At 68.3% G+C, this 112,338-nt stretch carries 113 protein-coding genes (2 of these 113 only partly in view); 52 read left to right on the top strand and 61 right to left on the bottom strand.

Translation table 11 applies throughout. The features are described 5' to 3' along the window. The 3 genes in view from EV653_RS09185 to EV653_RS09175 are tightly spaced (each overlapping or abutting the next) and all read left to right on the top strand, a layout consistent with a single transcriptional unit that may run on beyond the window. Window positions 1–1,401 carry the 3' portion of an AMP-binding protein gene (locus EV653_RS09185; RefSeq protein WP_134100138.1) on the top strand. The gene continues 315 nt to the left of window position 1, outside the view, so the window shows 1,401 of its 1,716 coding nt (coding positions 316–1,716); its start codon lies off the left edge, out of view; its stop codon occupies window positions 1,399–1,401. Further along, a complete protein-coding gene (locus tag EV653_RS09180) occupies window positions 1,402–2,169 on the top strand; it encodes an ABC transporter permease (protein ID WP_134100135.1) in 768 nt (255 codons plus the stop codon). Then, a complete protein-coding gene (locus EV653_RS09175; RefSeq protein WP_134100132.1) occupies window positions 2,166–2,414 on the top strand; it encodes a DUF2630 family protein in 249 nt (82 codons plus the stop codon). The genes EV653_RS09180 and EV653_RS09175 overlap by 4 nt, the downstream gene beginning before the upstream one ends. A gap of 11 nt (window positions 2,415–2,425) precedes the next feature. Here EV653_RS09175 and EV653_RS09170 read toward each other — a convergent pair whose 3' ends face one another. Genes EV653_RS09170 through EV653_RS09155 form a run of 4 tightly spaced genes read right to left on the bottom strand, consistent with a single transcriptional unit; the run spans window position 2,426 to window position 5,184 of the window. Next, entirely contained in the window at window positions 2,426–2,848 is a 423-nt protein-coding gene (locus EV653_RS09170; RefSeq protein WP_134100128.1) for a TIGR03667 family PPOX class F420-dependent oxidoreductase, read from the bottom strand. Window positions 2,849–2,858: 10 nt separating this feature from the next. After that, on the bottom strand, window positions 2,859–3,263 hold the full coding sequence (locus EV653_RS09165) for a CoA-binding protein (RefSeq protein ID WP_202871518.1): 405 nt from the start codon (window positions 3,261–3,263) through the stop codon (window positions 2,859–2,861). Between the two features lie 2 nt (window positions 3,264–3,265). Then, a complete protein-coding gene (locus tag EV653_RS09160; protein ID WP_238159645.1) occupies window positions 3,266–3,931 on the bottom strand; it encodes a response regulator transcription factor in 666 nt (221 codons plus the stop codon). Then, complete coding sequence (locus EV653_RS09155) at window positions 3,913–5,184, bottom strand: sensor histidine kinase (RefSeq protein ID WP_134100123.1); 1,272 nt, start codon at window positions 5,182–5,184, stop codon at window positions 3,913–3,915. Before EV653_RS09155 ends, EV653_RS09160 begins: the two co-directional genes overlap by 19 nt. A gap of 109 nt (window positions 5,185–5,293) precedes the next feature. Here EV653_RS09155 and EV653_RS09150 point away from each other — a divergent pair, with 109 nt between their 5' ends. Continuing rightward, window positions 5,294–6,064 (top strand): ABC transporter ATP-binding protein, encoded by a 771-nt coding sequence (locus EV653_RS09150; protein WP_134100120.1) that lies wholly within the window; start codon window positions 5,294–5,296, stop codon window positions 6,062–6,064. Window positions 6,065–6,162: 98 nt separating this feature from the next. Here EV653_RS09150 and EV653_RS09145 read toward each other — a convergent pair whose 3' ends face one another. From EV653_RS09145 to EV653_RS42030, 5 genes are all read right to left on the bottom strand, one after another. After that, window positions 6,163–8,328, bottom strand: a complete 2,166-nt coding sequence (locus tag EV653_RS09145; protein WP_134100117.1) for an autotransporter-associated beta strand repeat-containing protein — start codon at window positions 8,326–8,328, stop codon at window positions 6,163–6,165. Between the two features lie 131 nt (window positions 8,329–8,459). Continuing rightward, window positions 8,460–11,075, bottom strand: coding sequence for an RICIN domain-containing protein (locus tag EV653_RS09140; protein ID WP_134100115.1), 2,616 nt, complete (start codon window positions 11,073–11,075; stop codon window positions 8,460–8,462). Between the two features lie 134 nt (window positions 11,076–11,209). Then, window positions 11,210–11,998 carry a hypothetical protein gene (locus tag EV653_RS09135; RefSeq protein ID WP_134100112.1) on the bottom strand — a complete coding sequence of 263 codons (789 nt, stop codon included), beginning with the start codon at window positions 11,996–11,998 and terminating at the stop codon, window positions 11,210–11,212. After that, complete coding sequence (locus EV653_RS09130) at window positions 11,995–12,525, bottom strand: SigE family RNA polymerase sigma factor (RefSeq protein WP_134100109.1); 531 nt, start codon at window positions 12,523–12,525, stop codon at window positions 11,995–11,997. The genes EV653_RS09135 and EV653_RS09130 overlap by 4 nt, the downstream gene beginning before the upstream one ends. 83 nt (window positions 12,526–12,608) lie before the next feature. Then, entirely contained in the window at window positions 12,609–13,241 is a 633-nt protein-coding gene (locus EV653_RS42030; protein WP_238159644.1) for an expansin EXLX1 family cellulose-binding protein, read from the bottom strand. 560 nt (window positions 13,242–13,801) lie between these two features. Between EV653_RS42030 and EV653_RS09120 the strand changes: the two genes are divergently transcribed. The 3 genes from EV653_RS09120 (at window position 13,802) to EV653_RS09110 (ending at window position 17,966) form a co-directional block, all read left to right on the top strand. Continuing rightward, on the top strand, window positions 13,802–14,677 hold the full coding sequence (locus EV653_RS09120; RefSeq protein WP_238159643.1) for an ABC transporter permease: 876 nt from the start codon (window positions 13,802–13,804) through the stop codon (window positions 14,675–14,677). A 132-nt stretch (window positions 14,678–14,809) separates the two neighbouring features. Further along, window positions 14,810–17,257: a DNA gyrase/topoisomerase IV subunit A gene (locus EV653_RS09115; RefSeq protein ID WP_134100103.1), complete on the top strand. Its 2,448-nt coding sequence runs from the start codon at window positions 14,810–14,812 to the stop codon at window positions 17,255–17,257. 4 nt (window positions 17,258–17,261) lie between these two features. Then, entirely contained in the window at window positions 17,262–17,966 is a 705-nt protein-coding gene (locus EV653_RS09110; protein ID WP_134100100.1) for an LppX_LprAFG lipoprotein, read from the top strand. Between the two features lie 37 nt (window positions 17,967–18,003). Here EV653_RS09110 and EV653_RS09105 read toward each other — a convergent pair whose 3' ends face one another. Beyond that, window positions 18,004–19,200, bottom strand: coding sequence for an RNA-guided endonuclease InsQ/TnpB family protein (locus EV653_RS09105; RefSeq protein WP_134104057.1), 1,197 nt, complete (start codon window positions 19,198–19,200; stop codon window positions 18,004–18,006). A gap of 152 nt (window positions 19,201–19,352) precedes the next feature. On the opposite strand from EV653_RS09105, the gene EV653_RS09100 reads away from it, so the two are divergent. From EV653_RS09100 to EV653_RS09090, 3 genes are read left to right on the top strand one after another with little or no spacing between them, the layout of a single operon-like run. Then, on the top strand, window positions 19,353–21,026 hold the full coding sequence (locus EV653_RS09100) for an MFS transporter (RefSeq protein WP_370357492.1): 1,674 nt from the start codon (window positions 19,353–19,355) through the stop codon (window positions 21,024–21,026). Window positions 21,027–21,072: 46 nt separating this feature from the next. Further along, window positions 21,073–22,023 carry a sucrase ferredoxin gene (locus tag EV653_RS09095; RefSeq protein ID WP_238159642.1) on the top strand — a complete coding sequence of 317 codons (951 nt, stop codon included), beginning with the start codon at window positions 21,073–21,075 and terminating at the stop codon, window positions 22,021–22,023. Further along, window positions 22,020–22,517: a beta-class carbonic anhydrase gene (locus EV653_RS09090; protein ID WP_134100093.1), complete on the top strand. Its 498-nt coding sequence runs from the start codon at window positions 22,020–22,022 to the stop codon at window positions 22,515–22,517. The genes EV653_RS09095 and EV653_RS09090 overlap by 4 nt, the downstream gene beginning before the upstream one ends. A gap of 18 nt (window positions 22,518–22,535) precedes the next feature. Here the strand turns inward: EV653_RS09090 and EV653_RS09085 are convergent, their stop codons facing one another. Continuing rightward, window positions 22,536–23,270 carry a carbonic anhydrase gene (locus tag EV653_RS09085; RefSeq protein ID WP_238159641.1) on the bottom strand — a complete coding sequence of 245 codons (735 nt, stop codon included), beginning with the start codon at window positions 23,268–23,270 and terminating at the stop codon, window positions 22,536–22,538. Window positions 23,271–23,403: 133 nt separating this feature from the next. On the opposite strand from EV653_RS09085, the gene EV653_RS09080 reads away from it, so the two are divergent. Further along, window positions 23,404–24,696, top strand: coding sequence for a hypothetical protein (locus EV653_RS09080; protein ID WP_134100087.1), 1,293 nt, complete (start codon window positions 23,404–23,406; stop codon window positions 24,694–24,696). A gap of 299 nt (window positions 24,697–24,995) precedes the next feature. Beyond that, a complete protein-coding gene (locus EV653_RS09075; RefSeq protein WP_134100084.1) occupies window positions 24,996–27,107 on the top strand; it encodes a Xaa-Pro dipeptidyl-peptidase in 2,112 nt (703 codons plus the stop codon). On the opposite strand, the gene EV653_RS09070 is transcribed toward EV653_RS09075, so the two are convergent. The 5 genes from EV653_RS09070 to EV653_RS09050 are packed head-to-tail and all read right to left on the bottom strand — an operon-like array spanning window position 27,100 to window position 32,531. Continuing rightward, the gene (locus tag EV653_RS09070; RefSeq protein WP_134100082.1) at window positions 27,100–27,729 is read right to left on the bottom strand and encodes an HAD family hydrolase; all 630 of its coding nucleotides are present in this window, start codon (window positions 27,727–27,729) and stop codon (window positions 27,100–27,102) included. The genes EV653_RS09075 and EV653_RS09070 overlap by 8 nt on opposite strands. 10 nt (window positions 27,730–27,739) lie before the next feature. Continuing rightward, window positions 27,740–28,570, bottom strand: a complete 831-nt coding sequence (locus EV653_RS09065) for a GNAT family N-acetyltransferase (RefSeq protein ID WP_134100079.1) — start codon at window positions 28,568–28,570, stop codon at window positions 27,740–27,742. Next, window positions 28,567–29,424 carry an alpha/beta fold hydrolase gene (locus EV653_RS09060; protein ID WP_134100076.1) on the bottom strand — a complete coding sequence of 286 codons (858 nt, stop codon included), beginning with the start codon at window positions 29,422–29,424 and terminating at the stop codon, window positions 28,567–28,569. The genes EV653_RS09065 and EV653_RS09060 overlap by 4 nt, the downstream gene beginning before the upstream one ends. Before the next feature lie 55 nt (window positions 29,425–29,479). Further along, the gene (locus EV653_RS09055) at window positions 29,480–30,415 is read right to left on the bottom strand and encodes an RNA polymerase sigma factor (protein ID WP_134100073.1); all 936 of its coding nucleotides are present in this window, start codon (window positions 30,413–30,415) and stop codon (window positions 29,480–29,482) included. A gap of 31 nt (window positions 30,416–30,446) precedes the next feature. Continuing rightward, window positions 30,447–32,531 (bottom strand): DNA gyrase/topoisomerase IV subunit B, encoded by a 2,085-nt coding sequence (locus EV653_RS09050; protein WP_134100070.1) that lies wholly within the window; start codon window positions 32,529–32,531, stop codon window positions 30,447–30,449. A 404-nt stretch (window positions 32,532–32,935) separates the two neighbouring features. Between EV653_RS09050 and EV653_RS09045 the strand changes: the two genes are divergently transcribed. Next, on the top strand, window positions 32,936–33,166 hold the full coding sequence (locus tag EV653_RS09045) for a DUF7455 domain-containing protein (RefSeq protein WP_134100067.1): 231 nt from the start codon (window positions 32,936–32,938) through the stop codon (window positions 33,164–33,166). A gap of 93 nt (window positions 33,167–33,259) precedes the next feature. Here the strand turns inward: EV653_RS09045 and yczR are convergent, their stop codons facing one another. Then, complete coding sequence (gene yczR, locus EV653_RS09040) at window positions 33,260–34,735, bottom strand: MocR-like transcription factor YczR (RefSeq protein ID WP_202871517.1); 1,476 nt, start codon at window positions 34,733–34,735, stop codon at window positions 33,260–33,262. Window positions 34,736–34,818: 83 nt separating this feature from the next. On the opposite strand from yczR, the gene EV653_RS09035 reads away from it, so the two are divergent. Further along, on the top strand, window positions 34,819–35,442 hold the full coding sequence (locus EV653_RS09035) for a LysE family translocator (RefSeq protein ID WP_134100061.1): 624 nt from the start codon (window positions 34,819–34,821) through the stop codon (window positions 35,440–35,442). On the opposite strand, the gene EV653_RS09030 is transcribed toward EV653_RS09035, so the two are convergent. After that, window positions 35,400–37,412: an amylo-alpha-1,6-glucosidase gene (locus tag EV653_RS09030; protein WP_134100058.1), complete on the bottom strand. Its 2,013-nt coding sequence runs from the start codon at window positions 37,410–37,412 to the stop codon at window positions 35,400–35,402. The two genes, EV653_RS09035 and EV653_RS09030, sit on opposite strands and share 43 nt — an antisense overlap. Before the next feature lie 53 nt (window positions 37,413–37,465). On the opposite strand from EV653_RS09030, the gene EV653_RS09025 reads away from it, so the two are divergent. The 4 genes from EV653_RS09025 to EV653_RS09010 all read left to right on the top strand — a co-directional run bounded on the left by EV653_RS09025 (window position 37,466) and on the right by EV653_RS09010 (window position 40,877). Further along, window positions 37,466–37,939 carry a DUF456 domain-containing protein gene (locus EV653_RS09025; RefSeq protein WP_238159640.1) on the top strand — a complete coding sequence of 158 codons (474 nt, stop codon included), beginning with the start codon at window positions 37,466–37,468 and terminating at the stop codon, window positions 37,937–37,939. Window positions 37,940–38,051: 112 nt separating this feature from the next. Next, window positions 38,052–38,579 carry a DUF5666 domain-containing protein gene (locus EV653_RS09020; protein WP_134100053.1) on the top strand — a complete coding sequence of 176 codons (528 nt, stop codon included), beginning with the start codon at window positions 38,052–38,054 and terminating at the stop codon, window positions 38,577–38,579. A 79-nt stretch (window positions 38,580–38,658) separates the two neighbouring features. Beyond that, window positions 38,659–39,360, top strand: coding sequence for a response regulator transcription factor (locus EV653_RS09015; RefSeq protein WP_134100049.1), 702 nt, complete (start codon window positions 38,659–38,661; stop codon window positions 39,358–39,360). Then, window positions 39,360–40,877, top strand: a complete 1,518-nt coding sequence (locus tag EV653_RS09010) for a sensor histidine kinase (RefSeq protein ID WP_134100046.1) — start codon at window positions 39,360–39,362, stop codon at window positions 40,875–40,877. Before EV653_RS09015 ends, EV653_RS09010 begins: the two co-directional genes overlap by 1 nt. A gap of 18 nt (window positions 40,878–40,895) precedes the next feature. Here EV653_RS09010 and rox read toward each other — a convergent pair whose 3' ends face one another. Further along, window positions 40,896–42,326, bottom strand: a complete 1,431-nt coding sequence (rox, locus tag EV653_RS09005; RefSeq protein WP_134100044.1) for a rifampin monooxygenase — start codon at window positions 42,324–42,326, stop codon at window positions 40,896–40,898. A 73-nt stretch (window positions 42,327–42,399) separates the two neighbouring features. On the opposite strand from rox, the gene EV653_RS09000 reads away from it, so the two are divergent. Beyond that, complete coding sequence (locus EV653_RS09000) at window positions 42,400–43,188, top strand: class I SAM-dependent methyltransferase (protein WP_202871516.1); 789 nt, start codon at window positions 42,400–42,402, stop codon at window positions 43,186–43,188. Window positions 43,189–43,228: 40 nt separating this feature from the next. Here EV653_RS09000 and ppk2 read toward each other — a convergent pair whose 3' ends face one another. Beyond that, window positions 43,229–44,137: a polyphosphate kinase 2 gene (gene ppk2 / locus EV653_RS08995; RefSeq protein ID WP_134100039.1), complete on the bottom strand. Its 909-nt coding sequence runs from the start codon at window positions 44,135–44,137 to the stop codon at window positions 43,229–43,231. Window positions 44,138–44,179: 42 nt separating this feature from the next. Continuing rightward, window positions 44,180–44,806, bottom strand: a complete 627-nt coding sequence (locus EV653_RS08990; protein WP_134100037.1) for a class I SAM-dependent methyltransferase — start codon at window positions 44,804–44,806, stop codon at window positions 44,180–44,182. Window positions 44,807–44,882: 76 nt separating this feature from the next. Here EV653_RS08990 and EV653_RS08985 point away from each other — a divergent pair, with 76 nt between their 5' ends. After that, entirely contained in the window at window positions 44,883–45,692 is an 810-nt protein-coding gene (locus tag EV653_RS08985) for an aminoglycoside phosphotransferase family protein (RefSeq protein ID WP_134100033.1), read from the top strand. Window positions 45,693–45,759: 67 nt separating this feature from the next. Here EV653_RS08985 and EV653_RS08980 read toward each other — a convergent pair whose 3' ends face one another. The 11 genes from EV653_RS08980 to EV653_RS08935 form a co-directional block, all read right to left on the bottom strand. Beyond that, window positions 45,760–46,815 (bottom strand): Gfo/Idh/MocA family protein, encoded by a 1,056-nt coding sequence (locus EV653_RS08980; protein ID WP_134100031.1) that lies wholly within the window; start codon window positions 46,813–46,815, stop codon window positions 45,760–45,762. Window position 46,816: 1 nt separating this feature from the next. Next, window positions 46,817–47,659, bottom strand: a complete 843-nt coding sequence (locus EV653_RS08975) for a sugar phosphate isomerase/epimerase family protein (protein ID WP_134100028.1) — start codon at window positions 47,657–47,659, stop codon at window positions 46,817–46,819. A gap of 20 nt (window positions 47,660–47,679) precedes the next feature. Beyond that, window positions 47,680–48,804, bottom strand: a complete 1,125-nt coding sequence (locus EV653_RS08970; protein ID WP_134100025.1) for an ROK family transcriptional regulator — start codon at window positions 48,802–48,804, stop codon at window positions 47,680–47,682. 74 nt (window positions 48,805–48,878) lie between these two features. Continuing rightward, window positions 48,879–49,556 carry a YidC/Oxa1 family membrane protein insertase gene (locus tag EV653_RS08965; protein WP_134100022.1) on the bottom strand — a complete coding sequence of 226 codons (678 nt, stop codon included), beginning with the start codon at window positions 49,554–49,556 and terminating at the stop codon, window positions 48,879–48,881. A 45-nt stretch (window positions 49,557–49,601) separates the two neighbouring features. Next, the gene (locus tag EV653_RS08960) at window positions 49,602–49,880 is read right to left on the bottom strand and encodes a DUF6412 domain-containing protein (protein ID WP_166679324.1); all 279 of its coding nucleotides are present in this window, start codon (window positions 49,878–49,880) and stop codon (window positions 49,602–49,604) included. Continuing rightward, window positions 49,880–51,199, bottom strand: coding sequence for an RNA polymerase sigma factor (locus tag EV653_RS08955; RefSeq protein ID WP_134100019.1), 1,320 nt, complete (start codon window positions 51,197–51,199; stop codon window positions 49,880–49,882). Before EV653_RS08955 ends, EV653_RS08960 begins: the two co-directional genes overlap by 1 nt. Window positions 51,200–51,484: 285 nt before the next feature. Then, complete coding sequence (locus EV653_RS08950; RefSeq protein ID WP_134100016.1) at window positions 51,485–52,105, bottom strand: HhH-GPD-type base excision DNA repair protein; 621 nt, start codon at window positions 52,103–52,105, stop codon at window positions 51,485–51,487. Window position 52,106: 1 nt separating this feature from the next. Continuing rightward, window positions 52,107–52,535: a universal stress protein gene (locus tag EV653_RS08945; protein ID WP_134100013.1), complete on the bottom strand. Its 429-nt coding sequence runs from the start codon at window positions 52,533–52,535 to the stop codon at window positions 52,107–52,109. Between the two features lie 378 nt (window positions 52,536–52,913). Then, a complete protein-coding gene (locus EV653_RS08940; RefSeq protein ID WP_134100010.1) occupies window positions 52,914–54,392 on the bottom strand; it encodes a glutamate--cysteine ligase in 1,479 nt (492 codons plus the stop codon). Between the two features lie 78 nt (window positions 54,393–54,470). Then, entirely contained in the window at window positions 54,471–54,611 is a 141-nt protein-coding gene (locus tag EV653_RS41045; RefSeq protein WP_166679322.1) for a hypothetical protein, read from the bottom strand. A 26-nt stretch (window positions 54,612–54,637) separates the two neighbouring features. Beyond that, window positions 54,638–55,231 carry an MBL fold metallo-hydrolase gene (locus EV653_RS08935; RefSeq protein WP_134100007.1) on the bottom strand — a complete coding sequence of 198 codons (594 nt, stop codon included), beginning with the start codon at window positions 55,229–55,231 and terminating at the stop codon, window positions 54,638–54,640. 37 nt (window positions 55,232–55,268) lie between these two features. Between EV653_RS08935 and EV653_RS08930 the strand changes: the two genes are divergently transcribed. Further along, window positions 55,269–56,624, top strand: a complete 1,356-nt coding sequence (locus tag EV653_RS08930; RefSeq protein ID WP_134100004.1) for a DNA polymerase IV — start codon at window positions 55,269–55,271, stop codon at window positions 56,622–56,624. Further along, window positions 56,617–57,552 (top strand): tetratricopeptide repeat protein, encoded by a 936-nt coding sequence (locus EV653_RS08925; protein ID WP_134100000.1) that lies wholly within the window; start codon window positions 56,617–56,619, stop codon window positions 57,550–57,552. Before EV653_RS08930 ends, EV653_RS08925 begins: the two co-directional genes overlap by 8 nt. Here the strand turns inward: EV653_RS08925 and ddaH are convergent. Continuing rightward, entirely contained in the window at window positions 57,521–58,282 is a 762-nt protein-coding gene (gene ddaH / locus EV653_RS08920) for a dimethylargininase (protein WP_134099997.1), read from the bottom strand. The two genes, EV653_RS08925 and ddaH, sit on opposite strands and share 32 nt — an antisense overlap. 51 nt (window positions 58,283–58,333) lie before the next feature. Here ddaH and EV653_RS08915 point away from each other — a divergent pair, with 51 nt between their 5' ends. Further along, on the top strand, window positions 58,334–58,849 hold the full coding sequence (locus EV653_RS08915; protein ID WP_134099994.1) for a hemerythrin domain-containing protein: 516 nt from the start codon (window positions 58,334–58,336) through the stop codon (window positions 58,847–58,849). On the opposite strand, the gene EV653_RS08910 is transcribed toward EV653_RS08915, so the two are convergent. From EV653_RS08910 to EV653_RS08890, 5 genes are read right to left on the bottom strand one after another with little or no spacing between them, the layout of a single operon-like run. Beyond that, window positions 58,839–59,561 carry an MBL fold metallo-hydrolase gene (locus EV653_RS08910; RefSeq protein WP_134099991.1) on the bottom strand — a complete coding sequence of 241 codons (723 nt, stop codon included), beginning with the start codon at window positions 59,559–59,561 and terminating at the stop codon, window positions 58,839–58,841. The two genes, EV653_RS08915 and EV653_RS08910, sit on opposite strands and share 11 nt — an antisense overlap. Continuing rightward, window positions 59,558–59,950 (bottom strand): YccF domain-containing protein, encoded by a 393-nt coding sequence (locus EV653_RS08905; protein WP_134099988.1) that lies wholly within the window; start codon window positions 59,948–59,950, stop codon window positions 59,558–59,560. The genes EV653_RS08910 and EV653_RS08905 overlap by 4 nt, the downstream gene beginning before the upstream one ends. Continuing rightward, window positions 59,947–60,795: an alpha/beta fold hydrolase gene (locus EV653_RS08900; RefSeq protein ID WP_134099985.1), complete on the bottom strand. Its 849-nt coding sequence runs from the start codon at window positions 60,793–60,795 to the stop codon at window positions 59,947–59,949. The genes EV653_RS08905 and EV653_RS08900 overlap by 4 nt, the downstream gene beginning before the upstream one ends. Continuing rightward, on the bottom strand, window positions 60,767–61,903 hold the full coding sequence (locus tag EV653_RS08895; RefSeq protein ID WP_134099982.1) for a saccharopine dehydrogenase family protein: 1,137 nt from the start codon (window positions 61,901–61,903) through the stop codon (window positions 60,767–60,769). Before EV653_RS08895 ends, EV653_RS08900 begins: the two co-directional genes overlap by 29 nt. Beyond that, on the bottom strand, window positions 61,900–62,793 hold the full coding sequence (locus EV653_RS08890) for an SDR family oxidoreductase (protein WP_134099979.1): 894 nt from the start codon (window positions 62,791–62,793) through the stop codon (window positions 61,900–61,902). Before EV653_RS08890 ends, EV653_RS08895 begins: the two co-directional genes overlap by 4 nt. A gap of 73 nt (window positions 62,794–62,866) precedes the next feature. On the opposite strand from EV653_RS08890, the gene EV653_RS08885 reads away from it, so the two are divergent. The 5 genes from EV653_RS08885 (at window position 62,867) to EV653_RS08865 (ending at window position 68,075) form a co-directional block, all read left to right on the top strand. Beyond that, window positions 62,867–63,457, top strand: a complete 591-nt coding sequence (locus EV653_RS08885; protein WP_134099976.1) for a TetR/AcrR family transcriptional regulator — start codon at window positions 62,867–62,869, stop codon at window positions 63,455–63,457. 5 nt (window positions 63,458–63,462) lie between these two features. Beyond that, entirely contained in the window at window positions 63,463–63,927 is a 465-nt protein-coding gene (locus EV653_RS08880) for a hypothetical protein (protein WP_134099973.1), read from the top strand. Between the two features lie 9 nt (window positions 63,928–63,936). After that, window positions 63,937–64,740 (top strand): exodeoxyribonuclease III, encoded by an 804-nt coding sequence (locus EV653_RS08875; protein ID WP_134099970.1) that lies wholly within the window; start codon window positions 63,937–63,939, stop codon window positions 64,738–64,740. A 45-nt stretch (window positions 64,741–64,785) separates the two neighbouring features. Further along, on the top strand, window positions 64,786–66,867 hold the full coding sequence (locus EV653_RS08870; RefSeq protein WP_134099966.1) for a S9 family peptidase: 2,082 nt from the start codon (window positions 64,786–64,788) through the stop codon (window positions 66,865–66,867). Between the two features lie 248 nt (window positions 66,868–67,115). Next, the gene (locus tag EV653_RS08865) at window positions 67,116–68,075 is read left to right on the top strand and encodes a sigma-70 family RNA polymerase sigma factor (protein WP_134099963.1); all 960 of its coding nucleotides are present in this window, start codon (window positions 67,116–67,118) and stop codon (window positions 68,073–68,075) included. Between the two features lie 107 nt (window positions 68,076–68,182). On the opposite strand, the gene EV653_RS08860 is transcribed toward EV653_RS08865, so the two are convergent. Both EV653_RS08860 and EV653_RS08855 read right to left on the bottom strand, forming a co-directional pair. Then, a complete protein-coding gene (locus tag EV653_RS08860) occupies window positions 68,183–68,887 on the bottom strand; it encodes an HAD family hydrolase (protein ID WP_134099960.1) in 705 nt (234 codons plus the stop codon). A 57-nt stretch (window positions 68,888–68,944) separates the two neighbouring features. Then, window positions 68,945–70,117: a CPBP family intramembrane glutamic endopeptidase gene (locus EV653_RS08855; RefSeq protein ID WP_134099957.1), complete on the bottom strand. Its 1,173-nt coding sequence runs from the start codon at window positions 70,115–70,117 to the stop codon at window positions 68,945–68,947. A gap of 46 nt (window positions 70,118–70,163) precedes the next feature. Here EV653_RS08855 and EV653_RS08850 point away from each other — a divergent pair, with 46 nt between their 5' ends. Further along, entirely contained in the window at window positions 70,164–71,126 is a 963-nt protein-coding gene (locus EV653_RS08850) for a Dyp-type peroxidase (RefSeq protein ID WP_134099954.1), read from the top strand. A gap of 3 nt (window positions 71,127–71,129) precedes the next feature. On the opposite strand, the gene EV653_RS08845 is transcribed toward EV653_RS08850, so the two are convergent. Then, window positions 71,130–72,086 carry a hypothetical protein gene (locus EV653_RS08845; RefSeq protein WP_238159639.1) on the bottom strand — a complete coding sequence of 319 codons (957 nt, stop codon included), beginning with the start codon at window positions 72,084–72,086 and terminating at the stop codon, window positions 71,130–71,132. A 105-nt stretch (window positions 72,087–72,191) separates the two neighbouring features. On the opposite strand from EV653_RS08845, the gene EV653_RS08840 reads away from it, so the two are divergent. The 4 genes from EV653_RS08840 to EV653_RS08825 all read left to right on the top strand — a co-directional run bounded on the left by EV653_RS08840 (window position 72,192) and on the right by EV653_RS08825 (window position 76,776). Next, entirely contained in the window at window positions 72,192–73,748 is a 1,557-nt protein-coding gene (locus EV653_RS08840; RefSeq protein ID WP_134099951.1) for an ATP-dependent DNA ligase, read from the top strand. Next, window positions 73,741–74,415, top strand: a complete 675-nt coding sequence (locus tag EV653_RS08835; RefSeq protein ID WP_134099948.1) for a class I SAM-dependent methyltransferase — start codon at window positions 73,741–73,743, stop codon at window positions 74,413–74,415. The genes EV653_RS08840 and EV653_RS08835 overlap by 8 nt, the downstream gene beginning before the upstream one ends. An 883-nt stretch (window positions 74,416–75,298) precedes the next feature. Beyond that, complete coding sequence (locus EV653_RS08830) at window positions 75,299–75,859, top strand: O-methyltransferase (protein ID WP_166679321.1); 561 nt, start codon at window positions 75,299–75,301, stop codon at window positions 75,857–75,859. Between the two features lie 44 nt (window positions 75,860–75,903). Further along, window positions 75,904–76,776 (top strand): helix-turn-helix domain-containing protein, encoded by an 873-nt coding sequence (locus EV653_RS08825; protein ID WP_134099942.1) that lies wholly within the window; start codon window positions 75,904–75,906, stop codon window positions 76,774–76,776. On the opposite strand, the gene ctaD is transcribed toward EV653_RS08825, so the two are convergent. The 3 genes from ctaD to EV653_RS08810 all read right to left on the bottom strand — a co-directional run bounded on the left by ctaD (window position 76,777) and on the right by EV653_RS08810 (window position 80,180). Then, window positions 76,777–78,462: an aa3-type cytochrome oxidase subunit I gene (gene ctaD / locus EV653_RS08820; RefSeq protein ID WP_238159805.1), complete on the bottom strand. Its 1,686-nt coding sequence runs from the start codon at window positions 78,460–78,462 to the stop codon at window positions 76,777–76,779. Window positions 78,463–78,576: 114 nt separating this feature from the next. Next, window positions 78,577–79,377 carry an LLM class flavin-dependent oxidoreductase gene (locus EV653_RS08815; RefSeq protein WP_134099936.1) on the bottom strand — a complete coding sequence of 267 codons (801 nt, stop codon included), beginning with the start codon at window positions 79,375–79,377 and terminating at the stop codon, window positions 78,577–78,579. Further along, complete coding sequence (locus tag EV653_RS08810) at window positions 79,374–80,180, bottom strand: alpha/beta fold hydrolase (RefSeq protein WP_134099933.1); 807 nt, start codon at window positions 80,178–80,180, stop codon at window positions 79,374–79,376. Before EV653_RS08810 ends, EV653_RS08815 begins: the two co-directional genes overlap by 4 nt. An 85-nt stretch (window positions 80,181–80,265) precedes the next feature. On the opposite strand from EV653_RS08810, the gene EV653_RS08805 reads away from it, so the two are divergent. Beyond that, window positions 80,266–81,138 carry a LysR family transcriptional regulator gene (locus EV653_RS08805; RefSeq protein ID WP_134099930.1) on the top strand — a complete coding sequence of 291 codons (873 nt, stop codon included), beginning with the start codon at window positions 80,266–80,268 and terminating at the stop codon, window positions 81,136–81,138. On the opposite strand, the gene EV653_RS08800 is transcribed toward EV653_RS08805, so the two are convergent. Beyond that, entirely contained in the window at window positions 81,135–83,144 is a 2,010-nt protein-coding gene (locus EV653_RS08800; RefSeq protein WP_238159638.1) for a DUF1906 domain-containing protein, read from the bottom strand. The genes EV653_RS08805 and EV653_RS08800 overlap by 4 nt on opposite strands. A gap of 174 nt (window positions 83,145–83,318) precedes the next feature. Here EV653_RS08800 and EV653_RS08795 point away from each other — a divergent pair, with 174 nt between their 5' ends. Beyond that, window positions 83,319–83,894: a TetR/AcrR family transcriptional regulator gene (locus EV653_RS08795; protein ID WP_134099924.1), complete on the top strand. Its 576-nt coding sequence runs from the start codon at window positions 83,319–83,321 to the stop codon at window positions 83,892–83,894. A 52-nt stretch (window positions 83,895–83,946) separates the two neighbouring features. Then, window positions 83,947–85,140, top strand: coding sequence for a Cmx/CmrA family chloramphenicol efflux MFS transporter (locus EV653_RS08790; protein ID WP_134099921.1), 1,194 nt, complete (start codon window positions 83,947–83,949; stop codon window positions 85,138–85,140). On the opposite strand, the gene EV653_RS08785 is transcribed toward EV653_RS08790, so the two are convergent. Continuing rightward, the gene (locus tag EV653_RS08785; protein WP_238159637.1) at window positions 85,098–85,895 is read right to left on the bottom strand and encodes a TIGR02569 family protein; all 798 of its coding nucleotides are present in this window, start codon (window positions 85,893–85,895) and stop codon (window positions 85,098–85,100) included. The two genes, EV653_RS08790 and EV653_RS08785, sit on opposite strands and share 43 nt — an antisense overlap. 69 nt (window positions 85,896–85,964) lie before the next feature. On the opposite strand from EV653_RS08785, the gene lexA reads away from it, so the two are divergent. Continuing rightward, entirely contained in the window at window positions 85,965–86,618 is a 654-nt protein-coding gene (lexA, locus tag EV653_RS08780; protein ID WP_134099918.1) for a transcriptional repressor LexA, read from the top strand. Window positions 86,619–86,636: 18 nt separating this feature from the next. Here the strand turns inward: lexA and EV653_RS08775 are convergent, their stop codons facing one another. From EV653_RS08775 to EV653_RS08760, 4 genes are read right to left on the bottom strand one after another with little or no spacing between them, the layout of a single operon-like run. Further along, window positions 86,637–87,074, bottom strand: a complete 438-nt coding sequence (locus tag EV653_RS08775; protein ID WP_134099912.1) for an SRPBCC family protein — start codon at window positions 87,072–87,074, stop codon at window positions 86,637–86,639. 16 nt (window positions 87,075–87,090) lie between these two features. Then, window positions 87,091–88,266, bottom strand: a complete 1,176-nt coding sequence (locus EV653_RS08770; protein ID WP_134099909.1) for an acyltransferase family protein — start codon at window positions 88,264–88,266, stop codon at window positions 87,091–87,093. Window positions 88,267–88,283: 17 nt separating this feature from the next. Further along, window positions 88,284–89,474 (bottom strand): RNA polymerase sigma factor, encoded by a 1,191-nt coding sequence (locus EV653_RS08765; protein ID WP_202871515.1) that lies wholly within the window; start codon window positions 89,472–89,474, stop codon window positions 88,284–88,286. A gap of 20 nt (window positions 89,475–89,494) precedes the next feature. After that, entirely contained in the window at window positions 89,495–89,842 is a 348-nt protein-coding gene (locus EV653_RS08760; RefSeq protein WP_134099903.1) for a YciI family protein, read from the bottom strand. Between the two features lie 79 nt (window positions 89,843–89,921). Between EV653_RS08760 and EV653_RS08755 the strand changes: the two genes are divergently transcribed. Beyond that, complete coding sequence (locus tag EV653_RS08755; protein WP_202871514.1) at window positions 89,922–90,563, top strand: class I SAM-dependent methyltransferase; 642 nt, start codon at window positions 89,922–89,924, stop codon at window positions 90,561–90,563. Here the strand turns inward: EV653_RS08755 and EV653_RS08750 are convergent. Genes EV653_RS08750 through EV653_RS41040 form a run of 3 tightly spaced genes read right to left on the bottom strand, consistent with a single transcriptional unit; the run spans window position 90,537 to window position 93,086 of the window. Continuing rightward, on the bottom strand, window positions 90,537–91,082 hold the full coding sequence (locus EV653_RS08750; RefSeq protein ID WP_134099898.1) for a hypothetical protein: 546 nt from the start codon (window positions 91,080–91,082) through the stop codon (window positions 90,537–90,539). The two genes, EV653_RS08755 and EV653_RS08750, sit on opposite strands and share 27 nt — an antisense overlap. Window positions 91,083–91,137: 55 nt before the next feature. Next, a complete protein-coding gene (locus EV653_RS08745; RefSeq protein ID WP_202871513.1) occupies window positions 91,138–91,770 on the bottom strand; it encodes a response regulator in 633 nt (210 codons plus the stop codon). Then, on the bottom strand, window positions 91,767–93,086 hold the full coding sequence (locus EV653_RS41040) for a sensor histidine kinase (RefSeq protein WP_166679320.1): 1,320 nt from the start codon (window positions 93,084–93,086) through the stop codon (window positions 91,767–91,769). The genes EV653_RS08745 and EV653_RS41040 overlap by 4 nt, the downstream gene beginning before the upstream one ends. A gap of 105 nt (window positions 93,087–93,191) precedes the next feature. Here EV653_RS41040 and EV653_RS41035 point away from each other — a divergent pair, with 105 nt between their 5' ends. Continuing rightward, a complete protein-coding gene (locus EV653_RS41035) occupies window positions 93,192–94,964 on the top strand; it encodes an ABC transporter ATP-binding protein (protein WP_166679319.1) in 1,773 nt (590 codons plus the stop codon). Window positions 94,965–95,146: 182 nt separating this feature from the next. Continuing rightward, a complete protein-coding gene (locus EV653_RS08735; protein WP_134099892.1) occupies window positions 95,147–95,923 on the top strand; it encodes a serine/threonine-protein kinase in 777 nt (258 codons plus the stop codon). Here the strand turns inward: EV653_RS08735 and EV653_RS08730 are convergent. Further along, window positions 95,913–96,362: a YybH family protein gene (locus tag EV653_RS08730; protein ID WP_134099888.1), complete on the bottom strand. Its 450-nt coding sequence runs from the start codon at window positions 96,360–96,362 to the stop codon at window positions 95,913–95,915. The genes EV653_RS08735 and EV653_RS08730 overlap by 11 nt on opposite strands. An 83-nt stretch (window positions 96,363–96,445) precedes the next feature. On the opposite strand from EV653_RS08730, the gene sigJ reads away from it, so the two are divergent. Beyond that, entirely contained in the window at window positions 96,446–97,366 is a 921-nt protein-coding gene (gene sigJ / locus EV653_RS08725) for an RNA polymerase sigma factor SigJ (RefSeq protein ID WP_238159636.1), read from the top strand. On the opposite strand, the gene EV653_RS08720 is transcribed toward sigJ, so the two are convergent. Both EV653_RS08720 and EV653_RS08715 read right to left on the bottom strand, forming a co-directional pair. Further along, on the bottom strand, window positions 97,329–98,597 hold the full coding sequence (locus EV653_RS08720) for an FAD-dependent oxidoreductase (RefSeq protein WP_134099885.1): 1,269 nt from the start codon (window positions 98,595–98,597) through the stop codon (window positions 97,329–97,331). The two genes, sigJ and EV653_RS08720, sit on opposite strands and share 38 nt — an antisense overlap. Before the next feature lie 31 nt (window positions 98,598–98,628). Beyond that, window positions 98,629–99,495 (bottom strand): AurF N-oxygenase family protein, encoded by an 867-nt coding sequence (locus EV653_RS08715; RefSeq protein WP_238159635.1) that lies wholly within the window; start codon window positions 99,493–99,495, stop codon window positions 98,629–98,631. Between the two features lie 103 nt (window positions 99,496–99,598). Here EV653_RS08715 and EV653_RS08710 point away from each other — a divergent pair, with 103 nt between their 5' ends. Beyond that, on the top strand, window positions 99,599–100,723 hold the full coding sequence (locus tag EV653_RS08710; RefSeq protein ID WP_134104042.1) for an MFS transporter: 1,125 nt from the start codon (window positions 99,599–99,601) through the stop codon (window positions 100,721–100,723). Here EV653_RS08710 and EV653_RS08705 read toward each other — a convergent pair. Both EV653_RS08705 and EV653_RS08700 read right to left on the bottom strand, forming a co-directional pair. Further along, the gene (locus tag EV653_RS08705; RefSeq protein ID WP_134099879.1) at window positions 100,698–101,324 is read right to left on the bottom strand and encodes an SAM-dependent methyltransferase; all 627 of its coding nucleotides are present in this window, start codon (window positions 101,322–101,324) and stop codon (window positions 100,698–100,700) included. The two genes, EV653_RS08710 and EV653_RS08705, sit on opposite strands and share 26 nt — an antisense overlap. A gap of 10 nt (window positions 101,325–101,334) precedes the next feature. Then, on the bottom strand, window positions 101,335–101,937 hold the full coding sequence (locus EV653_RS08700; protein WP_134099875.1) for a TetR/AcrR family transcriptional regulator: 603 nt from the start codon (window positions 101,935–101,937) through the stop codon (window positions 101,335–101,337). An 86-nt stretch (window positions 101,938–102,023) separates the two neighbouring features. Between EV653_RS08700 and EV653_RS41625 the strand changes: the two genes are divergently transcribed. The 5 genes from EV653_RS41625 (at window position 102,024) to EV653_RS08680 (ending at window position 105,590) form a co-directional block, all read left to right on the top strand. Continuing rightward, window positions 102,024–102,623, top strand: coding sequence for an FAD-dependent monooxygenase (locus EV653_RS41625; protein WP_202871512.1), 600 nt, complete (start codon window positions 102,024–102,026; stop codon window positions 102,621–102,623). Further along, window positions 102,569–103,462 carry an FAD-dependent monooxygenase gene (locus EV653_RS41620; RefSeq protein WP_238159634.1) on the top strand — a complete coding sequence of 298 codons (894 nt, stop codon included), beginning with the start codon at window positions 102,569–102,571 and terminating at the stop codon, window positions 103,460–103,462. Before EV653_RS41625 ends, EV653_RS41620 begins: the two co-directional genes overlap by 55 nt. A 99-nt stretch (window positions 103,463–103,561) precedes the next feature. Then, entirely contained in the window at window positions 103,562–104,470 is a 909-nt protein-coding gene (locus EV653_RS08690) for a DUF929 family protein (protein ID WP_134099872.1), read from the top strand. Window positions 104,471–104,472: 2 nt separating this feature from the next. Beyond that, window positions 104,473–104,943, top strand: a complete 471-nt coding sequence (locus EV653_RS08685; protein ID WP_238159633.1) for a vitamin K epoxide reductase family protein — start codon at window positions 104,473–104,475, stop codon at window positions 104,941–104,943. Between the two features lie 29 nt (window positions 104,944–104,972). Beyond that, window positions 104,973–105,590, top strand: a complete 618-nt coding sequence (locus EV653_RS08680; protein WP_134099869.1) for a UdgX family uracil-DNA binding protein — start codon at window positions 104,973–104,975, stop codon at window positions 105,588–105,590. Window positions 105,591–105,625: 35 nt separating this feature from the next. Here EV653_RS08680 and EV653_RS08675 read toward each other — a convergent pair whose 3' ends face one another. Continuing rightward, entirely contained in the window at window positions 105,626–107,995 is a 2,370-nt protein-coding gene (locus tag EV653_RS08675; protein ID WP_134099865.1) for a phosphoketolase family protein, read from the bottom strand. Between the two features lie 15 nt (window positions 107,996–108,010). Further along, window positions 108,011–108,334, bottom strand: a complete 324-nt coding sequence (locus tag EV653_RS08670) for a plasmid stabilization protein (RefSeq protein WP_134099862.1) — start codon at window positions 108,332–108,334, stop codon at window positions 108,011–108,013. Window positions 108,335–108,436: 102 nt separating this feature from the next. Between EV653_RS08670 and EV653_RS08665 the strand changes: the two genes are divergently transcribed. From EV653_RS08665 to EV653_RS08645, 5 genes are all read left to right on the top strand, one after another. Next, window positions 108,437–109,720, top strand: coding sequence for a cytochrome P450 (locus tag EV653_RS08665; protein WP_134099859.1), 1,284 nt, complete (start codon window positions 108,437–108,439; stop codon window positions 109,718–109,720). Window positions 109,721–109,808: 88 nt separating this feature from the next. Then, window positions 109,809–110,423: a flavodoxin family protein gene (locus EV653_RS08660; RefSeq protein WP_134099857.1), complete on the top strand. Its 615-nt coding sequence runs from the start codon at window positions 109,809–109,811 to the stop codon at window positions 110,421–110,423. Beyond that, window positions 110,420–110,797: a VOC family protein gene (locus EV653_RS08655; protein WP_134099854.1), complete on the top strand. Its 378-nt coding sequence runs from the start codon at window positions 110,420–110,422 to the stop codon at window positions 110,795–110,797. The genes EV653_RS08660 and EV653_RS08655 overlap by 4 nt, the downstream gene beginning before the upstream one ends. Before the next feature lie 10 nt (window positions 110,798–110,807). Continuing rightward, window positions 110,808–111,692, top strand: coding sequence for an NAD(P)-dependent oxidoreductase (locus EV653_RS08650; RefSeq protein ID WP_134099851.1), 885 nt, complete (start codon window positions 110,808–110,810; stop codon window positions 111,690–111,692). A gap of 70 nt (window positions 111,693–111,762) precedes the next feature. After that, window positions 111,763–111,972: a hypothetical protein gene (locus EV653_RS08645; RefSeq protein ID WP_134099848.1), complete on the top strand. Its 210-nt coding sequence runs from the start codon at window positions 111,763–111,765 to the stop codon at window positions 111,970–111,972. 181 nt (window positions 111,973–112,153) lie between these two features. Here EV653_RS08645 and EV653_RS08640 read toward each other — a convergent pair whose 3' ends face one another. Continuing rightward, window positions 112,154–112,338, bottom strand: partial view of a Ppx/GppA phosphatase family protein gene (locus EV653_RS08640; protein WP_134099844.1) — the 3' portion only. It continues 832 nt past the right edge of the window; 185 of the gene's 1,017 nt are visible here — the last part of the coding sequence; the start codon falls outside the window, past its right edge; its stop codon occupies window positions 112,154–112,156.

Genomic DNA, 112,338 nt, shown 5'->3' with positions numbered 1-112,338 from the left:
CTCGGCAACCAGGTGGAGCTCTGGGAGACGATGCTCGGCTGTATCCGGGCCGGCGCGGTGATGATTCCCGCGACCACCCTGCTCACCGACGCCGACCTCGCCGACCGCATCTCCCGCGGCAATGTCCGCGCCGTCGTCACGAGCGGAGCTGACGCCGGACGGTACGCCGGGATCGCGGACCACTGCATCCGCGTCGCCGTCGGAGCTGTCAGCGCTGTCGGCTCAGCGGCCGAGGGCTGGTTGCAGTACGCCGACACCGAGAGCTACAACGGTCCGGTCCCGGAGGTCGACACCGCTGCGGACGACTCGCTGCTGCTGTACTTCACGTCCGGTACGACGAGTCAGCCGAAGCTGGTCGAGCACACGCAGGTCAGCTACCCGCTGGGCCACCTGTCCACGATGTACTGGATCGGTCTGCAGCCCGGCGACGTACACCTCAACGTGTCGTCGCCCGGCTGGGCCAAGCACTCGTGGAGCAACGTGTTCGCGCCGTGGAACGCCGGTGCGACCGTCTTCCTCTACAACTACACGCGCTTCAACGCCGAGCGGATGCTCCAGGTCCTGCAGGAGTACGGCGTGACCACGTTCTGTGCGCCGCCGACGGTGTGGCGGATGCTGATCCAGGCCGACCTGTCCGCGGTCGACGTACAGATCCGCGAATGCATCTCGGCCGGTGAGCCGCTCAACCCCGAGGTGATCGAGCAGGTCCGCAACGCCTGGGACATCACGATCCGGGACGGGTACGGCCAGACCGAGACGACCGCGCAGATCGGCAACACACCTGGTCAGCCGGTGAAGCTCGGCTCGATGGGCCGCCCGCTGCCCGGGTACAGCATCGCGCTGATCGACCCGGCGACCGACGTGATCGGCGACGACGGGGAGATCTGCATCGAGCTGGCGCCCGCGCCGGTCCCGTTGATGCGCGGCTATCGGGACGCCGACGAGCTGACCGCCGAGGTGATGCGCAACGGGTACTACCACACCGGCGACGTCGCGAGCCGGGACGCGGACGGCTACATCACGTACGTCGGACGCTCGGACGACGTGTTCAAGGCCAGCGACTACCGGATCTCGCCGTTCGAGCTGGAGTCGGTGCTGATCGAGCACCCCGCGGTCGCCGAGGCGGCCGTCGTACCGTCACCGGACCCGGTCCGGCTCGCCGTTCCGAAGGCGTACGTCGTCCTCGCAGCCGGACACGAGCCGTCGCGGGAGCTGGCCGGCGAGATCCTGGCGTTCTGCCGCGAGCACCTGGCGCCGTACAAGCGGATCCGGCGGCTCGAGTTCGCCGAGCTGCCGAAGACGATCTCCGGCAAGATCCGGCGGGTCGAGCTGCGCGCGGACGAGGCGGCGAAGGTGGAGAGTGGCGCGGGGAACACCTACGACGAGGCCGACTTCAAGTAGATGTCGTTCCATACCGGCTTGGGCTGGTCGGCCCTCGTCGTCCTGCCCTTGCTGATCGCGATAGGTGTCGCCGCGTCCCGGTACGCCGGTCTGCGGCACGACAGGGGCATCGTCACCGCGGCGCTGCGCGCGGTCGTGCAGTTGGCCGCCGTCGGAGTGGTGGTCGGGTTCGCGCTGCAGCACACGATCGGCGCGATCGCGTTCGTCCTGCTGATGTTCGTTGTCGCCACGGTGACGAGCACGCGGCGACTGCATCAGACCGCAGTCATCCCGGGGCAATGGGCGTACTGCGCGGCGGCGATCGGCTCGGGTGCGTTCGCCGTACTGCTGCTGCTCATTCTGCCCGGCGTCGTACCGCGGAACCCGGCGAGCATCCTGCCGATGGGCGGCATCATCGTCGGCGGCGCGATGACGGCAACAACCCTGGCCGGTCGGCGCGTGCTCAGCGAGTACGCGACCCGCTACGGCGAGTTCGAGGCCGGGCTGTCGATCGGTCTGCTCCAGCCGGACGCGTTCAAGCTCGTCGTCGGTGCGGTCGCGGGTGACGCCCTCCTGCCGGCGCTCGATCAGACCCGCACGGTCGGCCTGGTCACGCTCCCCGGCGCCTTCGTCGGCATGGTCCTGGGCGGCGCCTCCCCCACCCAGGCCGCCGCCCTCCAACTCGTCGTCCTCCTCGGCTTGATCGCAGCCGAGGCCCTCGCCATCCTCGTCCTCACCGAGCTCCTATCCCGCTCCCACCTACCGGACGGGCGTACCGTTCAGGCATGACTGACGACAAGAGCATCATCGAGCGCATCGACGACCTGGTCGCGGAGGAGAAGGAGCTTCGTAACAAGCACGCCGCCGGTCAGATCAGTGACGCGGACGAGCATGCCCGGCTGAAGGCCGTCGAGGTCGAGCTGGACCAGTGCTGGGACTTGCTTCGCCAGCGGCGTGCCCGGCGTGAGTTCGGTGAGAACCCCGACGACGCGAAGCCCCGTTCGGCCGACACCGTCGAGGGCTACCTCAACTAAACCGCACTGGATCAGAAACCGCGCAGTTTCCGAGGGGTGATCCGGATCAGGACCGAGTACGACGCATGAAACTGGTCCGGAGTCATCCCCAGCCTCGCGATGTCGTCGGCGTACTTCGTGTTGTACGCCGCGAGCGCGTCGCCACTGAGCGGTGCGCTCTCGATCTCCGCCGTACCGGTGATGACGCCGACGTCGCCACCGGTGTGCGTCGCGTTGAAGTTGACGCTGACCTGTGGGTGGGCGGCGATGTTGCGCAGCTTGGCCTTGCCCGGCTCGCTGCCGATCAGGATCTCGTCGTCGCGCCAGAGGAACCACACCGGCGTCGGTGCCGGGGTCCCTGATTCGGCCACCGTGGTCAGCCAGACCACCCGTTCGTCGTCGAGTTGCCGCGCGATGCGCTTGCCGAAGGGGGTGGAGGTGTCGATCGTGAACATCAGAAACCTTTCAGAGCGTCGGTCCGAGGCGGCCCCACTCGATTGCCGGGCAGTGGTTCATCACCATGGTGAGTCCGGCTGCGGTCGTCCGGTCGTAGGCGTCCTGGTCAACTACGTCGAGCTGGAACCAGACCGCCTTCGCGTTGATGCCGACCGCCTGGTCCGCGATCTCGCCGGCCAGGTCGGAGTTGACGAACACGTCGACGCAATCGACCGGGAACGGGATGTCCGCGAGCGTCGCGTACCCCTGCTCGCCGTGCACGGTCTCCGCGGACGGATGCACGGGCACGATCCGCTTCCCGTGGTTCTGCAGGAACCGCGCCACGCCGTACGCCGCCCGGCTCGTGTTGTTCGACAGTCCGACCACGGCCCAGGTGTCGCAGTCGGCCAGGATCTTCCGGATCGCCTCGTCCATCTTCAACCTCTCAAATAGGTCAACACCGCGGATACGCGCCGGTCCAACCCATCTTCCAACCGCAGCTTGGCGAAAATGTTTCCCACGTGCTTGCGGACCGCGGCTTCACTGACCACGAGTTGCTCGGCGATCGACGCGTTCACCCGGCCCTCGGCCATCAGCGCGAGCACCTCCAGCTCACGCGGCGTGAGTGCGGAAAGCGGCCCGTCGTTGCGCCGTCGTGCGAGCAGCTGCCGCACGACCTCCGGGTCGACCACGGTCCCGCCGTCCGCGACCCGGTCCAGTGACTCGAGGAACTCCGTGACGTGCCCGACGCGGTCCTTCAGCAGGTAGCCGATCCCGCCGGTCGTTGTCTCCAGCAACGACGACAGGTAGGCGTCGGCGACGTACTGCGAGAGCACCAGGATCCCGATCGCCGGCAGCTCGGAACGGATCGCCGCGGCGGCGCGCAGGCCCTCGTCGGAGTGCCCGGGCGGCATCCGTACGTCGGTGATCACCAGGTCCGGCGGATCCTTGCGCACGACGGCCAGCAGCGTGTCCGCGTCCCCGACCGAGTCCCGTACGTCGTGCCCGGCGCGATCCAGAATGCTGGCCAGGCCCTCCCGCAACAGCAGCGAGTCTTCGGCCAGCACAATGCTCAAACGACGGCTCAGTCGCCGAGTCGGCACGGGCACTCCATTCTCAGTCGGGTCGGCCCACTGGGTGGGCTGTCGACGTCGAGTGTGCCGCCCAAGGCGTCCAATCGGGTCACCAACCCGGTGAGTCCGGTCCCCGCACCAAGACGTGCGCCGCCGATCCCGTCGTCCTGGATCGTCATGACGAGCCGGTCACGATCCAACCAGCCCGCCACCTCGCACTTCGTCGCCTGTGCGTGCTTCGCGACGTTGGCGAGCGCCTCGGACACGACGAAGTACGCCGCGGCCTCGATCGGTGGTGGCAGCCGGGTCGTGGACAGCTGCACCGTCACCGGCAGCGGCATCCGGTCCGCCACCTCCCGTACGGCGGCCTCCAGCCCGTGATCGACGAGCACCCGCGGATGGATCCCGCGTACTGCGGCCCGCAGGTCGGCCAAGGCGGCCTCCGCCTCGGAGTGCGCCTTCACGACGAGTCGCCGTCCCTCGCCGTCGGGCAGATCCAGCTCAGCCAGCCCGAGCGTCATCGTCAGCCCTACCAGCCGCTGCTGTACGCCGTCGTGCAGGTGGCGCTCGATCCGCGCCCGCTCGGTCTCGAACGCGTCGACCAGATCGAGTCTCGAGCGCCGGAGCTCGGCGAGGTTGCGCTGCAGCTCCTCTTGCCGCGGTCCGAGCATGGTCTTCGCGAGCGAGGCCTCAGCGCCGGCGATGACCCCGAGCAGGTACGAGCTGAACGCGAAGAACACCGGCCCGAACAGGATCAGGAAGATGAACCCTTCCCCGGCCGAGTCGAGCGTCCACGGCCCCATCCCCAGCTCGTCGGTGTCGGCGATGATCGGTGCGGCCAGCGTGGTCAGCAGAATCGTCGCGCTGATGCCTGCGAACAATGCACTCAGCGGCCAGATGAGGACGCCGAGCACGAACCCGTACCCGAGAGCCCGCATCGAGGCCTGCTCGCGCCGGCGGAAGGTCAGCCGCTGCTTGACCGACAAACCGAGCGGCAGCTGCGCGTGCGGCGTGCTGATGCCGTCCACCAGCATCAGCCCGGCCCGCCAGCGCTCGATCCAGCCGATCGTGGCGCCGATCAGCGGGAATGCGGTGAGCATCAGGATGCCGATCAGGATCGGGCTGAGTACTGCGCTGAGCGCGGCCAGCCCGACGAGTACGCAGATCGCCAGCGCACCGACCGGCACGGACGTGAAGAGGTAGGCGTAGCTCCGCCACGGCCAAGACGAGATCAGATAGCGCGGCGACGCCAACGCTGCCCATGCCGTCTTCGGACTCTCCACGCTTTTAACCCTAGAGGGGGCTCAGCCTGGAGGACGGTAGCGTGCGCGCTACTCCGGGTCTCCACCATGGGCCAGGGCTTCGCGCCTGCTTCCACGGTTGCCTGGTTCTATGACCGCTACCGCGCCTTCGTACCCGACCGTCGCGCCGACCGAGCCGCCTGCACTGCTGCTCGACGGCATCACCAAGACGTACCGCTCCAAGGCCGGAGCGGTCGACGCACTGCGCGGAGTGACGTACCACTTCGCCCGCGGCTCGTTCACCGCCGTCATGGGCCCATCGGGCTCCGGCAAATCGACGTTCCTGCAGTGCGCCGCCGGACTCGACCAGCCGACCACAGGCACCGTCGTACTCAATGGAGTGACGCTGAGCGGATTGAGCGAGGTCGAGCTCACCAAACTGCGCCGGGCGGAGATGGGCTTCGTGTTCCAGGCTTACAACCTGCTGCCGTCGCTGACGGTCTACGACAACGTCGCACTGCCCCTCCGGCTGACCGGACGCCGGCCGTCGCGGACCGACGTACACCGGGTGCTCGAGCAGGTCGGACTGGACGGCAAGGCGAAGCGGAGGCCCGCCGAACTGTCTGGTGGTCAGCAGCAGCGGGTTGCGATCGCTCGGGCGCTGATCACCCAGCCGTCGGTGTTCTTCGCCGACGAACCGACCGGTGCGTTGGACAGCGGCACCAGCCGGCAGATCCTCGGGCTGTTGCGAGAAGCAACCGACCGCGCCGGCCAGACCGTCGTCATGGTCACCCACGACCCAGTGGCCGCGGCGTACGCCGAGCGGGTGCTGTTCCTGTCCGACGGACTGCTCGCCGGGCACCTCGATCGCTCCACGCCGACGCAGATCGCCGCGGCCATGAGCGATCTGGAGCAGCAGTGATGTTTTTCCTGAGCCGACAGACCGTCAGCCGCCACCGGTCGCTGTACGCCGGTTCGTTCGTCGCGCTCGCCGTCGGAGTGTTCCTGCTCGGGCGCAGCTCACGTGTCAGTACCGTGTCCTCGTCGATGTCCTCCGGGGCGCAGGCGAGCATCAGCGGATTGACCTTGAAAGGTGCGACGGCGGAGGCGGAGCACGATCAGGATGATGGCGAGAAGTGCGACGGCTGCGCCTGCGAAAGCGGCCGAGAGGGAAGAGCCGTTGGCCGCAGGCGTGGTGGTTGCCGGGGGCGTATTGTGCGCGGTGGGCCGGTCGAGGGCTGCTTTCGCCTCGAGCGGTTTCAGCGTGACGTCGTTGCCGTCGCCGCCCTTGTAGGTGAGTTGGTAGCCCGCGACCCGGGTGCCTTCGGGGAGGTTGGTGAAGGCGCCCGTGATCGGGTCGGTGCCGTCGTTGGCGATCAGCAGGGTTTCGTTGGTGAGCTTGGTTCGCGGGGTGACGTCGAGCTTTCCGGCCAGCGATACCCGGCCGAACACGCGGACCGGCGTATCGTCCACTCGAGTGATCAGCCGTCCGTCGGGAGTCTGCTCGAAATCGCCCTTGATGGTGAATGTCCCGCCGACGGTGCCGACATTGACCAGCCGGCCGCCCTGGAAGGTGCCGAAGAGCTTGGACTGACGGCTCAAGGTGAGTACCCCGCGATCGCCGTACAGGACTGTGGAACCGGAGGCCTGGCTGAGGTTTCGGAGGGTCTGGTTGCCCGCCTTGGTCAGATCCAGCATGGCGCCGGACTTGGTGAGCGTAACGGCGCTGCTGGCCGCCAGGCTGCCGGCGGTGAGCGCCAGAACTCCGCGCGAGATCGTGGTGGTGCCGGTGTAGGTCATTGACCCGGCGAGACGAGTCGTCGCCGCACCGGCCTGGGTCAGCGAACCGGTCCCGCTGATCTTCGACAGTGTGATCGCCTTGTCGGCGTTGCGAATCACCAGCGAACCCTCGTTGACGACGCGGAACAACGCGGCCTTCGTCAACAGGCTGCCGTCACCTCCGGGCCGTCCACTTCCGAGGCGAAGCGTCGCACGCTTCTCGATCGTCGTCGAGCCGTCGTAGTACTGATCGGCGGCGAACGTCACGTCGTTGCCACGGACCCCCTTGATCACGACGTCACCGGCGCCGGGCGACTTCAGCGTGTCGTGAAACACGCCGCCACCGATCGGGGCGCCGAGCGTGACCGGGCCGTTGTAGGCGAAGGTGAGTTTGGAGCGGGACCGCGCGGCCAGCAGGTTGATGTAGACGGTGTCTGCGGTGCCGGGCATGAAGATCTTGCTCGTGCTGCCGTCACCCCACTGCACGTTCGCGCCCTTGATGTTGGTGCCGCGCTTGTTCAGGTTGTGCGGGATCTTCCGCCAATTGATCGCGGGATCGCTCAGTGACGGATTGGTGTCACCACCACGGTTCGAGTAGCTGTACTGGCCGGTCAGGATCACTTTGCTGCCGGGGCGGGACTGGACGTTGATGTCGCTGCCGTACTCGCGTTGGTAGAAGTTCTGCCGGATGGTGACGGTCTGGCCGAGCGGGGTGTCGACCGTCCAGGTGCCTTGGTTGAGGATGGCCCGGACGTTCGGCAGCGCGACCGTGGTCTCCGGTTTGCCGGCGGACGCCTGGGTACCGTTGTCGATGACGCCCGAGAACGGATTGCTGCCCGCCAGGTCAAGGGTGCCCCAGAGGAACCGTGGCTGGCTGATCAGCCCGGAGCCGCTGATCGTGCCGAGGTTGACGGACCGGATGAGCGACAACCGCAGGGTGCCGTTCACCTCGATGTTGTCCTGGTTGAGCTGGTAGCCGGGCGTGCCGTACGGGAATCTGCCGATCAGTCCGGTGCCGCCGCCGTTGCCGTACTGCAGAGTCGCGCCCTGGTCCACGACGATCACCGGCGGATCGGGGCGCGTGACCACGACGTACGGATGGTTGCCGCCGAGGATCCGGACCGCCTGCCGTTGCTTTGCCTTGGGCAACGAGAAGTCGCTGTCCTTGGTGAGGATCAGGGTGCCGCGACCCGCGATCCGCAGCGTTCCCTCGCCGCGGATCACCCCGTCGTACGTCGTGGTGCCGGCGGGCACGTTCACCACCGCGGCACCGGTCAGCGTGACGTTGCGGTTCGCCAGGATGTCGGGCGTGATGTCGCCGCTCCCTGCCGCGACCGACGGCACCGGCCACAGCCCCAGCGTGGCGAGCACAACCAAAGCCCCGATCAGGCGTCTCAAATCCGTCATCCTCCTCGAATCCGGCGCCCACCCTAGTCAGCAGTACGACGCGGCTTCGATGGATTCGGCAAAGCCTTTGGACGGGCTTGATGTCCGGGTCGGCCTTCCGGCAGGCCGACCCGGAGCTCAAGGGGTGTGGGTCAGGACGGGTCGCCGTACTGCAGACCGCGTCCGTTGGTGCCGATGTAGACGCGGCCGTAGGTGTCGGGGTCGCCGGTGATGACGCCAGGTCCGCTGATGCTGCCCCACTGGTGGGCGTCGTCGTTGATGCGGATCCAGGTGTCGCCCGTGTCGGTGGAGCGGAAGACTCCGGTGACGTTCCCGACGGTGCCGATCAGGTAAAGGGCCTGGTAGTTGGTGCCCGGCGCGGCTTTGCCGAAGCCGAGGGCGGAGGCGGACTGCACCGGGGTGAGCGCGGTGAAGTTGCGGCCCCCGTCGGTGGAGTGCAGCAGCCCCCTGCCGCCGCCGGAGATCCACAGGTCTCCTGCGATGCCGGGGACGGCCGTGAGCCGGCCGGCGGGCAGATTGCCTGCGCGGGCGGTGAAGGTCGCGCCGCCGTCGGTGCTGGCGTAGAGCGTGCCGCCCGTGAGTGAGTAGAAGGTGCCGGCCGAGGAACGGTCGGCGACAACCACGGCGTCGGTGCCCAGGCCGCTGACCTTCGACCAGCTCGCTCCCTTGTCTGTCGAGCGGTACGGCGCTTGACCGGCCTCGGTCCATACAATCGTCGAGGCGTCCGCCGCGATCGCGACATGGCCGCTGTTCGCGCTGCCCACCGGCTCTGCCGTGAAGCCGTTCCAGCTGCTGCCGCCGTCGGTGGAATAGGCGCCGTCCTGCGCGCCGCCAGTGCCGACGCGGACCATCATCGCGGGGGCCGACTGGGCGAAATCGATGTCGGTACTGCTGCTCATCAGCGGGTTCTTCAGCCGTCCGGCGGGCACCTCGGTCAGGGAGTCGTGGCGGAAGCCACCTTGGTCGCCCATGGAGGTGATGACGGTGGCGCCACCGGGAGGGGCGATCGCGTCCGCCAGCGAGGTCTCCTCCAGCCCCCGGGCCCCGGAGGTCCAGTGGCTGGTGCCGCCGCTGTCGGAAGCGTTAGCGTCCTTGCTGCGCCAGATGGCGTTGCCGGTGCCGTACAGCACGTGCCCGGATTCGAAAGGATCGATGGCCAGCGCGGTCATCCAGTGCCCGGTGCTGGTGCCGACGTACGGAGCGCCGGAGGCATCGCGCTGCGACTTGTCCGCCAGCGCCTTCCAGGTCGTGCCGCCGTCAGTGGTCCGGTACACCTCGTCCTCCGGCCACCACCGGTCGAGGGTGGTGACCATCACCGTGGACGGCTTCTGCGCGTCGACAGACAGACCGGAGAACCCGTAATTGCCCTGCGACGGGGAGATGTTCTTCCACACCCCGCCCGACGGGGTGTACTTCCACACCGAGCCCGTCGTCGCGTCCATGGGGCCGATGCTGTTGCTGTACGTCAGGTACAGCGAACCGTCACCGGAGACCACACCGTGCTGCGGCATCTCGCCGGTGGGCCGGCCGGAGACGGCCTGCCAGCTGGTGCCGCCGTCGGTGGAACGGTACAGGGAGGTGGTCTTGTCGTTGACGCCGACGTAGACCGTCTTGCTGCCGGACGGGCCGTACGTCACGAAGGAGATGCCCGCGCCGGTGCTCGCCCCGTCCTTGACGGGGAACGAGGAGACCTGACTCCAGGTCGCGCCGTAGTCGGTGCTGCGCCATAGGCCGTTCTTGCGGGTGCCCAGGAGCAGAGTGCCGTGGTCCGCGGGGTCGATCACGAGCCGTTCGCCCGCCCCGCGACCGGGCTCGTTGGAGCCCAGCTTGAAGGGCAGATCGGTGCGCTGGAACGTGCGGCCCCGGTCGGTGGAGCGCAGGAGCGCGCCGTTGCCGGCCCAGTCGTTGGTGTAGGTCCCCGCCGCGAGGTACAGCCGGGCGGGATCGACGGGGTCGGTGGCCACCGCATCGATGCCCAGCAGGTTCCAGTCCTTCTCGCCGGCCCAGTCGGTCAGCGGGATCCACTGCTCGGCCGCGGTGTCCCAGCGGTAGGCGCCGCCCATGTCGGTGCGCGCGTACAGCAGTCCCTTCTCACGCGGGTTGAACACCAGACCGGTGACGTATCCGCCGCCCACCACCTGCGCGTTCTTCCAGGCGTACGGGCCGGACCCGGGCGTCTCGGGCTGGTCCGACTTCACCAGCTTCCATTGCTGGTTGGCGCCGCCCGTAGCCGGAAACTGGATGACGGCGGCGCCCTGGGCGGTGGAGTTTCCGGTGACGTCCAGGAGCTGGCTGCTCTTGCGGTTGGCGAAGGTGACGGCGTCGGACCCGCTCAGCTCGTTGATCTTCCACTCCTGGGAGGTGGAGGAGCTGTCGGTCTGCTGCTCGGTGGCCGCGGCGTTGGCGGTCGAACTGCCCGCTATGCCAAGCACTTTGCCGCTGTTGCGGTTCACCAGTTCGTAGTAGCCGTCGCCGGTGGCCCTCAGCTTCCACTGCTGGTTGACGGTGTGCTGGTCGGTCCACTGCTGGATACGGGCGCCGTCGGCGGTGGAGAAGCCGTTGACGTCGAGCACCTTGGCACTGCGCACGGAAACCAGCTGATAGTAGGCGTTGCCGTCGATCGTCGCGGCCTGCGAGTCCTGCTGCGCGAACAGGAGGCACGGTACGGCGATGGCGGGCACGCCGACCAGCAGACCGGCGGCGGTCCAGCGGCCGCGGTAACGCCCGCGGCGCGTGGGGTTGTCCATGGGGGGTGTACTCCTTGCGTGTCATTCACCGGAGGAAGGCGGGTCCAGGCAACGGGGTGGCCTGGACCCGCGCCCCCTAGTGGTCACAGACACGGCAAAGGTTGCCGCGGGCCGGGATCTTTTCGCGCCCGTCCTCACCGGGTCGGGGCGAACCCTCCCCAGACTGCGGCGGAACGGCCTGAGCTCTCGGCGTGGACGTGGTAGCTGTCTTGCTTGACCTTGCGGACGCCGGTGGCGTGGTTGTACTGGCCGGCGAAGACGTGCTGTGCGGCCGGCACCGTGCGGCCCGGCTTGAGGACCCACCGGTAGAGGAGCGCACCGTCGGACTCCTGAACGGTGACGGTGAAGTCGTCGCTCGGCAGGGTCTGCCAGTTACCGGTGCTCCGTACGTCGCCGGTCTGGGCGATGCGCAGTTCGACGGTGAGCGAGGTGAGCGGCTCGGTGGTCTTGAGGATCAGGTTGCTCTGGGCCCAATAGATGCTGCTGTGCACGTCCAGCGAGCCTTCGGACCACAACGGCCCGTCCTTGACCCGGCTGTCGGCCGGCGGAGTCGGCCGCGCGCTGCGCGAGGTGGTGGTCGGGGCCGGGCCGGTAGTCGTAGTACGGCCTGATGGCGTCGGAGCGGACGTGACGGTCGGGGATGTGACGGTCAGAGACGGGACTGTGTGTTTGGGCGCGGTGGCCGGCGGCGTCGGAGCTCCGCCCATGGCGGCGACAGCGGCGGCGAGACCACCGGTCGCCAGGATGGCGGCGGCGATGACAGCGACGACTGCCGCCCGGGGCCATGACCTCGCGACCGAAGGTGTGCGGTGCCGCAGGCTGGGGTCGGCCACGCCGCGCTCCACGCGCGCCAGAATCCTTGCGCGGTTGGGCTCGTGAGCCTCGGCAGCCTCTTGCAGCTGTCGCTTGATCTCCTCGTTCACCGGTTCCTCCTTCCTGCCGCAAGTTCGCCGACCGCTTCCGCGCCGAGCAACGATTCCAGCTCGGCCATCGCCTTCGAGGTCTGGCTCTTCACCGTACCGACCGAGATGCCCAGCGCAGCGGCGGTGTCCTTCTCCGACAAGTCGAAGGCGTGGCGCAGGATCACGCACGCCCGCTTGCGGAACGGCAGCCGGGTGAGCGCGGCCCGGACGTCCAGGACGCCCGCAACGTCCGGCCCGTCCACCTGTTCCGTACTGCGGGACCAGAACAGCGCTACCCGGCGTCGCTCGCGGACCCTGCTCCGGATCCATTCCCGCGCCAGATTGGCCACCACGCCGCGGGCGTAAGCGACCGGGTGTTGCGCTGCCCGCAGCCGGTCCCAGCGCTGCCACAGAGCGACCAGCGCATCGGCGGCGAGGTCGTCGGCCACGTCCTTCTCGCCGGTCAGGAGGTGGGCGAGACGGGCCAGTTCGGCGTAGTGGCGTTCGAAGAAGTCGTGGAACTCCGCGGACGCGTCGTCGACCAGCATCTCCCGCGGTTGACCTCTCCTTGCGATGTGCGCGTTGACAATCGGGCCGAGCGTAACAGTGCTCCGATGGACGGGCGGCACGGTCAATGCCGGGCGAACTGGACCCGGGTCGGCTGCACGACGTCCGGTTTGAGGGCGATCCTGTCGATGGTCAGTCGCTCACCGTAGATGTCGGTCACCCTGACCGCTCTGCCGCATCCGTTGCCGTCAGTGGCGAGGAAGTAGTTGTAGTCGGTGCGGTGCAGCTTCCGCCAGCCTTCGGCGGTCCGGACCTCGAGCGCGGCCACCGGGTTGCGGTGGCCGATCACCTGGATGCCGCACCAGTACTGACTGGAACCGGTCTTGTACCGGATCGAGAGCGCGCCGGACGCGGCGGGGCTCAGCAGCGTCCAGGTGATCGGGAGGCGGCCGACGGAGAGAGCGGCGAGTCGGGAGAACGCCTGCTGGCTGAGGTCGAGTTGTCCGGGTGCGCAGGGCAACGGGCACTCGTTGACGATCCGTACCGTGATGGAGGCGCCGTTGGCGGCGCGGACCCGCACGTACGCTCCGCATGCCTTGGCTGACTCGTAGTCGGTATGGTTCATCGCCGCGATCATGAGGTCGCCGGACGGGCCGTAGAGACAGGCGCCGTTCCCGTCACCCGCCTCATAGGCAGTCGCGACGCCCCGGTAGCGGACGGTGGGCTTGATCCGCCCGGCCAAAGATGCTCTGGACACCCCGGATTCCGGACGCGGAGTGCTGGAAGGTGTGCGCGGGCTGTTGGCAGGCGTGCTGCGAGAAGCGACGGGTGGTTTGCTCGCGGCCGACGGCGTTGGTGTACGGCGGGGCGATGGCGCCGGGCTCGTGACCCGCGCCTGCGTCGGTGTCGTCGTGGCGTCGGCCGTCACGGCCGGCGAGCCGGAAACGACCGGGGCAGCCGTAACCGACTCATCGCCGGTACGCCGGACGTGAGCGCCGCCTCCGACGAGCAGCGCGGCCGCCAGACAGACCACAACACCGACAGCCAGCAGAGCCACCGGAAGCCTGCTGCCCCGCCGGCGCTTGGCAGACGGCTCCGTCGCTCCATGCCTCGTTGTGCTCATATCCATCCGTTCGGTGGCTCGAGCCGACATTCCACACCCCAGTTGCCACCAAGCCCGGAAAGGTTGCCGCCCGTTGGCTAACAGAGCGGCGAAGCGGATGCACATCCAGCAGCAATGGCCGGTTCCGGTGCCCAGCCGTGCGAACCAGGTCGGAGACGAGACCCTGGAGCGTGGCCGATGGTCCCCTCTATGCGGTGACGGCGAGCCGTCCGACAGGACCCGCCGGGCCACTGGGCGAATGGCTCGGCGGCTCGACCTCAACCCAGCCACCGGGCACCGTCGCTGATCCAGCCCTCTGGTGGCCCGACGAAGTGCGGGACCTCACTCCCCTGTCCGGCGATCTCAGCCGGCTGACCGGGAACACGGTTGCTATCGGCAAGGAGATGTCGGGGTTCGAGGGGTACAAGGTCGGGGACGAGATTCCGCTGGTGTTCGTCGACCGGACGCCGGTGAAGCTGCGGGTGGTGGCGATCATCAAGGACGCGTTCGGCGTGAACCCGTCGTTGCTCATCCCGCTCGAGCTGGCCCGCAAGCATGCCCCGACGGCGGAGCCCGAGCGACAGTTCGTGCTGACCGCCGACGGCGTCGATCCCGCGAGCCTGGTGAAGCAGTTGCCGAATGCGCAGCTGGCCGCGAGTTGGGAGGCCGACCAGGCGGACGGCGTACGGAAGGGCAACCAGCTCGGGCTGATCCTGCTGCTCGGTCCGGCCGGGCTGTACAGCGCGATCGCGATCGCGAACACGCTGCTGATGGGCAGTCTGCAGCGGCGGCACGAGTTCATCACGTCGCGGCTGCTCGGCGCGACGCCCGCGCAGATCCGGCGGATGGTGCTGTGGGAGTCGTCGCTGGTCGGCGCGGTCGCGCTGAGCCTCGGTACGGCGATCACGGTCACGGTCGGGATCCTGATCCGGCACGCGATGAATGCGGGGCTGGCCGACGTACCGTTCACGGTTCCGTGGGGCGTGCTGCTGGGCATCGGCGGACTTTGTCTGATCCTGGCGGTAGGGTCCGCTCTGGCCCCGACCACGTACATCCTGCGCCGGTCACAGCCCGCCGCGGTCATGGACTAGACCGGTACGGCGGAGATGATCGGCGCAAGGGTGGGTCGTGGCCGGGCAAATAGCCGTTGACCAGGGACAATGGGTACGGCGCCGGACCGTCGCGGCGCCGTACCGGTTTGAACGAGGAGCTCGTAGACCCGCATGGCACGCCGTACCAGCACCGCCGAACCCGAAGACTTCGAGGAGCGCATCCTCGACATCGACGTCTCCGACGAGATGCGTACCAGCTACCTGGAGTACGCCTACTCGGTGATCTACGCGCGGGCGCTGCCCGACGCGCGGGACGGGCTGAAACCGGTGCAGCGGCGGATCCTGTTCTCGATGGCGGAGAACAACATCCGCCCCGACCGCTCGCACGTGAAGTGCGCCCGCGTCGTCGGTGAGGTCATGGGTAAGTACCACCCGCACGGCGACGGCGCGATCTACGACGCCCTGGTCCGGACCGGGCAGTCCTGGTCGATGCGGGTGCCGCTGATCGACCCGCACGGCAACTTCGGCTCGCTCGACGACGGCCCGGCCGCGATGCGGTACACCGAGTGCCGGATGGCTCCGCCGGCGATGGCCATGACGGCCGGCCTGGACGAGAACGTCGTCGACTTCAAGCCGAACTACGACGGCCAGGAGGAAGAGCCGTCGGTGCTGCCGGCCGCCTTCCCGAACCTGCTGGTCAACGGCGCCACCGGGATCGCGGTCGGGATGGCCACGAACATGGCCCCGCACAACCTGGTCGAGGTGATCCAGGCGCTGCGGCACCTGATCAAGACGCCGACCGCCGACATCGACGACCTGATGCGGTTCGTGCCCGGGCCGGACCTGCCGACCGGCGGCAAGATCGTCGGCCTCGAGGGCATCAAGGACGCGTACGCGACCGGCCGGGGCAGCTTCAAGATGCGCGCCACCGCCCGGATCGAGAACGTCACCCCGCGCCGCAAGGGCATCGTGGTCACCGAGCTGCCGTACGCCGTCGGCCCGGAGAAGGTGATCGAGAAGATCAAGACGCTGGTCCAGGCGAAGAAGCTGCAGGGCATCGCCGACGTCAAGGACCTGACCGACCGGACCCACGGCACCCAGCTGGTGATCGAGGTCAAGAACGGTTTCGTCCCCGAGGCGCTGCTGGAGCAGCTGTACAAGCTGACCCCGCTCGAGGACGCGTTCCACGTCAACAACGTCTGCCTGGTCGAGGGCCAGCCGCGGACGCTCGGCCTCAAGCAGCTCCTCGAGGTCTACCTCGACCACCGGTACGACGTGGTGCGCCGGCGCAGCGAGTTCCGCCGGAAGAAGGCGCAGGACCGGCTGCACATCGTCGAGGGCATGCTGATCGCGATCCTCGACATCGACGAGGTCATCCAGATCATCCGCAGCAGCGAGGACTCGGCCGAGGCGCGGTCCCGGCTGATCGAGATCTACGACCTGTCCGAGATCCAGGCGAACTACATCCTGGACATGCCGCTGCGCCGGCTGACGAAGTACTCCAAGCTCGAACTGGAGACCGAGAAGGGCGAGCTGGAGCGCGAGATCGAGGCGCTGACCGCGATCATCGACGACCCGAAGCTGCTACAGAAGACGGTGTCCGACGAGCTCGCCGAGATCGCGAAGACGTACGGCACGCCACGACGCACGGTGCTGCTGGAGTCGTCCGGCGCCACCAAGACGGCCGCTGTGCCACTCGAGGTGAGCGACGACCCGTGCTGGATCCTGATGAGCTCCACCGGGCTGCTCGCCCGGACCAACGGGGTCGAGCCGTTCGGCGGCGGCGAGGCGCGCGCGAAGCACGACGCGATCGTCTCCGCGGTCAAGAGCACGGCTCGCGGGCAGTACGGCCTGATCACGAGCGCCGGCCGGCTGATCCGGCTCGAGTCGCTCGACCTTCCCGCCGTACCGACGACCGCTGCCGCGCCGAACCTGCAGGGCGGCGCGCCGATCGCGGAGTTCGTGTCGCTGGAGCCGGGTGAGAAGGCGCTCGCGCTGACCACGATGGACCCGGAATCGGTCGGTGTCGCCCTCGGTACGACGGGAGGCGTGGTGAAGCGGGTCGTGCCGGATCACCTGAGCAACCGCGACTCGTGGGAGATCATCGGGCTGAAGGACGGCGACGAGGTCATCGGCGCGGTCGAGTTGTCGACGGGTGAAGAGGAGCTGTGCTTCATCACGTCCGACGCGCAACTACTGCACTTCCCCGCGTCCGCAGTACGGCCGCAAGGACGGACCGCGGGCGGTATGGCCGGTGTCCGGCTCGCTGCGAACGCGAAGGTCGTGTTCTTCGGAGCGGTCGACCCCGGCCGCGATGCGCAGGTGGTCACGATCGCGGGCTCGTCGTCGGCCCTGCCGGGGACCGAGGTCGGCGCGGTCAAGGTGACGCCGTTCAGCGAGTACCCCGGTAAGGGCCGCGGGACCGGCGGTGTGCGCTGCCAGCGGTTGCTGAAGGGTGAGGACGGGCTGCTGCTCGGCTTCGTCGGTGCGGCGCCGGTCAAGGCCAGTGCGAGCAGCGGCGCACCGGTGGATCTGCCGCCGGTCGACCCGCGCCGGGACGGTTCCGGCGTACCGGTCGCGCAGCCGATCGCTGCGTGCGCTGCTGATCTGGCAGGCTGACCTCGTGAAGAGACTGCTCGCGCTCGGCGCGGTCGTGGTACTTGCGCTGACCGGATGCAGCGGCAAGAAGGACACCGGCGGGGGTGGGCAGTCCGGCGGGGACGCGGTCGCGCTGCTGACCGACGTCAAGAAGACGATCGACGACGCGGCCAGCGTGCACATCGTGCTGACCGGCCGCGACCTGCCGGACAACGCGCAGACGCTGGCCAGCGGTGACGGTGTCGCGACGCACGCGCCCGCGTTCAAGGGCAAGCTCACGGTCCGGTCGGCCGGTGCGCCGATCGACGCCCAGGTGGTCGCGGTCGGCAGCAAGGTGTACGCCAAGCTGTCGTTCACGCCGACCTACATCGAGCTTCCGCCGTCGCAGCTGGCCTCGCTCGGCGCTCCTGACCCGTCGATCCTGCTCGACCCGGCGAAGGGCCTGACCGCGGTCCTGCCGACGATGAAGGACCCGAAGATCAAGGGCGACACCCGCGAAGGCGCGAAGGTGCTGACCGAAGTGACCGGCTCCGTCCGGGGCAAGGACCTGCAAGGCATCTTCCCGAAGGCGCCCGCGGACCAGGACTTCCCGAGCACCTTCAAGATCGACAAGGACACCAAGCAGCTCGTCTCGGCCACCATCACCGGCCCGTTCTACTCCGGCGCGACCAGCAGCTACGACGTCACCCTCGACAAGTACGGCGAGAAGGTAGAGATCACCAAGCCTTGACGTCCTCCCCTGCCGTAAGGGCCGGGGATTCCAACTACTACGCGGAGGCAGCGGGTTGAGGTTCACGCTTCAGCGAGACCGGTACCTGCGTCTCTCCGCGTGCGCTGACGGCCCGTCCGGCCGCGATGTTGATCGCCGCGTTCACGTCGGCATGCGTTTGGTGTCCGCAGGCCACGCACTGGAAGACCGCTTGACTCTCGCGGTTCTCCGGCGCGCAGTGCCCACAGACGCTGCACGTCTGCGAGGTGTACGAGGGGTTGACTTTCTGGAGTCGTCCAGCGGCCTTGTGCTCCAGACGTCGCACCGGAGCACCCCAGCCGTTGGCGAGGATAGCTCGGTTCAGGCCGGCTTTTGCACGGCGTCGGTTCGGCAGGAATCGACCTGGGTGTTCGTCGTCTGGCCGCGGCTTGGGGCGCTTCGTCATCTGATCAATGCGCAAATCCTCAACACGGATGACATCGAACCGCCGCGCGAGATCAGTGCTGGTCTTCTCCACCCAATCCTTACGCCGGTCACCGGCGCGGGCATCAAGCTTGGCGATCGCGGCCCGTACTCGCCGGCTTCGTTGAGAACCACGACGACACCGGGCAAGACGTCGTTGGAGACGTCGCAGCCGTTCCTGCTCACGATTCGACAGCCCGGGGCACGTCAGGAGTTCACCGTTGGACAAAGCCAGCGAGACGATGACGCCACGATCCGCGCCAACGACCTCACCTGTCCCGGGTGCGGGCACCGGGGACGGGATCGCGGCGAACGCGATGTACCAGCGTCCTACCCGGTCGCGGACGACGCGGTACGACTTCGCAGCAGGCACGGTCCGGGACAGCCGAAACCGTACCCATCCGACCTTTGGAATTCGCACAGACCCCCATTTTCGGTTGTGCTTCACGACTCGAGCCGCCTGACGACCGACAACGCGGAACCCCTCGTGTCGCCCGCGTCTGCGCCATGTAGGTCGGCGATGGGTTCCGGCATAGAAGTTCCTGACCGCCTGGTCGAAGTCGCGCAGCGCTTGCTGCTGCACGGTCTGCGAACCTGCGCGCAGCCAGGTGAACGCCGCTCGCGCGTCGGTCAACTGCCGACACTGCGGGACGAAGCCTGGTGTCGGTCCCTTGTCGCTGGACCACATCGACCACTGCTCGAGCGCCAGGTTCCACACGTACCTGGCGTGCCCGCACTGCTCGAGCAACAGGGCGTGCTGCGAGCGCGTCGGGTACAGCCGGAACCTGGACACCCAACGTATCCAACCAGTCACCACCGACAGTCTCTGATCTCCAAAGAGAACACATCGCCCCTCATCTACGCGACGAGAATTCGGGTAGGCCTCATCCAGCGCCGGACCCTCCGCAGGGTTGTGCCGCGCCCGATCCATCTTCTCGCCATCCTGTGATCACTACCTCGCCCCGGGCGCGCTCACAACTGACCCTCGCGTCCATAGCGGTCGCGTTCGCCGCGGCGGACACGTACGTCGTCGTGCTGGCGCTGCCGGACATGATGGCCGGCGTCGGGCTGTCCGCGGACGAGTTGCAGCGGGCGGCCCCGATCATCTCCGGGTTCCTGCTCGGGTACATCGCCGTACTGCCGTTGATCGGGCGGATCGCCGATGTGGTCGGGCGGACGCCGGTGCTGGTCGGGGCGCTGCTGCTGTTCGCGGTCGGGTCGCTGATCACGGCCGGAGCGTACGACCTGCCACTGGTGGTAACCGGTCGGTTTCTTCAGGGGGTCGGCGGCGGCGGCCTCGTTCCGGCGACGCTCGCGCTGGTCGCTGATCTGTGGCCGGCCGACCGGCGCGGTCTGCCGCTCGGCGTCGTTGGCGCGGTCCAGGAGCTCGGGTCGGTGCTCGGTCCGCTGCTCGGTGCCGCCGTACTCGCGGTGGCCGACTGGCGGTACATCTTCTGGCTCAATCTGACCGTCGCAGTCGTGCTCGCGCTGCTCCTTCGCGGCCGTCGACGACCGTCGATCTCCGGTGTTGTCGGCTTGCTCGCCTGTGTTGCTCTTGGGCTCACGCTGACGGCACCCGAGCGACTGGCGTCCGGCGTGACGCTCGGCCTGCCGTTCGTGCCGTTCACCGGAACCTCCCGGCTGCTCACGCCGATCGGTGTCGCCACTCTTGTCCTCGCGCTGCTCTGGCTCGGCCTGGTGCTGTGGCGTGGGCGCGGCCGGACCGCCGGCGTTTTGTCGCGGGTTGACCTCGTCGGCGCGCTGCTGCTCGCCCTCGCGCTGGCCGGCGTGGTGCTGGCGTTCGCGACCGCGGACCCTGAGCGTGAGCTGATGTCGCCGGCGGGTCCGTGGCTCCTGGCCGCGGCCGCTGTCTTCGCGGTGGCGTTTGCGCTGTGGCAGCGTCGTACGGCGGCAGCCATCGTGCCTCGTGGGTTGCTGGGTGCACGTCCTGCCTGGGGCTCGTTGGCGGTCAGCTTCCTCATCGGCTGCGCACTGATCGCGGCGCTGGTCGACGTACCGGTGTTTGCGCGCACTACCCAGGGCGGTGGGCAGCTGGCCGCCGCGCTTGTGCTGGTGCGGTTCCTGATCGCGCTACCGGTCGGAGCGGTTGCCGGCGGGTGGCTCACGCGGCGCTACGGGCTCGGACTGATCGCGGGGGCGGGGTTGGGGTTGTCCGCGGCGATGTTCGTGGTGATGGCGTTCTGGAGTCGTACGGCGCTCGATCACTGGCCGGCGACCGTCGTACTGCTCGTCTGCGGGTTCGGGTTCGGCCTGGCGTTGTCGCCTCTGAACACCGCCATGCTCGGCGCGACGCCCGCCGACACCCACGGCCTGGTGAGCGCGCTCGTAGTTGTCGCGCGCATGGTCGGCATGCTGGTCGGCGTCTCGGCACTGACAGCGATCGGGCTCCGGCGGTACTACGCCATTGCCGACGGCATCAAATCGCCGAACGAGCTGTGCCCGTCCTCCCCCGGCAACTGCCGCCCGTTCGTCGACGCGCTCCGCGATGCCGCCATTTCACAAGTTCACGCGATCTTCGCCGGTGCTGCCGCGTGCGCGTTCCTGGCCGCTGTCCTCGCCGTACTGCTGCTGGGCCGACGTGGCCCAACGCACACATGATGATCATCATGAGGGACGACTGTCTCACGTCGCGTACGGTGAGGGTGTGACCCCTGCGCCCGATGCTTTGTCGAACACAGCCCGGCCCGGCCTGTGTTCGACGTACTGCCGGGTGCTGCGTGAACCCCTCGCCGGGACTGCGGTCGTGGCCAAGGGATGGGTTGTTCTGGAGCAGCCGGGGCCCTGGGGTGCGAAGGCGCCGACGCAGAGCCACCTCGATGCGGAGTTTGGCGGGGCGTTCGACGACGAGTGCAAGAAGGCCGACCTACGGTTCGGGCTGATCCGGTCGCCGGGGCGGCACGCGGACGCGGCCGAGCGGTCGCATCAGGTGTTCGTCGCCTCGACCACGCCGGGCCGGAGCTGGCTGCTCGGCGGCCGGCTCGCGGACCCCTCCGAGCTGCGCGACCTTGATCTCGGTGCGGTCGCGCGCGGTGACCGCGCTGCGGTGATCGCCTCGCTGCCCGCGCTCCTGCCGGTCGACGAGCCGGTCGTGCTCGTGTGTACGAACGGCAAGCGTGACGAATGTTGCGCGCTTCTCGGTCGGCCGCTGGTGTCAGGGCTCGCCGAACGGGCACCGGGCCGCGTGTGGGAAGCCAACCATCTCGGCGGACACCGCTTCGCTCCGACCGCGACCTACCTGCCCGCAGGCACGATGCACGGGCATCTCACCGTCGAGACGGCGGTCGAGGCGCTGGCCGCGGCCGATCGCGGCGAGACCATCACCACCGGGCTGCGCGGCCGCTCCACCTGGAGCAAGCGCGGTCAGGCGGCTGAGGTCGCCGTACGAGAGCTCACCGGCGAGCTCTCCCTGGATGCGTTGCGTGTGATGGCCGACGACCCCGAGACTGTGACCGTCCAGCACCTCGACGGCAGGTCGTGGATCGTCCCCGTCACCAGCACGCTCGCTGATCCTCCCCGTCCGGACTCGTGTGGAAAGGAACCGTTCGCGATGTCGATCCTGCAAACCGGAACTCCAGTGTCAGGCTCGATCCGATGACCGGCGGATTCGACGATCTGCTCGCCGCCAACGCGGAGTACGCCGCAGATTTCCACTACGGCGGTTTCGACGGGATCGCGCACGCCGGAATCGGCCTGGTCACCTGCATGGACTCCCGGATCCCGCCGCTGGAGATGCTCGGCCTCAAGCCGGGTGACGCGAAGGTCCTGCGCTCCCCTGGCGGGCGGGTCACCGAGGTCACGATGACCGGTCTGGTGCTCGGCGCCCAACTGCTCGGCGTACGCCGGATCATGATCATCCCGCACACCCGCTGCGCGATGGCCGCGATGTCCGAGGACGACTTGCGCGCGAAGGTCGAGCAGGCCGCGGGCAAGCCGGCCGGGTACCTGCCGATCCCGGTGATTCCCGACCAGCTCGAGGCTCTCCGCCGGGACGTCGCCGCCGTGCGAGAACACCCTCTGATCGGTGATGACATCCTCGTCGGCGGCTTCATGTACGACGTCGACGACGGCCGTCTGACCCAGATCGACTGACCCGTCGCGCCGGCCTGGCTAGAGCATGGTGACCTTGCCGGTGTCGAGTTCGTAGTAAGCGGAGGCCAGTCGGAGTTTGCCGGACCTTTCCAAGGGGCCGATGACGGGTGACTGGCCGAGTTTGGCGAGGACGAGGGCGACGTTGGCCTGTACGGCGTTGGTCAGGCGGTCGCCGGGTTTGCCGGTGACCTGGCGGACGGCGGGCGCGAGGGTGTCTACGAGGTAGTCGAGGCCCTTGGTGTGAGAGGTGCGTTGGTCGGCGTCCAGGGCCTTGATGGTGGCGTCCAGGGCACCGCAGCGCTGGTGGCCGAGCACCAGGAGGAGCGGGGTGTGGAGCTCGGCGATGCCGAACTCGATGCTGCCGGTCACCGACTGGTCGAGCGCTCCGCCGGCACTTCGTACGACGACGAGATCGCCGAGCCCCTGGTCGAAGACGAGCTCGATCGACACGCGGGAGTCGACGCAGCCGAGGACGGTGGCGAACGGATGCTGGCCTTTGCTCACCGCCACGCGCCGCGCAATACCTTCGTCCAGGTCCTGGTCCTGAGCCGCAACGAAGCGGGCGTTGCCCGCCATCAGCCGCTCGAGAGCTTGCTTGCCGTCGGCAACCGGTTTAGCGGTTGTGCTCGGGATCTGCGTGCCGGCCGAGAGTTCGGGGGCGCCTCCAGCGGCCCCTGGGCAACCGGCGAGGGCTCCGGCGCCGAGAGCGGCCAGGCCGGCGGTCAGGGCCTGACGGCGGGACGGATTGGTCAACGGAGGGCTCCTCACGCGCGGACGGCGTGGGCGGTGCCGTCCTCCTGAAGGTAGCAGATTGCATACAGTCTGCAGTACCCACAAAGTCTTCGAATCTCTCGGCTCCGGCCGCGAAATCTGATAGACACCCCGTATGAGACTCCGCCCCAGCTCATTCCACCGTTCCCTGCTCATCGGCGCCCTGGCGCTGACCGCCGTCCTCACCGGCGCGCCCGTAGTACACGCCGTGCCGACGACGGGCTGTCTGGATCAGTCGACCGCCGGGACCGTCGAGGAGCAGCGACTCGACAGAGGGGTGGACGGTGGTCCGTCGGTTCCGGCCGAGATCCTGCGGCGGTCCGGCTTCGACCAGCAGGTTGAGCTCTTCACTCGACTCCTGTGCCACGTCCCCAGCCGTCAGGCCGCGGCGGCTCTCGTGCGTGCCCAGGGCGAGACGCTCTGGCGTACGGCGACGTACCGGGCTCAGCATCCCGTCCACGGAGCCGACGCGCTCCCGCCAACCGACGACCGCGGCCTGTACTGGGCGCGGATCTCGATGGCATTCGCCTTACGTCAGTGGCAACCACGCTTCGGCCTCGGCACGACCGAACGGGCCGGGCTCATCAAGTCGTTCGAGTACGCCTCGCGGGGCATCACGAGCACTCGCTTCACGCCGGGCGTGCGGAAGATCCTTGTCACCGGGTTCGACCCGTTCACTCTGGACGCGGACATCCGCATCGGCAACCCGTCCGGCGCGAACGCGCTCACGCTCGACGGGCAGCGCTGGACTGTGAACGGCAAGACGTACGAGATCCAGACCGTCGTCTTCCCGGTCCGGTACACCGATTTCGACGAGGGCATGGTCGAGAACACGCTCGCGCCGCACTACCGGCCGGGTCCGCAGCACGCCGATCTCGTCATGACCGCGAGCCAGGGTCGCGTCGGCATCTTCGACCTCGAGGTCTTCAACGGCAGGCGCCGTTCGGTCAGCTCGATCGGCGACAACAACAACCTCTGGGGCGGTGGCACGATCAACGCACCGGTCGTCTCCCCCAGCATGCCGCCGGGCCCCGAGTTCATCACCTCGAGCCTTCCGCTGGCTCGCATGTCGCAGGCCGACGTCAGCCCGTTCCGGACCCGCGTCAACACATCGGTCCTGGAGATCCCGGCCGGCCAGACCGAGCCCGTACGCCGGCCAGACGGCCCGACACCCGGCTCGATCGCCTCAGAGGGCACCGGCGGCGGCTACCTGTCCAACGAGGTCGCCTACCGCAACACCCTCCAACGCGACCTCCTCGACCCATCGATGCCGGCCGGCCACCTACATGTCCCGGTCCTGTCCTTCGACCCGGCAAACAAGACCGAGATCACCGACCCAACCTACGAAGCCAACCGCGAGTCCATCGTCACCGGAGCCCATGCAATCCTCCGCGCAGCCCTTGGCTAGAACAGAAAACTGATCACCCCGGCTCGGCATGATCACAATTCTGTCCATCAGACCGCCAGTACGTCGGACATGGACTGGCAGATCCGGGGTGGCAAAAGTCGACTCTTCGACATTGCGTGCGGCCGTTGGCGTGATTACCAAACTGATCACTGCCATGCCTGCGGTGATCAGAATTGTGTTCATGAAGTTGTGGTCGGACGAGCGCGGTGCGCCCCGCGGGTAGCGGTTGCGGTTCGGGGGGTGGGGCCGGATGATTCAGGGGTTCGATCCGCCCGTCGAATGCTGGAGGGGCCCACCGCATGAGGATCCGAGTTCTGGTGAGTGCTGCGGCTGCGGCCGCGCTCGTGGCAGCAGCGGTCGCAAGTCCGGCTCAGGCGTCACAACAGGCGGTCGCCGCGCCGGCGGCGCCGACCTTCGTCGACGGTCTCGCTCAGGCCGTCTTCTCGACCAACCCCGCCGATTGGTACAGCGGTGAGGTGTGGGTGCAGGCGCCGTTCGACAGCGACCACGACGGCGCGCCCGACCGGATCCACGCCGACTTCACCGCGCCGTCCGAGGTCCTCACCCAGGGGCTGAAGGTGCCGGTCATCTTCGAGGACAGCCCGTACTACGCAGGTACGGCGGACGAGTACAGCAACTGGGGCGTTGATCACGAGCTCGGCTCCCCGCCGGCAACACGTCCGCGCGCTCCGTTCTGGTCGGCTTTCGACACCAGCCCGGTGATCAGCACCGTCTACGAGTCGACCTGGGTGCCACGTGGGTTCGCCGTCGTCCACGCGGAGTCGCCGGGCACGGGCCATTCGGACGGCTGCCCGACCTCCGGCGGCAGGAACGAAACCCTAGCCGCGAAGGCCGTGATCGACTGGCTCAACGGTCGAGCCCGCGCGTACACGACCAAGGACGGCTCGACCCCGGCGGTCGCCGGCTGGACGACCGGAAACGTCGGCATGATCGGTACGTCGTACAACGGCACGCTGCCGGAGGCCGTCGCCACGACCGGAGTGGCCGGCCTGAAGGCGATCGTGCCGATCTCGGCCATCTCGGACTGGTACGACTACTACCGCGCCAACGGCATGGTCCGGGCGCCGCACTCGTCGTCCAACCCGTCCGGCAACAACAACGCCTTCCAGGGCGAGGACCTCGACGTACTGGCCGACGTTGTCTACTCACGGCTCGACGAGATCGGTGCGCGGACCATCTGCCAGCCGGTGATCGACGACATCGAGCGCAACATCGATCGCGCCACCGGCAACCGCAACAAGTTCTGGCAGGAGCGCGACTACATGAAGGACGTAGGCAACGTCCGTGCCGCGACCTTGCTTGCCCATGGCAACAACGACTTCAACGTGATGACGAAGAACGCGGCCCAGTTCTACGCCGCTCTGAAGAAGCAGCACGTGCCGCACATGTTCTACTTCCACCAGGGCGGCCACGGCGGCGCGCCACCCGACGTACTCGTCAACTACTGGTTCACCCGGTATCTGTACGGCGTGCAGAACGGGGTCGAGCGGTTGCCGCGATCGTGGGTTGTTCGTGAGGCCGCGTCGTGTCCGCCGCGGCAGACGACGGTGGCCGGCGAGCAGTCCAACACAGCGACGCTCGCGGTCGCGGATACGCAACCGTTCCGGATCGGGTTCTCCTTGACCGTGCCGCAGACCAACTCCGACGGCACGGTCACCACCACGACCCGGCTGATCGCGAAGATCCCGGACTCGACCCATCTGGTCCTGGCCTCCCCCGTGGCAACAGCCGCCGGCCAGAAGGTTGCCGATGGTGCGACCGTCAGCCTGCAATGCGGCAACGCCAACCCGACGCCGTACGCCGAGTGGCCGGATCCGGCCGCCGGCCAGGCAGGACTGCATGTCACGCCGGGAGCGCCGACACGCGGCGGCCTGACCTTCGCATCGGTCAAGGCGGGAACCGAGACGCTCACCGACGACTCATCGATCGCGGCGATCACTTCGGCGAACGCGCCGTCCTCGGGGGTGCGGCTGGTGTACCAGACGCCTCCGCTGACCAAGCCGGTCCGCATCAGCGGTACGCCGTCCGCCTCGCTGCAACTCGCCTTCAGCGCATCGAAGGCGAATGTCACCGCTGCGCTGGTCAGCTACTCCCCGACCGGTACCGGCACGATCCTCACCCGCGGCTGGATGGACCCGGCCAACCGCGTGTCCGACTGGATCGATGCCCCGGTCAAGCCGGGCAAGATGTACCGGCTGGACATCGACCTGCAGCCGAAGGACACCGTCGTCCCGGCCGGAAACAGACTGGCTCTGATGATCGTGTCGAGCGACCGCGACTTCACCATCCGGCCCGCGCCCGGCACTCAACTGACCCTCGACCTTTCCCGCAGCTCCATCGACATACCGGTGGTCGGCGGCCGCAAAGCCTTGGCCGACGCCTTCAACTAGACAGCAGAGCGAACGCTTCGAGCACCGAATCGAAGTGATGATCCGCAATCGGTGAGTCCACCGCATGGTGGCTCCCGATGCGGATCGTGCGAAGGCCGGCGTTGATTCCACCTGCGATGTCGTACGCCGGATGATCGCCAATCATCCACCCGCCCTCGAGCCCCGCGCCGGCACCCTCGGCTGCGATGGCGAAGATCCGGGCATCGGGCTTTCGGACCCCGACGGCGCCCGAGATGCAGCAGTAGTCGACTGCGCGGTCGATACCCGTGTGCGCGAGTTTGGCTGACTGCTGGACGACGTTCCCGTTCGTCACCACAGCCACCCGCCAACCCGACGCACGCAGAGTCGCCAGCCCATCGAGTACCTCGGGATCCACCGAGGTGAACGGCGGGTGCTCCCGGTCGTAGTCGTCCACCGAAATCCCCACACCGAACCGCCGCTCGAATCCTCGGAACAACTCGCCGCGCGGCGTGAACCCGCCGTTGTCATTGGCAATCAGCCAGTCCACCGCCTCCGGACCAAGTCCGGCCCGGCCAACCCACCAGCGCGCCCACGCCACAAACGCCCTGTCGCGGTCGATCAACGTGTTGTCGAGGTCGAAACAGACCAGCCGTGACGTCATGGCTCAACCCTTACACAGCGCGCCACACCCAGGTGACTCGGTCGTACAGGCGCTCGAAACCGGCTCGTTGCAGGTTGTGGAGGGACGTGTTGTGCTCCCCCGGTGCTTCGGCGCCGGTCTCGGCGACCATCCAGCGGCAACCGGCGGCCCGGGCGCCGCGGAGGCGGGCAGTGAGGAGCGCCGACTGTGCACCACGACCGCGGGCGCCCGGCACGGTAGCGCCGCCGAACATGTCAGCGCACTCACCGTTGACGAAGATGCTGCCGACGGCAACGATCTCGCCGTCGTCCCAGACGGCGTATTGCTGCCAGTTCGCGCGGCCCACGCACGACGCGGTCATCTCGGCCATCGCCGGCGCGGCGAACCCGAAGGTCGCCATCATCACCGTCGCGAACTCCCGCGCCTGGGGCGGCTCGACCAGACCGACCCGCAGACCTGGGCCCCCAGCGCCCCCAGCGATCCCAGCGAGCGCGGTCTCGATCTCGCAGCCCAGTTTCGCGTAGCGACCGCCAGGAGCGAGGTTCGACTTCGCGGCAGTCGTTTCCCAGTCAGCGGGCAGCAATGACGGCGCGATCGCGAGCGCCCCCTGCGACAGCCCTTGCTCGCGGAAGAAGTCGCACACCTCCGAGAGCGCGTCCACCCTGATCGACTCGGTGGTCGGAAACCCGCCGGCCCGGTTGAAGAACCCGCTCGGGTCCTCGCGAAGCACCAGGGCCTGTACGTCGCCGATGCGCCGCGAGCTGATCCCCAGCGTTTCCCGTACCGACGCCGACGCACCGGCCGCGAAGTCGACGTACGCGGCGATCTCGGTCTGTTCGGCCAGCCCGACCGGCACCGTCATGCCGGCTCCTTCACAAAGTCCAGTGCAGCAGCGACGAACTCGTCCGTCTGCTCGAGGTGACCGAAGTGGCCGCTGTCCTTCAGTTCGCGGAGCCGTACGTCGGGCATCCCGGCGTCGATCTCGTACGCGAACCGCGGCGCGCAGATGAAGTCGTAGCTGCCGACGATCACCAGTGCGGGCACGTCGATCGTGCCGAGCTGGTCGCGGACGTCCCACTCGACCGGTAGCCGGTTCGGGTCGTGTCTCGTCTGCAGGGTCAACTCGCCGACCCGCGCGATCGTCGCCCGGTAGTCGGCGAAGTACGCCGGCAGGATGCCGCTCAGGTACTCCCGGTGTGACTCGTCGTCGGTGATTTCGAGGGTCTTCGTGACGGTGGCCGCGTCCCAGATCCGGCCCGCCTCGACGGCCTCCGGGCGCTCCGCCCAGCGCTTCACGAAGGCCGCCATCTCGTCGGTCGCGACCTCGAACAGTTCCGGCCCGTAGACGGCTGCGGTGTCGTAGAGGATCAGTCCGCGGAGCCGGTCCGGGTGGTCGATGCCGAGCTGCAGCCCGACGAAGCCTCCGTGCGAGTGCCCCAGGAAGTAGCCGGTCTCCGAGCCGAGGTCGTCGAGCACAGCCGCCGCGAAGTCTGCGTAGCGGGAAAGGGAGTAGTCCCCGTCCGGAAGCAGATCGCTCTCGCCGGAACCGATGGGGTGCAGGTAGACCATCGTCAGTGAGCTCTCCAGCTCCGGGATCCGGAGGTAGCCCGGATGTACGCCGGGGCCGCCCGAGTGCACGAGGCAGACCGGTCCAGTCCCCGCCACCTCGTAGACCAGCCGGATACCGTCGACGACGACGGTGTGTTTTCCATTCATACCCGCAGGATGCGGTGACGTCCCGGGAAAGTTCGATCGCGCCGCGAACTTCTTCTCAGCGTTTGCGCGGGTGGTACAGCCGCACCTTGCGGACCCGGTCCTGGTCCAGGTGCTGCACCCACACGACGCTCGGCGGGCAGTGCGTCGGGTCCTCCGGCGGGCTGATCAAGGCAGCCTCCCAAATGACGATCTCGCGGCTCGCCACCACGTTCACCACCTCTTGGCGTACGCCGTCCGACACGTCCCGGTCGAACGCCTCCGGCAGATAGCCGATGTCCGTACGCTTGCCGGTCGGCCACAACACCTGCGCCTCGGCCGACCACCGGTCGGCGATGGTCGACGCGAGCTGACCACGTCGACCGGACTCCATGAAGTCCTCGGCGATCCCACGGTGAAGCGCGGTCACCGCAGCAACGTCGTCGTGCACCCCGTCCGCTGAGCTCAACAACGCATCCGTCAGCTTCGCGCGTGCCTGATGCAACCGGCTACGCACCGTCCCGACCGGCAGCTCGCACAGCGCCGCGATCTCCTCGTACGACGTCACGTCGGTGAAGTACCGCAGCAGGGTCACCAGCCGTAGCCCCGGCGTCAGCGCCTCGAGTGACGTCCAGACCCAGTCGCGGAGCGCATGCTGGTCCAGCACCTCGGCCGGGTCAGGAACCGCATCGAGACGCGCGACCGTCGCAGGCTCGGCCACCGGAACCGCGGACATCTTCCGCAAACGGGCGCGACAGACGTTCCGCACCACCATCTTCAACCACGGGCCGACGGCATCCGGGTCCTGGACATCACTGATCCGGCGCAGCGCGATCATCACTGCTTCTTGTACGGCGTCCTCGGCGTCGTGGCTGTGACCGAGGACCGAAACCGCGACTGCCTGCATGCCCGCCCGGTGTCTGCCGAGCAGCAGGCCGAGCGCTCCCTCGTCGCCGGAGTTGGCGGCGCGGAGCAGCTCGGAGTCCTGCGGCGCTCCGCTCACCACATCGATCACGCAGAAAACCCTACGTGAACCCGCCGAGCCCTCAGACGTCGATGCGGTTCTCGTCCAGTTCGTAGGCGCCCTGGACCAGGAACTCCTTGCGGGGGGCAACGTCGTTGCCCATCAGCAGGTCGAAGACCTGGGCCGCCTCTTCCGCGTGGTCGACCGTGATCCGGCGGAGCGTGCGGTGCCGCGGGTCCATGGTGGTCTCGGCCAGCTGGTCGGCGTCCATCTCACCCAGACCCTTGTAGCGCTGCGGTGGCTCCTTCCAGCGGACGCCCTTCTTCATCAGCTCGGCCGTCTTCCGCTGGTACTCCGCGTCGCTGTAGGTGTACAGGTACTTGTCCTGACCCTTCTTCGGGTTCGTCAGTTCGAACCGGTGCAGCGGCGGTACGGCGGTGTACACGCGTCCGGCCTCGACCAGCGGCCGCATGTACCGGAAGAACAGCGTCGCGAGCAGGCAGCGGATGTGGGCGCCGTCGGAGTCGGCGTCCGCCATGAAGATGATCTTTCCGTACCGCGCCTGCTCCAGGTCGAACGTCCGGCCGGAGCCGGCGCCGACGACCTGGATGATCGACGCGCACTCGGCGTTCTTCAGCATGTCGCCGACGGACGCCTTCTGCACGTTGAGGATCTTGCCCCGGATCGGCAGCAGTGCCTGGAACTCCGAGCTGCGCGCGAGCTTCGCCGTACCGAGGGCCGAATCGCCCTCGACGATGAACAGCTCGGACCGGTCGACGTCGTTGCTCCGGCAGTCGGCCAGCTTCGCCGGCAGCGCCGACGACTCCAGCGCGGTCTTCCGCCGCTGAAGCTCACGGTGCTGACGAGCCGCCACCCGGGTCCGCGATGCGGCGACGACCTTCTCCAGAACGGCGCGTGCCTGCGCCTTGTGCTCACGCTTCGTCGAGGTCAGGAACGCCTCGAGCTCCGACTGCACGACCTTCGCCACGATCCGCGACGCCGCCGGCGTACCCAGAACTTCCTTGGTCTGGCCGTCGAACTGCGGCTCGGCCAGCCGCACCGTGACGACCGCGGTCATGCCTTCGAGCACGTCGTCCTTGATGATCTCCTCGCCGCTCTTCAGCAGGCGGGTGCCATCAAGTGCATTCGTGAAACTCTTCGACAGCGCCCGCTCGAAACCGTTGACGTGGGTGCCGCCCTTCGGCGTGGCCACGATGTTCACGAACGACCGCAGCTCGGTCTCGTACCCATCGCCCCAGCGCACTGCGATGTCGACGTCGAGATCGCGCTCGACGTCGGACGGCGTCATGTGGCCGGCGTCGTCGAGCATCGGCACGGTCTCGGTGAAGTGACCCGTCCCGGTCAGGCGGATGACGTCGGTCACCTTCTGGTCGGTCGCGAGGAACTCGGTGAACTCGCTGATGCCGCCGTCGTGCTTGAAGTGCTCCTCGGTGACCTCGTCACCGCGCTCGTCGCGGATGACCAGCAACAGGCCGGGCACCAGGAACGACGTCTGCCGCGCCCGGGTCACCAGCTCGTCGTAGTTGAAGGCCGCGTCCTTGGTGAAGATCTGCCGGTCCGCCCAGTACCGGATCCGGGTGCCGGTGACACCCTTCTTCGCCCGGCCCGCCTTCCGCAGCCCCTTCGCCGGGGTGAACCCGGCGTTCGCGCCCTCGCCGTCGAACTCGCCGGCCACACCGCGCCGGAAGGAGGTCGTCCACACCGACCCGCCGCGGTCGACCTCGACGTCCAGCCGCGCGGACAGCGCGTTCACGACCGACGCACCGACACCGTGCAGACCGCCGGACGCGTTGTACGACCCGCCGCCGAACTTGCCGCCGGCGTGCAGTTTGGTGAACACCACCTCGACACCGCTGAGCTTGGTCTTCGGCTCGATGTCGACCGGGATGCCGCGGGCGCGGTCCCGCACCTCGACCGAGCCGTCCTTGTGCAGGATGACGTCGATCTGCTCGCCGAAGCCGGCCAGGGCCTCGTCCACGGCGTTGTCGATGATCTCCCACAGGCAGTGCATCAGACCGCGGCTGTCGGTCGACCCGATGTACATACCGGGCCGCTTCCGGACCGCCTCGAGGCCCTCGAGGACGAGCAGATGGCGGGCGTTGTACGCCGGGTCGATCTCGGTACTGCGAGGCGTCGGGGCGGCCACTGGGCTCCTTCACTGGTTCACACGCTTACTACCGACAGCCTATGTGGCCGCACCCCCAAAACGTGGCAGGCGGGGCCCGGTACGGCATCTGGCCGGGAATGCAGAGGGGAACCGGATATACATGATGCGACAGGTATCGATCCGGACTCGATTCGGAGTGGCGTACGACACTCCGATTCTCAGCACACGGTGATGGTTCCATGGCGCACAGTGAGAGAAGAAGCACTCCGCCGCCGTGGCTCACCGGAAAATCCCCCACCTACGAAACGATTCCGCGTCAGCGAGCGTCATACGGAGACAGGTGGTTCGTCTCACATACGGACACGTTGTCCCCACCGGGAAGCGATCCGCGTGTCAGGATGTTGCAATCTGGTGAGTACGGAACTAGATGAGATGAGGCCTCAATGACTACAGCACTCGCCCCGAGTTCGGCCCTGTCGGCCGCGGATCGTTGTGACCGCTGCGGTGCGCAGGCCTACGTCCGAGTCACCTTGACCAGCGGTGGGGAGCTACTTTTCTGCGCCCACCACGGTCGGGAGCACTCGGAGAAGCTGCGCGACATCGCGATCACGATCCACGACGAGACCGGGCGGCTCGAAGCCACCCAGACGGTCGCTGCGGAAGAAGAGCGGTAAGCCCCAAGGCTGTCCCAAACGCGCCAACGGCGGCGCCAAAGTCATACAGGCTTCGATGGCGGTTCACCCGGACGGGTGACCGCCATCCTTCCTTTACACGACAGGTACTCCGGGCCCCGGGCCGTGCCTCCGCAGTTCGTGCCAGGCCCGCGCCAACCGGGTCACCGCATCATCAAGCACTTGTTCCGAGTAGGCGAACGGCACCCGTAAGTAGTCGTCGTGCGATCCGGACGGATCCATCGCCTGGCCCGCCACCACTTCGACACCGTGCCGCAACGCCACCTGTGCGAAGACTCGCGCGTCCGTCTCCGGCAGCCGGATCCACAGCGCGGACCCGCCGACCGGTGTGCTCCATTCCCATTCGGGCAGACGTTCGGTCAGCAGCTCCCCCATCAGCTTCTTCCGGGCCGTGGCCAGCTCAGCCCGGGTCGCCGTCAGCTCCGCGAGTCGCGGCAGCAAACGCGCGGTCAATGCCTGATCGATCAGCGGACTCCCGAGATCGGCCAGCGCCTTGTGCCGGGCCAGGCGCTCCGCCAATGGTCGCGAGGCCCGGATCCAGCCGATCCGCAGGCCGCCCCAGACGGCCTTCGACACCGACCCGATCGTGAGTACCTCGGCAGAGTCCGGAGCGTACGCCGCGAGCGGCGGCGGGATCGCCGGCCCGGACGGATCCCACGCCGAGTACGCGTTGTCCTCGACCACCACGACGCCGTACCGCGCGGCGAGCCGGGCGACCTGCCGGCGCCGGTTCGCCGACATCAATCGGCCGGTCGGATTGTGGAACGTCGGCATCACGAACAGCATCGCCGGCTGGTGCTCCGCGAACGCCGCCTCGAGCAGGTCCGGCCGGATCCCGGCATCGTCCAGCGGTACGCCGACCACTCGCCCGCCGGCCGCCCCGAACAGGTCGAAGCAGCCCGGCCAACTGGGCTGCTCGATCGCGACCGCGGCGCCGCTGCGCAGGTACATCTGCGTGACCAATGCGATCGCCTGATGCGCTCCGGTCGTCACCACGATCTCGTCCGCAGCCGTGGGCAGTCCGGAGTCGGTGAAGTGATCGGCGATGCGCTCTCGCAGCACGGGGAGGCCGCGCGGGTGGTAGCCGACGTCGCCGAGCAGTGCAGGCAGCTCGGTGGAGGCGAGGTCGATGAGCTCTGATGACAGTTCGGGCAGGCCGGGGTCGACGGCGTACGTCAGGGAGATGACTTCGCCGGGGCCGACGGTGATGCGATGGAACAGCGACTCGCCGTACCCCGTCGGGATGTGCTTGTCCGCTCGTGAACGACCACGTCCGGCCGCGCGCGCCACCGTCGTACCGCTGCCGCGGCGGCTCTCGACCAGGCCGCGGGCGCGGAGTTCGTCGTACGCCGCGACGACCGTCGAGCGGCTGATCGCGAGTGACTCGGCCAGCCGGCGTTCGGCCGGGAGGCGCGCGCCGACCGGGAGCTCGGCGGATCCGATCAGCGCCGTGATCTCGTCGGCCAGTCGCCGGTACAGGCCGCCCGCGCGGCCGCTCAGCCGGTGACCGATCAGGTCGGCCAGGGCGGCAGGGTCTCCAGAACGGTCCACTTCTCCTCTTATTGGCTCGGGTGGACTGCTTCCTCCGCGGCCAGGCTAGTCCTGCCAAGCAGTCCAGTTCGAGAAGGAGAGACATGGGGATCGGTCAGGTGCTGGGGTTCGCCGGCGCGACGGTCGTGCTGGTCGGGATGCCGGGGCCGAACAACCTGTACATCTCGCTGCGTAGCCTCACGCAGGGACGCCGCGCCGGCGTGGTGTCGGCGCTCGCCGTCGAGACCGGGACGCTCGTCTACATCCTCGTCACAGCACTCGGCCTGGCCGCGCTGGTACAGGCCTCCCCCAGGCTGTTCGCCGCGATCACTGTCACCGGCGCGCTCTACCTCGCCCTCCTCGGCATCAAGACCCTCACGGCGTCGGCGACCGAGCTCAACGGCATCTCGCCGGCACCGCTCGGACGAGTGTTCCGCGACGGCGTCGTGGTCAACCTGCTCAACCCGAAGGCCGCGCTGTTCTTCCTGGCGTTCCTCCCGCAGTTCACCACCCGCGGCGCCGGGCCTGGCCAACTCCGCACCGAGATGCTGCTGCTCGGAGTGGGCACGCTGCTGATCGGCCTCGTCCTCGACCTCTCGTACGCGGTCGGCGCCGACGCGATCGGCCGACGCTTCCGATCGGTCCGTACGACGGGACGCGTGCGGAATCTCGTCGTCGCGACGATCTACCTCGGGCTGTCCGCGTTTGCGCTGATCACCGCGCTCTGAGGCGCTTCGAGCACCGTCAGTTGGTCGCCGTCGAGGCGCACGGATAACGTGTCGGTGCCGACGCGCAAACCCCTTATCTCGAGCGCGTTCCAGGGCATCGACTCTGCGGGATTGATGATGAGGGTGCCGCCCGGGACGTCCGGCTCGATACCGAGCGCGGCCACGAGCACCGCGACCGCGGACGCGGCCGCCCACGCCTGCGGACGACACGACAGCGGGTACGGCGTCGGCGTGTTCTCCTCGCTCGTACCGCGGCCGCCGTACAACTCCGGGAGCCGGTAGCCGAACGCCTCCGCTGCGCGGATCAGGCCGTCGACGTACGACGCCGCAACGTCGGACTGGCCGGTCGCGAACAGGCCTTGGACTGTCATCGCGGTGTCGTGCGGCCAGACGCTGCCGGTGTGGTAGCCGAGCGGGTTGAAGCGGGTCATTGCCGTGGACAACGTCCGCAGTCCGAAGCCGCTGTTCAGATCGTCGCCTGCGAGGACGTCGGCGACCACTTGCTCCTCGTCGGCATCGAGCAGGCCGGTGCCGAGCAGGTGGCCCATATTCGAGGCACGGCCGGCCACCGGGTTCTTCGCGCCGTCGAGCGCGATTGCCGGGTAGCCGTCGACCCAGAACGTCTTGCGGAAACGCTCCTGGAGTGCGACCGCCCATTCGCGCCATTCGTCTCCGGACTCGCCGTGCGCGTCGAGCAGTTCGGCGCCCTTCACCGCGGCGGCGTACGCGTAGCCCTGCACCTCGCACAACGCGATCGGTGCTGTGGCCAGCGTGCCGTCCGGCCACTGCACCGCGTCGACGGAGTCCTTCCATCCCTGGTTGGCCAGGCCGTGCCCGGACTCGTCGACGTACTCGAGGAAGCCGTCGCCGTCCGGGTCGGCGTACTCCTTCATCCAGGTGAGCGCGCGCTGCAGGTTCGGCACCAGGTCGCGGACCTCGTCGGCGGGCATGCCCCAGCGCCACGCCTTGTGCAGGGTCATGATCCACAGCTGGGTCGCGTCGTGGGTGCCGTAGTACGCCGCGGGGAGGACCAGGCCGCCGCCGTGGTCGGCGACCTCGGCGCGCAGCTCGTGCGGGATCTTGCCGGGCTGCTCGGCCGACTCGGCGTCGACCTTCGTACCTTGCCAGGCAGCCAGCGCGCGCAGGGTGCCGGCGGCGAGGGCGGGGTCGACCGGGATGAGCATTCCGGACGAGATCAGCGAGTCGCGGCCGAAGAGCGTCAGGTACCAGGGCGGGCCGGCGCCGAGGTACCGGTCGTTGCCGGCGGCCAGCTGGAGTGCGCTGATGTCTTCGAGCGAGCGGTCGATCCACCGCTCGACGCGCTTGTCGTCGCAGTGGACAGTGACGTCGTACGGCGTGCGCTCGGCAGGCGGCTCGATCGAGAAGCCGGTGGTCGACTTCGGGAAGTCGGCGGTGACGCGGAGGGTGATCGTGAACTCCTCCCCCGGCTCGAGCCGGGGCGTCGCCGTGACGCCGGGGTCGGCGGTCACCACGACGCGGGTGTTGCTGCTCTCCCAGCGCGTACGGCCGGGGCCGTCCGGGAGCGGAGCGAGTTGCGGCAGGCTCGCGGCGGCGCCGCTGCGGACCGCGGCCGTGCCGGCAAGGTCGGTGCCCAGGGCAACGTCCAGCAGGCCTTCGACCGTCGAGCGGGAGCGGTTCACCAGGGTGATCTGCTCGATCAGGCCGTCGTCGTCGACCGTCCGGGTCCGGTACAGCATCACGGTCGGGTCGTGCCGGGTGTCGCCGAGGCCCTCGACCATCGCGACGTACTGATGCGTGGCCGCGTCGCGCTCGTCGACGTGGACCGGGATCGGTTCCCGGCCGTCGACGGTGACGCTCAGCCGGGAGAGGATCCGCCGGTCCCGCGCGTACACCCCCTCGGCGCCGGTGCCGGTCAGCTGACCGGATCGCGGCGAGAGAACCACCCACGGGGCGGCAAGACCGGTGACCAGTTCGTGCAGTGGGGACATGCCTCCACCCTAGAGGCCCGCTTGTGCGGCAGAGTGGGGGTGTGGAGACGGGTGTGACTGTTCTGGTCGGGATCGCGATCTTTGTCGGGATCGTGGGCATCGTCGTGCCGATCCTGCCCGGGGCGATCCTCAGCCTGGCGGCGATCCTGGTCTGGGCGATCGTCGAGCACAGTGCGACGGGGTGGATCGTGTTCGCGATCACCGCGGTCCTGATCGGTGCCAGTCAGGTGGTCAAGTACGTCGTACCGGAGCGCCGGCTCCGCGAGGCCGGCGTGCCACGACGCTCGATGATCGTCGGCGTTCTGCTCGGCATCGTCGGGTTCTTCGTGATCCCGGTGATCGGCATGTTCATCGGTTTCCCGGTCGGCGTCTACATCTCCGAGTCGCAGCGGCTGCGCAGTCACGCGGCCGCCTGGACCTCCACCAAGCACGCTCTTCGTGAGACCGGCGTTTCGATGCTCATCGAGCTCCTCGGTACGTCGCTGGCCGCCGCGCTCTGGCTGATCGCCGTACTGTTCGTCGTCTGAACTGCCAGCTGATTCTCAGGTGCACCGGAGGTTCGTCTCAGTTCGGTGGTGCAGCGTGGAAAGACCCAGTGCCAGGTGACGGCCCGGCACGCAGTACGGAAGGCGCAGCAGGATGAAGCTTTCGCAGAAGCGATGGCGGCTCATCGGCACCGTGGCCGCGGTTGTCGTGACCACGACGGCCGGCGGGGTCGCCTGGGCGGCGACCAACGCGGATCCGACGCCGTCGCCCTCGGCGTCGCCGTCCACGCCCGGACAGCAGCAGAAGCCCGACCGGCCCGGTAAGGGCGGCTTCGGGCCGCGTGGCGAGTTCGGGCTGGGCGGCGCCTTGCACGGCGAGTTCGTCGTACAGAAGGAAGGCGGCGGCTACCAGACCGTCGCGACGCAGCGTGGCTCGGTGACCGCGGTCAGCAAGGACTCGATCACGGTCAAGAGCGACGACGGCTACAGCCGCACGTACAAGGTCGACGCCGACACCCTGGTCAACTCTGCCCGGGACGGCATCGCCTCGATCAAGACCGGCAGCACCGTGACCGTGAGTGCGGTGGTGGCGGACAACACCGCGACCGCGACGATGATCAACGACGGTTCCGCCCGCGACGCGGCCGGTCAGAAGTGGGGGTTCAAGCACGGGCCGCGCTGAGTCAGTGAGCCTGGTGACTCACAGCTGATTGCCAGGAAGCTTCCAGGGTTCACATGGGTACTGACGGCACACTGACAGCATGAGTCCGCATCTGCTGGTGGTCGACGACGAGCCGAACATCGTCGAACTCCTGTCCGCAAGCCTGCGTTTCGCCGGGTACGACGTGACCACGGCGACCCATGGCGCCGAGGCGCTGCGCAAGGCGCGTGACGTGGAGCCCGACCTGGTGGTGCTCGACGTGATGATGCCCGGCCTGGACGGGTTCGAGGTGGTGCGCCGGCTCCGTGGTGAGGACCGGCACGTGCCGGTGCTGTTCCTCACTGCCCGTGACGCGGTCGAGGACAAGGTGCTCGGTCTGCAGACCGGCGGCGACGACTACGTCACCAAGCCGTTCAGCCTGGACGAGCTGGTCGCGCGGGTGCGCGCACTGCTGCGCCGGTCCGGTCACCGCGAGCAGGCCGCGACCGAGGCCGCCGTACTGCGTTATGCGGACCTGGAGCTGAACGAGGACAGCTACGAGGTGTTCAAGGGCGGTCAGGCCGTCCAGCTGTCGTTGACCGAGTTCAAGCTGCTGCGATGCCTGCTGGAGAACGCGGAGCGGGTGATGTCGAAGGGCCAGATCCTCTCCGCGGTGTGGAACTATGACTTCGCCGGTGACGCGGGCGTGGTCGAGTCGTACATGTCGTACTTGCGCCGCAAGGTCGACACCGGAGACCAGAAGCTGCTCCACACCGTCCGCGGGGTCGGCTACGTCCTGCGCACCCCGCGAGGCCCCAACTGATGCAACCGACCCACCGGCGGTTCGCCGACCGGTACCCGTTGCGTGTCACCATCGTCGTCGTACTGCTGGCGCTGGTGGTCGTTGCGCTGGGCGCGTCCGGCGTACTGGCGACGACGATCATGCGCGGGTATCTGATCGACCGCGTCGATGAGCAGCTGCAGCAGACCGCGGTGCCACTGTCCCACGCACCGTCCGATCGTCGTCCGTTGCCGCCGGGAGCCGGCCCGGCGCGGCGGCAGTTGCCGAGCCAGTTCGTGGTCCAGTTCAGCAACTCCGAAGGCGACAGCGACAACGGGCCGGTCGGCGCACGGCCGGACGAGACCGAGCCGCTGCCGAAGTTGCCGACGCTCAATCTGAACCAGGTCCGCGCGCTCAACGGGAAGTCGTTCAACGTCGACGCCCAGTCCGGCGGCGCGACCTGGCGGGTGCTGGCGGTGCCGACGGAAGACGAGCAGGGGTCCGTCATGGTCGCGCAGAGCCTGAAGGAGATGGACCACACGATCCAGCGCCTGGTCGGGATCCAGGTCGCCGCCGGAGTCATCCTGCTGGTGCTGCTGGCCGGGGTCGGGACCTACGTCGTACGGCGAAGTCTGCGCGGACTCGAGGACGTCGAGCACACCGCGGTGGCGATCGCCGGCGGGGATCTGAGTCGGCGCGTGCCGCAACGGGATCCGCGGACCGAGGTCGGGCGGTTGTCGCTCGCGCTGAACCAGATGCTCGGTCAGATCGAGACCGCCTTCGCGCAGCGGACGGCCTCGGAGTTCGCCGCGCGGCGATCCGAGGACACCGCCCGCCGTTCGGAGGAGGCCGCACGGCAGTCGGAGGAGGCCGCACGGCAGTCGGAGGACCGGATGCGGCGGTTCGTCGCGGACGCGTCGCACGAGCTGCGTACGCCGTTGACGTCGATCCGTGGGTTCGCGGAGTTGTCGCGTCAGCGGGGCGACACCACGGACTCAGACACCATGCGCCGCATCGAGGACGAGGCGAAGCGGATGGGTCTCCTCGTCGACGACCTGCTGTTGCTGGCGCGCCTGGATCAGCAGCGCCCGCTCCGGATGGAGTCCGTCGACCTGCTCCCGATTGCCGCGGACGCCCTCCACAACGCCCAAGCCATCCAGCCCGATCGGAACCTCTCGCTCACGATCCTCCCTGACTCGGAGGCTCCCGTTGTCGAGGGCGACGAAGCCCGCCTCCGGCAGGTGCTGGGCAACCTCGTGAGCAACGCGCTCAACTACACCCCGGTGGATGCGCCGATCACTGTCTCGGTGGGCACCCGCGGCAACGAGGCGGTCATGGAAGTCAGCGACACCGGACCAGGCTTGTCCGACGAGCAGAAGGCCCGGGTCTTCGAGCGCTTCTACCGAGCCGACACCGCCCGCAACCGCACCACCGGCGGCTCAGGCCTGGGCCTCTCCATCGTCGCCGCCCTGGTAGCCGCCCACAACGGCCGAGTCACCACCACCGACACCCAACCCCACGGCGCGACCTTCACCATCTACCTCCCGCTCAACCAATAGCCCTCCCCACCGGCAGGCTCAGCTGGTGGGGTTGCCGAACCAGCGGGTGAGGTGCGTGGTGAGGTCTTGCTGGGCGGTGCCGAGCCAGGCGATGTGGCCGTCAGGGCGTAGGAGGAGGGCGGGGGCGTCTACTGCGGCGGTGGGATCGGTGAGGTGGTCGACTCGGTCCGACCAGCCGTCGACAGTGAGGTGTTCGGTGCGGTCCAGGAGCATGCCGCGGCCTTGGTGCAGGAGGTCGTAGAGGTCGCCGTACTTGGTCTTGATGTCGCGCAGTCGGCGGCCTTGCAGGTCAGGGCCTTCGCCGAAGTCGTAGCGGATGTCGATCGCGGTGATCTTCTCGATCAGGCGGCGGTTCACCTCGTCGAAGTCCATGAGTTCGGTGAGCAGCCGGCGTACGGCGAGTGGGCCCGGCTCCGTGGAAAGCAGCTCCATCTGGGCGCGGGTGTTGTCCAGAACGTCCTCGGCAACCGGGTGGCGTTCCGCCTCGTAGGTGTCCAGCAGCATTTCCGGCGCCCAGCCGCGGATCTGTGCGGCCAGTTTCCAGCCGAGGTTGAATGCGTCCTGAATGCCCAGGTTGAGACCTTGCCCGCCCGTCGGCGGATGAATATGCGCGGCATCGCCCGCGAGAAATACGCGCCCGATCCGATAATGCTCGGCCAGCCGGGTGGCGTCGCCGAAACGCGACAACCAGCGCGGGGAATGCGCGCCGAAGTCGCTCCCGGAGATGGCGCGCAGGTGTTTTCTGAAATCGTCGAGTGTTGGCGGTCCGGCGCCGTCGCTGACTCCCGCTACTGGGACTACGACGCGATAGATCCCGTCGGCGAACGGCGTGATGCTGAACGTCTTGTACGTCTCGCGGACTTCGGTCACCTTGGCGGCGAGCTCGTCCTGTGGCACAGCTAGTTCGAGCTCGCCCATCAGAGTCTCGTTGCGCGAGGGCTCGCCCGGGAAGCCGACCCCGAGCACCTTGCGCACCGTACTGCGAGAACCGTCGCAGCCGACGAGATACCGCGAACGCAACCGCTCCCCGTCGTCCAGGCGGACAGTCACACCCTCGTCGTCCTGCTCGAAGTCGACGACCGCGGAACCGCGCCGTACCTGCGCACCCACCTGGACTGCGTGTTCCTCGAGGAGTCGAACGACGACCGGCTGCGGGATGCCGAGCAAATAGGCGTGAGCGGAATCAAGACCTGCGGGTGCGGGCTTGTTGATGGCGGCGAAGAAACCGCCCGCCGGGCGTTTCCGGCCATGTTCGAGCATGCGATCCAGCAGGCCGCGCATTGCCATCAGTTCGAGACTGCGAATATGCAGTCCGACAATTCGGACGATGGACGCGGGTTCGGTTTCCTGGTCCAGAACGAGTACGCGCACGTCGTGCAACCGCAGTTCGGCGGCGAGCATCGCGCCGGTCGGGCCGCACCCGGTGATGATTACGTCGAAGGAGTCCATAGGTGGTGATCTGCAAGCTACATCACCCCGTCCGACGCGGTCGAACAGATTGCCCGCGCGCCATACTGGAACGGTGAACCGCTACCTGCTGGACAACCGTCGCCCGGAGGCCGGCGAACGGTTCGCGGCGCTCGCCGAGCTGTTCGACCCGTGGACCTTTCGTCACCTCGACGACCTGGGGCTCGGCGAAGGATGGCGATGCTGGGAGGTCGGTGCGGGCGGCGTCTCGGTGCCGCGCGGCCTGGCTGAGCGGGTCGGGACGAGCGGGCGGGTGCTGGCCACCGATATCGACGTGTCGTGGGCCGAGCCCGCGGCCGGCGGCGTCCTCGAGGTACGACGGCACGACGTACTCCGCGATCCACCGCCGGCGGAGAAGTTCGACCTGGTTCACGCCCGGCTCGTTCTGGTCCATCTGAAGGATCGCGCGGCCGCGATGCGGGTCATGATCGATGCGCTCCGGCCGGGCGGATGGCTGGTGATCGAGGACGCCGACCCGGCCCTGCAACCACTCGCCTGCCCTGACGAACACGGACCCGCCGAAGCGCTGGCGAACCGGCTGCGCGCCCAGATGCGAGCGCTGATGGCTGAGCGCGGGGCGGACTTCGCCTACGGTCGCACGTTTCCTCGGTTGCTGCGTGAGTCGGACTTGGAGGACGTCGGCGCGGAGGCCTACTTCCCCATCGCGTCACCGGCGTGCGCGGTGCTGGAATCGACCACACTCCAGCATGTGCGCGATCAACTCCTGGCCGCAGACCTGGCGACGCCCGAGGAGATCGAGACCCATCTCACGAACCTCGCACGCGGCGATCTGGACCTCATGCTGGCCCCGATGATCACCGCGTGGGGCCGCAAGCCCGCCTGATACTCCAGACCTGGGCGAGTCTGGACCCACCGCCTCCGAACTACAGCTTCGGGAAGGTGCGGTTGGCGGTTTCGCCGTGTTCCAGGACTTGGGCCGCGGGGCCGAGAATCTTGGGGTCGGGCCGGCCGACCAGTTCCACGTCCTTGTCGGTGTAGTCGTAGAGGCTGAGGACGTGGCGCATCGCCTCCAGCCGCGCGCGCTTCTTGTCGTTGCTCTTCACAACGGTCCACGGCGCGTGCTCGGTGTCGGTGTAGTGGAACATCGCCTCCTTCGCCTCCGTGTACGCCGCCCATTTGTCGAGCGACGCGAGGTCGGTCGGCGACAGCTTCCACTGCCGCACCGGGTCGATCTGGCGGATCGTGAAGCGGGTCTGCTGCTCGGCCTGCGACACCGAGAACCACAGCTTGACGAGCAGGATCCCCGACCGGACCAGCATCCGCTCGAACTCCGGCGCCTGGCGCATGAACTCCTCGTACTGCTCCTGGTTGCAGAACCCCATCACGTGCTCGACGCACGCGCGGTTGTACCAGGAGCGGTCGAACAACGTCATCTCGCCGGCGGCCGGCAGGTGCGCAACGTACCGCTGGAAGTACCACTGGGTCTGCTCGCGGTCGGTCGGCTTCTCGAGTGCGACGATGCTCGCGCCGCGCGGGTTCAGGTGTTCCATGAACCGCTTGATCGTCCCGCCCTTGCCCGCCGCGTCGCGGCCCTCGAACACGATCACCAGCCGCTGCTTCGAACGCTTCACCCAGTACTGCAGCTTCAGCAGCTCGATCTGCAGCAGCCGCTTGTCCCGGTCGTAGATCTCCCGCGGCAGGCGCTCGCCGTACGGATAACCCTCGCGCCAGGTGTCGACCGGCGTACCGTCGGCACGCAGCAGCACCGGGTCGTCGTCCTCCTCGTCGAGGACACGAAAGCCAAGCTCTTGCACGAGATCAGGGGTGTTCATACCTCCAGATTCAACTCCCTCGATGGCCGCCAGGTGAACAGCTCACCGGCGACGGAGCTTGACCGTGCAGTCGCGGCGATTGATCAGCTCACCGTCGCGCATCACCTGCGCCCGGTCGTGCACGCGACTGACCAGCGTCTCCCACTCGCCGTCCACGAGGTCGAGGCTCTCGATGACCTCGTCGGGCGTCGGAAAGTGAATGTCCGGGTGCGGGTTGTGCTCCCCCGGCGGGAACCCCATGTGCCCTTCGATCAGCAATACGCCGTGAGGAGCGACCACACCGGCTGCGCTTCGGAGGATCGCGTCCCGCGGCAACTCCGTCTTCGAATGCAGGAACTGCACCGACACCAGATCGAACGAGCCCTCCGGGAACGACCGCCCGAGCTCATGCTGCTGCCAGTCGATCCGGTCCTCGACCCGGGCGTCCTTCGCGTGCTGCGCCGCACGTCCCAACGCAACCGACGAGATGTCGACCCCGGTCACCGTCCAGCCTTGTTGCGCGAGCCAGATCGCATCCGCGCCTTCGCCGCAGCCCAGGTCGAGCGCGCGGCCCGGCGTGAGATCGGACACCTCGTCCACCAGGACGACGTTCGGCCGACCGCTCCAGATCTGGTCGCGCTCGGCGTAGAACGAATTCCAATAATCCTCGGACAGCTCCTCGGTTGTCATGTGAAGATGCTGCGTTGAGCCGACGACGGCAAGCAAACATGTTTGCCAGACCGGCAACTCACGACGAAGGAGTGCTGTGATCGAGGACGGCGAAGAGATTCCGCTGCTCGGCGGTGACGTGACCGAGGGGCTGGTCCGCGTCGGCGACACGGTACGACGCCCGCCGGGCGAGCGGGACGAGCTTGTCCGGGACGTGCTGCTGTACCTCGAGAAGACCGGCTTCGAAGGAGCACCGCGGTACCTCGGCGTCGACTCCGCGGGCCGCCACGCTCTCACGTACGTCGAGGGCGAGGTCGCCGGACGCCCGCGGCCGCCGTGGATCGCCGACGAGGAGCGGGCGCTGTCGGTCGCCCGGCTGCTGCGCGCCTACCACGACGCGATCGAAGGATTCGGGATCCCGCAGAACCTGCCGGCCCCGATCCAACCGCCCGGCCTGCCTGACCTCGACGACCCGCTGGAGCTGATCGGGCATCAGGACGTCACGCCGGAGAACGTCGTCTTCCGCGACGGGCGCGCGTACGCGTTGATCGACTTCGACCTGGTCCGTCCGGTGAGCCGGGCCGGCGACGTCGTGAACCTGATGCTGTGGTGGGCGCCGTTCGGCGAGGACGCCGACCTCGATCCCCAACTGCGCGGTCTCGACCGGCCGCGGCGGTGCCGCCTGCTCGCCGATGCCTACGGCCTGTCCGAACCGGACCGCGAGCGACTGATGAACCTCGCGATCGCCCGGGACGGGCGCGCCTGGCACACGATGAAGTACCGCGCCGAGACCCTGGGCGGCGGCTGGCAGCGGATGTGGAGCGAAGGGGTCGGCGACACGATCCGCCACCGCCAGGCCTGGCTCGAAGAGCACGCCGACCGCCTCACGACCGCACTCCTCGCCTGAACTGCAGCGGAAGGCTGACCGCGGCTGAACCTGACCGCCCCTGACCAGGCTCAGCCGCGGCGCCTGCTCAGCGGGTGATGGTGACCTCGGAGCCGACCCGCGCGGATTCGTAGATCGCCGACAGCATGCGTGCCATCTCCAGGCCCTGCTCGGCGGTCGCGTCGGCGGGGATCTCGCCGCGGCAGATCTGCAGGAAGTGGTCGATCTGGTTCGCGAACCCGACCTGGAAGTCGAAGCCGAGCGAGTCGATCTGCGGCTGGATGTGCAGCAGCGTGTCGTGCCGCTCGGTGATCATCAGCAGCTCGGGCTCGATCTCGGCGCCGCCCTTGTCGCCGTGGATCTTCACGCTCGTCGAGTTCCGTGCGTGCAGCGAGTACGACGTGTCCACGTCGAGGACCGCCCCGCCCTCGAACCGGATCTGCGCGGTCGCGTAGTCCTCGACGTTGTTGACCTTGGTCTCGGACGCGGCGCGGTACCGGGTCAGGTGCTGGATGTTGTCGCGCGCACCGAGCGGCGAGAAGGTCGCGCCCGACACCGAGACCGGCTTCGGCATCCCCATCAGGTACCAGCACAGGTCGATGATGTGCACGCCCAGGTCGATCAGCGGACCGCCGCCCGACACGTTGACGTCGCCGAACCAGCCGCCGGGGTTGCCGGCCGCGCGGATGATCGTTGCCCTCGCGGCGTAGATGTCGCCGAACTCGCCCTCGTCCAGGAAACGCTTCGTCACCAGGGCATTCGGGGCAAACCGCCGTACGTAGCCGATCTGCAGGGCGTTGCCGGTCTCCTTGGTCGCCTTGACCAGCGCCTCGGCCTCGGCGACCGTCACGGACATCGGCTTCTCGACCAGCACGTGCTTGCCGGCCCGCAGCGCTGCTTCCGCGATCTTCGCGTGCAGCAGGTTCGGCACGCAGATGCTGACCGCGTCGATGCCGGGATCGTTGAGGATCTCGTCGACGACATCGGTCGCCCGCGGTACGCCGAACTCGTCGGCGCGCGCCTTCGCCCGCGTCTGGTCGATGTCACACACGGCCACGAGCTCGGCCTGCGGGTTCTTCTGGTACGAGATCAGGTGCTGGGTCGCGATCGCGCCCACCCCGATCACTGCGATACGGGTCGTCATGTCAGGCAGCTCCTGCCAGTCGAAGAATGCTGTTGAGCGAGCGCGAGATCGCGTCCGGGGTCGACTCCAGACCCTCGAACTCGAGGCTCACCGGTACGTCGGGCTTGGTGTTGACCAGAGCGAGCAGACCGGGCAGGTCGACATCGCCGTGCCCGGAGATCGTGCCGAGCAGGTAGTCGCCGGCCAGCGTCTTCAGCCAGCCGTCGCCGGCCGACCGGCGGATGTGGAAGTCCTTCACGCCGATGGAGGCGGCGAGGTCGATCAGGCCGGCGGCCGTCTTGCCGGGCACCTCGCCGACACACAGACCGTTGCCGAGGTCGAGCGTGACGCGGAAGTTCGGGCGGTCGACGGCGTGCACGAGCCGCGCCAGCCGGTCGCTCCCGTTCATGAAGAAGCCGTGGTTCTCGATCGTCGACGTGATGCCCAGCTCGGCCGCGTGGTCGGCGACCGCACGGCAACCCTCCACGACCTGCGCGAACGTCGTCTCGAACTCCCCCGGGTCCTGCTCGCGCCACGACCACGGCGCGACGTCGTGCCGGAAGATGCGGGCGCCGAACCGGTGCGCGACATCCAGTTGCCGACGGAGCCGGTCGATCTCCTTGTCGTCGGCGGTCCGCAGATCGCCGCTGACCAGATAGTTCACGATCGGTACGCCGATGTCCGCGGAGTGCTTGGCCGTGGCGTTCACGACGTCGGGGTTCTCCAGGTAGTACTCGCCGTCCATCGCGGCGACCTCGATATGGCCGGCCGGCGACGCGGCCACCCAGTCCAGGACCGCGATCAGGTCCATCTCGCCGCTGGTCATGAGCGAGCGGAAACAGTACGAGCTGACTCCGAGCTTCACTTGGTGGTCCTCTCAGGTGTTCAGGGGATTGATGCGGTGCTGATCCGGTGCCATGGACTCGGGTAGTCCTTGACGCCGTAGATGTCAGAGCCGAACCGGTCGAATGCGTTGCCGACCGCCCCGAGCACCACCGCCTCGCGCCCCAGAGCCGAGGCGACGAACGGTGGACGTTCGGGGAAAACCAATTCGTTCTCGACCGCTGCGACGAGCGGCCGCAGCAGTACGCCGCTGTCCTGCGCGAGGCCGCCGCGGACGACGACAACCTCGGGATCCACGGTCAGCAACACCGTCGCGATGCGGCCGGCGATCTGCGCACAGAAGTCCTCGATCTCGGCCTGCGCGTCGGCATCGCCCTGCGCGGCCGCCGTCAGCACTTCCTCGCCGGTCGGATGCGAGGCCCAGATCAGCTGTCCCCGTTGGGCGTTCCGCGTCCAGCGCATGCCGCGCTGCGCGCCGAGTTCCCCGGCAAGGCGGTGACGCCCCTGGCGGATCACCCCGTTGAGGACGATCGACACGGACAGGCGTTGACCGATCTGGAGGTAGACGACATCGGAGTACCCACGGCCCGCGCCGAGGCGCTGCTCCGCGAGTGCCGCCAGCTTGATGTCGTTGTCTACGGCAACGGGTTTGCCCAGGTCCTGCCCGACGACGTCCGCGGTCTGCAAGCCGACCAGCCCGGGCAGCGCGAGGCTGGCGCGGAGGTAGCCGTTGGGTTCGATCACACCAGGCAGCGCGACCCCGACCGCACGAAGCCGCCCGAGGTCCAACCCAGTCTCGTCGGCCGCGAGGTGTACGGCGTGCTGGATGAGCTCGGTCGTCGGCTCCTGCCTGAGTTCGGTGTAGGCGACGCGGCGGCCGGACAGGTCGCAGATGATCGCGCGTACGCCGCGTGGGCCGAGGTCGACGCCGGCCACGAGACCGGCCTCCCGGGCGAACCGGAAGGCTCGCGCCGGGCGGCCCGGTCCCGCGGTCGACGGCTCGGTCGGTTCGACGAGGCCGGCCCCGATCAGATCGTCGAGGACGGCGTGCACCGTCGGGCGGGACAGGCCGGTGCCGGCGCTGATGACGCCGACCGTCTGCGCGTCGTCGGCGTCGGCCAGGAAGCGCAGGCAGGCGACCTGGTTCGCGCCTCGCACAGTGTCCATCGGCCCCAAACCCTGTTATGCAACCGGCTTTAATAAAGACGGTAACAGAATAGGTTCGTGGGTGGCAATGGACGTCAGCGGTTGAGAATCGTCCGTTCGGCAACCGTCCACGCGGTGGTGGTCAGCACGTACAGACCGGCGGCGAGCGGCACGAACGCGACGGTCAGGATCGTGCCGTACGGCAACAGCCGAGCAAGGCGCCGGGACAGCGTCGTCGCCGACGCGTCGAGTTGGCGCACCTGCAGTCGCGCCGAGAACCACGCGACGACGGCCACCAGAGCAGCCACGACCAGGAACGCCGGCGTCCCGGCAAAGATCGGCCAATGAACACCGAGTGGCGCACCGAGCAGGCTGCCGCTGATCAACTGGTTCGACTCCCCCGCCACGACCGTGCGGCAGAACAGCGTGTACATCAGCCAGAAGAACGGCAATTGCGCGAGCGTCGGCAGGAACCCGGCGAACAGCGTCGTACCGGACTCCGACTGCAGCTTCGCCACCTCACGCTGCAGGCGTTCGGGGTTGCCGCGATGGCGTTCGGTCAACTCCTTCAACTGCGGCATGATCGCCGCGCGAGCTTTCAGCCCGCGCTGGGCGCGCACGCTCAACGGGACAAGGCACAGACGTACGACGAGGGTGCAGAGCACGATCGCGATCACCGCGGCGTACGCGCCGGTGAGCGGCTGGAGGGCCGAGACGAGGGACGTGAGCACGTGATAGGCACCGGCGACCGGTGCCTCCAGGAAAGAAGGCACAGCAGAACTCCACGAGTGAGAAGGAACAGGTAGCGAGGAAGAGCGCTACTGTCCCGGTGCTCGTGGTCGGGGCCGCCCGGCCAGGTCGGGATCCCGGAGCGGGAGGTAGGCGGTGCGGCGGGCGTTGGCCCGCTCGGCGCTGACCCGCGCCGGGAGCGGCGATGCGAGCGGCCGCTGGGCAGCGGTGCGGGCGACGGCGACCTGGACGGCGAGAAACAGCACGGCCGCCGCCGTGAACACGGCGACGGCCAGCAGGCCCGAGTCCGGGCCGAGGGCAGGCATCGCCAGCGTCCACACGCCGGCGAGCACCTGCCCCATCGTCATCAGTCCAGGTAGTCCCGGAGGACCTGCGAACGCGACGGGTGCCGCAGCTTCGACATGGTCTTGGACTCGATCTGGCGGATCCGCTCGCGGGTCACGCCGTACACCTTGCCGATCTCGTCGAGCGTCTTCGGCTGGCCGTCGGTGAGGCCGAACCGCATCGAGACCACACCGGCCTCGCGCTCGGACAGCGTGTCGAGGACGGCGTGCAGCTGCTCCTGGAGCAGCGTGAACGAGACCGCCTCGGCCGGCACGATCGCCTCGGAGTCCTCGATCAGGTCGCCGAACTCGGAGTCGCCGTCCTCACCGAGCGGGGTGTGCAGTGAGATCGGCTCGCGGCCGTACTTCTGCACCTCGATGACCTTCTCCGGGGTCATGTCGAGCTCCTTGGCGAGCTCCTCCGGAGTGGGCTCCCGGCCGAGGTCCTGCAGCATCTGGCGCTGGACCCGGGCCAGCTTGTTGATGACCTCGACCATGTGCACCGGGATCCGGATCGTCCGGGCCTGGTCGGCCATCGCGCGGGTGATCGCCTGCCGGATCCACCAGGTGGCATACGTCGAGAACTTGTAGCCCTTGGTGTAGTCGAACTTCTCCACCGCGCGGATCAGACCGAGGTTGCCCTCCTGGATCAGGTCCAGGAACAGCATGCCGCGGCCGGTGTAGCGCTTGGCCAACGACACCACCAGGCGCAGGTTGGCCTCGAGCAGGTGGTTCTTGGCGCGACGGCCGTCCTCGGAGATCCACTCGTACTCGTCGCGGACCTTGTCCTTGAGCTTGGCGGCCTCGTCGGCGGTCTGCTCCTCGGCGAACAGGCCGGCCTCGATCCGCTTCGCGAGCTCGACCTCCTGCTCGGCGTTCAGCAGCGGGACCTTGCCGATCTGCTTCAGGTAGTCCTTGACCGGGTCGGCGGTGGCACCGGCGACCATCACCTGCTGCTCGGGCTCGTCGGTCTCGTCGGCCTCGGAGACGATGAAGCCCTGGTCCTCGGTGAGCTCCTTCTCCAGCCCCTTGACCGCGTCCGGCTGGAAGTCGGACTCGTCCACCTCGTCGAGCGCGCGCGGCTTGCCGGTCTTCGGGTCGATCGCCAGACCCGCCTCGGACACTGCCTTCTTCGCCGGAGCCTTCTTGGCAGCAGCGGCCTTCTTCGCGGGGATACCGTCCTCCTTGGTACTGGCGGTCTTCACCGCCGCCTTCTTCGCGGCCGCCTTCTTGGCAGCGGGATCGGTCACTCGGGCGCTGGTCCTCGGAGCCGTGCTGCGGGCGGTGGCGGCCACGGCCCGGGCCGGCTCGGCGGGAAGATTCTCGGACGAGCTGGACGACACGAATTACCTCTCGTCTGACGCAGGGTTTGTACGGCGGTACGACTGTTGAAGCTCGTTGTGTTGCTGAGTCTGTGAGCACTGCTATGTGTGGCTGCTCGCTGGTCAGGCGGCGGCAACAGTCCATTGTAATCCGCGAACCAAGGCCACGCGTCGCACGACCCCCCGGAACGGTGCGCTCAGGCCCCTGCCGGGCGGGCAATCCCGCGCCGGCAAGGGCCTGATCTGCTCGGTACTCGAAGGGTACGTCGTCGGTCGCCCTTCTACAGAACCGTTATACGTCTGTGTTCACCCGTTGCGTGTCTGCCGCAGCGGACGTGCGACCACCCGCTGCCGCACCACCTGCTGCTCCTGCTTGAACTGCCGCACCCGCACCAGCGATGCCACGTCGATCACATCCGCGACGGACTTGAACGCGCCGTCCTCGCCGTACGGCTCGGACGCCTCGCGCCACCCGCGCGGGCGGACCTTGAGTTGCTTCCCGAGCAACGCGACGAAGATCTTCGCCTTCTGCGCGCCGAAGCCCGGAAGGGCCGACAGCCTGGCCAGCAGATCGTCCCCCGACTTGACATCGGACCAGAGGGCCGAAGCGTTACCGCCGTACTGCTCGTCCAGGTGTTTGGCCAGGGTCTGGATCCGCGCCGCCATCGCGGTCGGGAACCGGTGCACTGCCGGCGGACCGGCCACCACCTCGACGAACGCGTCGGGGTCGTAATGCGCGACCGTGGCGGGATCGAACGGTCCTATCATCCGCTTCGAGATCGCGACCGGGCCCGCGAACGCGCGCTCCATCGGGATCTGCTGGTCCAGCAACATGCCGACCAGTAAGGCGAACGGATCTCTGCTCAACATCTCGTCGGCGTCGGGCTGCTGTGCGAGGCACAATTTCCTGCTGCGTGTCGAAGTCACCTCAGTCCTCCTCCCCATCAGACAACTCAGGCTCGGCCTTGACGGCGAGCACCGGACACGGAGCATCGAGCAGCACCCGCTGTGCGTTGCTGCCGAGGATGAGCTTGCCGACCGGTGAGCGGCGCCGCAGCCCGATCACGATGAACTCCGCGTGCACCTGCTCGGCGACGGCCACCAGGTCCTCCGCCGGGTCCAGTCCACGCACCAGCTGCCGCACCTCGTAGGGCACGCCGGTGGAGTCGAGCTGCTCCCGTACTTCCGTCAAAGCGGCATCACTCGCCGCAGCCTCGTCGCTGTCGAAGCCGCGTCCGCCCCGGTGCGAGTTCACCACTACCAACTTCGCGTCGCGCAGCGTCGCTTCCTCCGCTGCTCGCCGAAGAGCCGCACGGCCTTCCGCCTTCGGCACATAACCCACGACGATGGTCGTCATCGCCCTGCCTCACCTCCGGGTGTGTGTCGACCCGTCTCGAACGATACTGCTCCCGACCGCGGTCGGCATCCGCTGCATTTGCACCTGTTGTGTCGCGGCGGTGACGGAGGGCTGCCGGTGCCCGAGTACTACCCGCGGCGGGCCCGCCTAACCTTCCGGTTGCCACACCTTTGCAGGGCTGTCACCCAACGCGCCACCCCTGTAGTCCGGGTCGTTATCGAACTCGTCCCTGAACCGGCCCACGCCGTTGCCCTGGGCAAGAGCGAACGGGTTCCGCCAGAAGGACCCGGGTTCCGTCGATCCCTGTCCTACGTTGTCTGCGTAATACCTTCCCCACCCCACCACCCGGTCAGGCACCGATCGCGGGTACGAACCGGTTCAGTCGACCGGCCATTCGTGCACCGGCAGGTTCGCGTGCATGTGGTCGCGGTACCGGCGGAGCATCCCGCGCAACGCGTCCTTGCGACCGTGCGAGCCCTTTGTATACAGGCGGTGGAACTCATCGGCCTGCCAGGACGCTCCGTTGCGGCCGGTGAGGCACCGCTGCTCGATGATGCCGAGCAGCCGATCCCGGACCGCCACGTCGACGCCCCAGGCGTCCAGACCGCGAACCGCCAACGGCAGAAGGCGTCTGAGCACGAGCTCGGTCGCGCGCGCCGTCCCGACGCCCGGCCAGAACACCTCCGCGTCGATCCCGGTGCGGGCGGCGTTGTGGAAGTTCTCCTCGGCCGCGCTGAACGACATCTGCGACCAGATCGGCCGTTCGTCGTCGGCCAGCGCGCGGACGAGACCGAAGTAGAACGCGCCGTTGGCGATCGTGTCGACGACCGTCGGGCCGGCCGGCAGGACACGATTCTCGACGCGCAGGTGGGGCTTCTCCCGGACAACGTCGTACACCGGGCGGTTCCAGCGATAGATCGTCCCGTTGTGCAGCCGCAACTCCGAAAGGGCCGGCGTGTCGCCGCGGTCGAGGACCTCGATCGGATCCTCGTCGGACGTCACCGGCAGCAGGGCCGGGTAGTAGCGCGAGTTCTCCTCGAACAGGTCGAAGATCGACGTGATCCATCGTTCGCCGAACCAGACCCGCGGCCGGACGCCTTGGGTCTTCAGCTCGTGCGTGCGCGTGTCGGCGGCCTGTTCGAACAATGCGATCCGGGTCTCGCGCAGCAGCTCCTTGCCGAACAGGAACGGCGAGTTCGCGCCGACGGCGAGTTGTACGCCGGAGATTGCCTGCGCGGCGTTCCAGTAGCGCGGAAAGGCCTCCGGCGTCACCTGGAGGTGGAACTGCGTCGACGTGCACGCGGCCTCCGGGACGATGCTGTCGGCGGTGACCTGCAGGCGCTCGACACCGTCGATCGAGATCTGCACGTCCTCGCCGCGGGCCGCGAAGATCTGATCGTTGAGCAATGCGTACCGCGGGTTCGTGCTGAGGGCGTCGCGGCGGATGTGCTCGGTCAGCAGGGTCGGCAGGATGCCGACGACCACCATCGACGAGCCGGTTCGGGCAGCCTTGTCCTCGGCGGCGTTCAGGCTGTCCCGGATGCTCGCTTCCATCGTGTCCAGGCCGAGTCCGTCGATCTGCCCGGGCGGCACGTTGATCTCGATGTTGAACTGGCCCAGCTCGGTCTGGAACGCGTCGTCCTCGATCGCGCTCAGCACCTCGGTGTTCTTGAACGCCGGGTCGCAGTTCTCGTCGACCAGGTTCAGCTCGATCTCGATCCCGGTCATCGGGCGGTCGGGCGCGAACCGCGCTTCGCGCAGCATCCGCGCGAACGCGTCCAGATTGCGGTGGACCTGACCCCGGAACGCGGTCCGGTCCGCCCGGGTGAACTCCACCCGGTCGACTTCCTCACCCATCAGCGCCTCCCGTGGTGGCTCCTTCGCTCAGTGTGCCTGAAGGTGCCCCCGCATGGGCGGCTCAATCGCGTGGTGACTTCAGACCGGGTAGACGATGAAGTGATCGCGGTCGATCCGCACCGGCTCCTCCCCGGCCTCGGCGACGACCGTCGCCAGCTCGGTCAGTACGTCGGGAGGCAACTGCAGCTCGTGCTCGTCCGGGTGCTTCGCCGCGCCCATCTCGTAGTCCTGTCCCGGCTCGTTCGTCAGCTCGATGTGCGCGCCCAGGATCCAGTCGACCGGATTGCCGTCAGCAACGAACTCCGCCAGCCGCGCGACGCTCGCCCGGAACGCGGCCAGTCGAAGACGTAGAGCCGGCCGGGATAGAGCGAGTCGCCGCTGAACAGCAGCCGCGTGTTCCGGTCGTACGTCGCGATGTGCGACGCGTGATGCCCCGGGATCGCGACGATGTCGAGCACCCGCCCGCCGAGGTCGAACTGCACGACGCCGTCCGGCCAGTCCGCGAAGCCGAAGTACTGCGCGACGTCGTCGGCCGTCTTGCCGACAACCTCGTCGAACTCGCCGTCGCCCCCGACGTGGTCGCCGTGGCTGTGGGTGTGCGCGACGACGAGCTGCCGCTGCCCCGCCAGCTTCTCGACCAGCGGACGGAGCGGCACGTGGCCGGTGCCGGTGTCGAGGAGAAGGGCTCGTTCGTCGCCGAGCAGGAGGTACAGGAACGGGCCTTCGAAGTTGGTGTGGAGCGCCTGGCGGATGATCGCCGTACGGTCGTCGTACCAGTGGACCTGGTGCGTGGGAGTGGACGGATCGGTGCCGTCGTCCCACTGCTCGGGGAACGTCATAACCGAAATTGTCGGTCACACCAGGGACACTGGACAGGTGCGTGGGGATCCGTCGGTGCTGCATGTCGATCTGGACGCGTTCTTCGCGGCCGTCGAGCAGCGGGACAAGCCGTCGCTACGGGGCAAACCCGTGGTCGTCGGCGGTATCGGCGTCCGCGGAGTGGTGTCCACCGCGTCGTACGAGGCCCGCAAGTACGGCGTCCGGTCCGCGATGTCGACCGCCGAAGCGCGATCGCGCTGCCCGCACGCGGCGTACCTGAGTCCGCGGTTCGAGGTGTACCGGCAGAGCAGCCGGGCGGTGATGGCCGAGATGCGCGCGTTGTCGCCGCTCGTCGAGCCGCTGTCGCTCGACGAGGCGTTCATCGACCTCGCGGCGAGCGGGCTGCGCGGGCTGACGGTCGACGACGTCGAGGCGATCGCACGCGACCTGAAGGAGTCGATCCGGAAGGTGAGCGGAGGCCTGACCGCATCGGTCGGAGCGGGGACCTCGAAGCTGATCGCGAAGATCGCCAGTGACCTCGACAAGCCGGACGGCGTGGTGGTCGTTCCGGCCGGCACGGAGGCGGACTTCCTCGCGCCGATGCAGGTGACCGTCATCCCGGGTGTAGGTCCGGCGACTGCGCAGCGGCTCAGCATGGCCGGCGTGCGGACCGTCGCCGATCTGCAGCAGCTCGACGAGGACGAGCTGGTCCGGCAGATCGGGTCAGCGCACGGCACCAGCCTGCACCGGCTCGCTGTCGCGGCCGACGACCGGCCGGTGGTGAGCGACCGCGAGACCAAGTCGGTCAGCGTCGAGGACACCTTCGAGACCGACATCATCGACCGCTCGCTGCTGGTCGCGATCGCCGACCGGATGTCCCTGCGCGTCTCCGAGCGGCTCCGGAAGGCCCAGCTCTCCGGCCGTACCGTCACGGTGAAGACGCGGATGCATGACTTCACCACCCACACCCGCTCGTCGACGCTGGCCGGACCGACCGACGACTCGCGGGTGATCGCGCGGGTCGCGCGCCGGTTGCTCGAGGAGAGTGAGGTCGGCGGCGGCATCCGGTTGCTCGGCGTAGGCGTGTCGTCACTGGCCGACTGGATCCAGGACGACCTGTTCACCGATGACGAGCATGCCGAGAATCCGATCGAGGTCGTCGAGCTGCCCGCGCGGCCGCGCGACCAGGTCGGCTTCCATCCCGGTCAGGACGTCGCCCACCCCGATCACGGCCGGGGCTGGGTCTGGGGTTCGGGCCGCGGCCGCGTGACGGTCCGCTTCGAGACCGCCGACACCCCGCCGGGTCCGGTCCGGACGTTCGCGATCGACGACCCGGCGCTGACAAAAGTGCGGATCAGCGGGGTGGATGCAGACGAAGAACCCGGAACCGACCAGAATGTCTCGAATGAATGAGGAACGGCGGGGGGTGTACCCGTTCTGTGCGCCGTGTACGGCGTCGTCCGAGGCCTGGGCCGCCGGGACGGCCGGCCCGATGGGCAGCCGGTTCTACGGCCATCGCGACGTGTGCGAGAACTGCGGATCGTCGGTGCGGACGCTCTACAACACGGTCCTGGGATTGCCGGTCTCGAAGGTCGGCACGTTCCGCATCATCCCGACCGGCGGGCGCACGTACGTCGGTCGCAAGGTGGTCACCCGGCCCGTGCAAACCGTCGTACGGCGGGAGCCGGTGTCGGCGATCGCGACGTATCCCGAGCTCGAGGCGGACCCGGCGTACCAGCGGGCCGAGGCGTACTGGGAGCAGCACGAACCAGGGCAGGCGTTGCCGTTCTACCAGTCGGCGCTGACCGAGCGGGAGAAGGTGCTGGCCGCCGATGATCCGGCCACGTTGCGGGTTCGGCTGCGGGTGGCCCAGGGCTTGCTGGCGACGGCGAACTACGGGCGCGCGATCGCGTGGTTGGAGCTGGTGACGGCGCAGTTGACGGAGGTGTTCGGGCCGCATCACGAGCTGACCCGGGAGGCGACCGAGGCCACGACCGGTGCGCGGCTGATGATCGGCGGCCCGCGGTCCGAAGCTCAGTTGCTCGCGGACATCGTCGCTGCGGACGAGGACGGCCTCCTCGCCACGGATCCGCAGTTGGTGCGCGATCGGGCCGCGTTGGGGCGGGCGCTGCTCGCATGCGGCGACATCTCGGAGGCGCTCGAAGCGCTGACGCAGGTCGTTCGTGAAGCGACTCCGGGGCATCCCGACACGGACGTCTATCGCGCGGCGCTGGTGGAGGCGTGCGAGATCGCCGACGGGCGTGGGAAGAAGCGTGAGGTGCAACTCGCCGCGGCGGCGCGCCGGGCGCTCACTGGCGAAGCCGCACCGACAAGCAGGTAACGCAGCCTTCGAGCTTCTCGAACTCGCTGATGTCCACGACAACCGGCGTGTATCCGAGGTCTGCGAACAACTCCGCGGACCTCGGCGCCGACGCCGCCATCAGCAGGCGGTCCTCCCCCAGCAGTACGACGTGTGCGCCGGCCTCCTCGGGAACAGACCGGAAGCTGTCGAACGCCGACGGGTCGTCGACGAGTGGTTCGTACCCGATCACCGTCCCGTCGGGTAGCGCTGTCACCGCCGACTTCAGATGCAACACCTTCCGCACCGGCACTGCACGTACGTCGGCGCCGAGCGGTGCGAACGCCGCACGCAGTTGCTCGACGCCCGCTGTGTTGGTCCGTCCGCCCTGTCCGACGTACATCGTCGAGCCGACCTTCAGCACGTCGCCGCCGTCGAGCGTGCCGGGGTCGGTGATGTGGGCGATCCGGTAGCCCTGCTTCGCGACGGTCTCCTCGGCGGCCGCGGCCTCCGGGCGCCGCTCGTTCGCACCGGCGCGCGCGATCACCGCGAGGTCGCCGTACACCACCATCGTGTCCTCGACGAACACGCTGTCCGGGCACTCCTCGATCGGCGGCACCTCGACCGTGGACCAGCCGGTGCGATGCAGCGCGTCGACGTACTGCTGCCATTGCGATGCGGCGAGGGCGATGTCGACAGGCCTGCGTTCGATGTGGGTGACGAGGCCTTCGGCGAGGCGTGGGCCGGGACGACGGATGAGGGCTGTCGGCATGCCCGCAGGTTAACCGGGTACCAGGAGGCATCCGAGAGAGGAGACAACGGGATGCCGAAGATTCTTCCGGCGACGGGTGGCGATGTGGTCGAGATCATCCTCGCCGATCACCGGTGGTTCGAGGAGGCGCTGCGTGAACTCCGCGACGTCCGGAGCGACCGCGAGGCAGTGCTCGCCGACCTGGCCACGGTGCTGATCGCCCATGCCGAGGCCGAGGAGTCGAAGGTCTACCCCACGCTGCGGCGCAAGCAGGCGATCGACGCCGACGAGGTCGAGCACTCCGAGCACGAGCACGACGAGGGCAACGAGGCACTGCTCGAGCTGATGGAGGTCGAGGACACCGGCAGCGAGGAGTTCAGCGAGAAGCTGCACGAGCTGTCCGAGGCCCTCTCCCACCACCTCGACGAAGAAGAGCGCGACGTCCTCAACCCGGCCCGCACCGACGTCTCCGAACAGGAACGCCGCGACCTCGGCGACGCGTTCGCCGAGGAACGGGCCCGGCTGATCAAGTCCGGCTGCGGCGACATCGCGAACGTTCGCAAGATCGTCGAGGCTGTCAAAGACTGAGGACGAGCCCTTCGTCGGCGGCGATGACCTCGCCGTCGAACTCGGCCTCCGCCTCGCGCACCGAGACGGCCCGATCGGAGCCCGGCCAGAAGTGCGTCAGCACGAGCCGCCGGGCTCCGCGCGCCGCTCGAGCCGCCTCGGCAGCTGTCATCAGGTAGTCGCTGACGGGTGCGCCCTGGTACGTCGCGTCCGAGATGAACACGTCGGCGCCCTCGGCCAATCGCCGCAGTTCAGGTGACGGGCCGCTGTCGCCGGTGTACGCGACCGTCAGACCCGGCGCGCTCAACCGCACACCGAGATTCGTCTGGTAATGCGGCAGTTCCACGGTCACGACGTCGAACGGCCCGATCCGCATTGTCGACGCAAGATCGTGCACCGCAAAGACATCGGCCGGATCGGGGTTGGGTTCGAGTGCCCGCAGTACGTCCAGGGTCCCGGGCGTGCAGTGCAGCGGAACGGGCGGCGCATCCGGAGCTTCGTAGTACCGCACTCGCGCCAGCCCACTCACGTCGACGCAGTGATCCGGATGCTGGTGTGTCACCACCACCGCATCGACCTCACCCTGGGGGCAGTGCTCGAGCAGGCGGGGCAAGGCGGCGTACCCGAGATCGAGCACGACCCGGAAGCCGTCGTACTCGACCAGGAACCCCGCACACGCCCGCCCGGGCTCTGGCCACGCGCCACAGGAGCCGAGGACCGTGAGCGACCTCACCGGGTCGCGAACGGCTGGTTGCTCGGCACGATCTCCTTGCCCAGCGGCAGCAGCGAGACCGGGATCAGCTTGAAGTTCGCGACGCCGAGCGGGATGCCGATGATCGTCAGGCACAGCGCGATCCCGGTGGTGAGGTGACCGAGCGCCAGCCACCAGCCGGCGAAGATGATCCAGATGATGTTGCCGAGCAGCGCGCCCGCGCCGGCGCCCGGCTTGTCGACCACGGTCCGGCCGAAGGGCCACAGCGTGTACCCGGCGATCCGGAACGACGCGATGCCGAACGGGATCGTCACGATCAGCACGCAGCAGATGATGCCGGCGACCGCGTACCCGACAGCCAGCCAGAATCCGGCCAGCACCAGCCAGATCAGGTTGAGAAGCGTCTTCATGCTTCCAAGCCTGCCACCTCGCGGGTGTGTTCCCGTACCAGCTCGGCCACAAGTCCGGGATCGTTCCGGGGCATCCAGTGCCCACCCCTGACCACCCTGACGCTCAGGTTGGGGGCCCATCGTGCGATATCGGTCTGCAGCGCGGTGGTGACGAACGGGTCGGCATCCGGTGCGACGGCGAGCACGGGTACGTCGGTACGGCGTGGTGCCGGGCGGGCGAGCCGTGGGACGACGTTGGCGCGGTACAGCTTCATGCCGTTCACGTAGTCGCCGATCGATCTGTTGCCGTTCGTGGGCTGCTTTTCCAGGCGGTTGAAGGCGCGGTGCGCCCAGCCCTTACGCCAAGCGAGCTCGGGCAGCCATGGGAGATGGAAATAGAAGATGTACCAGGAGTGGAGCAGCTGCCTCACGACGGTGCGGTTTCGCTGACGAAGGAAGTATCCGGCGTGATCCAGCGACGGCCCTGAGATGGAGACGAACGACGCGACGCGGGGCTCCGGAGCCGTGACGAAGTGCCAGGACTGGATGGAGCCCCAGTCGTGGGCCAGGACGTGGACGGGGTGCGTGGGGGCAGCGTGGTCGAGGACTGCTCGGAAGTCTTCCTCCAGACGGTCCAGGGCGTACGCCGAGGTGTGGCTCGGGTGGTCTGACGCGCCGGCGCCGCGGACGTCGTACGCGATGACGTGGAAGTCGGCCGTGAGACGTTCGGCTACTGGCTCCCAGAGCGTCGCGTTGTCCGGATAGCCGTGGATGCAGACGAGGGTCGGGGCATCGGGGTTGCCGTAGTCGTAGACGGCTATCCGCGTGCCGTCCAGGCTAGTAGTGGTCGACTTCGAGGGTGGCAAAGGTCATCCCCGCTCTCACCAGTCGCTCGCGCAGAGCAGATCCCATGGCGGCGGCTGTCGTGGTCTGGCCGGAGGTCTCCGGTAGGTCGTCGAGTGCGAGGCACAGGGCGCTCTCGCCGAGCATCTTCGCGGTCTCGTCGTACCCCGGGTCGCGGCCGGCCACCTCGGTGATCACCTGCTTGCCACCACCACGGCCGACGAAGCGGACGTTGAACCACGACCGCGCCCGTCGCTCCGGGCTCGGACCGTCACCGGGCTGCAGCCGGTTCAGCATCGCCTTCCGCACCGGCGGGATCTGAGCGCCGGCGACCAGCAAACCGACCCCACCGATGCCTGCGGCAACCATCGGCAGACGGTCCATCGCCGCGTAGTGCGAGTAGCGGAAGTCGGGACCGTAGCGATCGAGCAGCCGCGCGGAGTACCCGACGATCTGCGGATCGATCGTCGGCAACGGCACCGCCCAGAACCCTTGCTGACGGTGGATCCGCCCCGTCACCGCACGCGCCTTGCGCCCTTCCGGTCGCGGCTCAGCCTGCTTGCGGGCGCGATGCGCCTCGAGGTGCTGCTTCGGGCGCGAGAACGCGGTGATCGCCGTGTGGAAGGTGCCGCCCGACGGCCGGCCGCCGGCGCGGAGCAGGCCGTCCACCTGGATCGGCACGCCTTCGGGCAACTGCTCGACGGTGTACTGCACGCCGAGGTCGTACGGGATCGAGTCGAACCCGCACGCGTGAATGATCCGCGCGCCGGTCTGTGTCGCGAGCTGGTGGTAGCGCACGTACATGCGATCGGTGAACTCGGGCTCGCCGGTCAGATCGAGGTAGTCGGTTCCGGCCTCGGCGCAGGCCGCCACGAGCGGTTCGCCGTACTGGATGTAGGGCCCGACCGTTGTCGCGACGACCTTGGTCGACTCGGCGAGCGCACGCATCGATTCGGGATCCGTCACGTCGGCATGCAGGATGTCCTTGCCGAACCGTTCCAGCTTGGCTTTGTTGCGTCCGGCAACGGCCCAGCGGAGACTCGCCGGTGCGTTCTTCTCCAGGTACTCCGCGGTGAGCGCGCCGGTGAATCCGCTCGCGCCGAGCAACACGACGTCGTACTCGCGGCTCATTTGTGCGCAGCCTTCTCCGAGTCGGCCAACCCACCGGCGCCGGTCGCCCTGGACGATGCCTCGGCCCCGCGCGCCTGAATGTCGGCCAGCGCGGCCGCGTCGGCCTTCGGGACGCTGAACCGCGAGCCCAGCTCGATCACGTGCGGGATCACCCACCGGACGACCTTCAGCGCACCGATCCAGCCCGGCACGTGCACGGTCCGCGACCGCTTCTTGATGCCGTCGACGAACTTGTCGACGGCGAACTCCAGCGGATACGTCTTGCTCGCCAGCGGCAGCCCGGTCCGCATCCGGCCGAACACCGGATGCTCGTCCGCTCCCCGGACCATGTCCGTGTCGACGAAGGTCATGTGCGCGACACCGACCCGTACGCCGAGATGCCTGAGCTCCGGCCGCAGCGTGTCCCCCAGCGCTTCGACGCCGGCCTTCGACACGTTGTACGACGCGAGGCCGGGGATGTGCACGATCGCGGCGAGGGACGAGACCAGCAGCAGGTAGCCCTTGCTCTCCAGCAGGTACGGCAGCGTGAGGTGGACCGTGCGCCAGACGCCGTACAGATCGACGTCGACCACCCGCTCCCACGCCTTGGGGTCCATGCTCCGGCTGAAGCCCGGCGCCGCGATGCCGGCGTTCGCCATCACGACGTCGATGCGGCCGTAGCGCTCGACGACACCCTCGACCGCCGTCCGCAGTGAGTCGGTGTCGGTGACATCCGCCTCCCACCAGCCGGCTTCCGGGCCGCAATCCTCCGCGACCTTCTTCAGCTCGTCCGGCTCCAGGCCGACCAGCGCGAGCTTCGCGCCCTCGCTCGCCAACCTCCGCGCCACCGCGGCGCCGATCCCCCGGGAGGCTCCGGTGATGAGGACGACTTGACCGGCCAACGGACGCATCTGGACCTCCAGCTTGTTGAGCAGATACTCAACAGTAAGTGCTTGTTGACCATTTACTCAATAGACTGGCCGGATGAGCCAGACCTCCTCCGCCAGACTGCGCCCCGACGAGCGGCGGGCGCAGATTCTCGCGGCTGCGCGCCAGGTGCTGCTCGCGGACCCGCACCGCGAGCTGACGGTCGAGCTCGTCGCCGCGCAGGCCGGCGTCTCCCCCGCTCTCCTGTTCCACTACTTCGGCTCGAAGAAGAAGTTCCAGTACGCCGTCATCGAGGAGGCCGCCGCGGAGGTCATGCTGCGGACCGCCCCGGATCCGTCGCTCCCACCGGACGAGCAGCTCCGCTCGGGCATCCGCGCGTTCGTCCGCGCCGTACTCGAAGCCCCGCAGCTCTACCGCGCCACGCTGCTGATGTCGGCCGCCGGCGATCCGGAGATCCGCGCGCTGCACTCCGATCTGCGCCGTGTGTTCAGCCAGTGGGTGATCAATGCGGTCGCTGAGCGTGGCATCGAGGTCACCCCCGTCGTCGAGCTCGCGTGCCACGGCTGGCAGGGTTACGTCGAACAGACCCTCCTGGTGTGGATCGACGACCCGACCGTCTCGCCGGAATCCCTCGAACGTCTCTGCGAGCAGTCGCTGGACGCGATCCTCACGACGACTTCCGAGTGAGCGTGATGAACAAGTTCTTCCTGACCGTCCACATCCTCGCGGCCATCCTCTGCGTCGGCCCGGTGACCGTGGCGACCAGCATGTTCCCATCGATCGCGAAGCGCGCGCTGACCGCCGAGAGCCCGGACGCAGGCGGATTGCAGGTGCTCCACCGGATCACCAACGTCTACGCCTGGGCGAGCCTCGCGGTCCCGGTCTTCGGATTCGCTCTCGCGGGCAGCATGCACGTCATGGGCGAGGCCTGGCTGATCATCTCGATCGTGCTCACGTTGGCGGCGGCGCTGGTACTCGCCTTCCTCGTCGCACCGGCGCAGTCCAGTGTGCTGGCGGTCATCGGCGGGACGACCGAGGAACGCGGCGCCGTGCTGTCGAAGGCGAAGCTGCTCTCGATGACGTCCGGGATCTTCGCGCTGCTCTGGCTGGTCGTGCTGGTGCTGATGGTCGTCAAGCCGGGGCACCACAGAGGGTAGGGTTCCCGCGTGCTGACGGTTGCCACGGTGAACGTGAACGGAATCAGGGCCGCCTTCCGGCGCGGGATGCAGCCGTGGCTGGACGACACGGACCCGGACTTGTTGCTGATGCAGGAGGTCCGGGCGACTGACGACGTACTGCGGGAGCTCCTCGGAGGCGACTGGAACATCGCGCACGCAGAGCCCGCGATCGACGGACACAAGGGACGCGCCGGGGTCGCGGTGGCGAGCCGTCGGCCGATCAAGGACGAGCGCGGCGAGATCGGTCCGGAGCGGTTCGCCGGGACCGGGCGGTGGGTCGAGGCGGACGTCGTACTCGACGACGGTTCGACGCTGACCGCGGTGAGCACGTACGTGTTCACCGGGGAGTTCGAGACGCCGCCACGGCAGGAGGAGAAGTACGCGTTCCTCGACGCGATCACGGCCCGCCTGACCGAACTGCGCGCCGACGGGCGGCACGTGCTGATGTGCGGCGACCTGAATATCGCTCACCGCGAGGAAGACCTGAAGGCCTGGAAGGCCAACCGCAAGAAGAGCGGCTTCCTGCCCGAAGAACGTGCCTGGATGGACCGCCTGTTCGAGGCCGGTTGGGTCGACCTCGGCCGTCGCTTCGGCGGCGAAGGACCCGGGCCGTACTCGTGGTGGTCGTGGCGCGGCAAGGCCTTCGACAACGACGTCGGGTGGCGCATCGACTACCAGATCGCGTCCCCCGAACTGGCGACCGCAGCCACGAGTTGCGTCGTCCATCGCGCCCCGACGTACGCCGAGCGCTGGAGCGACCACGCGCCGGTCGTCGCGACGTACGACCTCTAGGGAAAGCCTGCGCGGAGACGGCAACGTGGCAGGTAGTCTCGCGGCATGTCCGAGACTTCTTCTGTCACGCCGCCGGTTGCTGCCCGCAAGCCGGTTGAGCGGGTGCATCACGGCGATGTGTTCGTCGACGAGTACGAGTGGTTGCGGGACAAGACCGACGACGAGGTGCTGGGGTACCTGCGCGCCGAGAACGAATACACCGAGGCCCGCACGGCGCCTCTGGAATCGTTGCGTGAGGCAATCTTTCGCGAGATCTCGGACCGGACCCTGCAGACCGACCTGAGCGTCCCGGCGCGACGCGGCGGGTACTGGTACTACACGCGCACGATCGAGGGCCGGCAGTACTCGCTGCACTGCCGGGTCAAGGTGGACGGCGACGAGCCGCCCGCGACCGACGGCGAGATCGCCGGCGAAGAGGTGATGCTGGACGGGAACGAGGTGGCCGGAGACTCCGAGTTCTTCTCGCTCGGCACTGTCGACGTCTCCCCCGACGGCCGTCTGCTCGCGTACTCCGTCGACCTCAAGGGTGACGAGCGGTTCACTCTGCGGATCAAGGACCTCAGCACCGGTGAGCTGCTGCCCGACGAGCTGCCCGAGGTGCACTACGGCTCGGCCTGGTCCGCGGACGGCTCGACGATCTTCTACACCAAGGTCGACGACGCCTGGCGCCCGTACCAGGTCTGGCGGCACACCCTGGGTACGACGGACGACGTCCTCGTGATGGAGGAGCCGGACGAGCGCTTCTGGGTCGGCGTCGACCTGACCCGCAACGAGCGGGCGATCATGATCGCGCTCGGCAGCAAGCTCACCAGCGAGGTCTGGCTCCTCGACGCCAACGACCCGACCGGCGAGCCAGTCGTCGTGGCGCCGCGGCGCGAGGGCGTCGAGTACGACGTCGAGCACGCCGGCGACCAACTCCTGATCACGCACAACGCGGAGGCCGCCAACTTCTCGCTGGCGTCGGCCCCGCTGGACTCCCCCGGCGACTGGACGACGCTGATCGAGGGCGACGAGACCAGCCGCCTGCTCGGCACCGACGCCTTCGCCGACCACGTGATCCTCTACCGGCGCCGCAACGCTTTGACCGAGCTCGCGATCATGCGCCGCACCGATGGATCCTTCGGCGTGCCCGAGGCGCTGGAGTTCGACGAGCCGATCCACACGGTCTCCCCCGGCCGCAACGACGAGTGGCACGAAACCCGGTACCGCTTCGGGTACACGTCGCTCGTCACGCCCGGTTCGACGTACGACGTGGACGTCGCGACGGGCGAGCGCCGATTGCTGAAGCAGCAGCCTGTTCTCGGCGGCGTGGACCTGAGCGCGTACACGCAGTACCGCGAATGGGCGACGGCGCCCGACGGGACGAAGGTGCCGATCTCGATGGTCGCGCGCAAGGACGTCGCGAAGGACGGGAACGCACCGGTCGTGCTGTACGGCTACGGGTCGTACGAGTCGTCGATGGATCCGTGGTTCTCGATCCCGCGGCTGTCGCTGCTCGACCGCGGCGTCGTGTTCGCGATCGCGCACGTGCGCGGCGGTGGCGAGCTCGGCCGGCAGTGGTACGACGACGGCAAGATGCTCACGAAGCGCAACACGTTCACCGACTTCATCGCGGCCGCGGAACACCTGGTGCAGGCCGGCTGGACCAGGCCGGAACGGATCGTCGCGCAGGGCGGCAGCGCCGGCGGTCTGCTGATGGGCGCGGTCGCGAACCTGGCCCCGGAAGCGTTCGGCGGAATCGTCGCGGAGGTCCCGTTCGTGGACGCGCTGACCACGATCCTCGACCCGTCGCTGCCGCTCACCGTGATCGAGTGGGAGGAATGGGGTAATCCGCTCGAGGACAAAGCCGTCTACGAGTACATGAAGTCCTACTCGCCGTACGAAAACGTTGCCGCGCAGCACTATCCGCGCATCCTGGCCATCACCAGCCTGAACGACACCCGGGTGTTCTTCGTCGAGCCGGCCAAGTGGGTGGCGAAACTCCGCGCGACCGCGGCCGGTGACGCCGACGTACTGCTGAAGACCGAAATGGAAGCCGGCCACGGCGGCCGCAGCGGGCGGTACGACGCCTGGCGCGAGGTCGCGTTCACGCTGGCCTGGGAACTGGACACGCTCGGCCTGAGCTGAACCAGAAGGAATATCTGTCCCTGGGTGTGTGTTGTGCAACACATCCAGGGACGGATTTCTGGACGGATTCTCAGGTTCGGCGCGGAGTGTCGGGCTTAACACCCCAGCAAAAGCTGCGGGACACCGGTTTCCACGGCGGAATCGCTGCCGGGAACTCTCAGGGAACCTTCAGGGTGTTTACACACTGGTACCGGAATCTTGAACCCTACTCGAGCGTTGCTCTCCATGTAACGACGAAGGGAGTTTCGGTGGCTCGCATGGCTCGTATCCGGTCAACGGACGACGGTATCGACGGCAAGGACAGTGTAGGTCTCTACCTCGAAGAGATCGCACGCACGCCTTTGCTGACGGCTGAGGAAGAGGTCGAGCTCGCTGAGACGGTCGAAGCAGGACTCCTTGCGGAGCAACTGCTGGCCGAGGGGCGGGTTGGACGTAAGAAGGGCGGAGCGCCCAAATATGCGACGGAGGAGGAGCTGGAGTGGCTGGCCGAAGCGGGCCGGCGCGCGCAGCAGCGGTTCGTGACCGCGAACCTCCGGCTCGTGGTGTCGATCGCCCGCCGCTACGGGCGGTCCCAGATGCCGCTGCTGGACCTGGTCCAGGAGGGCAACACGGGACTGATCCGCGCGGTGGAGAAGTTCGACTACCGGAAGGGTTTCAAGTTCTCGACGTACGCGACCTGGTGGGTGCGGCAGGCCATCACCCGCGGTATCGCGCAGCAGGCCCGGGTTGTCCGGCTGCCGGTGCACGTGGTGGAGCAGCTGAACCAGATCGGGTCGGCGCGGCGCACCCTGGAGCGCAAGCTCGGGCGTGAGCCGGAGATCGAAGAGATCGCGGCAGAGCTGGGTCTGGAAGAGGAGCGGGTCACCGAACTGATCCGCATCGGCCGGGACCACATCAGCCTGAACAGCCCGGTCGACGACGAGGGCGAGACCTCGCTGGGTGACCTGATCGCGGCCGAGACCGCGCCGGGTCCGGACCAGCTGGTCGCGGACGCGTCCGACCGCTCGGGTCTGTTCAGTCTGGTCGACCAGCTCGACCCGCGGTCGGCGGACGTGATCCGGCGCCGCTACGGCCTGCACGACGGCCGCCAGGCCAAGCTGGCCGACATCGGCGCGGTGCACGGCATCTCGGCGGAGCGAGTCCGCCAGATCGAGCGCGAGGCGCTGGGTCGCCTCCGCCTGATGGCAGACCCGACGCTGGCCGCGTAACACACCACTCCGAAACCCCTCAGGACCCCCGAGCCGCGATCCGGCTCGGGGGTCCTTCGGTTTGTCCCTGTGTATTTCCCGGTGTAGTTCCCTGTGTATCTCCGTGGTCAGTTCCAGCTGTCGATCAGTGCGGGGAGCTCCGAGAGGCGCTGGATGGTGGCGTCCGGCGTACCCTCGGTGTGGCCGATCTGCTCGGTCGGGATCGCGCTGTGCGGCAGGTGCACGGCCCGCATGCCGACGTTCTGCGCGCCCCAGACATCGTCGAACAGCCGGTCGCCGACGAACAGGCAGCGTGACGGCTCCGACACTCCGACCGCACGCATCGCGGCCAGGAACGCCTCCGGGTGCGGCTTCGTGTGCGCGATCTCGCTGGTGTAGACCGCGCCGTCGAGCAGCTCGTGGACGCCGTCCCGCACGAAGATCTCCTCGTGCCGCTGCCGGGGCCAGATCGTGTTCGACAGCACGCCGACCTTCAGCCCACGCGCGCGAAGCTCCCGCAGCGTGTCGATCGCGTCCGGCTCCAGCTCGGTGTGCGGGTCCCACTGCCGGTCGTACTCCTCTTGGGCCGCCGGGCTCATCACGATCTCGGCCAGCGTGCACACTTCCTCCAGCGTGCTGCTGAGATGCTCGTCGCGGGAGCGCCGCCAGATCGACCCCTCGGCTGCCACGAGCCGGGCCGCCAGCTCGTCGGCCTGCGCCTCGTCGAGCACCGCGGCGACCGCTCGCCAGGTCTCGCGCAGGTCGATGTCGTGCCAGGTTGCCAGTGTGCCGCCCCAGTCGAACAGGACGGCCTCGATCTTCACGTTCGTCACGCGGCACAGCCTGCCAGAGCCGGCCGACAGTTCTCGCCTGCTTTTCAGCTCACCTGTTCAGCTGACTCTGGCGACCTGCTGACGCCTGGCCAGCCAGGTGATCGCGAACGCGTAAAACGCCAGGCACGGGATGTCCGAGGCCAGCAACGTCCAGGGCGCGCCGCCCTGCTCGTCCCAGCCGGACAGCTGACCAGTTGCCGCAGGCAACATAAACGCGAGCACGTTGTTCAGCGCGTGCAGGGCGATGCCGGCCTCCAGTCCCCCGGTCCGGACCGTCAGCCAACCGACGGTGAGCGCGAACAGGAACACGTCGGCCATCGCCCACCCCGTGTACCCGTGCGCCGACACGAACGCCGCACCGCCGATCACGATGCCCGGCCACGGCGACCGGAAGAGCGTCCGCACCCAGCGGGCCCTGCCCTCGGGGTTGTCCGGCCCGTAGGCGCCGACCGCCTGGATCAGCCACCCGCGGAACATGAACTCCTCGGCGGCCGACTGGAACGGCACCAGGAGCAGGATCACCAGCGCCGGTACGACGAACGCGCCGAAGCCGACCCATGATCCTCCGTCGTTGCCGATCGCGTCATCGGGCGGGAAGATCGCATCGACCAGCAGGCCCATCACGTACGACAGGGCGAGGTAGCCGAGGGCCGGCACGCAGCACAGCAGCAGCCAGCGCCAGCGGATCTTGTTCAGGACCGAGGCGACGCTCCAGAACGGCCTCCGTTGGACGACCCACGCGGCCAGGCCGACGCACGGGGTCAGGATGCCGAGCATGACCAGCGTGACGGCGAGGTTCTCGGTGTCACTCGGGAAGATGTCCGTCCCGCTCGGCGTCGGGAACGGTCCAGCGACCAGGCGGTGCACGATCGTCCAGGCGACGACGACGCCTGTGGTCAGGAACAGGACGAACGCGCCGAGCAGCAGTGTCCCGACGATCGGGCGCCACCACGTGTGCTTCGGAGTACGAGCGAGCCGGTGGAACGGCGTACCCGGCGGGGCGGGGATGATGCGGGGCTCGCGGTAGGCATACGGGACCGGGTACGGCGCTGGGTGCGGGGCCGGGTATGGCGCCGGGGCGCCCCACTGCTGCGGGTGCGGGGGCGGCGCGCCCCACTGCTCCGGATACGGGCCGGGGTGGGGCGGGGGCGGTGGGTACTGCCCCGGCTGGGAGTATGGGCCCGGTTGCGGTTGGTCTTGCGGTGGCGGCCCGGGCTGTTGCGGGTCCATGACTGGACTCTAGAAGATCGGGCCAAGCACACGGAGGGAAAACACGGTGGTTACTGATCCGGAAACATCCAGGTCGACGGATGCGCTGCCGCAGTCCGTACTGATGCCGCTCAGCGGCTCGGCCATCTTCCTGGTCGTCCAGGTCGAGGAAGGCGGCGAGGACCGGACCCGCGACCTCCTGGAGCGGCTGAGCGGTCTGGTGCGTTCGGTCGGCTTCCGCGTGCCCGACGGCAACCTCTCGTGTGTGGTCAGCATCGGCTCCGATGTCTGGGACCGCCTGTTCAGCGGCCCGCGGCCTGCCGAGTTGCACCCGTTCGTCGAGGTCAAAGGCGCGATCCACCACGCTCCGGCCACGCCCGGCGACCTGCTCTTCCACATCCGGGCCTCCCACCAGGACCAGTGCTTCGAGCTGGCCCAGCAGATCATGAATGTCCTCGACGGCGCCGCCACGGTCGTCGACGAAGTACACGGCTTCAAGTACTTCGAGATGCGCGACCTGCTCGGCTTCGTCGACGGGACCGAGAACCCGACCGGCACGGACGCGGAGGCCGCCGTACTCATCGGCGACGAGGATCCCGACTTCCGGGGCGGCAGCTATGTGATCGTGCAGAAGTACCTGCACAACCTGAAGACGTGGAACGCGCTGACGGTCGAGCAGCAGGAGGCCGCGGTCGGCCGGACCAAGCTGGACGACATCGAGTTCCCCGACGCGAAGAAGGCGGCCAACGCCCACATCGTGCTCAACGTCATCGAGGACGAGGACGGCAACCAGCAACAGATCCTGCGCGACAACATGCCGTTCGGCACGATCGGCACGCAGGAGTTCGGCACGTACTTCATCGGGTACGCGAAGAGCCCGGCGGTGACGGAGCTGATGCTGCGGCGGATGTTCATCGGCGTACCCGAGGGCACCCATGACCGGCTGCTCGATTTCTCGACAGCGGTCACGGGTGGCCTGTTCTTCACCCCGACGTCGGACTTCCTCGACGATCTGCCGCCGGCGCCCTGAGGATCACTCGCCGTTCAGCGGCGGGTCGACGAAGCTCGCCCAGCTGTAGTTCACCGGGTCGTCGAACGTCCCGGGCACCTTGCCGAGGCTGTTGATGACCGTCGCGGTTCCGTTGGCGTGCCCAAGGGCGTACAGGTATGCCGAACCGGTGTCCTTGTCGATGCCGAGGAGCAGCGTGCCGTACTGACCGCAACGAGTCGTCAAGAGTGACTCGAACCCCTGCCAGGTGCTCGTCCGCAGCGCCTTGACGACCGGCTTCATCGGCGAGGTCAGCGGAATGCGGATCGTGTACAGAGCGCCACCACGCGTCGTCGCCAGCAGTGTGTCGTACGTCGCCGTCCTGCTGATCAGCGCGACCGCCTTCACCGATGCGAACCCGGCGTACGAACCCGCCGAACGCCAGGCCGGCTTACCGTTGACCTCGCTGACGAACCACCGGTAGAGCACGCCGTCGTTGCGCAGGGCGTACGTGCGGTAGCTGCTTCCTCCGTCCGCCGACCAGGACTTGGTCAGGGTGCGGAAGTCGTTCCAGCCACCGCCGATGCGGTTCAGCTGGCTGCTGACGACCTGTCCGCCAGTCCCCTTCCGGGTGAGCAGGCCGCCGTCGTACAGCACGCCTCCGGTGACGACGGCGCCGGTCAGCGCGGTGTCGTCATCGAAGTCGTCGTCCCAGACCCACTCGCTGCTCAGGGTGACAGTGCCGGCGAACGGCTGTTTCGCCATCGTGTCGACCGGATTCACCGAGATCGGCGAGGTCGCCCGGACGTACTTGTCCACGAGGTCCTTCCCCGCGGTCACCGAGCCGGCCTGGATGTAGCAGGCAGTGGCCGTGGGTGCTGCCTGGGCTGTCTGGGCGGACTGGGCTGACTGGGCGGACTGGGCTGCCTGGGCCGGGCTGATGGTTGTCAGGGCGGGGCCGGCCAGGAGCAGGCCTGCCGCCGCCGCGATCCTGCGTCGCATATCGATTCCCCCTTCAGTGCCGAGTTTTCACACTTCCCTCGATGCCGGTGCCACCTCGAAAGTTGTGAAAGCCAACCTGTCGGTGCCATAGGCCAGACTGGATGCATGTTGCTCTCCGAGGTGGTCACGACATCGGCCGCGCTGGCCGGGACCCGGTCGCGGCTGAAGAAGGCGGAGTTCATCGCCGGATTGTTGTCCAAGACCACTGAACCGGCCGAGATCGAGATCGTCGTGACGTACCTGTCCGGCGAGCTGCGGCAACGACGGACCGGGGTCGGCTGGCGGACGCTGATGGACGCGCCGGAGCCGGCCGCTGAGCCGTCGCTGACGGTCGAGGAGGTCGACGCGGCGTTCGCGGAGCTGGCCGAGATGTCAGGCGCCGGCGTGCAGGCCCGCCGGCGGGAGGCCGTGGACGCGTTGTTCGCGCGGGCGACGGCCGATGAGCAGTCGTTCCTGCGCCAGCTCGTGGGCGGCGAGTTGCGTCAGGGCGCGCTCGACGGCGTGATGGCGGACGCGGTCGCTCGGGCCACCGGGATTCCGTTGGACAAGATCCGGGCGGCGGCGATGCTGCGTGGGGCGGCTGCTCCGGTCGCCGTCGCCGTACTGACCGAGGGCGAGGCCGGGCTCGCCCAGTTCGGGCTCGAGGTCGGGCGTGGGGTGCAGCCGATGCTGGCGCAGTCGGCGACGACGGTCGCGGAGGCGTTGACGAAGACGGGGACGCCGGCAGCGCTCGAGTGGAAGCTCGACGGGATCCGGATCCAGGCGCATCGGAACGGCGCCGAAGTGGTCGTCTACACGCGGACGCTCGACGACATCACCACTCGGGTGCCTGAGGTGGTCACAGCGGTGCTCGCTCTGGATGCCCGGCAGGTCGTGCTCGATGGTGAGCTGATCGCGCTGCGGCCTGACGGGCGGCCGGAGCCGTTCCAGGTGACCGGGTCGCGGACGGCGACGCGTGCAGCGACGGGGCCGGAGTCCGTGCCGCTCACGCCGTACTTCTTCGACATCCTGCATCAGGACGGTCAGGACCTGCTCGGGCTCGACGGCGCTGCGCGGTATGAGTGGCTGTCGAAGCTGATCCCGGAAGAGCGACGGGTGCCGCGGCTGGTGACCGAGGACGCCGAGGCCGGGCAGGCCTTCTTCGCCGATGCGGTCCGGCGCGGGCACGAGGGCGTGATGGTGAAGTCGTTGACCGTGCCGTACGAAGCTGGGCGGCGCGGGTCCGGCTGGGTGAAGGTCAAGCAGACACACACGCTGGATCTGCTCGTGCTCGCGGCGGAGTGGGGTCATGGTCGTCGGACGGGCTGGCTGTCGAACCTGCATCTCGGGGCGCGCGACGAGGAGACGGGCGAGTTCGTCATGCTCGGGAAGACGTTCAAGGGGCTGACGGACGAGCTCCTTCGGTGGCAGACGGAGCGCTTCCAGGAGCTCGCCGTACGGCGGGACGACTGGGCTGTCTACCTGCGCCCGGAGGTGGTGGTCGAGATCGCGTTCGACGGGGTGCAGACGTCGCCTCGCTACCCGGCCGGGATGGCGTTGCGGTTCGCCCGGGTGATTCGTTATCGCGAGGACAAGCGGCCCGCGGACGTTGATACGGTGCAGACCGTGCGCGCGATCCACGTCGGTCCAGATCTTGGGGAAGAAGGCGCAGCTGATGAGTGAGGACCCTGATGTCGCCTCCCGGCGGATCGCCCACGAGTCGATCGCGCGCGACGACCCGACCGGCTGGTTCGAGCACTTGTACGCCGCGGCGGCGCAGGGATCTGCCATCGTCCCGTGGGATCGCGGTACGGCGCATCAGCAGTTGATCGAGTGGGTCGATGAGTCGCAGCCCGACGGCACCGGCAAGACAGCACTCGTCGTCGGCGCCGGCACCGGCTGGGACGCCGAGCTGATCGCGGACCGCGGATACGACACGACCGCGTTCGACATCTCCCCCACCGCGATCGAGCTGGCGCACCGCAACCACCCGGACTCCAAGGCGCACTACATCGTCGCCGACCTGCTGGCGCCGCCGGCCGACTGGCATCGCGCCTTCGATCTTGTCGTCGAGATCTACACGGTTCAGGCGCTCCCGATCCCCGTGCAGCCCAACGCCATCAAGCAGGTCACCGAACTGGTGGGCCCAGGCGGGACCCTCCTGGTCATCGCCGCCGCGCGCCCCGACGACCAACCCGACGACGAGACCCAAGGCCCACCCTGGCCCCTCACCCGCGCGGCCATCCGATCCTTCACCGCTCCCGACCTCCACCTCATCCAGCTCGACCAGGCCGCCAGCCCGAGCGACCCCACCACCCTCCGCTGGCGAGCCGAGTACCTCCGCGACTAACTCAACGAGTTGCGCCAAGTCTGGAACTGGTCGCACCGCGGACTCCCCGCCAGCGCCCCGACGTCCACCAGAAGTCGCCGTCGCCACCTGCTCATGCCGGGAAGCCTCCCGTCGCCCACCCCGCACGGTCGTAGCCCGCTCCCACCAGCGGGACATTTCGCCGCTAACGGGATACATCCCGCCAGCGGGCACAAACCCGCCACCGGCCCCGCGAGCCAGCCCCCGCCCGTCCGGCACCCGCCGGCACCCGCCGGCACCGCTGTCCGCCCGGCCACCGCTAGCCGACCCACCGCATTCGGTGGGTCAACCCATCACATGAAGGGTTCGCCACCCTGAACCAGGGTGGCCAACCCCCACCCTGGTGGGTGGACCCACCAAATGCTGACGGCCTGAGCGGCGCGGCAAGAGCCAGGCCGGCCACGGGCGGGAGCTGTGCTGACATCGGGCGGGCGCCCAACAGGTGCTTCCGCAGTACCGGATCTCCGGCGACAGCCGCAACGTACGTCGCCGACCTCGCCGCCGCGCGTTCGTGGACCTGGGCGTACTGCGGCGCGCCCCGCCGGCTCTTGCTCATGCAGGGAAGCCTCCCGGTCGCCCACCCCGCACGGTCGTAGCCCGCTCCCACTGGCGGGATATTTCGCCGCTGACGGGATACATCCCGTCACCGGGCACAAAACCCGCCACCCGCCCGCACCCCACGAGCCAGCACCCGCGGTTGAGCACCCGGCAGGACCCGAGCGTACGGCGCGCTCCCCGCCGGCTTGCCGTCGTGCGGTCGGCATGTGTCGTACTAGGGTGCTCCGGGTAGGCGCGATGCGGACGGAGCGCGATGCACGGAGCAATGACGACGCCTGGCGGTTGGGTGGATCGCTTTCCTGTGTTGGTGGTGCGAGCGCAGGTGGCTGCGGCAGAGGTCGGCATGCCGCTGGCACGAGAGGGAACCGGCCCGTCGGCCTGCCTGCCCGGCGTAGGACGGTTCCTGGCCGTCCTTGCGGCAGGGTGCCTCGGCGGCCGTATCGGCGAAATGGGCACGGGCGTCGGCGTCGGGGCGGCGTGGATGGCGTCGGCGATGCCCGCGGACTGCAGGCTGGTGACGGTTGAGCTGGATCCGGGTCGGGTGGCGGCGGCACGGCGGGTGTCTGCTGGTGAGGCGCGGGTCGAGGTCGTTCAGGGCGATGCGTTCGACGAGCTGGCGCTGCGGGCGCCCTTCGATCTGGTCTTCGTCGACGGCGGTCCGTCCGATCGCGTGGTGGAGCTGCTGCGGATCGGTGGGCGGCTCGTGTTCGACGACGTCACGCCGGTTGAGGCGCTGCCTGCCGACTCGCCGTACCGGGAGAACGACCCGAAGCGGGAGTTCTTCTTCGGCGATTCACGTCTGGTGGCGACCGAGGTGGTGCTTCCGGATCTGCGGAATTCGCTGTTGGTGGGCACCCGCGTGGGGTGAGATCGCATGGGAACATCTGTTCGAAAATGATGTAGACTCGCTCTATGGCGGGGCGAAGCGTGGTGGGGCCGACGGCTTTGCGGATGATGCTCGGTGGTCATCTGCGGGAGCTGCGCGAGCGCGCCGGTGTCTCCCGGACGGACGCCGGCTGGGCGATCCGGTCGTCGGAGTCGAAGATCAGCCGGTTGGAGCTCGGCCGGGTCGGCTTCAAGGAGCGCGACGTCGCCGACCTCCTCACGCTGTACGGCGTGCACGAGGCGCGCGAGCGGGACCGGCTGCTGGAGCTCGCCCGCGAGGCCAACGACCCGGGATGGTGGCATCGGTACGGCGATGTCACGCCGGACTGGTTCGACGCGTATCTCGGCCTCGAAGCGACCGCCGAGCTGATCCGGACGTACGAGATCCAATTCGTCCCGGGACTCCTGCAAACCGCGGAGTACGCACGTGCCGTCGCTCGGCTGACTCCGTCCGGTGTGCCGACCGAAGCGGAGATCGAGCGGATCGTCGCGCTGCGCACCCGACGCCAACGGGTGCTGGACCGGGAGCCGCCGCTCAAGCTGTGGGCCGTCATCGAGGAGTCGGTGCTGCATCGCCCGATCGGCGGCCCCGACGTACTGCGCAACCAGCTCGCCGCGCTCCGCGAGGCGATCACCCGGCCGAACGTGACGCTCCAGATCATCCCGCTCGCGAGCAGCGGTCACGCAGCGACCGGCGGGGCGTTCTCGCTGCTTCGGTTCCCGCAGCGCGATCTGCCCGACATCGTCTACCTGGAGCACCTGACCAGCGCGCTGTACCTCGACAAGCGTGAGGACGTCGAGGCCTACACACAGGCGCTGGACCTACTGGCCTCGAGCAGCCCGTCGCCACAGCAGACCGACCACGAGCTGACCCGCCTGATCGATCGCTTGGCGAGCTGACTAGTCCTCGGTATCGGTCGACTTGAGGTGCCTGACGCGTCCCGCGTCCTCCCCCGCGTCGAGCAAGCCGCCGTCACCGGCCTCGTTGTCGACGTACTCCGACAGCGCGATGTCGGGGTGGTGGAAGTCGAAGGCCGGCGAGTCCGACCGGATCCGTGGCAGCTTGTCGAAGTTGTGCCGCGGCGGCGGGCAACTCGTCGCCCACTCCAGCGACCGGCCCCACCCCCACGGATCGTCCACCTCGACGAGCGGGTGCCGCCGCGACTTGTAGACGTTCCAGAAGAACGGCAGATTCGAAATCCCGAGGATGAACGCACCGACGGTCGACACCTGGTGCAAGGTCGTGAAGCCGTCAGATGCCTGGTAGTCGGCGTACCGACGCGCCATGCCCTCGACACCCAGCCAGTGCTGCACCAGGAACGTCGTGTGGAAGCCGATGAACAGCAGCCAGAAATGCAGCTTCCCCCAGCGCTCGTCGAGCATCCGCCCCGTCATCTTCGGCCACCAGTAGTAGAACCCGGCGAACATCGCGAACACGACCGTCCCGAACACCACGTAGTGGAAGTGCGCAACGACGAAGTATGTGTCAGAGAGCTGGTAGTCCAAGGCCGGCGAGGCCAGGATGACCCCGGTCAGACCGCCGAACAGGAACGTCGTCAGGAAGCCGATCGCCCAGAGCATCGGGGTGTCGAACGACAGCGAGCCGCCCCACATCGTCCCGATCCAGTTGAAGAACTTCACGCCCGTAGGCACCGCGATCAGGAACGTCATGAACGAGAAGAACGGCAGGTTCACCGCGCCGGTCACGAACATGTGGTGTGCCCACACGGCGATCGACAGTGCGCCGATGCCCATCGTCGCCGCGACCAGCCCGATGTAACCGAAGACCGGCTTACGGCTGAAGACCGGCAGGATCTCGGTGATGATGCCGAAGAACGGCAGCGCGATGATGTAGACCTCGGGATGTCCGAAGAACCAGAACAGGTGCTGCCAGAGGATCGCGCCGCCGTTCGCGGCATCGAACACATGGGCTCCCAAGGTTCTGTCCGCCTCGAGCACCAGCAGCGCCGCCGCGAGAATCGGGAACGCGATCAGAACCAGGATCGACGTCACCAGGATGTTCCAGCAGAAGATCGGCATCCGGAACATCGTCATACCCGGCGCCCGCAGCGTGACGATCGTGGTGATGAAGTTGACGCCACCGAGGATGGTGCCGAGACCGGCCATCCACAGACCCATGATCCACAGATCCCCACCGACGCCCGGCGACCGGACCGCGTTCGACAACGGCGAGTACGCCGTCCAGCCGAAGTCGGCCGCCCCGCCCGGAGTGAGGAACGAGCCGAGCGCGATCAGGCCGCCGAACAGGAACAGCCAGTAGCTGAACATGTTCAGCCGCGGGAACGCCACGTCCGGAGCACCGATCTGCACCGGCATGATCACGTTGGCGAACCCGACGAACAGCGGCGTCGCGAACAGCAGCAGCATGATCGTGCCGTGCATCGTGAACAGTTGGTTGTACGTCTCCTCGTTCACGAGCTGCAGGCCCGGCTCGGCGAGCTCGGCACGCATGATCAGCGCCATCACGCCGCCGATCAGGAAGAAGATGAACGAGGTGATCAGGTACAGCTGGCCGATCACCTTGTGATCGGTGGTCGACAGGACTTTGCCGATCACCTGCCCCATGGGCCGCCGTCGTAGTCCGACAGCAGTCGCTCCGGTGCGCTCGGTGATCCCAGCCTGTCCACTGACGCTGGCCACCATTCGATTAGACACCTATGCACCGGACAGGAACACCCCCTAGCGCGGAGGTCCGGCCGCGATCATCGTGCGTACGTCGTCCAGCCGAAGGGTCGCCGGGTCGACGTCCAGCAGGCACAAGGTGGCACCGGCGTCGGCGTACGGACGCGGATCGACGTCCGGTTCGAGCGCCACGGCGATGTCGAAATTGTCGAGATTGCCGCGCAATTCCCGGAGTACGGCCGCCGGCTCGGCGACCTGCTCCGGCGAGGTGAGGTTGACCGGGAAGAAGCCGTCGTACCGGGCCGCTCGCCGGATCGGCTTGGTGTTGCCGGGGAAGCCGGCGATCCACACCGGCACTCGACCAGTGACCGGGCGTGGCAGGAACTGCACGTCGTCGACCAGGTGGTGCTTCCCGCGGTACGCAACCGGCTCACCAGTCCACCCCGCAGTCAGGATGTCGAGCGTCTCGTCCAGCATCTCGGCCCGAATCCGGTCGTTCACCTCCTCACCGGTCTTCGAGTACTCCTGCGCGAAGCGATCGCTGCCCAGCCCGACACCGAGCGTCAACCGGCCACCCGACAGCCGATCCAAAGTTGTGGTCTCGCGCAACAACTTGGTCGGCCGCCGGCGCGCGATCGGCGAGACCATCGGGCCGATCCGCAGCCGCTCGGTGGTCATGGCCATCGCGCTCAGCGCGATCCACGGATCCGACACCAGCCGGACCGGTTCCCGCCACCACAACTGGTCCCAGAGGAAGAACCCGTCCCACCCGGCTTCCTCAGCGGCCGCTGCGAGGTGCGCGACCTCGCGGGGGTCGGACAACTCGTCGAACAACGGCAGCCAGATCGCGAACTTCATCGGCCCACCTCGTGGACAAACGAATCCCAGTACGGCGCCGACAGCCCGTGCCCCATGCCGGGCAGCACCACGAGCCGAGCTCCGGGTACGGCGTCACGCACCGCCTCACCGTGCGGCAACGGGAGCAACGGGTCAGCGTCCCCGTGCATCACGAGAACCGGCATCGTCAGGTCACCGAAGTCTCCGTTGCGCGGGCCGTCGAAGGTCATCGCGAAGTGGTTCGTCAGTGAGCCCTCGTAGTTCTTGGCCCGCGCCATGTCCTGCCGCACCAAGGTACGGGCAGACGTCTCGTCGAAATGCCCGGCGGCTTCAGCCTCGATCGACCGTACGACGTACTCCTCGACCGCGGCGGGATCGTTGAAGTCCGGCGTGCCCAGTCGTGGCATGTCGGGTGATGGCGGTGGGAGGCCCTCATCGCCGGTGCTCGTCGAGACGAAGGTCAGGGACGCGACGCGGGACGGGTGGTCGACGCCGAGGATCAGCGCCGTACCGCCGGACATCGACTGCGCGACCACGTGCGCCTTCTCGATGCCGAGGGCATCGAGGAGACCGACGGCGTCAGCGGCCAGGTCGTTCATCGCGTAGCCCGGTTCCCCGACCGGGAACGACGTCGACCGGCCCGTGTCGCGCTGGTCGTAGCGGATCACGAACCGTCCGCGGGCGGCGAGAGCGGAGCACAACCGGCTGTCCCACCACAGCATGGAGGCGGTGGCGCCGTGGATCAGCAGGACGGCGGGATCGGCCGGATCGCCGTACGTCTCCGCGCAGAGTTCGATGCCGTTGACCTCGTAGAAGTTCTCCATACGCACGACCGTAGGAGCTGGCTGGCGATCGTGAAAAGCGATTGATTCTTATCAAAGCGATCGCCAATGGCGATAGAGTGCCGTCATGTACGAGTTACGTCAGCTGGCCACGCTGGTTGCCGTCGCCGACGAGGGATCGTTCGGCCGCGCCGCGAGCCGGCTCGGGTACACCCAGTCGAGCGTCAGCCAGCAGATCGCGGTACTCGAGAAGACCGCACGCGGTCCGCTGTTCGACCGGCCTGGTGGGCCGAAGCCGGTGCGGATCACGCCGCTCGGCGCTGTCCTGCTGCAGCATGCGCGCGACCTGCTGCGTCGCGCCGACGAGCTGAGCGACGGGATCGAGCGATTCCGGGCGGGCGACAGCCGGATCGACATCGGCACGTTCCAGACCGTCTCGAACACGCTGCTGCCGCAGGTGATTCGCGGGTTGCGGGACGCACATCCGGGCTGCGACATCCGGCTGTTCGAGGAGGAGACCGACGATCCCGATCTCACCGGACTCGACCTGATGTTCTTCGACGGACGGACCGACGACACGATCGAGGACCTCAAACTCCTCGACGACCCGTACGTCCTGGTCGCGCGACCGGGCGACTTCCCGGCCGGGCCGGTCCCGCTGGAGACGCTCGACGGCTTGCCACTCGTCGCGCATCCGGCGATCTGCCACCAGGCGGTGGTCGAGGACTTCTTACGCGCCCGCGCCATCCGCCCGCAGTTTGTGTTCCGCACCGAGGGCAACGAGGCCCTGCTCGCGATGGTCCGCGCCGGCCTCGGTGCAGCGCTCGCGCCGCGTCTCGCCGTACTGCGTGACGACCCGAGCCTCAGGTTGCACGAGCTGACGCCCGAGCTCCCGGCGCGGGAGATCTTCTTGCTGTGGCAGGCCGGCCGCACGCACTCACCGCTCGCGGCCCATGCGATCGAGCTCGCGCGAAGTGCGGCGGCCGGCCTCACCGATTAACTGACGGTCAGCACCTTCGAGGCAGTCTGCGTCCCCTGGTGGTCAGCGTCCGCCAGCCACACCACGCGGTACGTGTAGGTGCCGCGCACGGTCGGCTTGATGCTGAACGCGTACTTCCCGTTCGTGGTCAGCTTCCCGGTCGTCACCGCCACCCAGGTTGTGCCGGAACGACGCTGCAGGTACGCCGTCGTACCGGCGTGCGCCGGGTTCAGGTACCCGTAGAGCAAGGTCGACGCGCCCAGCTTGATCGCGCCCGGCGTCAGATACGCCGACAGCGCCGGATGCACCTGGACGAGCGGCGCCGTACTCCGCGTCCCGAGCACCGCTCCGCCGCCGTTGTAGCCCCACATGTAGTACGTCGACACGGCCGGCTTCTGCGACGTCGACGCGATCCCGTTGGCGTCCGTGGTGAACGATCCGACCGTCGACCACTTGCTCGCGTTCTTCGCCTTCGCGTACAAGACCGCCGGTACGCCGGCCAGCTTCACACCGTCCATCCGGCTGACGGCCGTCGACAGCGTCACCGCCTGCGTATACATGATCGAGGCCGCGCTCGCGCCGATCGTCGCCTTCGACCCGACGAGCTGCACGTCGACGCCAGGACCGATCTTGCCCTTGCTGTCCTTCACCCAGACGCGGTAGGCGTAGCTGGCCGAGTTGGACAGCCCGGTCTGCGTGAACAGGCTGGCCCCGCCGTTGTACACAGCCGTACCGGACGTCGGCAGCGGCGGCGGAGTCGAGCCGACAGCGCTCCGGACCATGATCTGCCCCAGTGTCACGTTGGCCGGCTTCGTCCACCGCAGCGTCGCGGCCGCGACGCCACCGGTGACGGTGAAGCTACTGACAGGTGGCGGCGGAGCGGTCAGGTTCAGGTAGTCCTTGTCGATCGACATCGTGACGCCACCGTTGGTCTCGCTCACGCTGTCGTACTGATGCACGCGCTGGTGATTGCTCCAGTAGGTAGCCGGGATCGACATCGTGCCCGGAGTCCGGTTCCACTGCGCCATCCAGATGTTGTCCGGCCGCGTGTACGCCGTACTCGCGTAGCCGCTCACCAGGTCGGGACCGCCGCGCGTGGCGTTGACGTAGGCGCCACCCAGGTAACCTCGCGAATTCAGCTCCTGGGTCCAGCCACTCACATACGACAGCACCGCCGCCTTACAGGCCGCAGTCGAATCGTACGGCTCGAGGTCGGTGTAGATCGCGCTCCGCTGCGCGAAGCCGAGCGCCTGCGCCGCGGCGACCGCGTTGATCGCGGCGTTGCGGCCCTGGACCAAGGCGGTCGAGGCGACCGACGACATCCGGCTCTTGTACGTCGTGCAGGGCGCCTGATAGCCGACGTCGATCAGGAGGAACTGCCAGCCCTTACTGGCGTTCGTGGTCACCCAGTCCGGAGTCAGGTTCGGCTGCGCGCAGGCACGGAGACCACCGCTGATGTAGATGCCGATCCCCTGGTACGCCGGTCGCCACGCGTCCATCGTGGACTGCGGCGGGGCGGTGCAGGCATCGAACCCGTTTCCCGCGAAGTTGCCCGTGGCTACCACCGACGGCGTGACGGCGGCCGGCGCCGCGACCCGGGCGGACGGCGTCTTCGTCACCACGCGACCGGTGGCGAGTACGTCGCTCGCTGCCCGCTCCGCCCCCGGCGCGTAGTACGCGGTCGCAAGGACGCCGGCGTCGGTGACCGTGCGCCGGAGCAGTCCGTCACTGGACGGCGTGTTCGTGGTGAGCGGCTCCAGGATCAGGCCGGAGCTGCGGCCGACCAGGTGCGCCGGGCACTTGGCCTGCGACGTACTGCGGCCCAGGTACACCGCGGGCTGGTCGAGCCGGACGCAGGCCGTCGGGTCTGCGGTCAGGTCGACGACCGGCCAGTCGGCCGGGACGGTGACTTGGTAGCCGCGGTACGAGACCGTCTTGGTCCCCTCCGCGACAGCTGAAGTGGTGGCGGTGACACCCGCGACCAGTGCGAGGGCGACTGCCAGCCCCCCAGGTCTGAACAACCTCACAGTGCTCCCCAGATGATCGACGATCAGAGCCCCCAAGTGAAAGCGAGCACCTGCGCTCTTGTCGAAGAGCATCCGGCACTCGCCTCGATGCCCGGATGCTATCGGCGCAGGTGGTTCACCTGTTCGGCGGCCTATTTTGGATCGATCAGTCCATAACATGCTATGCTCGGCGACATGCCGAGACCGAGGACGTTCGACGAGGATCGCGCCATCGACGCCGCGATGCGGGTGTTCTGGACGGCCGGCTACGAAGCGACCTCGACCCAGGACCTGTGTGAGGCGACCGGCCTCGGCCGCAGCAGCATCTACAACACCTTCAGCAGCAAGCGTGATCTGTTCGACCGCGCCCTGCGTCGGTACGTCGACCGGTTCACCGCGCCTCAGCTCGAGGTGATCGAAGACGCCGCGCTACCGATCCGTGAACGGGTCCGGCAGATCCTGTGGACCGCGGTCGAGCCGGATCCCGACGATCCGACCGGCTGCTTCGTGATCAACACGATCGTCGAACTCGGCCCGAAGGACGCCGAGATCATCGACCTGCTCGACCGGGACCACGAGACCAAGCTGACCGCCCTCGCCGACGCGATCCGCGCGGCGCAGGCCGGCGGTGAGGTCGACCCGGAGCAGGACGCGACCGGGCTCGCGACGTACGTCTTCACCGTGCTCGGCGGTCTCCGCGTCGCCGCTCGGCGCGGCGCCGACCGCGCGAGCCAGCAGGCCGTCGTCGAGGCGACGCTGCGCAGCTTCTGAGCTTCATCCCCTGCCCACTTTTGCACTGAACGATCCACGACGAGAGGACCTCATGCCTCGCGCTGTCTATCTGCTCGGCCTGGCGATCTTCGCCCAGGGCACGTCCGAGCTGATGCTCGCCGGCCTGCTCCCGGAGATCGCGACCGACCTGGACGTGTCGATCCCGGCCGCCGGCCTGCTGATCTCCGCGTTCGCCGTCGGCATGCTCGTCGGCGCGCCGATCCTGGCCGTCACCACCCTGCGCTGGTCCCGCCGCGCGGCGATGCTCGCGTTCCTGGTGATCTTCGCGCTCACCCACGTCGCCGGCGCGCTGACCTCGTCGTACGGCGTACTCCTCGCGACCCGCGTCGCCGGAGCGTTCGTGTACGCCGGATTCTGGGCGGTCGCCTCGGTGACCGCGATCGAGCTCGCCGGGCCGGCGGCCCGCGCCAAGGCGATGAGCATCCTGGCCGGCGGACTGACCGTCGCCACGATCGTCGGTCTGCCCGCGGGCACGCTGCTCGGCCAGCACCTCGGCTGGCGGTCCGCTTTCTGGGCGGTCGCCGCAGTGTCGGCGCTCGCGATCATCGGCATCGTCGCCACGATCCCGCGGGGCCGGGCGGAGCGGACTCCCCAGCTGCGCGAAGAAATGCGCAGTATGGCGAATCCGCAGCTGTGGCTCGCGTACGGCACCACCGCACTGTCGACCGGCGCGATCCTGGTGATCTTCAGCTACCTCGCTCCCCTGCTCACCGACACCACTGGCCTCTCGGCCGGTTGGATCCCGGCGATTCTGGCCCTGTACGGCGTCGGCGCGCTGATCGGCATCACTGTCAGCGGACGGACCGCGGACCGGCGCCCGTTCGGCACGCTGGTTCTGAGCTTGACCGGGGTGATCGTCGCGGCGGTCGTGCTTGCGCTCGCGACGGGTACGCCGTGGCTCGCCGTACCTGCGATCATCGCGGTCGGGACGTTCGGGTTCGCGACGAACCCGGCAGTGAACTCGAGGGTGTTCAGCGTTGCCGGATCCGCGCCGACGCTGGCCGCGGCGTTCAACATCTCCGCGTTCAACGTCGGGATCACGGTCGGTCCCTGGCTCGGTGGGCTCGCGCTGGACGCGGGCGCCGGGTACTCCGCGGTCGGCTGGATCGGCGCCGGACTCGGAGTGCTTGCCTTCGGCACCATTCCGCTCGCGATCCGGGCCGCCGAGCGGTCGCGTCGAGATCAGCCGGCGTACGAGAGCGAGAGCTCGATCACCGGCGCATAACCCGAACGCCGGGCCTCGGTCCAGGTCGGGGCGCCTCCGGCCAGGTCGTCGGTCGCCATTCGATAGATCAACGCTCGGATCAGCATCTGGCCCCATTCGGGCAGGTGCGCCCAACGGGCGGCGAGCCCGGGTTCGGCGCCGTACCAGCACAGTGCGTCGGCAACTGCGACCGCCGACGCCCAGGACGGGGGGCGCCAGTACACCGGCCAGTCGATGATCGCCGGCGGCAGCCCGTCGGCGAACATCACGTTCCCCGGCAGATCCCCGTGCACGACCTGGTCCCCAAGCTCGACCGGTCGCCACGCGTCCAGGAGCGGCGCGGTGAGTTCGGCGTACGCCGGACTGCCGTCGTACAACTGCTCGCGCCAGGCGATCCGATCGCCGTCGGACCATGGATCGTTGCGCCCATCAAGGAAATCGGGCCGCGGCAACCCGGCAACGGCCGCGTGGAAAGCCTCGGCTGCGGTCAGTACCTCGTCCTGCCGCCGCACGTCGGTCGCACCGGCGAGCAGTTCGCTGGCCTCCCACCCGAACTCGACCCATTCGCCGCGAAGGCTCCGCACGGGCCGAGGAACCCGGAATGCCTCGGAGTCAGCCAGCTCCGCCAATACCTCGGCCCGCCACACACTCTCCGAAACCGCGCGCTTCAGGACGACAGCACCGGACCGCCACGTCTCGCCCTGCCCGCCCGGAAGCAGTACCGCAGGCTCCGACAGACCGAACGCGTCCAGCACTTCCTCAGAAGGACCAACCATGTGCGCACCTTGCCATCAACAGGGCGCGGGCTCACCAGGTTTTAGTGCCGAGCGCTATAGGGTTCTGCGGTGACTGATCTCGACCTGTTCGGCGACCTCGACACCGCGGCCCTTCCGGAGCGGCAGCAGCGGATCCTGGTGGTGATCCGCGACTGGGTGACGCGCCACGGGTACCCGCCGAGCAGCCGCCAGATCGGTGACGCGGTCGGGCTGCGCTCCTCGTCGTCGGTGTCGAAGCACCTGGCGAGCCTGGAGGAGAAGGGCTTCCTGCGCCGGAGTCCGTCGGTCTCCCGGCCGATCGACGTCCGGATGTTCCTGCAGGAGTCGGGCACACAGGCCACGAGCGACGACAACGTGCCGGTCCCGGTGGTCGGTGACATCGCGGCCGGTACGCCGATCTCCGCGATCGAGCACGTCGACGACGTCATGCAACTCCCCCGCGGGCTGACCGGACGCGGCACCGTGTTCGGGCTGCGCGTCCGCGGCGAGTCGATGATCGACGCCGCGATCTGCGACGGCGACATCGTCGTGGTCCGCCAGCAGTCCGAGGCACACTCCGGCCAGATCGTCGCCGCGATGATCGACGAGGAGGCGACGGTCAAGGTCTACCGTCGCCGCAACGGCCACGTGTACCTCGAGCCGCGCAACCCGGCGTACGAGGTCATCGACGGCGACAACGCCTCGATCCTGGGCGTCGTCGTGTCGGTTCTCCGCAGCGTCTGAACCGCAGCTGACCAGCGTCTACCTCTCGAGGTTGGCCTTCAGCCGCGCCATGTTCCGCACCATCTCCTTGCGCGACTGCGGAACCACCATCAGCGGCACCAGCAGCTTGCCGATGCCGTGACCCTCGAAGTCGAGGTCGATCGTCACCGTGCTGGCGTCGCGGCCGGCGATCGGCTCGACGGTCACCTTGACCGTGGAGCGGATCGGTCCCTCGTCGCCGTGGACCGACCACGCCCGCGGTGGGTCGAACTCGGTCAGCCGCGACGTCACGTCCCGCTCGCGGCCGCCGATCTTGCGGCGGGTCAGGCACTTGGCGCCGACCACCGGCTCACCGCCTTCGAGGTGCCCTCCGGTGACGTTCGCCTGCCACTCGGTGAAATGGTTCGGGTCCGTGACGTAGGCGAACACCTCGTCCGGTTTCCGCTCGACCTCGACCTTCGTGACGATCGTTCCCATTGCCCCAGTCTCCTAGTCAGTCGGATGCCTTCGAGCTGTTGACGATCGACGCGGCCCCGGATTCGACACGCTTCACGCCGAACAGGACCGGGACTCCGGGCAGGGACGAGACGAGCAAGGCCAGTGCGGCGGAGACGACGAAGGCGGACGGTAGCAGTACGGCGTACTTCGTCCAGATCGCGGCGTCCCACTGCACCACGAAGAACGCGATCGCGAGGATGACCGGCTGGTGGACGATGAAGTACGGCATCGCGGCGCGGGCAAGTGGGGGCGGGACCGCGCGCTGGAACGCGGCCGCGCGCATGCCGAAGCCGAGCACGGCGACCAGCCAGCCCCAGACGGCGAAGGTGATGAGTGGTGAGTACCAGAGGTACTGCCAGGAGTACCCGGGGTCCGGCCACCAGCCGTCGAGGAAGTCGATGATCCCGGTGAAGACCCCGACCAGGAAGGCGCACAGACCGAGGACCAGTCCGGGTACGGCGTCCCGTCGTACCGCTGCCATCAGGCGCTCGTCCGACATCACCAGATACCCGACGACGAAGAAGTCGAAGAAGAACACGAACTCGCCCCACCCGTGCTCCGGCCCCGGCGCGGCGAGCAGTAGCAGATGCACCGGCACCAGCGGTACGGCGAGGAGCAGGATCGAACCACGGCGCTGACATCGTCGCGCGATCCAGTCCGTCCGGCCGCGCAGCAGGATGAACCACGGCAGTCCGAGTACGGCGAACTGGATCAGGTAGACGAGGAACCACAGGTGATAGGTGTCGCGCAGCCACAGCGGCGCATCCCCGCCGAGATCGCTGAAGAAGGTGCGTACGTCGCCGAAGAACGACTGGGTGGACCGGCCCTTGTGGTGCTCCTCGATGAAGTACTGCAAGGGCGAGAGCAGCACGTACGCGACCGCGAACGGTATGAGCAGGCGGATCGACCGCTCCTTCAAGAACTGCACCGCGGTCCGCCACCGCAATGCCAGCCAGGCAGCGGATCCGGAGATCATGAAGAAGAAGGCCAGCCCCCACAGACCGAGGAAGGCGATCGCGATCGAGATCCCCTCGCTGGTCTCCGCGTTCTTCACATGCCAGTCGCCGTCGTCGAACGGCCGCAGGGTGTGAAACACGAACACCCCGAGAACCGCCAGCACCCGTAACCAGTCGAGAAACCACAACCGTTCGCCCCGCCCCTGAGCTCCCATGGAGCAAGGATGCTGGTTCAGCGGGCCAGCCGCTCGCGCAACAGGTCGAGTTGCGCCGGATTGGCGGTCAAGTCCGCGGCGCGCTCGTCGGCGACATGCGCTTCGGTGTCGCGGCCGAGGTCGCGGAGGAACTGGGCACGGGTCGCGTGGAACAACGGATACGTGTCGAGCGCGAGCCGGTCGACTTCTGCCAGAGCAACCGCTGGTCCCTCGACGAAGGAGAGCGCGACCGAGCGGTGCAGGCAGGTCACGGGACTTGGTTGCAGAGTGAGCAGCATGTCGTACAGGACGAGGATCTGCCGCCAGTCCGTCTCGGCCCAGGTCGGCGCCTCGCTGTGGCAGGCGGCGATCGCGGCCTGCAACTGGTACGGGCCGGGCGCGTGGTGACGGTGGGCCGTCCTTGTGAGGAGGGCTGTGGCCTCGGCGATCGCGGTTTGGTCCCAGAGCGTGCGGTCCTGGTCCTCGAGCAGGACGAGTTCGCCGGCCGGCGTGAAGCGCGCCGGCGTACGGGCTCGGTGCAAGCGGATGAGGGCAAGCAGTCCGGCGACCTCGGGCTCGTTGGGCAGCAGACCGTGGAGGAGCGCGGTCAGCCATTCGGCGTCGTCGACCAGGTCGCGGGAGTGCGCGCGTTCCGCCGTACTGGAGAGGTAGCCTTCGTTGAAGAGCAGGTAGATGACAGTCAGTACTTCGGTGAGGCGCTCGGGCAGCTCGTCGTCGCGCGGGATCCGGTACGGGATACCCGCATCGGTGATCTTGCGTTTCGCCCGCGTGATGCGTTGCGCGACGGCGGACTCCTTGGCGAGCAACGCAGCCGCGATCTGTGCGGTCGTCAGCCCGCACACGACCCGCAGCGTGAGAGCGACCTGCGCCTCGCGGGCGAGGGCCGGGTGGCAGCAGGTGAAGATCAGTCGCAGTCGATCATCCGGAGCAACTGGTTGCTCGTCCTGGTGCTGGAGCTCGGCCAGTTTGGCGCGGTAGTTCTGCTGACGACGCAGTACGTCGAGGCCGCGCCGCTTGGCGACCGTGAACAGCCAGGCGTCCGGCCGATCCGGGATGCCCTCGACCGGCCAGCGCCTCAGCGCGATCTCGACCGCGTCCTGGACCAGATCCTCGGCCGCCGAGAAGTCCCCCAGCAGCGACACAAGTGCGCCGGCCAACCGGCCCGCGTGGTCACGTACCACGCGGGCCAGCTCGTCCTCGGTACTCACCTCTGCATTCACATCCGCGTTCACATCTCGGCGACCGGACGGATCTCGACGACCGGACAGGCCGGCCACGTCTTGACCATCCGCAGCGCCTCGTCCAGGTCCGCGACGTCGATCTCGGTGAACCCCGACACGACCTCCTTGCCCTCGATGAACGGCCCGTCGGTGGTCATCGCCACGCCGCCGTCCAGCCGCACAGTGGTCGCGGTCTCCGCCCCTTGCAGCTTGTTTCCGCGGTCGCTGATCTTGTCGCGGTGGTCGTCGAACCACTGGTACACCCGCTGGTACGCCTGCTCGCGCTCGCCCGGCGTCATCGCGTCGAGCTCCTTGAGGTACTCCTCGGTCTCGATGAACATCAGCACGTACTTCACCCGTTTACCTCCAGTCGATAGCTTCAGCCTGATGACGATCCGGGTCATGCTCAATCCGACACTCTGACATCGTGTGCCCATGAAGCGGCCGATCTTTGCCCGGATGTACGCGCGAGTCCGCCCTGCCATGGACCGCGAAGGCGCGGCCGAGCACCGGCGGCGGCTGCTGGCCGGGGCAGCCGGCCGGGTGATCGAGATCGGCGCGGGAGATGGTGGGAACTTCGCGCACTATCCGGCTGGGGTCGTGAGCGTTCTCGCGGTTGAGCCGGAGCCTTATCTGCGCGCTCACGCTTCTCGGTCCGCTGCGACGGCGCCTGTGCCGGTTGAGGTTGTCGAGGGTACGGCGGATCGGTTGCCGGCGGCTGATGCGTCAGCTGACGTGGCTGTGGTGTCGCTCGTGCTGTGTTCGGTGCCGGATCAGCAGGTGGCGCTCGCCGAGGCGGCGCGGGTGCTGAAGCCCGGTGGGGAGCTCAGATTCTACGAGCATGTCGCCGCGGAGGGTGGGCGGTTGGAGACGGTGCAGAAGATCGCGGATGCGACTGTTTGGTCGCTGTTCGCCGGTGGGTGTCATGTGCATCGCGATACCGCTGCCGCGATCGAGGCGGCCGGGTTCGTGATCGAGCAGATCGATCGGTTCGACTTCCCGGCGGACCAGCCGAATCCGGCGCGGCCGCACATCCTGGGTCGAGCCCGGTCAGTTGTGGCTGGGCCCGTCGTCTGAACCTGACTTCCCGGAGTCATCCGAGCCGTGCTTCCCGGAGGACGGCTTCACCGTGGTCGACTTCCCCGTGGCGGTCTTCCCGGACGTGGTATTACCGGACGTGGTCTTGCCGGTGGTCGTGCGAGTCCCGCCCTTGTCGTCCCCCGGCTCGGTCGTGCTGCTCGACGTCGGCGTACGAGTGCGGTCGCCCCCGTGGTCGTCCACAGTCGGCGTCGGCGTGATCCGCTCGCTCTGCGGCGTGATCGTCTCCGGCGGCGGAAACCACAACGGAGCCGGCGACCGCCCCGGCGTCCCCGGGTCGAAGGCCGACCACACCGCAGTACCGCCGGCTACCAACCCCGCGGCAGCCACGAGCCCCAGCACCCCGCTACCCGCCCACGCGAGATACCGAGCAGACCGCCGCGGCACCACGTCGTCGGCACGTCCCGTGCGCAGCACGACAGGCCGCCGCCGCACGTCGCCCACGTGATCGGCGCTCGCCCCACCCGTGGTCTGCGCGTCGCGCGCCTGGTCGTCCATGGCTCTATCGTGTCGCCGCCGGCGGGCCGGGGGTATCGGACGTTGGTACTAGTACCTAGTTGTCGCGCTGTTGGCGTTGGGCCCAGAGGGCTGCCTGGGTGCGGTCGGTGACGCCCAGGCGCTGGTACACGTTGGTGAGGTGTGCCTTGACCGTGCGCTCGCTGATCCCCAGCCGTCGCGCGATCGTCTTGTTCGGCAAGCCGGCGCCGACCATGTCGAGCACCTCCTGCTCGCGGTCGGTCAGCTTGGTTTCAGGGCCTGGCGAGCGCCGGTTCGTCAGCAGTACCCGCGCCGCCTTCGGATCCAGCGGCGAACCACCCGACACGATCTCCCGGATACCGGCCAGGATCACCTCGGGCTCGCTGTGCTTCAGCAGATACCCTTCAGCCCCGGCCTGGAGCGCATCCAGGATCCGCGCCTGATCGCTGAACGACGTCAGCACGAGCACATGCACCTCGGGCGACGCCGCCACGATCCGCTCGGTCGCCGAGATCCCGTCGGTCCCCGGCATCGACAGATCCATCAGTACGACGTCCGGCCGCAACTCCGCCGCCATCGTCGCCGCCTCGGCCCCGTCACCGGCCGCGCCGACCAGCTCGATGTCGTCCGCAGTACCGAGCAACTGGGACAGGCCGGTGCGGACGATCGCATGGTCGTCGGCGATCAACACCCGGATCACCCGCGTCACATCGGTACCTCGGCTTCCACCCGTGTCCCCTGACCGGGCGCGGCCCGGACCGTCAGCGTGCCACCCGACTCCGCGAGCAGGTCGCCGATCGAGCGTAGCCCGAGGTGCCCGTTACTGCTGCGCTCCCCGAGCCGCGACTCGTCGAACCCACGCCCGTCGTCGTCCACGATCAACACCGCACGCCCGTCCGAACGACCGGCCTTGATCAGTACTTCGCCGGCCCCGCTGTGCGCGGCAACATTCCGCACGACTTCCTGCGCCGTACGGAACAACAACGCCGAAACCGCCGGCGGCAACTCGTCCGCGCCACCGGTCTCCAGCCGTACTTCGATCCCGGCTCGCTCGAGCCCAGCAGCCAACTCGGCCAGCGCCGACGTCAGTCCCTCCTCGGCGAGGTTCGGCGGATAGATGTCGACCAGCAACGACCGGAGCGACCCGATACTCCCCCGCAGCCGGCTCGCACTGTCCGCGATCAACTCCGCCCGCTGCCCCTCGGTCGGATGCCCGAGCCGCATCGCATCCAGCGCGTAGTTCAAGCCCGTAAGCTCCTGTACGACGCCATCGTGCAACTCCCCCGCGATCCGCCGGCGCTCGGCGTCCGACGCGTCCACCGCGTGCTGCAGCAACCGCTCGCGGTCCCGCTGCTGCCGCTGGACGCGCCGGGCCAGCGACCAGGCGAACGGAATCTGGACCAGCTCCAGCACCAGCAACGCGCCGAGCGACGGTGGCGCGAATCGACGCCAGGCGGCTTGTCCCGCTTCGGTGACGGCCTGGTACTCGAAGTACGCCTCGAACAGCATCGGCTCACCGTTGGTGCCGCGGACTCCGACGTACACCTCGAGCAGCTTCTTGTACGGGATCTCGAACTTGTTCTCGGGGCGGCTCAGGTCGCTGACCTCGGAGGCGCTGCTGCCTTGGCGCTGAAGTGCTTCTTGCTCCTCGGGTCCCAGCGGGAATTGCTGACCGATCAGGCGCGGCTCGTCGGAGTACACGATCCGGCCGTCGGCGTTCCACAGCTTCACCCGGACGAGCGAGCCTTGCAGGACGTACTTGCGCATCGCTTGGTCGAATGCTGTGAGTGCTGCGGGCTCGCCGGCGATGACGACTGCGTCCAGGCGCGGTTCGACCACGCCGCGGGCGGTCACGTAGGTGACCTGCCGCGCGGACTCGGTCGCCTGCTCGATGCCGGCCTGGCGCGCAACGAACGCGATCAGCGCAGCCAGCGAGAGCAGCACGATCAACCCGGCCGCTGTGAAGCGCACCAGAAGGCCAACCGTCGAGATTGGTCCGCGGTCCGCACGTCGGAGTCTTCCCATGCCTGGGATCGTAGGGTGCGCCTACCGACGGACGGCAGCCCGACAACGGTCCTAGTACCAAGGTGCACTACCGGAGCCGACCAGCCGACGGCGAGCGTTGTCGGCATGAAACTTCCGCTGTCGCTCGCAGTCGCCGGGCCCGCCGCACGGCCGGAGCTACCCGCTCTCGCCGCCGCGTCCGGCCTGGTCGTCCTGCGAGTCGGCGCGGTCCTGCTCCGCCCCTGGCCCCTCGCCCTCGCGGTGGACCATGCCCTCCGCCCCACCTCCCCCGCGCAATCCACAGCCACGCCGAGCGTCGGCTCGGGGTTCGCTGCAAGCCTCGCGGCGAGTCCGCTTGTCGTGCTTCTGCTGGCCGCGGCCGCCAGCGTCTTGCTGTCCGCGATCGTCGGGCTGCTGGACATGGCGAGTCTGCGAACGGTCGAGGGCGCCGCCGAGCGCATCGGTGCCTCGCTGCGGGCCGCCATGTTCCAGCGCACCATGACCCGCTCGCTCCGCTGGCACGATCGGATGCGGAGCGGCGAGCTGGTTTCGCGCCTCACCACCGACGTCGGCCGCCTCCTCGACGCGGTCGTCGCGATGACCACCTCCTTCCTGCCGGACGCCGTGATGCTCGCCGGCGTCTTCGCCCTGCTCGTTGCCTTCGACCCCGAGCTCGCCCTGATCGGCCTCGCCGTGGCCCCGGTCCTCGCCGTCCTCGCGGTCCGCCAGCGCCGCAGGATCCGCGCCGCCCAACACGCCGCCCGGACCGAATCCGGACGGTTGGCCGGGGCGACGACCGACCTGCTCCGCAACGTCCGCGCCGTCCAGGCCTTCGGCCGGATCGACCGCGCCGCCGCGATCTTCGGCACCCGGAACCGCGCCGTCCTCGACATCGAGCTCCGTGCCATCGACGTCGACGCCCGCTGGACCCCGATGGCGGACATCGTGCTGGCGATCGGAACCGCCCTGGTCCTGGTTGTCGGCGGACGCCATGTCCTGACCGGTGCGCTGTCCGTCGGCGAGCTCCTCGTCGTACTGGCGTACCTCCGCGACCTCTACTCGCCCGTCCGCGGCCTAACCCGCCTGTCCGTCGTACTCGCCAAGGCCGGAGCCAGCGCAGTCCGCGTCCGCGATGTACTCGACTGCGACGAGGCCGTCGAGGACCGGTACGACGCCCGCCCGGCGCCCCGGCTGCGCTCCGGGGTCCGCTTCGAGCGAGTGTCATTCGGCTACGAAGCCGGCCGACCGGTCGTCGACCAGTTCGACCTCGACATCACGGCCGGCGAGACGGTCTGTCTGCTCGGCCCGAGCGGTATCGGCAAGAGCACCTCACTCCACCTGCTCCTCCGCCTGTACGACGTGGATGCCGGCCGGATCCTGATCGACGGCGTGGACCTCCGCGACTGCGACCAGCGCAGCCTGCGCGACCGGTTCGCGTTCGTCCCGCAGGACCCGTGGTTGCTGGATGCAACGGTCGCCGAGAACATTGCCTTTGGCAACCAGAACGCCACCCGTGCGGGCGTGATCGCGGCCGGCCGGACGGCTCTGGTGGACGAGTTCGCCGACCGGCTGCCCTTCGGCTACGACACGCCGCTCGGCGAAGGCGGCGTACGGCTCTCCGGCGGTCAGCGCCGCCGGGTCGCGCTCGCCCGGGCCGCGGTGTCGCCCGCTCCGATGGTGCTGCTCGACGAGCCGACCGCCTCACTCGACCCGGTCTCGGCCGGCAGCGTGATCCAGGCCATCCGGGCCATGACCGCTGGGACAACTGGGACAACCGGGACAACCGGGACAACCGGGACCTCGCGCCGCACGGTGCTGATGGTCACCCACGATCGCGACCTGGCGGCGATCGCCGACCGGGTCGTCACACTCGACCACCAACTCGCCGGAAGGAGGTGAACACCATGCACACCATGCACACCCTGCGCATCAAGCCCGTCATGCACCACGGACGGTCCCGTAGCCGGTCCCGTTCGCGCAGCCGCAGCCGTTCCCGCAGCCGCTCGCGCGGCTGACCCCACCAGCCTGCCGCCGGGACACATCCCGGCGGCAGGCTTCACCTCGTGCCAAGGAGATCGCCCATGCTTGTCGACACGCCGACCGATGATGTGGACGGCCTGGCCGTCTGGGACTGGGCCGAAGGCTGCGAGCTGCCCGGTGGAACCTTTGCCGTCGAGCGTCTCGGCGTCGGCCACCGCTGCGAGAGCTGGCTGGTGTGGTCGGTCCAGCTCTGGGCGCCCGCCGTACTCAAGGCCGCACGCCCTCATCAGATCCACCATCCTCGCGCGGTCAAGTCCCTCCGTCGCGAGACGACCGCGCTCGCCGGCAACCTCCACCCCGGCCTTCCGCGGCTGCTCGCCGACGGCACCGACGAGCCGATCCCCCACATCCTCGTCGAGTACGTCGATGGTCCGACGCTGGCCGACGAACTCGAGGACAACGGGCTGCTCAGCATCTCGGAGGCGGCGAATCTCGGAGCGCAATTGCTGCCTGCGTTGATGGACCTGCACCGTCGCGAACTGGCGCACCTGGACGTGAAACCGGACAACGTCGTTCTGCGGGACGGTAGGCCGGTGCTGATCGACTTCGGCAGCGCGCGCCGGATCGGGACTGAGCAGCCCGCCGGGCATCCGGTCGGAACCGAAGGCTACGCCTCGCCCGCACAAGAAGCGTGCGAGCCGGTCTCCGCCGAGATGGACCTCTACAGCCTCGGCCGGACGCTCGCCGAGGCCTCTGGAGAGCTGCCCGACAACGTCCGCTTCCTGCTCGCGCCGCACCCGACGGCCCAGCGGGCGCTCACAGCACTGGCGGAGGCGGCCGGCGAACTCAGGCCGTGGCCGTCCTGGCTCAGGGCATGAGATCCATCGCGGCCCGGCCCTCCGGGAAGTACGTCGGCACCGAGACGTGGTCGTGGACGATCATCCACTGTCCGTCGATCTTCTGCCACGCCGACGTCCAGCGCAGCCAGTAGTCGATCTTGCCGCCGGTGCCGATGCTGGCGTTCATGTGGTTGAGGCTGTAGACGATCGCGAGGCTGCCGTCGACGAACACGGTCAGATCGCGGGTCTCGTACTCGAACGGCACCTGCAGGACGGTGAACATCTGCTCCCAGTTCGACATCTTCTTCTCCTCGCCGAGATGCCGGAGCGGGGCTTCGATGTCGAACGAGACGATGTTCGGGGCGAAGACCGTCCGCAACGTCTCGAGGTCCCCGGTACGGACCGCGTCGAGCAGGCTGTCGATACGCTCACGGATATCTACTTCGGCTACTGCGTTGTCTCTGTTGTCTGTGGTCATGATCGGTACGACGAGGCAGCGGCGCGGACTGTCAGACCTCACAGTTCGCCGGGCTGTTCCGTCGTACGGATATGAACCGGGGTATGAACGAGGAGAGGACCGACATGAGCGAGCCGGGCCTGAGCGCGATCATGAGCGAGCGGCGGCAGCTGATCAACCTCGCGTACCGCCTGCTCGGGTCGCTGGCCGACGCGGAGGACGTGGTCCAGGAGACCTACGCCCGGTGGTACGCGATGACACCGGCCGAGCAGCAGGCGATCGACAACCCGGCCGCGTGGCTGACCAAGGTCGCCAGCCGGATCTGCCTCGACCTGCTCCGCTCCGCGCGGTCCCGGCGCGAGCGGTACGTCGGTGAGTGGATCCCCGAGCCGCTCCCGGAGAGCACCGAGTGGCACACCGGTCAGCCGGGCGGCACCGGTGACCCGGCCGATCGCGTCACGCTGGACGAGTCCGTCAACATGGCGTTCCTCGTCGTACTCGACGCGATGACGCCGGCCGAGCGCGTCGCGTTCATCCTGCACGACGTCTTCCGGTACCCGTTCCCGGAGGTCGCCGAGATCGTCGGTCGTACTCCGGCGGCCTGCCGTCAGCTCGCGTCCTCGGCCCGGCGCCGGATCCGCGACGCGCAACTCCCGGCGGCGCCCTCGGCACACCGGGCGGAGCTCATCCGGCAGTTCAAGCAGGCCTGGGAGGCGACCGACATCGCCAAGCTCGTCAGCCTGCTCGACCCCGAGGTCACCGCGGTCGCCGACGGCGGCGGAATCGTGACGGCCGCCCTCGAGCCGGTGCACGGTGGCGCCGAGGTCGCGTCGTACTTCGCCGGGCTTCCTGTCTTCATGCTCGGTCGCGAGCTCGTCGAGCGCACGGTGAACGGCCAGCCTGGTCTGGTGATCCAGTTCGAGGGTGTGATCGAGACCGTGATCGCGTTCGACGTCGACGGCGATCGCATCACGAACATCTGGGCGATCAGGAACCCGGAGAAGCTGGGGCCGTGGACGAACTGACCAGCGTCATCACTGTCTCCTGCGCACAGGCCTTGTTCACGCCGATCCCACCGCGAGCGCCGCGTTTGATCCAGCCCGCCACGTAGTGCCCGGGCCGGCCGACGACGGCGCCGCGGACGTTCGGCACGATCCCGCGGGCCGGGTCGAACGGCAGCCCGTCGATCGGCCGGCCCTCGAACCCGATCGCGGTGAACAGGTTGCCCGCAGCAATCGTCGTACCGTCGTCGAGCGCGAGCGCTTCGGAGGTCCAGGCCGTCGGCCGGGCGTGATACCGCAGCTCGACGCGGTCACCCGCCGCGGTCAGGAGTTCCTGCAACGCCGGCTGCGTGTAGGCGGCCTCGTCCGGTCCGCGGCGGCCGAGCAGAACGACTTCCTTGATTCCGCTGGCCGCGAGCGCTCTGCGCACCTGGGGCGACACATCCAGCGTCCGCAGCCGCGCCTCGTCGCTCAGCAGGATCCGGGCGACATCCAACGCGACGTTGCCGTTCCCGACGATCACCGCTCGTGGGCCGGCAAGCTCCACCGGCAACGCCGCTCCCGGCCGCCCGTTGTACCAGGCAACGAAATCCTCCGCGCTACACGCCGCGTTCTCGCCGCGGATCCCCAGCCGACGACTCCTCCGAGCCCCCACGGCGTGGACGACAGCGTCGAACCCATCCGGCAGCCCACCGGCCCCGCGCCGCAGCTCCGTCGCATCGGTAGCCGGCAGCCACCGCACGCGCCGGTGGTGGATGATTCGTTCGAAGCTGCTGATGATCTGCTTGGTGCTCGGGTGATCCGGCGCAACGCCGTACCGAACGAGCCCGCCGACCTGCTCGAGCCGATCGATCAGCGTCACCTCAGCCGTTGTCCGGAGCAACAACTCACGCGTCGCATACATACCGGCAGGCCCGGCGCCGACCACCAGCACGCGCCGCGGTCCTCCACCCCACACCTGGTACGACGGGGCCTCCCAGCTGTCGAGGTCCATCGCATCCAGCGGCTCCTGTCCCGCGAAGTACGCCGCGTTCCGCTCCACATCCTCAGCCGCAGCCTGCTCGGACGGCTGAGCAGCATCCACCGGACAGATGTCGGCACACGCCCCGCAGTCGATACACGTCCGCGGATCGATGAACAGACTCGCCCCGGTCCCGAACCCAGGCTCACCAGGCGCCGGATGAATGCAGTTCATCGGGCATACCGCGACACAGCTGGCGTCCGAGCAGCACTCCCCCGAGATCGCGTAACTCATACCGGCACCGCAGTCACAGCACTCACAGCACTCACAGCAGCCCGGTCCGCCGATACACCCGGGACGCAGCCGGCGTCAGTAGCCCGAGCGACCCGAGGAAGTCCATCAAGTTCGCACAGCTGGTCCGCAGCAACGACCGGTGATGCTCATTCCGTCGCGCCTCACGGACCGCGCGGTCCACATCCAGGCCGACGTTCGCGTAGACCGCCGGACCGACCATGCTCGACACGATCATGTCGGCCGCGATCGCGATCACCAGCGCACTCACCCAGCGCCGTCCACGTCCGGCGCCGGCCAGCCGCTCCCGAGTCTCCTCGCGAGCGAACACCATGTGCCGCGACTCCTCCACGACATGGATGTGGTTGACCGTACGCACCAACGGCTCGACCCGCCGGTCCCGCATCCAGTCGCGCTGCATGACGTCCAGGACTTCTTCCGCAACAAGGATCGCGGCGTACGCCGACTCGCCCGTCGCGACCGTCTTGAACATCCGCCCGAGCTCGCGGGCCAGCAACCGCGGCCGGTACGCCGGCTCCACCATCCGCTCGGTCGCGCGCGCGAACATGATCGAGTGCCGGCACTCGTCGGCGATCTCGGTCAGTGCCCACTGGAACTCGGCGCTCCGGGCCGGCTTGTCGTAGACATCCCGAAGGACCAGTTGTTGCAGGATCAGCTCGAACCAGATCCCGGTCGTCGCCACCGAGGCGGACTCGTGCCGGGTCAGCTCCCGTTGCTGGGCTTCGGTCAGCTCGTCCCAGTACGGCATGCCGTAGAGCGTGCTCCACTCCGGCGACATCCCGTAACCGTCGCCGATCGGCGCGTCCCAGTCGATCTCCGTCTCCGGATCCCGGGACAACCGGGTCGCCGACCCGAGCAACCGCTGCGCGGTCTCATCCATCCCACACACCTCCGATGCGATATTACATCGTCCATGTAACATAACTGCTGTCGCACCATCCGGCAAGCCGTCGACCCGGATACCCTCGGGCTTTGTGGTGCGGATGTGGCCGCTGTACGCGGCGGGCTTTACGACGGCGTTCGGCGCCCACGCGGTGGCGGCGAACCTCGGCGCATCGTCGGCCGATGCCGTCACCTCGCTGCTCACGCTCGGCATCCTGCTGGCGCTGTACGACGGAGCCGAGGTGCTGCTGAAGCCGGTGTTCGGGACGATCGCGGATCGCATCGGCGCCCGCCCGGTCCTGCTGCTCGGGCTGGTCGGGTTCGCCGTCGCCTCAGGCACCTATGTACTGGTCGACAGCCCCGGCTGGCTGTGGGTCGCCCGGCTCGGCCAGGGAGCCGCCGCCTCGGCCTTCTCACCGGCCGCCTCGACGCTCGTCGCACGCTTGAACCCGGCGAGCAAGCACGGGCGCGCGTTCGGTAGCTATGGGTTCTACAAGAGCATCGGTTACACCGCTGGGCCGTTGCTCGGAGGCGGATTGGTGTGGCTGGGCGGATTCCGGCTGCTGTTCGGTGTGATGACCGTGCTTGCGGCGAGCGTGGCGGTGTGGGCGTTGGCCGCCGTACCTGTCGTGCCTCCGTTGCCACGGACGCGGCAGACCGTGCTCGATCTCGCGCGGCGGATCACGGACCCGGCGTTTCTCCGTCCGACCATGGCGCTGGCGGCCGCGACGGCCGCGTTGTCGGTGGGCGTCGGGTTCCTGCCGGTCACAGGCGCCTCCGACGGACTCGGCACGATTGCCACCGGAGCGGCGGTTTCGTTGCTGGCGGCAACGGCCGCGATCGTGCAGCCCCGGACCGGCCGGGCGCTCGACGCCGGGCGGCTGACGACACGGACCGGGATCTCGATCGGCCTGGGCCTGGCCGCCCTCGGCTTCGGCTGTGCTGCTCTACCTGGCGTCGCGTTCCTGCTCATCGCAGCCGCACTGATCGGTGCGGGCACAGGTGTGATCACGCCGCTCGGGTTCGCCGCGCTGGCCGCGAGCACTCCGCCCGAGCGACTCGGGCAAACCATGGGGACAGCCGAGCTCGGTCGCGAGCTCGGTGACGCGGGCGGGCCGCTGTTCGTCGCCGCGGTCGCGACCATCGCTGTGCTGGACGTCGGCTACCTCGCGCTCGCCGTCCTGCTGCTCGTGGGTCTCGTCATACTGCGCCCGAAACGAAGCTGAAAAGGCTCTGCCCGGTGATCAACGGCTCAGGTACGCCGGTGAAGCGGTGCACGCCCACGCCGAACCCGGCGTCGCGGTCGGACAGCCAGACACGTTCGAAGCCGCGCGCCTCGAACCAGTCACAGATCGACGGGGCCAGATCCGGATCCTCCCGATGGCGGGTCCAGATCACCGTTCCGCCCGTACGGCACAGCTGCGGACTCGCGTCGACGGTCCGCCGGATGTCCTCGGAGCTGATGTTGCCGAAGATCCCGCACAGCAGGACAAGCTCCGCCGGCACGAGACCGACATATTGATCGGTCAGCGACGCGTCACCGGTGACGACCTCCACCTGGCCGAATGCCACGGCCCGCTCCCGTGCGGAGGCGGCCAGCCCAGGATCAAGCTCGACGAGTCTCGCCTGCACATCCGCCCGACGCGGATGGTCCGCCAACACCTCGAGCAGATCCCTGCCTTGACCGGCGCACAGGCTCACCACCGGCACCGGACCAGCGGGAGCCCGGTCAAGCGCCCCCCGAACCTGTTCCTTCACGGCCGCGAGCCGGCGCGACAGCCCGGACTCAGGGTCGTCGTACCGCTCATGCCACGTCTTCCAATCCATGGCGCGAACCCTAAACGGCCCCACCGACACCCACGCTACGGTCGAGCAGGTCGAAGGCACGATTGACCAACGCGAGCACACGCTCCCGGATCTCGTCGGCCTCGAGCCCCTCCTCGGTCCATCGCTCGACCATGCGGAGAGCAAGCGGGTGGATGTTGAAGACCTGATGGGCCAGGATCCGCGCGGTCAGCTCATCCACCTCCTCGGCCAGAGCTGCGGCGACCGCATCCTCATGCCAGGCCCACATCTGCTGGCCCTTGGCCTGCAACAACGGGCTACCGGCCAGCACCCGACGGAAGTGCGTCGACGGTCCGTTCGGATGGTCGGCGAACCGCCCCAACGACCGGCGCCGCAGACCCGCGAGCAGGCTCTCTCCTTCTTGCCGATCGGCGACCGCCTCCAGCCAGCTCTGCTCGATCTCCTCGGCACGATCGAAGAACAGGTCCTCCTTGGCCGGGTAATAGTTGAAGACCGTCTTGACCGACACGTCCGCCGCCGCGGCGACCTCTGCGACCGTGGTCTGGTCGAAGCCGCGCTCGGCGAACAGCCGTAACGCGACGTCCGCGATCCGCGCGCGGGTCTCCGCCTTCTTGCGTTCCCGCAAGCCACCCATTGCGGCACCTCCTTGCGACGCCAGCTTACATCGCGCTATAACTTTATAGTCGAGTGTAATTTTAGATCCGAGTGTAGGAGAACATCATGACGCGGACGCCGGTGCTGATCGTCGGAGGCGGGCTCGTCGGCCTGTCGGCAGCACTCTTGTTGCAGTACCACGAGGTGGATTTCGTCCTGGTGGAACGCCGTACGGGCGCCTCGGTGCTGCCGAGATCGCGGGGAGTGCACGTCCGCACCGTCGAGATGTTCCGGCAGCTCGGCATCGAGGATCGGGTCCAGGAAGTCGCCGCAACGGCGTTGAAAGCCGGAGCGTTCGGCGGCGCCCGCCACGGCCGGAACCTGATCGACTCCGAGGCACTGGACCTCAAGAACCTCCACAAGCTCGGCCTCGGCCTCGATCCCAGCCCGTCCAACTTCTGCTTCTGCCCGCAGGTGCTGCTGGAGCCGGTGCTGGCCGCCATCGCGCGCGAACGCGGCGGTGAGCTGCACTTCGGCACGGAGCTCACCGAGTTCAGCACCGGGTCGGACGGGGTGACGGCGACGATCGGGGGTGACGAGATCGAGGCCGACTACCTGCTCGCCGCCGACGGGACCGGCAGCCAGATCCGGACCCAGCTCGGCATCACCGGTTGGACGTTGCCGCCGACACACAAGTACCTGAACGCGTTCGCGCGGGCCGACTGACCGAGCTCGTCACCGGACGCACGTTCAGCCAGTGCGACATCGCCAACGAGGTCGTCCGCGGCATGATCCTCGCGAAGAACAACACCGACGAATGGTCGTTCCACCTCGAGTACGACGACACTCCCCCGGACAACGTGCTCGAGCAGATCCACGCCGCGATCGGCAAGGACGATATCGACGTCGAGATCCTTGCCAGCAGCACCTGGGACACGCGGGTCCACGTCGCCGACGAGTACCGCCGCGGCCGCGTCTTCCTCGCGGGCGACGCCGCGCACCAGCACGCGCCGTGGGGTGGGTACGGCGCGAACACGGGCATCGCCGACGTACACAACTTGGCGTGGAAGCTCGCGATGGTGCTGAACGGACAGGCCGCACCGGACCTGCTGGACACCTACGAGACCGAGCGACGGCCGCGCGCCGTACTCGCTGCACAGCAGGCCCGCCTCCGCACCGACTTCTTCGCGCGCTATGGCATCGAGACCCCGAGCAACGCCGCCGACGTTGCGCAGCAGATCGACACCGGCGCGATCATGATGCGCTACAGCTACGCGGACGACGGGTACGTCGATGCGCTGACCGGGCAGATAGGTACGCGCCTGCCCCACGTCGAGCTGCCCGATGGCCGGTCCACGCTCGATCTCTGCGGGCCGGAGTACGTCGTCCTCGCCGGGCCGGACGCGCCGGATTTCGGAGACAAGGTCCGGGTCCACCACCTCGGCGGCATGGAGTGGGCCGGTCTGTTGGCGGATGGGGCTTTACTGGTGAGGCCGGACCAGCACGTTGGCGGGCGCTCCGATGCCGGCCTGACTCCTCAGAGCCTGACCTGCTACCTGCCGTAGCGCTCGCGATCTGTAATCTCGCGGTGACAGAAGGACAGGAACTTCCGGGACCTATGGATAGTTGTCTTTCAGGAGCCCGTGCGCGATCAGAGGAGAGTCATGGCAAGGCGTGTCGAACAGAAGGCTGCGGCCCGGGAGCGGATCGCAGCGCAGCTCGCCGCCCAGCAGGCGGCGGAGCGACGGCGACGCCTTCTGCTCGCGGTGGGTGCGGTCGTCCTGGTCATCGTGATCGTCGGCGGGCTGGTGACGATCCGGCTGGTCGGCGGCGGCAAGAAGACGGCGACCGGTCCTTCCGGCGCGGCCGACGCGGCCCTCATCACCGCGCTCTCCTCGATCCCGGAGTCGACGTTCTCGACCGTCGGCACGGAGGGTGTGAAGGCGGTGCCGTCCGCGATCACCGCGCCGGCGCTGACGGCGAACGGCAAGCCGAAGGTGCTCTACATCGGCGCCGAGTTCTGCCCGTTCTGCGCGGCCGAGCGCTGGCCGGTGACGGTCGCGCTGTCGCGGTTCGGGACGTTCAGCAACCTCGGTACGACGCACTCGGCGTCCGCGGACGAGTTCCCGAACACGCCGACGCTTTCGTTCCACGGCGCGACGTTCACAAGTCAGTACCTCGCGTTCACCGGCGTCGAGACGACGACCAACGAGCAGGCGGGGAACGGGTACAAGCCGCTGGACACCCCGGCTCCCGATGACGAGAAGACGTTCGAGACGTACAACAAACCGCCGTACGTCTCGAGTGAAGGGTCGATCCCGTTCATCGACATCGGCGGCAAGTTCGTGTCGTCCGGCGCGACATACAGCCCGCAGTTGCTGGCCGGAAAGACCCAGGCGCAGGTCGCGGACGCGCTGAAGGACCCGAACAACGACATCGCCAAGGCCGTCATCGCGTCGGCCAACGTGTACACGGCGGCGATCTGCAAGATCACCAACAACCAGCCGGCCAACGTGTGCACCAGCTCTGCCGTCACCGCGGCGGCCTCGAAGCTCGGCAGTGGGAACAGCTGACCGTGAGCGACACAGCACAGCGGTCCTCCCAGACGTCCCTGGGCTGGATCCCATGGGCCACTTTGGTGGTGTCGATCGCCGGCCTGGCGGTCGCCGGCTACCTGACCTATGAACACTTCACAGCCGGTACGACGCTCGCGTGCCCGGACACCGGTGTGGTGAACTGCGCGAAGGTCACCAGCAGCCAGTACTCGAAGGTGTTCGGCATCCCCGTCGCCCTGCTCGGCCTCGGCTTCTTCGTCGGCATGACGGCCCTGTCGGTGCCGCCGCTCTGGCGTACGTCGTCGCCGTGGCCGGGCCGGCTGCGCCTGGCCGCCGTGCTCGTCGGGGTCGTGTTCATCTGCTACCTGATCTGGGCGGAGCTGTTCCAGATCAACGCCATCTGCTTGTGGTGCACGGTGGTCCACGGCCTGACGCTCATCCTGTTCGCACTGGTCATCATCCGGCAGGCCCTGATCCCGCCGGCGTCATGAATTAGCGCCGTCCCGGGTACCGGTGCAGGATGACGACGTACGCCGGGGCGGAGGAATGGGTGCCGCATGACGGCGGCATGCGGAAAGTGCGTGCGACCCTCGGGAACTGCCGCGGATGCGACCTGTGGGAGGACGCCGAGCAGGCCGTCCCGGGCGAAGGGCCGGTCCGGGCTCGGATGATGGTTGTCGGCGAGACGCCCGGTGATCACGAGGACAAGGAAGGCCACGTCTTCGTCGGCCCGGCCGGGCGGCTGCTCGACCGGGCGCTGGCGGAAGCGGGCATCGACCGGTCGGAGATCTACCTGACCAACGCGGTCAAGCACTTCCGGTTCGAACGCGACGGTAAGCGGCGGATCCACAAGACTCCGTCCGCCGGGCACGTCACCGCGTGCCACCCATGGCTCGCGCGTGAACTCGAGATCGTGAAGCCCGCGCTGGTCGTGATCATGGGTGCCGTCGCCGCACGCTCGTTGATCGGCCCGAGCTTCAGGGTGACGCAGCACCGCGGCGAGAAGGTCGAGCTCCCCGACGGCACCGCCGCGATCGCGACCGTCCACCCGTCAGCGGTGGTCCGCTCGCAGGACTTCACTCGCGATCTCGGTCTGTTCGTCGACGACCTCCGCGCCGCGGTCGCGCTCCTCGGCTAGCGCAGTGTCCTTGCCTCGTGTCCTAGCCTCGTGTCCTAGCGCGGTGTCCACCGCCAGTCCCTGACCTCCGGCAGATCTTCGCCGTACGTCGTGACGTACGCGTGGTGGCGGGCGCGCTGATCGGCGAAGTACTGCCGCGTCGACACCGCCCGGCTGCCCAGCGACGGCACGCGGTCGATGACGTCCATCGCCAGGTGGTACCGATCGAGGTTGTTGCGGACGACCATGTCGAACGGCGTGGTCGTCGTACCCTCCTCGATGTAGCCGCGGACGTGCAGGTTGTCGTGCCCGCGCCGGCGGTACGTGAGCCGGTGGACCAGCCAGGGATAGCCGTGGTACGCGAAGATCACCGGCTTGTCCGTGGTGAACAGCGCGTCGAACTCGGCGTCCGGCAGTCCGTGCGGGTGCTCGCCCTCGGACTGAAGCCGCATCAGGTCGACGATGTTGACGACCCGGATCCGCAGGTCGGGCAGGTGTTCGCGCAGCAGGTCGACTGCGGCGAGCGTCTCCATCGTCGGTACGTCGCCGGCGCAGGCCATCACGACATCCGGCTCGCCCTCGTCGTTGCTGGCGAAGTCCCAGACGCCGACGCCCCGCGCGCAGTGCAGCGCGGCCGCGTCCCAGTCGAGCCAGTTGGGCTGCGGTTGCTTGCCTGCGACAACGACGTTGATGTAGTTGCGGGTCCGCAGGCAGTGGTCCATCGTTGACAGCAGCGTGTTGGTGTCCGGCGGCAGGTAGACGCGGACGACCTCGGCCTTCTTGTTGACGACATGGTCGATGAAACCCGGGTCCTGGTGCGAGAAGCCGTTGTGGTCCTGCCGCCAGACGTGCGAGGTGAGCAGGTAGTTCAGCGACGGGATCGGCCGCCGCCACTCCAGCCGGTTGATCGTCTTCAGCCACTTCGCGTGCTGGTTCACCATCGAGTCGACGATGTGGACGAACGCTTCGTACGACGAGAACAGCCCGTGCCGACCGGTCAGCAGGTAACCCTCCAACCAGCCCTGGCAGGTGTGCTCGCTGAGGATCTCCAGCACGCGACCGTCGCGGGCCAGGTGGTTGTCGGTGTCGAGCAGCTCGGCCTGCCACTGCTTGCCGGTCGTCTCGTAGACGGCGCTCAGCCGGTTGGACTCGGTCTCGTCCGGGCCGAACAGCCGCAGGTTGTCGGCATTCATCCGGAAGGCATCGCGCAGGAACGCCCCGAAGACCCGCGTCGGCTCGCCGTCCTCCGCACCCGGGATCTTCACCGGTACGGCGTACTCCTCGACCGCCGGGAGCTCGAGATCGCGGCTCAGCACCCCACCGTTGGCATGCGGGTTCGACCCCATCCTCAGCTCCGGACCCGGCGCGAGCTCGACGAGCGCCGCGACCGGACGGCCGTGGTCGTCGAACAACTCCTCAGGCCGGTAGCTGCGCATCCACGATTCCAGCTGGCGCAGGTGGTCGTCGTTCGTCCGTACGCCGGACAGCGGCACCTGATGCGCCCGCCACGTGTTCTCGACCGGCTCTCCGTCGACGATCTGCGGGCCCGTCCAGCCCTTCGGCGTACGGAGCACGATCATCGGCCAGGCCGGTCGGGGCGGCGGCTGGGCCGCAGAGCGGGCCTCCAGCTGGATCTCGTCGATCCGGTCCATGCAGAGGTCGAGCGTCGCGGCCAGCGCCTGGTGCACCTCGGCCGGTTCCGAGCCCTCGACCAGGTACGGCTCGTGGCCGTACCCCTGCAGCAGCGCGGACAACTCGTCGTCGCCGATCCGCGCCAGCACCGCCGGGTTCGCGATCTTGTAGCCGTTCAGATGCAGGATCGGCAGGACGGCGCCGTCGCGCACCGGGTCCAGGAACTTGTTCGAGTGCCAGGACGCCGCCAGCGGACCCGTCTCGGCCTCGCCATCGCCGACGACACACGCCACGACGAGTTCGGGGTTGTCCGCGGCAGCGCCGTACGCATGGCTGAGTGAGTACCCCAGTTCGCCGCCCTCGTTGATCGACCCCGGGACGTCTGCGGCGACATGGCTCGGGACGCCGCCCGGGAACGAGAACTGCTTGAACAGCCGGCCCATGCCGACCTCGTCCTGCGTGGTGTTCGGGTACGCCGCGGTCCAGCTGCCTTCGAGCCAGGTGTTCGCGACCAGCGCCGGACCGCCGTGGCCGGGTCCGGTGACGAACAGGACCTCGCGATCACGCTGCCTGATCACGCGGTTGAAGTGCGCGTAGATCAGGTTCAGCCCGGGCGTCGTACCCCAGTGGCCGAGCAGCCGGGGCTTGATGTGCTCCGGCCGCAGCGGCTCACGGAGAAGTGGATTGGCGAGTAGATAGATCTGCCCGACGGACAGGTAGTTCGCTGCGCGCCAGTAAGCGTCGATGCCGCGTAGTTCGTCGTCGGTCAATGGCGTGCTGTCGGTCTGCTGCACGGCTGGCTCCCCCAGCTAGCGGCCGACCGCCTTCGCGAGCTCGGCCTTCGTCATCTTCGAGCGACCCTTGACGTTCTTCTGCTTCGCCTCATTGTAAAGCTGGTCCTTGGTGCGGCCCTTGGAGCCGCTGTGCGAGCGCAGCCCACCCCGCCGGCTCGACGAGATGTCCTGCGTCGACGTACGGCTCTTCTCCTTCGCCTCGCCCGACCGCGCGCGTTCCTTGTTCACCGTGCGCGCAGCGATCTCCTCGGCGACGTCCTCGCTGCGACCGCGCTTCTTCAGCCCGTCCTTGATGTGCTCGTACTGCCGCTCCCGCTTCGGGCTCGATCCTGCAGGCATGTCGTTGCTCCCTTCACCCGATTTTCACCCGATCCGCCAGTACCCGGAGTGACCGCTGTCAATCGTCGGGTTTCGCCGGCGCTCAGGCGGACACCGGAACCCATGCCGACAGAGTTGCCTGCCGCCTCGCCACTCGACACCGGACGTGCGGTGCGAGATATCTTCCTGCCGTTGGTCGCGCACGGCGCGGCCCTCCGTCGGCCCCAGGTCGGCACCCTGGCGGAGCGGCTCCACGCCGACGATCGCGCGTTGCGGCTGGTGCGCAAGTTCCGTGACAGGTACGGCGACGGACCGCTGCTGTTCCGGATCTCGGGCCGGACGATCGGGCTCGTTCTCGCCGCGGACGACGTACGGCGATTGCTGGCGGAGACGCCCGAACCCTTCGACGCGGCGACAGCGCTGCCGCACTTCCAGCCCCATGCTGTGCTGGTCACAGATCCGCCGCTGCGTGCTTCGCGGCGTGAGTTGAACGAGCGAGTGCTCGGCAGTCATCAGCCTGTGCATGAGCACGGACAACGCATGCTGGAGATCGTCCGCGAGGAACTGGACACGCTGACCGCGACCCTCGGTTGGGACGAGTTCCGCTCGATCTGGTCCCGCGTCGTACGCCGGATCGTCCTGGGGGACTCGGCGCGCGACGACACCGTGCTCACCGCTGACCTCGACCAGCTTCGGGCCGATGCGAACTGGGCCGAGCTCCATCCGCGGCGGGACGAGGTCCGCGAAGGCTTCCTCGATGTGGTCGCGGCGTACGTCGCCAAGGCGGAACCGGGGTCGCTGGTCAGTGCGCTCGCGCACGACGACGGCGTACTCGATCCAGCCGGTCAGGTGGCGGAGTGGTTGGTCGCGTTCGACAGCGCGGGGATCGCGCTCTGGCGGCTGTACGCCGTACTCGCCACTCGTCCGGACGAGCTTGAGAGGATCATCACCGAGGCTCGGCATCCCGACGCCTCTCCCCTGCTCGCCCACGCCGGCGCGGCGGTCCAGGAGTCGCTCCGGCTCTGGCCGACGACGCCCCTCGTACTGCGTGAGTCGCGCGCGAGCACCGTGTGGCGTGAGCGCACTGCACCCGCAGGCACCGAGTTCGCGATCGTCAGTTCGGTCTTCCAGCGCGACGACGAGGCCGTCGACTTCGCCAACTCCGTCCAACCGAGCATCTGGCTCGACGGCCGCGCCGACGGCTCCTGGCCGATCCTCCCGTTCAGCGCCGGCCCGGCCGAGTGCCCCGGCCGCAACGTCGCACTCCTGGCCACGAGCACCGCGGTCAGCCACGTCGCCGCCAACTACGACCTCGACGTCGACCCGGCCACGCGGACGAAGCTGGCCGACCCGCTCCCCACCACCTTCAACCACACAACGATCCGCCTGGGATTCTGGCGAACCTGACGCGGACTCCCAAGCGGGAACTCACCGTTTCCGGGTGGCGGCCGGTGGTTACCGGGCGGTTCCGACAGTGTGGAGACGGAGGGCGTAGATGACGACGCTGCATGCGCTGGTGCTGAGTTGTTCGCTGAAGAAGTCACCGGCGAAGTCGAGCTCGGAGCTCATCGGACGGGAGATCATGACCGCGCTGGCCGACCACGACGTCGACGGCGAGCTCGTCCGGGTGGCCGATCACGATGTCCGGTTCGGGGTCAGCGTCGACGAGGGTGACGGGGACGAGTGGCCGGCGCTGCGGGCGAAGGTCCTGGCGGCGGACATCCTGGTCCTCGCGACGCCGATCTGGATGGGACAGCCGGCGAGCGTGTGCAAGGTGGTCCTCGAGCGCCTGGACGCCGAGCTGTCCGAGAAGGACGAACAGGGCCGGCCGTCGGTGTACGGAAAGGTCGCCATGGTCGGTGTCGTGGGCAACGAAGACGGTGCGCATCACGTCAGCGCGGAGGTGTTCCAGGCGCTGAACGACGTCGGCTTCACGATTCCCGCGGCCGGTGCAACGTACTGGGTCGGCGAGGCGATGGGCTCCGAGGACTACCAGGACGCCGGACCGAAGCCCGACACCACCGGCCTGACCACGAAGACCGCCGCCGCCAACGCCGCCCATCTCGCCCGGCTCTTGCGTGAAGCGCAGTACCCGAGGATCGAGTCATGACGGCGAGCCTCACCGCCACAGTTCTCGGTACTCCGGATCCGCCGGCGTTGGCGGACTTCTATCGAGAGCTGCTGGGCTGGGTCGAGATGACACGGGAGCCCGGATGGGTGCGGTTGCGGGCGCCTGAGCAGGAGCGGCCGGGATTGAGTTTCCAGCTGGAGAAAGACCATGTCCCTCCGGTGTGGCCGCAGGACCCGGATTCCCAGCAGATGCAGGCCCATCTGGACATCCAGGTCGATGACCTGGATCGCGAGGTCGAGCGCGCCGTCGAACTGGGCGCGACGATCGAGTCACATCAACCGCAGCCCGACGGGGTGCGGGTCATGCGCGACCCGCACGGCCATCTCTTCTGCCTCTACATCCCTGGCTACTGATAATGCGGTCATGGTTGAGATCGCACTCGTCGGCGCCGGCCGGATCGGGCTTCCGGTAGCACCTCAGCTCGTCGCCGCGGGACACTCCGTCCGGGTTCACGACGTCCGCGCCGAGGTGGCACATCAGGCCACGGAACTCGGTGCGACCTGGGGTGAGCCGTTGCCGGAGACCGACGTACTCGTGACAGTGCTCCCTGGCAGCCCGGAGCTTCGCGCGTTGATGCTCGAAGAGTCCGGGCTGCTCAACCGTCTCAGGCCCGGCACGACCTGGCTCGACCTGACCAGCGCCTCCCCCGCCCTTGGGGCGGAACTCGCGGCGGCCGCCGCTCACCACCACATCGACTACCTGGAGAGTCCGGTGGGCGGCGGACCCGAGGCAGCGGCGGCTGGTGAACTCACGCTGTACGTCGCGGGCGATTCGTCGCCCTTTGAGCGCCTCCAGCCGATCCTGCGAGCCTTCGCCAAGGACTTGCACTACACCGGCCCACACGGCAGCGGGTACCTGACCAAACTGCTGGTCAACCTGCTGTGGTTCAGCCAGGTCATCGCCGTCGGCGAGGCGCTCATGCTGGGGCAGAGCGGCGGACTCGATCCCTTACAGCTCAGGAAGATCCTGCTGGACGGACCCGCTGCCTCGACCTTCGTCCAGGACGTCGTACCGCGCATGCTGGCCGGGGATCGACTGGCGACGTTCGGCCTCGATCGGATCGTCGAGGAACTCGAATCCATCGAAGATTTCGCGAGCCTGCAGGGCGTTCCAGTTGCCCTCACCTCACTGGTGAACGCCGTACATCGCGACGCGCTCGCCTCCTTCGGCGCCGTGGACGGCGAACTGCTGGCCTTCACCCACCTCGAGAACCTCTGGCGCGACCGACGACAGAATCCAGGGGTTTGAGTACTGCGATCTTTGGGAACCCGTAGGCAACCGCGCTCACCTGAGAGCAACTGGGGTGGGAGGCTCGATTATGGCTATCGGCGGAGTCGACACGTACTACGACTACGACGAGCGCCAGTGGAAGTATCGGCGTCTCGGCGGCGGACCGGTTCACAAGACCGTCGTCTGTCCCGAACCCCTGCAGGCAGACGTCGACGACCAGCGGACGTCGACGTCACGTCGTCGTACCACGCGTGCGTCCGCGACCGGGCGCTCGCCCGCTGAGCCAACCGGCCGCTGAGGCCGGTAGATAAGCGCTTCGCGCTGGGCAAGCACAAGGCCAGGCCGAGTGCAGCCAAGCTCGAAAGCCGGGTCTCGTCCTGGCGCCCGGGGTTGGGCCCGGCGCGAAGTCACCTATCCGACCAGCATCTGTCCGACCGGCACCCCTCCGACCAGCACCGCTCCGACCGGCTCCGCGAGGGTCACGGAGACTTGATCGGTGTCACGTTGGTCATCGGGGTTTCCAGGACCTCGACCGGTTGGAGGGAGTCCAGGCTCAGGGGTTGTTCCTGGTGCATCACGGTCTCCAGGTGGTGGAGGATGATGCCCTCCCGCAAGGCCCAGGGCGACACGTCCAGCGACCTGATGTCCAGCGTCGTCATCACCG

This window comes from Kribbella pratensis (assembly GCF_004365355.1).
Classification (GTDB): Bacteria; Actinomycetota; Actinomycetes; order Propionibacteriales; family Kribbellaceae; genus Kribbella.
The sequence above is the reverse complement of the archived record's forward strand: the minus strand, read 5'-3'. Positions and strand labels throughout refer to the sequence as shown.

What these genes read in the sequence shown, in the direction of transcription:
- EV653_RS08645 (WP_134099848.1), top strand. Translation starts at nt 111,763, where the DNA reads ATGGCTATCGGCGGAGTCGACACGTACTACGACTACGACGAGCGCCAG.
- EV653_RS08755 (WP_202871514.1), top strand. Translation starts at nt 89,922, where the DNA reads ATGAAGCGGCCGATCTTTGCCCGGATGTACGCGCGAGTCCGCCCTGCC.
- EV653_RS08805 (WP_134099930.1), top strand. Translation starts at nt 80,266, where the DNA reads ATGTACGAGTTACGTCAGCTGGCCACGCTGGTTGCCGTCGCCGACGAG.
- EV653_RS08795 (WP_134099924.1), top strand. Translation starts at nt 83,319, where the DNA reads ATGCCGAGACCGAGGACGTTCGACGAGGATCGCGCCATCGACGCCGCG.
- EV653_RS08785 (WP_238159637.1), bottom strand. Translation starts at nt 85,895, where the DNA reads ATGGTTGGTCCTTCTGAGGAAGTGCTGGACGCGTTCGGTCTGTCGGAG.
- EV653_RS09080 (WP_134100087.1), top strand. Translation starts at nt 23,404, where the DNA reads ATGAGACTCCGCCCCAGCTCATTCCACCGTTCCCTGCTCATCGGCGCC.
- EV653_RS08835 (WP_134099948.1), top strand. Translation starts at nt 73,741, where the DNA reads ATGAGTGAGGACCCTGATGTCGCCTCCCGGCGGATCGCCCACGAGTCG.
- EV653_RS08980 (WP_134100031.1), bottom strand. Translation starts at nt 46,815, where the DNA reads ATGACGACCCGTATCGCAGTGATCGGGGTGGGCGCGATCGCGACCCAG.
- EV653_RS09020 (WP_134100053.1), top strand. Translation starts at nt 38,052, where the DNA reads ATGAAGCTTTCGCAGAAGCGATGGCGGCTCATCGGCACCGTGGCCGCG.
- EV653_RS08870 (WP_134099966.1), top strand. Translation starts at nt 64,786, where the DNA reads ATGTCCGAGACTTCTTCTGTCACGCCGCCGGTTGCTGCCCGCAAGCCG.
- EV653_RS08700 (WP_134099875.1), bottom strand. Translation starts at nt 101,937, where the DNA reads ATGGGTGGCTTGCGGGAACGCAAGAAGGCGGAGACCCGCGCGCGGATC.
- EV653_RS08990 (WP_134100037.1), bottom strand. Translation starts at nt 44,806, where the DNA reads ATGACAACCGAGGAGCTGTCCGAGGATTATTGGAATTCGTTCTACGCC.
- EV653_RS08660 (WP_134099857.1), top strand. Translation starts at nt 109,809, where the DNA reads ATGACGACGCTGCATGCGCTGGTGCTGAGTTGTTCGCTGAAGAAGTCA.
- EV653_RS08665 (WP_134099859.1), top strand. Translation starts at nt 108,437, where the DNA reads ATGCCGACAGAGTTGCCTGCCGCCTCGCCACTCGACACCGGACGTGCG.
- EV653_RS09010 (WP_134100046.1), top strand. Translation starts at nt 39,360, where the DNA reads ATGCAACCGACCCACCGGCGGTTCGCCGACCGGTACCCGTTGCGTGTC.
- EV653_RS08670 (WP_134099862.1), bottom strand. Translation starts at nt 108,334, where the DNA reads ATGCCTGCAGGATCGAGCCCGAAGCGGGAGCGGCAGTACGAGCACATC.
- EV653_RS09140 (WP_134100115.1), bottom strand. Translation starts at nt 11,075, where the DNA reads ATGGACAACCCCACGCGCCGCGGGCGTTACCGCGGCCGCTGGACCGCC.
- EV653_RS08905 (WP_134099988.1), bottom strand. Translation starts at nt 59,950, where the DNA reads ATGAAGACGCTTCTCAACCTGATCTGGCTGGTGCTGGCCGGATTCTGG.
- EV653_RS08770 (WP_134099909.1), bottom strand. Translation starts at nt 88,266, where the DNA reads ATGGGAGCTCAGGGGCGGGGCGAACGGTTGTGGTTTCTCGACTGGTTA.
- EV653_RS09045 (WP_134100067.1), top strand. Translation starts at nt 32,936, where the DNA reads ATGACTACAGCACTCGCCCCGAGTTCGGCCCTGTCGGCCGCGGATCGT.
- EV653_RS08885 (WP_134099976.1), top strand. Translation starts at nt 62,867, where the DNA reads ATGAGCCAGACCTCCTCCGCCAGACTGCGCCCCGACGAGCGGCGGGCG.
- rox (WP_134100044.1), bottom strand. Translation starts at nt 42,326, where the DNA reads ATGGACTCCTTCGACGTAATCATCACCGGGTGCGGCCCGACCGGCGCG.
- EV653_RS09090 (WP_134100093.1), top strand. Translation starts at nt 22,020, where the DNA reads ATGACCGGCGGATTCGACGATCTGCTCGCCGCCAACGCGGAGTACGCC.
- EV653_RS41035 (WP_166679319.1), top strand. Translation starts at nt 93,192, where the DNA reads ATGAAACTTCCGCTGTCGCTCGCAGTCGCCGGGCCCGCCGCACGGCCG.
- EV653_RS08655 (WP_134099854.1), top strand. Translation starts at nt 110,420, where the DNA reads ATGACGGCGAGCCTCACCGCCACAGTTCTCGGTACTCCGGATCCGCCG.
- EV653_RS08945 (WP_134100013.1), bottom strand. Translation starts at nt 52,535, where the DNA reads ATGACGACCATCGTCGTGGGTTATGTGCCGAAGGCGGAAGGCCGTGCG.
- EV653_RS08815 (WP_134099936.1), bottom strand. Translation starts at nt 79,377, where the DNA reads ATGAAGTTCGCGATCTGGCTGCCGTTGTTCGACGAGTTGTCCGACCCC.
- EV653_RS08855 (WP_134099957.1), bottom strand. Translation starts at nt 70,117, where the DNA reads ATGGACCCGCAACAGCCCGGGCCGCCACCGCAAGACCAACCGCAACCG.
- EV653_RS08750 (WP_134099898.1), bottom strand. Translation starts at nt 91,082, where the DNA reads ATGGACGACCAGGCGCGCGACGCGCAGACCACGGGTGGGGCGAGCGCC.
- EV653_RS08825 (WP_134099942.1), top strand. Translation starts at nt 75,904, where the DNA reads ATGGCGGGGCGAAGCGTGGTGGGGCCGACGGCTTTGCGGATGATGCTC.
- EV653_RS08775 (WP_134099912.1), bottom strand. Translation starts at nt 87,074, where the DNA reads ATGGGAACGATCGTCACGAAGGTCGAGGTCGAGCGGAAACCGGACGAG.
- EV653_RS09015 (WP_134100049.1), top strand. Translation starts at nt 38,659, where the DNA reads ATGAGTCCGCATCTGCTGGTGGTCGACGACGAGCCGAACATCGTCGAA.
- EV653_RS08790 (WP_134099921.1), top strand. Translation starts at nt 83,947, where the DNA reads ATGCCTCGCGCTGTCTATCTGCTCGGCCTGGCGATCTTCGCCCAGGGC.
- EV653_RS08650 (WP_134099851.1), top strand. Translation starts at nt 110,808, where the DNA reads ATGGTTGAGATCGCACTCGTCGGCGCCGGCCGGATCGGGCTTCCGGTA.
- EV653_RS09130 (WP_134100109.1), bottom strand. Translation starts at nt 12,525, where the DNA reads ATGCTGGTCGACGACGCGTCCGCGGAGTTCCACGACTTCTTCGAACGC.
- EV653_RS09075 (WP_134100084.1), top strand. Translation starts at nt 24,996, where the DNA reads ATGAGGATCCGAGTTCTGGTGAGTGCTGCGGCTGCGGCCGCGCTCGTG.
- ppk2 (WP_134100039.1), bottom strand. Translation starts at nt 44,137, where the DNA reads ATGAACACCCCTGATCTCGTGCAAGAGCTTGGCTTTCGTGTCCTCGAC.
- EV653_RS08915 (WP_134099994.1), top strand. Translation starts at nt 58,334, where the DNA reads ATGCCGAAGATTCTTCCGGCGACGGGTGGCGATGTGGTCGAGATCATC.
- EV653_RS08720 (WP_134099885.1), bottom strand. Translation starts at nt 98,597, where the DNA reads ATGAGTTACGCGATCTCGGGGGAGTGCTGCTCGGACGCCAGCTGTGTC.
- EV653_RS08935 (WP_134100007.1), bottom strand. Translation starts at nt 55,231, where the DNA reads ATGACGTTCCCCGAGCAGTGGGACGACGGCACCGATCCGTCCACTCCC.
- EV653_RS08890 (WP_134099979.1), bottom strand. Translation starts at nt 62,793, where the DNA reads ATGCGTCCGTTGGCCGGTCAAGTCGTCCTCATCACCGGAGCCTCCCGG.
- EV653_RS08710 (WP_134104042.1), top strand. Translation starts at nt 99,599, where the DNA reads ATGTGGCCGCTGTACGCGGCGGGCTTTACGACGGCGTTCGGCGCCCAC.
- EV653_RS08940 (WP_134100010.1), bottom strand. Translation starts at nt 54,392, where the DNA reads ATGGGTGAGGAAGTCGACCGGGTGGAGTTCACCCGGGCGGACCGGACC.
- ctaD (WP_238159805.1), bottom strand. Translation starts at nt 78,462, where the DNA reads ATGGGGCAGGTGATCGGCAAAGTCCTGTCGACCACCGATCACAAGGTG.
- EV653_RS08895 (WP_134099982.1), bottom strand. Translation starts at nt 61,903, where the DNA reads ATGAGCCGCGAGTACGACGTCGTGTTGCTCGGCGCGAGCGGATTCACC.
- EV653_RS41040 (WP_166679320.1), bottom strand. Translation starts at nt 93,086, where the DNA reads ATGGGAAGACTCCGACGTGCGGACCGCGGACCAATCTCGACGGTTGGC.
- EV653_RS08705 (WP_134099879.1), bottom strand. Translation starts at nt 101,324, where the DNA reads ATGGATTGGAAGACGTGGCATGAGCGGTACGACGACCCTGAGTCCGGG.
- EV653_RS08680 (WP_134099869.1), top strand. Translation starts at nt 104,973, where the DNA reads ATGACGACGTACGCCGGGGCGGAGGAATGGGTGCCGCATGACGGCGGC.
- EV653_RS08960 (WP_166679324.1), bottom strand. Translation starts at nt 49,880, where the DNA reads ATGACGATGGGGCAGGTGCTCGCCGGCGTGTGGACGCTGGCGATGCCT.
- EV653_RS08880 (WP_134099973.1), top strand. Translation starts at nt 63,463, where the DNA reads ATGAACAAGTTCTTCCTGACCGTCCACATCCTCGCGGCCATCCTCTGC.
- EV653_RS09070 (WP_134100082.1), bottom strand. Translation starts at nt 27,729, where the DNA reads ATGACGTCACGGCTGGTCTGTTTCGACCTCGACAACACGTTGATCGAC.
- ddaH (WP_134099997.1), bottom strand. Translation starts at nt 58,282, where the DNA reads ATGCCGACAGCCCTCATCCGTCGTCCCGGCCCACGCCTCGCCGAAGGC.
- EV653_RS08810 (WP_134099933.1), bottom strand. Translation starts at nt 80,180, where the DNA reads ATGGAGAACTTCTACGAGGTCAACGGCATCGAACTCTGCGCGGAGACG.
- EV653_RS08690 (WP_134099872.1), top strand. Translation starts at nt 103,562, where the DNA reads ATGGCAAGGCGTGTCGAACAGAAGGCTGCGGCCCGGGAGCGGATCGCA.
- EV653_RS08925 (WP_134100000.1), top strand. Translation starts at nt 56,617, where the DNA reads ATGAATGAGGAACGGCGGGGGGTGTACCCGTTCTGTGCGCCGTGTACG.
- EV653_RS09170 (WP_134100128.1), bottom strand. Translation starts at nt 2,848, where the DNA reads ATGTTCACGATCGACACCTCCACCCCCTTCGGCAAGCGCATCGCGCGG.
- EV653_RS09065 (WP_134100079.1), bottom strand. Translation starts at nt 28,570, where the DNA reads ATGACGGTGCCGGTCGGGCTGGCCGAACAGACCGAGATCGCCGCGTAC.
- EV653_RS09165 (WP_202871518.1), bottom strand. Translation starts at nt 3,263, where the DNA reads ATGGACGAGGCGATCCGGAAGATCCTGGCCGACTGCGACACCTGGGCC.
- EV653_RS41045 (WP_166679322.1), bottom strand. Translation starts at nt 54,611, where the DNA reads ATGGGCGCGGCGAAGCACCCGGACGAGCACGAGCTGCAGTTGCCTCCC.
- EV653_RS08735 (WP_134099892.1), top strand. Translation starts at nt 95,147, where the DNA reads ATGCTTGTCGACACGCCGACCGATGATGTGGACGGCCTGGCCGTCTGG.
- EV653_RS08840 (WP_134099951.1), top strand. Translation starts at nt 72,192, where the DNA reads ATGTTGCTCTCCGAGGTGGTCACGACATCGGCCGCGCTGGCCGGGACC.
- EV653_RS08730 (WP_134099888.1), bottom strand. Translation starts at nt 96,362, where the DNA reads ATGACCACAGACAACAGAGACAACGCAGTAGCCGAAGTAGATATCCGT.
- EV653_RS09060 (WP_134100076.1), bottom strand. Translation starts at nt 29,424, where the DNA reads ATGAATGGAAAACACACCGTCGTCGTCGACGGTATCCGGCTGGTCTAC.
- EV653_RS41625 (WP_202871512.1), top strand. Translation starts at nt 102,024, where the DNA reads ATGACGCGGACGCCGGTGCTGATCGTCGGAGGCGGGCTCGTCGGCCTG.
- EV653_RS08970 (WP_134100025.1), bottom strand. Translation starts at nt 48,804, where the DNA reads ATGGACACTGTGCGAGGCGCGAACCAGGTCGCCTGCCTGCGCTTCCTG.
- EV653_RS09175 (WP_134100132.1), top strand. Translation starts at nt 2,166, where the DNA reads ATGACTGACGACAAGAGCATCATCGAGCGCATCGACGACCTGGTCGCG.
- EV653_RS09150 (WP_134100120.1), top strand. Translation starts at nt 5,294, where the DNA reads ATGACCGCTACCGCGCCTTCGTACCCGACCGTCGCGCCGACCGAGCCG.
- EV653_RS09145 (WP_134100117.1), bottom strand. Translation starts at nt 8,328, where the DNA reads ATGACGGATTTGAGACGCCTGATCGGGGCTTTGGTTGTGCTCGCCACG.
- sigJ (WP_238159636.1), top strand. Translation starts at nt 96,446, where the DNA reads ATGAACGAGGAGAGGACCGACATGAGCGAGCCGGGCCTGAGCGCGATC.
- EV653_RS09035 (WP_134100061.1), top strand. Translation starts at nt 34,819, where the DNA reads ATGGGGATCGGTCAGGTGCTGGGGTTCGCCGGCGCGACGGTCGTGCTG.
- EV653_RS09115 (WP_134100103.1), top strand. Translation starts at nt 14,810, where the DNA reads ATGGCACGCCGTACCAGCACCGCCGAACCCGAAGACTTCGAGGAGCGC.
- EV653_RS09030 (WP_134100058.1), bottom strand. Translation starts at nt 37,412, where the DNA reads ATGTCCCCACTGCACGAACTGGTCACCGGTCTTGCCGCCCCGTGGGTG.
- EV653_RS09180 (WP_134100135.1), top strand. Translation starts at nt 1,402, where the DNA reads ATGTCGTTCCATACCGGCTTGGGCTGGTCGGCCCTCGTCGTCCTGCCC.
- EV653_RS08845 (WP_238159639.1), bottom strand. Translation starts at nt 72,086, where the DNA reads ATGCGACGCAGGATCGCGGCGGCGGCAGGCCTGCTCCTGGCCGGCCCC.
- EV653_RS08715 (WP_238159635.1), bottom strand. Translation starts at nt 99,495, where the DNA reads ATGGATGAGACCGCGCAGCGGTTGCTCGGGTCGGCGACCCGGTTGTCC.